Annotated in this window: 116 protein-coding genes and 6 tRNA genes (2 of these 122 only partly in view); 41 read left to right on the top strand and 81 right to left on the bottom strand. The window is 64.7% G+C overall.

What is annotated here, in order from left to right; genetic code table 11:
• The 4 genes from ACTJKQ_RS13695 to hemN form a co-directional block, all read right to left on the bottom strand.
• On the bottom strand, nt 1–1204 hold the start of the coding sequence (locus tag ACTJKQ_RS13695; RefSeq protein ID WP_440597140.1) for an EAL domain-containing protein. Its footprint begins 1241 nt before the window's first position; 1204 of the gene's 2445 nt are visible here — the first part of the coding sequence; the start codon lies at nt 1202–1204; its stop codon lies off the left edge, out of view.
• Nucleotides 1201–2523 carry an HD-GYP domain-containing protein gene (locus ACTJKQ_RS13690; protein WP_056064371.1) on the bottom strand — a complete coding sequence of 441 codons (1323 nt, stop codon included), beginning with the start codon at nt 2521–2523 and terminating at the stop codon, nt 1201–1203. Before ACTJKQ_RS13690 ends, ACTJKQ_RS13695 begins: the two co-directional genes overlap by 4 nt.
• Before the next feature lie 203 nt (nt 2524–2726).
• Complete coding sequence (locus ACTJKQ_RS13685; protein WP_440597139.1) at nt 2727–3452, bottom strand: sulfite exporter TauE/SafE family protein; 726 nt, start codon at nt 3450–3452, stop codon at nt 2727–2729.
• Between the two features lie 5 nt (nt 3453–3457).
• Nucleotides 3458–4840, bottom strand: a complete 1383-nt coding sequence (gene hemN, locus ACTJKQ_RS13680) for an oxygen-independent coproporphyrinogen III oxidase (RefSeq protein ID WP_440597138.1) — start codon at nt 4838–4840, stop codon at nt 3458–3460.
• A 189-nt stretch (nt 4841–5029) separates the two neighbouring features.
• On the opposite strand from hemN, the gene fnr reads away from it, so the two are divergent.
• Nucleotides 5030–5752 (top strand): fumarate/nitrate reduction transcriptional regulator Fnr, encoded by a 723-nt coding sequence (fnr, locus tag ACTJKQ_RS13675; RefSeq protein ID WP_440597137.1) that lies wholly within the window; start codon nt 5030–5032, stop codon nt 5750–5752.
• 110 nt (nt 5753–5862) lie between these two features.
• Here fnr and ACTJKQ_RS13670 read toward each other — a convergent pair whose 3' ends face one another.
• The 9 genes from ACTJKQ_RS13670 to ACTJKQ_RS13630 all read right to left on the bottom strand — a co-directional run bounded on the left by ACTJKQ_RS13670 (nt 5863) and on the right by ACTJKQ_RS13630 (nt 13979).
• Nucleotides 5863–6156, bottom strand: a complete 294-nt coding sequence (locus tag ACTJKQ_RS13670) for a hypothetical protein (RefSeq protein WP_288851439.1) — start codon at nt 6154–6156, stop codon at nt 5863–5865.
• A gap of 57 nt (nt 6157–6213) precedes the next feature.
• Nucleotides 6214–6492 carry a FixH family protein gene (locus tag ACTJKQ_RS13665; protein ID WP_056064383.1) on the bottom strand — a complete coding sequence of 93 codons (279 nt, stop codon included), beginning with the start codon at nt 6490–6492 and terminating at the stop codon, nt 6214–6216.
• 64 nt (nt 6493–6556) lie between these two features.
• Nucleotides 6557–8002, bottom strand: coding sequence for a cytochrome c oxidase accessory protein CcoG (gene ccoG, locus ACTJKQ_RS13660; RefSeq protein ID WP_440597136.1), 1446 nt, complete (start codon nt 8000–8002; stop codon nt 6557–6559).
• Nucleotides 8003–8083: 81 nt separating this feature from the next.
• Entirely contained in the window at nt 8084–8998 is a 915-nt protein-coding gene (gene ccoP, locus ACTJKQ_RS13655; protein ID WP_056064389.1) for a cytochrome-c oxidase, cbb3-type subunit III, read from the bottom strand.
• A gap of 24 nt (nt 8999–9022) precedes the next feature.
• Nucleotides 9023–9160, bottom strand: coding sequence for a CcoQ/FixQ family Cbb3-type cytochrome c oxidase assembly chaperone (locus ACTJKQ_RS13650; RefSeq protein WP_015014811.1), 138 nt, complete (start codon nt 9158–9160; stop codon nt 9023–9025).
• Between the two features lie 16 nt (nt 9161–9176).
• Nucleotides 9177–9809, bottom strand: a complete 633-nt coding sequence (gene ccoO, locus ACTJKQ_RS13645; protein ID WP_056747154.1) for a cytochrome-c oxidase, cbb3-type subunit II — start codon at nt 9807–9809, stop codon at nt 9177–9179.
• 18 nt (nt 9810–9827) lie between these two features.
• Complete coding sequence (gene ccoN / locus ACTJKQ_RS13640) at nt 9828–11267, bottom strand: cytochrome-c oxidase, cbb3-type subunit I (RefSeq protein WP_099730653.1); 1440 nt, start codon at nt 11265–11267, stop codon at nt 9828–9830.
• 64 nt (nt 11268–11331) lie between these two features.
• Nucleotides 11332–11469: a cbb3-type cytochrome oxidase assembly protein CcoS gene (gene ccoS / locus ACTJKQ_RS13635; RefSeq protein ID WP_010460651.1), complete on the bottom strand. Its 138-nt coding sequence runs from the start codon at nt 11467–11469 to the stop codon at nt 11332–11334.
• Nucleotides 11469–13979, bottom strand: a complete 2511-nt coding sequence (locus tag ACTJKQ_RS13630) for a heavy metal translocating P-type ATPase (RefSeq protein WP_440597178.1) — start codon at nt 13977–13979, stop codon at nt 11469–11471. The genes ccoS and ACTJKQ_RS13630 overlap by 1 nt, the downstream gene beginning before the upstream one ends.
• 108 nt (nt 13980–14087) lie before the next feature.
• On the opposite strand from ACTJKQ_RS13630, the gene ACTJKQ_RS13625 reads away from it, so the two are divergent.
• Nucleotides 14088–14531 carry a universal stress protein gene (locus ACTJKQ_RS13625; protein WP_440597135.1) on the top strand — a complete coding sequence of 148 codons (444 nt, stop codon included), beginning with the start codon at nt 14088–14090 and terminating at the stop codon, nt 14529–14531.
• A gap of 122 nt (nt 14532–14653) precedes the next feature.
• On the opposite strand, the gene ACTJKQ_RS13620 is transcribed toward ACTJKQ_RS13625, so the two are convergent.
• The 6 genes from ACTJKQ_RS13620 to ACTJKQ_RS13595 all read right to left on the bottom strand — a co-directional run bounded on the left by ACTJKQ_RS13620 (nt 14654) and on the right by ACTJKQ_RS13595 (nt 20496).
• Complete coding sequence (locus tag ACTJKQ_RS13620; RefSeq protein WP_056064401.1) at nt 14654–15367, bottom strand: ABC transporter ATP-binding protein; 714 nt, start codon at nt 15365–15367, stop codon at nt 14654–14656.
• On the bottom strand, nt 15364–16134 hold the full coding sequence (locus tag ACTJKQ_RS13615; RefSeq protein WP_440597134.1) for an ABC transporter ATP-binding protein: 771 nt from the start codon (nt 16132–16134) through the stop codon (nt 15364–15366). Before ACTJKQ_RS13615 ends, ACTJKQ_RS13620 begins: the two co-directional genes overlap by 4 nt.
• Nucleotides 16131–17012 (bottom strand): branched-chain amino acid ABC transporter permease, encoded by an 882-nt coding sequence (locus ACTJKQ_RS13610; protein ID WP_440597133.1) that lies wholly within the window; start codon nt 17010–17012, stop codon nt 16131–16133. The genes ACTJKQ_RS13615 and ACTJKQ_RS13610 overlap by 4 nt, the downstream gene beginning before the upstream one ends.
• A gap of 12 nt (nt 17013–17024) precedes the next feature.
• A complete protein-coding gene (locus ACTJKQ_RS13605; protein WP_440597132.1) occupies nt 17025–17900 on the bottom strand; it encodes a branched-chain amino acid ABC transporter permease in 876 nt (291 codons plus the stop codon).
• 93 nt (nt 17901–17993) lie between these two features.
• Entirely contained in the window at nt 17994–19214 is a 1221-nt protein-coding gene (locus ACTJKQ_RS13600; protein ID WP_440597131.1) for an ABC transporter substrate-binding protein, read from the bottom strand.
• A gap of 49 nt (nt 19215–19263) precedes the next feature.
• Complete coding sequence (locus tag ACTJKQ_RS13595; RefSeq protein ID WP_056064414.1) at nt 19264–20496, bottom strand: metal-dependent hydrolase family protein; 1233 nt, start codon at nt 20494–20496, stop codon at nt 19264–19266.
• A gap of 227 nt (nt 20497–20723) precedes the next feature.
• On the opposite strand from ACTJKQ_RS13595, the gene ACTJKQ_RS13590 reads away from it, so the two are divergent.
• Nucleotides 20724–21683: a LysR substrate-binding domain-containing protein gene (locus ACTJKQ_RS13590; RefSeq protein WP_440597130.1), complete on the top strand. Its 960-nt coding sequence runs from the start codon at nt 20724–20726 to the stop codon at nt 21681–21683.
• Between the two features lie 53 nt (nt 21684–21736).
• Here the strand turns inward: ACTJKQ_RS13590 and ACTJKQ_RS13585 are convergent, their stop codons facing one another.
• From ACTJKQ_RS13585 to ACTJKQ_RS13560, 6 genes are all read right to left on the bottom strand, one after another.
• Nucleotides 21737–23290, bottom strand: a complete 1554-nt coding sequence (locus ACTJKQ_RS13585; protein ID WP_440597129.1) for a malonate--CoA ligase — start codon at nt 23288–23290, stop codon at nt 21737–21739.
• An 82-nt stretch (nt 23291–23372) separates the two neighbouring features.
• Nucleotides 23373–24176, bottom strand: coding sequence for an enoyl-CoA hydratase/isomerase family protein (locus tag ACTJKQ_RS13580; RefSeq protein ID WP_440597177.1), 804 nt, complete (start codon nt 24174–24176; stop codon nt 23373–23375).
• 226 nt (nt 24177–24402) lie between these two features.
• Nucleotides 24403–25392, bottom strand: a complete 990-nt coding sequence (locus ACTJKQ_RS13575) for a Bug family tripartite tricarboxylate transporter substrate binding protein (RefSeq protein WP_440597128.1) — start codon at nt 25390–25392, stop codon at nt 24403–24405.
• Nucleotides 25393–25459: 67 nt separating this feature from the next.
• Nucleotides 25460–26959: a malonyl-CoA decarboxylase gene (locus tag ACTJKQ_RS13570; protein ID WP_260667883.1), complete on the bottom strand. Its 1500-nt coding sequence runs from the start codon at nt 26957–26959 to the stop codon at nt 25460–25462.
• On the bottom strand, nt 26956–27624 hold the full coding sequence (locus ACTJKQ_RS13565; RefSeq protein ID WP_056064427.1) for a GntR family transcriptional regulator: 669 nt from the start codon (nt 27622–27624) through the stop codon (nt 26956–26958). Before ACTJKQ_RS13565 ends, ACTJKQ_RS13570 begins: the two co-directional genes overlap by 4 nt.
• A 378-nt stretch (nt 27625–28002) precedes the next feature.
• Complete coding sequence (locus ACTJKQ_RS13560) at nt 28003–28920, bottom strand: LysR family transcriptional regulator (RefSeq protein WP_146871368.1); 918 nt, start codon at nt 28918–28920, stop codon at nt 28003–28005.
• A gap of 119 nt (nt 28921–29039) precedes the next feature.
• On the opposite strand from ACTJKQ_RS13560, the gene ACTJKQ_RS13555 reads away from it, so the two are divergent.
• The gene (locus ACTJKQ_RS13555; RefSeq protein ID WP_440597127.1) at nt 29040–29957 is read left to right on the top strand and encodes a DMT family transporter; all 918 of its coding nucleotides are present in this window, start codon (nt 29040–29042) and stop codon (nt 29955–29957) included.
• An 81-nt stretch (nt 29958–30038) separates the two neighbouring features.
• Here ACTJKQ_RS13555 and lgt read toward each other — a convergent pair whose 3' ends face one another.
• Nucleotides 30039–30866 (bottom strand): prolipoprotein diacylglyceryl transferase, encoded by an 828-nt coding sequence (lgt, locus tag ACTJKQ_RS13550; RefSeq protein WP_440597126.1) that lies wholly within the window; start codon nt 30864–30866, stop codon nt 30039–30041.
• A gap of 257 nt (nt 30867–31123) precedes the next feature.
• Entirely contained in the window at nt 31124–32983 is a 1860-nt protein-coding gene (ilvD, locus tag ACTJKQ_RS13545) for a dihydroxy-acid dehydratase (protein WP_440597125.1), read from the bottom strand.
• Nucleotides 32984–33229: 246 nt separating this feature from the next.
• Here ilvD (ACTJKQ_RS13545) and ilvD (ACTJKQ_RS13540) point away from each other — a divergent pair, with 246 nt between their 5' ends.
• Entirely contained in the window at nt 33230–34933 is a 1704-nt protein-coding gene (gene ilvD / locus ACTJKQ_RS13540) for a dihydroxy-acid dehydratase (protein ID WP_440597124.1), read from the top strand.
• Between the two features lie 194 nt (nt 34934–35127).
• Here the strand turns inward: ilvD (ACTJKQ_RS13540) and ACTJKQ_RS13535 are convergent, their stop codons facing one another.
• A complete protein-coding gene (locus tag ACTJKQ_RS13535) occupies nt 35128–35370 on the bottom strand; it encodes a TIGR04438 family Trp-rich protein (RefSeq protein ID WP_056747134.1) in 243 nt (80 codons plus the stop codon).
• Nucleotides 35371–35485: 115 nt separating this feature from the next.
• On the opposite strand from ACTJKQ_RS13535, the gene ACTJKQ_RS13530 reads away from it, so the two are divergent.
• Complete coding sequence (locus ACTJKQ_RS13530; RefSeq protein WP_056747133.1) at nt 35486–35791, top strand: c-type cytochrome; 306 nt, start codon at nt 35486–35488, stop codon at nt 35789–35791.
• 164 nt (nt 35792–35955) lie between these two features.
• On the opposite strand, the gene ACTJKQ_RS13525 is transcribed toward ACTJKQ_RS13530, so the two are convergent.
• Nucleotides 35956–36429, bottom strand: coding sequence for a hypothetical protein (locus ACTJKQ_RS13525; RefSeq protein WP_056747132.1), 474 nt, complete (start codon nt 36427–36429; stop codon nt 35956–35958).
• 380 nt (nt 36430–36809) lie between these two features.
• Nucleotides 36810–38804: an acetate--CoA ligase gene (gene acs, locus ACTJKQ_RS13520; RefSeq protein WP_440597123.1), complete on the bottom strand. Its 1995-nt coding sequence runs from the start codon at nt 38802–38804 to the stop codon at nt 36810–36812.
• Between the two features lie 213 nt (nt 38805–39017).
• On the opposite strand from acs, the gene ACTJKQ_RS13515 reads away from it, so the two are divergent.
• From ACTJKQ_RS13515 to ACTJKQ_RS13495, 5 genes are all read left to right on the top strand, one after another.
• A complete protein-coding gene (locus tag ACTJKQ_RS13515; protein WP_056064456.1) occupies nt 39018–39617 on the top strand; it encodes a TIGR00645 family protein in 600 nt (199 codons plus the stop codon).
• A gap of 213 nt (nt 39618–39830) precedes the next feature.
• Nucleotides 39831–40745, top strand: coding sequence for a dioxygenase family protein (locus ACTJKQ_RS13510; RefSeq protein ID WP_440597122.1), 915 nt, complete (start codon nt 39831–39833; stop codon nt 40743–40745).
• 53 nt (nt 40746–40798) lie between these two features.
• Nucleotides 40799–41077, top strand: coding sequence for a hypothetical protein (locus ACTJKQ_RS13505; RefSeq protein WP_099730670.1), 279 nt, complete (start codon nt 40799–40801; stop codon nt 41075–41077).
• A 6-nt stretch (nt 41078–41083) separates the two neighbouring features.
• Entirely contained in the window at nt 41084–42712 is a 1629-nt protein-coding gene (locus ACTJKQ_RS13500) for an ATP-binding protein (RefSeq protein ID WP_440597121.1), read from the top strand.
• A complete protein-coding gene (locus ACTJKQ_RS13495) occupies nt 42709–43419 on the top strand; it encodes a response regulator (RefSeq protein ID WP_440597120.1) in 711 nt (236 codons plus the stop codon). The genes ACTJKQ_RS13500 and ACTJKQ_RS13495 overlap by 4 nt, the downstream gene beginning before the upstream one ends.
• Before the next feature lie 134 nt (nt 43420–43553).
• On the opposite strand, the gene fumC is transcribed toward ACTJKQ_RS13495, so the two are convergent.
• On the bottom strand, nt 43554–44963 hold the full coding sequence (fumC, locus tag ACTJKQ_RS13490) for a class II fumarate hydratase (protein ID WP_056747216.1): 1410 nt from the start codon (nt 44961–44963) through the stop codon (nt 43554–43556).
• 170 nt (nt 44964–45133) lie between these two features.
• Here fumC and ACTJKQ_RS13485 point away from each other — a divergent pair, with 170 nt between their 5' ends.
• From ACTJKQ_RS13485 to murI, 3 genes are all read left to right on the top strand, one after another.
• Entirely contained in the window at nt 45134–46702 is a 1569-nt protein-coding gene (locus tag ACTJKQ_RS13485) for a fumarate hydratase (RefSeq protein ID WP_121942538.1), read from the top strand.
• Between the two features lie 174 nt (nt 46703–46876).
• A complete protein-coding gene (locus tag ACTJKQ_RS13480; protein WP_440597119.1) occupies nt 46877–47578 on the top strand; it encodes a DUF6882 domain-containing protein in 702 nt (233 codons plus the stop codon).
• Between the two features lie 163 nt (nt 47579–47741).
• The gene (murI, locus tag ACTJKQ_RS13475) at nt 47742–48632 is read left to right on the top strand and encodes a glutamate racemase (RefSeq protein ID WP_440597176.1); all 891 of its coding nucleotides are present in this window, start codon (nt 47742–47744) and stop codon (nt 48630–48632) included.
• Nucleotides 48633–48719: 87 nt separating this feature from the next.
• Here murI and ACTJKQ_RS13470 read toward each other — a convergent pair whose 3' ends face one another.
• From ACTJKQ_RS13470 to ACTJKQ_RS13450, 5 genes are all read right to left on the bottom strand, one after another.
• Nucleotides 48720–49244 carry a M48 metallopeptidase family protein gene (locus ACTJKQ_RS13470; protein WP_056064476.1) on the bottom strand — a complete coding sequence of 175 codons (525 nt, stop codon included), beginning with the start codon at nt 49242–49244 and terminating at the stop codon, nt 48720–48722.
• Nucleotides 49245–49396: 152 nt separating this feature from the next.
• Complete coding sequence (locus ACTJKQ_RS13465; RefSeq protein ID WP_056064478.1) at nt 49397–50029, bottom strand: DUF6806 family protein; 633 nt, start codon at nt 50027–50029, stop codon at nt 49397–49399.
• A gap of 13 nt (nt 50030–50042) precedes the next feature.
• A tRNA-Leu gene (locus ACTJKQ_RS13460) sits at nt 50043–50135 on the bottom strand.
• Between the two features lie 153 nt (nt 50136–50288).
• A tRNA-Gly gene (locus ACTJKQ_RS13455) sits at nt 50289–50364 on the bottom strand.
• A gap of 181 nt (nt 50365–50545) precedes the next feature.
• Nucleotides 50546–50647: transfer RNA gene (locus ACTJKQ_RS13450), tRNA-Cys, on the bottom strand.
• 104 nt (nt 50648–50751) lie between these two features.
• Between ACTJKQ_RS13450 and ACTJKQ_RS13445 the strand changes: the two genes are divergently transcribed.
• Together ACTJKQ_RS13445 and ACTJKQ_RS13440 are read left to right on the top strand one after the other, a co-directional pair.
• Nucleotides 50752–51057: a hypothetical protein gene (locus tag ACTJKQ_RS13445; RefSeq protein WP_440597118.1), complete on the top strand. Its 306-nt coding sequence runs from the start codon at nt 50752–50754 to the stop codon at nt 51055–51057.
• 104 nt (nt 51058–51161) lie between these two features.
• Nucleotides 51162–51419 (top strand): hypothetical protein, encoded by a 258-nt coding sequence (locus ACTJKQ_RS13440; protein ID WP_440597117.1) that lies wholly within the window; start codon nt 51162–51164, stop codon nt 51417–51419.
• 210 nt (nt 51420–51629) lie between these two features.
• On the opposite strand, the gene ACTJKQ_RS13435 is transcribed toward ACTJKQ_RS13440, so the two are convergent.
• The 32 genes from ACTJKQ_RS13435 to ACTJKQ_RS13280 form a co-directional block, all read right to left on the bottom strand.
• Nucleotides 51630–52172: a hypothetical protein gene (locus ACTJKQ_RS13435; RefSeq protein WP_440597116.1), complete on the bottom strand. Its 543-nt coding sequence runs from the start codon at nt 52170–52172 to the stop codon at nt 51630–51632.
• Complete coding sequence (locus tag ACTJKQ_RS13430; protein WP_440597115.1) at nt 52169–52627, bottom strand: D-Ala-D-Ala carboxypeptidase family metallohydrolase; 459 nt, start codon at nt 52625–52627, stop codon at nt 52169–52171. The genes ACTJKQ_RS13435 and ACTJKQ_RS13430 overlap by 4 nt, the downstream gene beginning before the upstream one ends.
• 3 nt (nt 52628–52630) lie before the next feature.
• Nucleotides 52631–52930 (bottom strand): hypothetical protein, encoded by a 300-nt coding sequence (locus ACTJKQ_RS13425; protein WP_440597114.1) that lies wholly within the window; start codon nt 52928–52930, stop codon nt 52631–52633.
• On the bottom strand, nt 52927–53349 hold the full coding sequence (locus ACTJKQ_RS13420) for a hypothetical protein (RefSeq protein ID WP_440597113.1): 423 nt from the start codon (nt 53347–53349) through the stop codon (nt 52927–52929). The genes ACTJKQ_RS13425 and ACTJKQ_RS13420 overlap by 4 nt, the downstream gene beginning before the upstream one ends.
• A complete protein-coding gene (locus ACTJKQ_RS13415; protein ID WP_440597112.1) occupies nt 53342–54034 on the bottom strand; it encodes a hypothetical protein in 693 nt (230 codons plus the stop codon). Before ACTJKQ_RS13415 ends, ACTJKQ_RS13420 begins: the two co-directional genes overlap by 8 nt.
• Nucleotides 54031–54498, bottom strand: a complete 468-nt coding sequence (locus ACTJKQ_RS13410) for a hypothetical protein (protein ID WP_440597111.1) — start codon at nt 54496–54498, stop codon at nt 54031–54033. The genes ACTJKQ_RS13415 and ACTJKQ_RS13410 overlap by 4 nt, the downstream gene beginning before the upstream one ends.
• Complete coding sequence (locus tag ACTJKQ_RS13405) at nt 54498–54905, bottom strand: hypothetical protein (RefSeq protein ID WP_440597110.1); 408 nt, start codon at nt 54903–54905, stop codon at nt 54498–54500. The genes ACTJKQ_RS13410 and ACTJKQ_RS13405 overlap by 1 nt, the downstream gene beginning before the upstream one ends.
• 6 nt (nt 54906–54911) lie before the next feature.
• Nucleotides 54912–55748, bottom strand: coding sequence for a hypothetical protein (locus ACTJKQ_RS13400; protein ID WP_440597109.1), 837 nt, complete (start codon nt 55746–55748; stop codon nt 54912–54914).
• The gene (locus ACTJKQ_RS13395; RefSeq protein ID WP_440597108.1) at nt 55745–56410 is read right to left on the bottom strand and encodes a hypothetical protein; all 666 of its coding nucleotides are present in this window, start codon (nt 56408–56410) and stop codon (nt 55745–55747) included. Before ACTJKQ_RS13395 ends, ACTJKQ_RS13400 begins: the two co-directional genes overlap by 4 nt.
• Nucleotides 56410–57351: a hypothetical protein gene (locus ACTJKQ_RS13390; protein WP_440597107.1), complete on the bottom strand. Its 942-nt coding sequence runs from the start codon at nt 57349–57351 to the stop codon at nt 56410–56412. Before ACTJKQ_RS13390 ends, ACTJKQ_RS13395 begins: the two co-directional genes overlap by 1 nt.
• Nucleotides 57348–61841, bottom strand: coding sequence for a hypothetical protein (locus ACTJKQ_RS13385; protein WP_440597106.1), 4494 nt, complete (start codon nt 61839–61841; stop codon nt 57348–57350). The genes ACTJKQ_RS13390 and ACTJKQ_RS13385 overlap by 4 nt, the downstream gene beginning before the upstream one ends.
• A gap of 6 nt (nt 61842–61847) precedes the next feature.
• On the bottom strand, nt 61848–62297 hold the full coding sequence (locus tag ACTJKQ_RS13380; protein WP_440597105.1) for a DUF1799 domain-containing protein: 450 nt from the start codon (nt 62295–62297) through the stop codon (nt 61848–61850).
• Nucleotides 62261–62581 (bottom strand): hypothetical protein, encoded by a 321-nt coding sequence (locus ACTJKQ_RS13375; protein WP_440597104.1) that lies wholly within the window; start codon nt 62579–62581, stop codon nt 62261–62263. Before ACTJKQ_RS13375 ends, ACTJKQ_RS13380 begins: the two co-directional genes overlap by 37 nt.
• A gap of 96 nt (nt 62582–62677) precedes the next feature.
• Nucleotides 62678–63613, bottom strand: a complete 936-nt coding sequence (locus ACTJKQ_RS13370; protein ID WP_440597103.1) for a phage tail tube protein — start codon at nt 63611–63613, stop codon at nt 62678–62680.
• A 41-nt stretch (nt 63614–63654) separates the two neighbouring features.
• The gene (locus ACTJKQ_RS13365; protein ID WP_440597102.1) at nt 63655–63876 is read right to left on the bottom strand and encodes a hypothetical protein; all 222 of its coding nucleotides are present in this window, start codon (nt 63874–63876) and stop codon (nt 63655–63657) included.
• A gap of 17 nt (nt 63877–63893) precedes the next feature.
• Nucleotides 63894–64259 carry a hypothetical protein gene (locus ACTJKQ_RS13360; RefSeq protein ID WP_056063277.1) on the bottom strand — a complete coding sequence of 122 codons (366 nt, stop codon included), beginning with the start codon at nt 64257–64259 and terminating at the stop codon, nt 63894–63896.
• Nucleotides 64256–64879, bottom strand: coding sequence for an HK97-gp10 family putative phage morphogenesis protein (locus tag ACTJKQ_RS13355; protein WP_056063280.1), 624 nt, complete (start codon nt 64877–64879; stop codon nt 64256–64258). Before ACTJKQ_RS13355 ends, ACTJKQ_RS13360 begins: the two co-directional genes overlap by 4 nt.
• Nucleotides 64872–65204 (bottom strand): phage head closure protein, encoded by a 333-nt coding sequence (locus ACTJKQ_RS13350; RefSeq protein WP_440597101.1) that lies wholly within the window; start codon nt 65202–65204, stop codon nt 64872–64874. The genes ACTJKQ_RS13355 and ACTJKQ_RS13350 overlap by 8 nt, the downstream gene beginning before the upstream one ends.
• Before the next feature lies 1 nt (nt 65205).
• Nucleotides 65206–65520: a hypothetical protein gene (locus ACTJKQ_RS13345; protein WP_056063285.1), complete on the bottom strand. Its 315-nt coding sequence runs from the start codon at nt 65518–65520 to the stop codon at nt 65206–65208.
• An 11-nt stretch (nt 65521–65531) separates the two neighbouring features.
• Nucleotides 65532–65981, bottom strand: a complete 450-nt coding sequence (locus tag ACTJKQ_RS13340) for a hypothetical protein (protein ID WP_440597100.1) — start codon at nt 65979–65981, stop codon at nt 65532–65534.
• A gap of 115 nt (nt 65982–66096) precedes the next feature.
• Nucleotides 66097–67452 carry a phage major capsid protein gene (locus ACTJKQ_RS13335; RefSeq protein ID WP_440597099.1) on the bottom strand — a complete coding sequence of 452 codons (1356 nt, stop codon included), beginning with the start codon at nt 67450–67452 and terminating at the stop codon, nt 66097–66099.
• Nucleotides 67453–67478: 26 nt separating this feature from the next.
• Entirely contained in the window at nt 67479–68339 is an 861-nt protein-coding gene (locus ACTJKQ_RS13330; protein ID WP_440597098.1) for a head maturation protease, ClpP-related, read from the bottom strand.
• A 3-nt stretch (nt 68340–68342) separates the two neighbouring features.
• The gene (locus tag ACTJKQ_RS13325; RefSeq protein WP_440597097.1) at nt 68343–69647 is read right to left on the bottom strand and encodes a phage portal protein; all 1305 of its coding nucleotides are present in this window, start codon (nt 69645–69647) and stop codon (nt 68343–68345) included.
• On the bottom strand, nt 69644–71395 hold the full coding sequence (locus tag ACTJKQ_RS13320; protein WP_440597096.1) for a terminase large subunit: 1752 nt from the start codon (nt 71393–71395) through the stop codon (nt 69644–69646). Before ACTJKQ_RS13320 ends, ACTJKQ_RS13325 begins: the two co-directional genes overlap by 4 nt.
• Complete coding sequence (locus ACTJKQ_RS13315) at nt 71392–71955, bottom strand: phage terminase small subunit P27 family (RefSeq protein ID WP_440597095.1); 564 nt, start codon at nt 71953–71955, stop codon at nt 71392–71394. Before ACTJKQ_RS13315 ends, ACTJKQ_RS13320 begins: the two co-directional genes overlap by 4 nt.
• 144 nt (nt 71956–72099) lie before the next feature.
• Nucleotides 72100–72474 (bottom strand): HNH endonuclease, encoded by a 375-nt coding sequence (locus ACTJKQ_RS13310; RefSeq protein ID WP_440597094.1) that lies wholly within the window; start codon nt 72472–72474, stop codon nt 72100–72102.
• Nucleotides 72475–72997: 523 nt separating this feature from the next.
• Entirely contained in the window at nt 72998–73420 is a 423-nt protein-coding gene (locus ACTJKQ_RS13305; protein ID WP_056063304.1) for a hypothetical protein, read from the bottom strand.
• On the bottom strand, nt 73407–73724 hold the full coding sequence (locus ACTJKQ_RS13300; RefSeq protein WP_156379503.1) for a hypothetical protein: 318 nt from the start codon (nt 73722–73724) through the stop codon (nt 73407–73409). Before ACTJKQ_RS13300 ends, ACTJKQ_RS13305 begins: the two co-directional genes overlap by 14 nt.
• A 370-nt stretch (nt 73725–74094) precedes the next feature.
• Nucleotides 74095–76632: a VapE domain-containing protein gene (locus tag ACTJKQ_RS13295; RefSeq protein ID WP_440597093.1), complete on the bottom strand. Its 2538-nt coding sequence runs from the start codon at nt 76630–76632 to the stop codon at nt 74095–74097.
• Nucleotides 76633–76871: 239 nt separating this feature from the next.
• Entirely contained in the window at nt 76872–77165 is a 294-nt protein-coding gene (locus ACTJKQ_RS13290; protein ID WP_440597092.1) for a hypothetical protein, read from the bottom strand.
• Complete coding sequence (locus ACTJKQ_RS13285; RefSeq protein WP_440597091.1) at nt 77165–77647, bottom strand: phage regulatory CII family protein; 483 nt, start codon at nt 77645–77647, stop codon at nt 77165–77167. Before ACTJKQ_RS13285 ends, ACTJKQ_RS13290 begins: the two co-directional genes overlap by 1 nt.
• Before the next feature lie 201 nt (nt 77648–77848).
• Entirely contained in the window at nt 77849–78103 is a 255-nt protein-coding gene (locus ACTJKQ_RS13280; RefSeq protein ID WP_440597175.1) for a helix-turn-helix domain-containing protein, read from the bottom strand.
• 54 nt (nt 78104–78157) lie between these two features.
• Between ACTJKQ_RS13280 and ACTJKQ_RS13275 the strand changes: the two genes are divergently transcribed.
• Nucleotides 78158–78541: a helix-turn-helix domain-containing protein gene (locus ACTJKQ_RS13275; RefSeq protein ID WP_440597090.1), complete on the top strand. Its 384-nt coding sequence runs from the start codon at nt 78158–78160 to the stop codon at nt 78539–78541.
• 52 nt (nt 78542–78593) lie between these two features.
• On the opposite strand, the gene ACTJKQ_RS13270 is transcribed toward ACTJKQ_RS13275, so the two are convergent.
• Nucleotides 78594–78956, bottom strand: coding sequence for a hypothetical protein (locus ACTJKQ_RS13270; protein WP_440597089.1), 363 nt, complete (start codon nt 78954–78956; stop codon nt 78594–78596).
• Between the two features lie 289 nt (nt 78957–79245).
• Between ACTJKQ_RS13270 and ACTJKQ_RS13265 the strand changes: the two genes are divergently transcribed.
• Both ACTJKQ_RS13265 and ACTJKQ_RS13260 read left to right on the top strand, forming a co-directional pair.
• Nucleotides 79246–79389 carry a hypothetical protein gene (locus ACTJKQ_RS13265; protein ID WP_440597088.1) on the top strand — a complete coding sequence of 48 codons (144 nt, stop codon included), beginning with the start codon at nt 79246–79248 and terminating at the stop codon, nt 79387–79389.
• Entirely contained in the window at nt 79386–79592 is a 207-nt protein-coding gene (locus ACTJKQ_RS13260) for a hypothetical protein (RefSeq protein WP_440597087.1), read from the top strand. Before ACTJKQ_RS13265 ends, ACTJKQ_RS13260 begins: the two co-directional genes overlap by 4 nt.
• A 2-nt stretch (nt 79593–79594) precedes the next feature.
• On the opposite strand, the gene ACTJKQ_RS13255 is transcribed toward ACTJKQ_RS13260, so the two are convergent.
• Complete coding sequence (locus ACTJKQ_RS13255; protein ID WP_440597086.1) at nt 79595–79933, bottom strand: hypothetical protein; 339 nt, start codon at nt 79931–79933, stop codon at nt 79595–79597.
• 66 nt (nt 79934–79999) lie between these two features.
• Here ACTJKQ_RS13255 and ACTJKQ_RS13250 point away from each other — a divergent pair, with 66 nt between their 5' ends.
• The 14 genes from ACTJKQ_RS13250 to ACTJKQ_RS13185 are packed head-to-tail and all read left to right on the top strand — an operon-like array spanning nt 80000 to nt 87729.
• On the top strand, nt 80000–80125 hold the full coding sequence (locus ACTJKQ_RS13250; RefSeq protein WP_440597085.1) for a hypothetical protein: 126 nt from the start codon (nt 80000–80002) through the stop codon (nt 80123–80125).
• Complete coding sequence (locus tag ACTJKQ_RS13245) at nt 80122–80391, top strand: hypothetical protein (RefSeq protein WP_440597084.1); 270 nt, start codon at nt 80122–80124, stop codon at nt 80389–80391. Before ACTJKQ_RS13250 ends, ACTJKQ_RS13245 begins: the two co-directional genes overlap by 4 nt.
• Nucleotides 80388–80537: a hypothetical protein gene (locus ACTJKQ_RS13240; RefSeq protein WP_440597083.1), complete on the top strand. Its 150-nt coding sequence runs from the start codon at nt 80388–80390 to the stop codon at nt 80535–80537. Before ACTJKQ_RS13245 ends, ACTJKQ_RS13240 begins: the two co-directional genes overlap by 4 nt.
• A gap of 14 nt (nt 80538–80551) precedes the next feature.
• Entirely contained in the window at nt 80552–80875 is a 324-nt protein-coding gene (locus tag ACTJKQ_RS13235) for a hypothetical protein (RefSeq protein ID WP_440597082.1), read from the top strand.
• Entirely contained in the window at nt 80872–81552 is a 681-nt protein-coding gene (locus ACTJKQ_RS13230; protein WP_440597081.1) for a hypothetical protein, read from the top strand. The genes ACTJKQ_RS13235 and ACTJKQ_RS13230 overlap by 4 nt, the downstream gene beginning before the upstream one ends.
• Nucleotides 81549–81914 (top strand): hypothetical protein, encoded by a 366-nt coding sequence (locus tag ACTJKQ_RS13225; RefSeq protein WP_440597080.1) that lies wholly within the window; start codon nt 81549–81551, stop codon nt 81912–81914. Before ACTJKQ_RS13230 ends, ACTJKQ_RS13225 begins: the two co-directional genes overlap by 4 nt.
• On the top strand, nt 81911–84199 hold the full coding sequence (locus ACTJKQ_RS13220; protein ID WP_440597079.1) for a ParB/RepB/Spo0J family partition protein: 2289 nt from the start codon (nt 81911–81913) through the stop codon (nt 84197–84199). Before ACTJKQ_RS13225 ends, ACTJKQ_RS13220 begins: the two co-directional genes overlap by 4 nt.
• Complete coding sequence (locus ACTJKQ_RS13215; RefSeq protein WP_440597078.1) at nt 84196–84594, top strand: ASCH domain-containing protein; 399 nt, start codon at nt 84196–84198, stop codon at nt 84592–84594. The genes ACTJKQ_RS13220 and ACTJKQ_RS13215 overlap by 4 nt, the downstream gene beginning before the upstream one ends.
• A gap of 47 nt (nt 84595–84641) precedes the next feature.
• On the top strand, nt 84642–85112 hold the full coding sequence (locus ACTJKQ_RS13210; RefSeq protein WP_440597077.1) for a hypothetical protein: 471 nt from the start codon (nt 84642–84644) through the stop codon (nt 85110–85112).
• Nucleotides 85113–85114: 2 nt separating this feature from the next.
• Entirely contained in the window at nt 85115–86377 is a 1263-nt protein-coding gene (locus ACTJKQ_RS13205; RefSeq protein WP_440597076.1) for a hypothetical protein, read from the top strand.
• Nucleotides 86377–86817: a hypothetical protein gene (locus ACTJKQ_RS13200; protein ID WP_440597075.1), complete on the top strand. Its 441-nt coding sequence runs from the start codon at nt 86377–86379 to the stop codon at nt 86815–86817. The genes ACTJKQ_RS13205 and ACTJKQ_RS13200 overlap by 1 nt, the downstream gene beginning before the upstream one ends.
• Nucleotides 86817–87170, top strand: a complete 354-nt coding sequence (locus tag ACTJKQ_RS13195; RefSeq protein ID WP_440597074.1) for a DUF4031 domain-containing protein — start codon at nt 86817–86819, stop codon at nt 87168–87170. Before ACTJKQ_RS13200 ends, ACTJKQ_RS13195 begins: the two co-directional genes overlap by 1 nt.
• Nucleotides 87167–87364 (top strand): hypothetical protein, encoded by a 198-nt coding sequence (locus tag ACTJKQ_RS13190; protein WP_440597073.1) that lies wholly within the window; start codon nt 87167–87169, stop codon nt 87362–87364. The genes ACTJKQ_RS13195 and ACTJKQ_RS13190 overlap by 4 nt, the downstream gene beginning before the upstream one ends.
• Complete coding sequence (locus tag ACTJKQ_RS13185; protein ID WP_440597072.1) at nt 87361–87729, top strand: helix-turn-helix domain-containing protein; 369 nt, start codon at nt 87361–87363, stop codon at nt 87727–87729. Before ACTJKQ_RS13190 ends, ACTJKQ_RS13185 begins: the two co-directional genes overlap by 4 nt.
• On the opposite strand, the gene ACTJKQ_RS13180 is transcribed toward ACTJKQ_RS13185, so the two are convergent.
• The 11 genes from ACTJKQ_RS13180 to ACTJKQ_RS13130 form a co-directional block, all read right to left on the bottom strand.
• Nucleotides 87710–88408 (bottom strand): hypothetical protein, encoded by a 699-nt coding sequence (locus tag ACTJKQ_RS13180; RefSeq protein ID WP_440597071.1) that lies wholly within the window; start codon nt 88406–88408, stop codon nt 87710–87712. The two genes, ACTJKQ_RS13185 and ACTJKQ_RS13180, sit on opposite strands and share 20 nt — an antisense overlap.
• A 13-nt stretch (nt 88409–88421) precedes the next feature.
• On the bottom strand, nt 88422–89612 hold the full coding sequence (locus tag ACTJKQ_RS13175; protein ID WP_440597070.1) for a tyrosine-type recombinase/integrase: 1191 nt from the start codon (nt 89610–89612) through the stop codon (nt 88422–88424).
• Nucleotides 89613–89806: 194 nt separating this feature from the next.
• Nucleotides 89807–89880: transfer RNA gene (locus ACTJKQ_RS13170), tRNA-Cys, on the bottom strand.
• A 58-nt stretch (nt 89881–89938) separates the two neighbouring features.
• A tRNA-Gly gene (locus ACTJKQ_RS13165) sits at nt 89939–90014 on the bottom strand.
• Between the two features lie 85 nt (nt 90015–90099).
• Nucleotides 90100–92538: an endopeptidase La gene (gene lon / locus ACTJKQ_RS13160; protein WP_056064482.1), complete on the bottom strand. Its 2439-nt coding sequence runs from the start codon at nt 92536–92538 to the stop codon at nt 90100–90102.
• A 126-nt stretch (nt 92539–92664) separates the two neighbouring features.
• Nucleotides 92665–93930, bottom strand: a complete 1266-nt coding sequence (gene clpX / locus ACTJKQ_RS13155; RefSeq protein WP_056064485.1) for an ATP-dependent Clp protease ATP-binding subunit ClpX — start codon at nt 93928–93930, stop codon at nt 92665–92667.
• A gap of 102 nt (nt 93931–94032) precedes the next feature.
• Nucleotides 94033–94641 (bottom strand): ATP-dependent Clp endopeptidase proteolytic subunit ClpP, encoded by a 609-nt coding sequence (clpP, locus tag ACTJKQ_RS13150; RefSeq protein ID WP_440597069.1) that lies wholly within the window; start codon nt 94639–94641, stop codon nt 94033–94035.
• Between the two features lie 133 nt (nt 94642–94774).
• Nucleotides 94775–96088 (bottom strand): trigger factor, encoded by a 1314-nt coding sequence (gene tig / locus ACTJKQ_RS13145; protein ID WP_440597068.1) that lies wholly within the window; start codon nt 96086–96088, stop codon nt 94775–94777.
• Nucleotides 96089–96163: 75 nt separating this feature from the next.
• Nucleotides 96164–96250: transfer RNA gene (locus tag ACTJKQ_RS13140), tRNA-Leu, on the bottom strand.
• 90 nt (nt 96251–96340) lie between these two features.
• Nucleotides 96341–99523, bottom strand: a complete 3183-nt coding sequence (locus ACTJKQ_RS13135) for an efflux RND transporter permease subunit (RefSeq protein WP_440597067.1) — start codon at nt 99521–99523, stop codon at nt 96341–96343.
• An 8-nt stretch (nt 99524–99531) separates the two neighbouring features.
• Complete coding sequence (locus ACTJKQ_RS13130; protein WP_440597066.1) at nt 99532–100755, bottom strand: efflux RND transporter periplasmic adaptor subunit; 1224 nt, start codon at nt 100753–100755, stop codon at nt 99532–99534.
• Between the two features lie 243 nt (nt 100756–100998).
• Here ACTJKQ_RS13130 and hpnC point away from each other — a divergent pair, with 243 nt between their 5' ends.
• The 8 genes from hpnC to ACTJKQ_RS13090 form a co-directional block, all read left to right on the top strand.
• Complete coding sequence (hpnC, locus tag ACTJKQ_RS13125) at nt 100999–101907, top strand: squalene synthase HpnC (protein WP_440597065.1); 909 nt, start codon at nt 100999–101001, stop codon at nt 101905–101907.
• Between the two features lie 314 nt (nt 101908–102221).
• On the top strand, nt 102222–103631 hold the full coding sequence (locus ACTJKQ_RS13120) for an L-serine ammonia-lyase (protein ID WP_440597064.1): 1410 nt from the start codon (nt 102222–102224) through the stop codon (nt 103629–103631).
• 66 nt (nt 103632–103697) lie between these two features.
• Nucleotides 103698–104231, top strand: a complete 534-nt coding sequence (locus tag ACTJKQ_RS13115; RefSeq protein ID WP_440597063.1) for a C4-dicarboxylate ABC transporter substrate-binding protein — start codon at nt 103698–103700, stop codon at nt 104229–104231.
• 10 nt (nt 104232–104241) lie between these two features.
• Nucleotides 104242–105753: a TRAP transporter large permease subunit gene (locus tag ACTJKQ_RS13110; protein WP_440597062.1), complete on the top strand. Its 1512-nt coding sequence runs from the start codon at nt 104242–104244 to the stop codon at nt 105751–105753.
• A 111-nt stretch (nt 105754–105864) separates the two neighbouring features.
• Nucleotides 105865–106704 (top strand): presqualene diphosphate synthase HpnD, encoded by an 840-nt coding sequence (gene hpnD / locus ACTJKQ_RS13105; protein ID WP_110961094.1) that lies wholly within the window; start codon nt 105865–105867, stop codon nt 106702–106704.
• A gap of 51 nt (nt 106705–106755) precedes the next feature.
• Nucleotides 106756–108051 (top strand): hydroxysqualene dehydroxylase HpnE, encoded by a 1296-nt coding sequence (gene hpnE / locus ACTJKQ_RS13100; RefSeq protein WP_440597174.1) that lies wholly within the window; start codon nt 106756–106758, stop codon nt 108049–108051.
• A 169-nt stretch (nt 108052–108220) separates the two neighbouring features.
• The gene (locus tag ACTJKQ_RS13095) at nt 108221–109231 is read left to right on the top strand and encodes a Bug family tripartite tricarboxylate transporter substrate binding protein (RefSeq protein ID WP_440597061.1); all 1011 of its coding nucleotides are present in this window, start codon (nt 108221–108223) and stop codon (nt 109229–109231) included.
• 236 nt (nt 109232–109467) lie between these two features.
• Nucleotides 109468–109583: the 5' portion of a response regulator gene (locus tag ACTJKQ_RS13090; RefSeq protein ID WP_015014896.1), read on the top strand. 553 nt of this gene lie beyond the right edge of the window; the window shows 116 of its 669 coding nt (coding positions 1–116); its start codon is at nt 109468–109470; its stop codon lies beyond the right edge, outside the window.

Below are 109583 nucleotides of genomic sequence, written 5' to 3'. Positions count from 1 at the left end.
CTCCCTGGATGGCGGTATCCACCCGCTGAGACAGCAGCAGGCGGTTGGGCAGACCGGTAAGGGCATCGCTGTAGGCCAGCTCTTCGATTCGCTTTTGTGCGGCATGCTGCAGTGTGAGGTCGCGCATGAAGCCAATGCTTTGCACCAGCCGCCCTTCATCATCCCGCAGGGCCACCCAGGACAACTGGACAGCACAATACGCGCCGTTGTCACGGGGCAGCCACAACTCGCCTTCCCAGAAGCCATCCTGCGCCCAGCCCTGCAGGACCTGCTCCATGAACGAGGCATCCGAGCCACCGCCAAAGAGCGAGGCCGCCACACAGCCTTCAAAACCCTTGGCCGTGGGCCCCACGAGCCGCTCACACCCCGGGTTCATGCGCATGATGCGGTGCTGGCTGTCTGCGATGAAGATCGCATCCAGACTGGACTCGAACACGCGCGCGGCCAGGCGAAGGCTGGCCTGGATCTCCGTCTGGCGGGTGATGTCCCGGAACGAATACACCCGGCCCACCGCACGGCCCTGGCTGAACTGCGGCACCGTGCGCATCTCCAGCACCACACCATTGCGCAACTCGACGATGTCGGTGCTCTCTTGCGTCGGCTCGCGGTCGATGGCTGCCAAGCGTTCGGCATACAAACGGGCGTCTGCCACCTGGTCCGCCATGAAGGCGTATACCGCAGCATCGTCACGCTCTACCAGCAGCTGGCGCGGCAGGTTCCACAGTTGCGCCAGGCGCTGGTTGAATGCCCGCACACCGCCGTCCAGTCCACACACCAGCATGCCGTCGGCAGCGGAATCCAGAGTGGCACGCAACTCAGAGAGCAATGTCTCCAACTCGCGCTCGGTGGTCTCCTGGCGGCTGCGGTCCAGCATGGTCAGCAGCAGCACACTGGTGCCACTCGCCCCCCAAGGCACTCGCCGGACGCAACGCTGCACCGGTACCAGACTGCCATCGGCACGCAGCAAACTGGTGTGGGCTGGAACGCCTTGGGCAATCACATCGGCCGGCTCGGACCAGAACGCCAGCTCCTGGGGCGTGCTGGCCAGATCCAGCACAGACCGCCCCTGCATGTCAGCGGCAGACAGCCCTGTCAGACGCTCGGCGCCTGCGTTGGCTTGCAGAATGTGCTGGTTTGTCTCATCCAACAGCCACACGGCCTCCTGCAGGCCATCCAGCCATCCGAGCGCTTGCAAGTCGTTCACGCCGAGGCCTCGTCAGGGCCGGGACTGACCGCTCGCTCAAAAAAGTAACAGATCCGCTGTCGAGGCGACAGGTAGTCCAGCGCGTCACGCGGGAGCTGCGCGGGCTTGAGGCTGCGCCGTATGCCCAGTTCAGGTACGGTTTCCAGATCCAGTATCGGCGCTTCATCCTTCGGTACGCGCGGGTCGTGCACGATGACCTTGGGCCGCAAAGGCCGCGACGAATTGACCGATGCCACGATGGCATACCGGTCGTTGACCAACTGCACGATGGAGCCGGGCGGGTACACCCCCATCATGCGAATGAAAGCCCCCAGGACCACCGAATCAAACCGCGCCTTGAGCTGGGCAAAGATGACGGATAGCGCCTCATGCGGCGTCAGCGCCGTCACACCCATGGCCGGGTTGCACATCCGGTCGTATTGATTGACCAGGGCCAGGACCTGGCTCATGCGCCCCAGGTCAGGCCCCTTCAAGCGTTGGGGAAACCCGCTGCCGTCACACATCTCGTGGTGCCGGGCCACTGCAGTCAGCACCGCATCGGCAAACCCCATGCGTTTGGCCAAGGCCACGGATTCCACCACGTGGGTCTCGTAGCGCGTGCGCTCCATGGGGATCATGGAGGGCGTAGGCTGACGCAGATTGGGCGGCAGCTTGAGCTTACCGATGTCATGGATCAACGCGGCAACACCCAGATCGTGCAGCTCCTCGCTTTTCATGCCCAGGGACCGACCCAGCAGCAGCGATATCACCATCACATTGATCGGATGCAATCCGTTGCGCTCGCCCACGCCCTCGGACAGCAGCCGGATGACGGAGTCGCCGTTTTCCAGCAGTTCGGTAACACACCCCGAAACCAGTGCCTCCCCCTTGGCCCTGGCCTGGTCCGGGTGCTCTGACACCGTGCGCTCCATGGACTGGTACTGCCGCGTGGCTTCCGAGAAACGCTGGTTGCAGGCGGCCAAGGCCCGGTTTTGCGCTTCCAGCAGCTCACGGCGACGCTGTGCCTCGGGGTCCACGACAGTGGTCGTGCCAGGCCCGGGCGCATCCAGACCGTTGGGCGGCGGCACTGTCATTTCAGGCACGCTCCAGGCGGCCGGCACCAGCTCCTGGAGTTCAGGATCGCTCTTCTTGGGGACGTAACGCACCTCGGTCAGTCCCAGCTCCCGCAAGGTGGTGATCTGCTCCGACGACGCAACCCGAAAACTGCTGGTCGGGAACGGATGATGCATCCAGCCCACGTCGAGCTGGATGTACATGCCGACACGCAGTTGGCTGATGTCGATGAGGATGGATGAGTTCACGTCAGGCGCACGATACATGGCGACATCAATGCCACCAATAGTTACGCAGATTATCACCAGTTCCAGTGACGTGGCGAAGAACCGGCAGGCCGCGCAGCGATCCGGCAACACTTGACTGAAAGCGGGCCTGGCTGGACCACCCCAGTCCCCGCGACAAAGGCATCGCCCACCTTCCAGCCGCGGGGCGACTGGGTTCATGTGGACGGATCAGCGCCGCGCGCTCAGCGGCACCAGAGCGACGGCTTGTAAATGAGATCCATCCACAGTGCCCAGGCAGCGACCGCGCACAGCATGGCGCCTGCGGCCCTCGTGCCCCACTGCGCCCGCGCGAGATTCAGGCGGTTGCGAAGGCTGCTCCAAGCCCAGGGGCCGCCCACCAGCCACACCCCGCTGCCCACTGCAAACAGAGCCATGGTCAGGGCACCCTCCAGCGCCCCCCCGCTGAGCGCCGCGACCAACAGGGCCGAATAGAGCAGTCCACAAGGCATCAGGGCCCACAGGACCCCGGCCGCCATCACTCCGCCCGGTGCCCCGACCAGCGGACGAACACGCGCCCACACGGAGCGACCCGCCTGCTCCACCCAGGCAGGCTGCCGCGACTGCACCATCATCATGAGCCCCCAGGCCATCACCGCCACATGCATGAGTGTCCAGGCGGGGCGCAGCGCGCTGGTTTGCTGGGTCAGCCATGCCAGACTGTCCATGGCCAAGGCCGCCAGTGCACCTGCGCTGGCATACCCCACCAGGCGCCCTGCGTGAAAGGCCATGGTGCGCTGCAGCGCACCGCCACGCGGCGCCCAGCGCACCTCCTGCTCCGCACCACCGTCCGCCGGTGCTGCGCCGCCCTGCCGCACCAACGCTCCGCAGGGCGCAGAACACATGGCCAAGCAATGGGACCCGCCGGCGAGTCCCATGAGCAAAGCAGTCCAGCCAACAGTGGCAAGCATAGGTGTCAGATGATGCGCGAAAACCGGGCGCGGTTGCGGTCCGCCTGCAGATAGCGGTCAAAAACCATGGCGATACCGCGCACGAAGAACCACCCGGTGGCGGTCACTTCAATGCCCTCCGGCCCCACCCGTACCAACCCCTGCTCCCGCATACCCTCCAGCTGCGCCAACTCTGCTGCGAAGTACTGGCGGAAATCGATCAACCACGCCTGCTCCATCGGCTCGAACAGCAGCTCGCCCTGGCACATCAGGGCCATGATGGCCGCGCGGCGCACCAAGTCGTCGCGGGTCAGGGCCAGCCCGCGGACCACAGGCAGCCGCCCTTGGTCCAGGAAGTCGTAGTACTCGTCCAGCGTCTTGGAGTTCTGGCTGTAAGTCGCCCCTACCCGGCCGATGGCCGATACGCCCAGCCCAATCAGGTCGCAGTCTGGCTGCGTGCTGTAGCCCTGGAAGTTGCGGTGCAAGCGTCCCTGGCGCTTGGCCACAGCCAGTGCGTCGGTAGGCAGAGCAAAGTGGTCCATGCCCACATAGACATACCCAGCGTCCATGAACGCATCGAGTGAGCGCGAGAGCATAGACAGCTTGCTCGCGCCCGTGGGCAATTCGGCGGAGATGATGCGACGCTGTGGCTTGAAACGCTCCGGCAAGTGTGCATAGGCATACAACGCAATGCGGTCAGGCCGCAGCTGCGCCACCTGCGCCAGCGTGCGGTCAAAAGACTCTGGCGTCTGGCGCGGCAGGCCGTAGATCAGGTCCACGTTCACCGAATCAAAGCCCAGCGAGCGGGCGGACTCCACCAGCGCAAAAACCTGCTCCGCAGGCTGAATGCGGTGCACGGCCTTTTGCACTTCGGCATCAAAGTCCTGCACGCCAAAACTCAGGCGGTTAAAACCCAATTCAGCCAGGAGCGCCAGACGCTCGGAGTTGACCGTGCGCGGATCCACTTCGATCGAGTATTCACCCCCGGGCGCCAGCGTGAAGCTGCGCTTGAGCATGGCCATCAGCTCTCGCAAGCCCGCATCGGAGAGGAAGGTGGGCGTGCCACCGCCCAGGTGCAATTGACTCACCACCTGTCCTACGCCACAGTGCGCGGTGTGCAGGTCGATCTCGCGGCTCAGGTAGCGCAAGTAGACCTCGGCGCGGTCATGGTGTTTGGTGATGATCTTGTTGCAGGCGCAGTAGTAGCACAGGGATTCGCAAAACGGGATGTGCACGTACAGGGACAGCGGCATGGCCTTGGCCAGCGTGCCCGAACGGCGCTGTTGCAGCGCCAGCACATAATCTTCCTGACCGAAGGCCTCCACAAATCGGTCGGCCGTTGGATAGGACGTATAACGGGGCCCTGGCACGTCAAAGCGGCGCAGAAGATCTGGCGAAACAGCAGTCATGGGGAAATTTCCTTGCGTACACCTTGACTGTGCCGTAGGCTCCGGGACATGTCCTTGACCTGCATCAAGTGAACCAACAAGCGATACGGCGACAATTTGATGAAGGTCAGCCGCTCGCCCGCGCCCTGTATTCAGGTTCGTGTACGGCAAGCACGATATGCTCGACCAACAACCCAAGTCCATGTGCCTATGAACCCGCTCACCATCAAAGTCGCCTGCTCCAACTGCAACCTCCGCGAGCTGTGCATGCCCGTGGGCTTGAACGAAGAGCAGCTCCAGCGCATTGACGAGGTGGTTGCCGTCCGTCGCAGAGTCAAACGCGGAGGCACGCTGTTTCGCAATGGCGAGTCCTTCACGTCCCTGTATGCCATCCGCACCGGGTTCTTCAAGACCTGCGTGGCCACAGAAGACGGTCGCGACCAGGTCACGGGCTTTCAGATGGCGGGCGAGATCATCGGGCTCGACGGCATCGTCAATGACCACCATACCTGTGATGCGGTGGCACTTGAAGATGCTGAAGTGTGTGTCATGCCTTTCGACCGCATTGAAGAGCTGTCACGCGAAGTCACAGCCCTGCAGCACCACGTGCACAAGATCATGAGTCGCGAGATCGTGCGCGAGCACGGCGTGATGTTGCTGCTGGGCAGCATGCGTGCCGAGGAACGCCTGGCTGCCTTTTTGCTAAACCTGGTGCAGCGCCTGCATGCACGGGGCTTCTCGCAGTCGGAACTGGTGTTGCGCATGACGCGCGAAGAAATCGGCAGCTACCTCGGTCTCAAACTCGAAACGGTCAGCCGGACCTTCTCCAAGTTTGTGGAAGAAGGGATCGTGGAAGTCAAACAGCGCCATGTGCGCATTCTCGACACCGATGCCCTGCGACGCATTGTGAACAGCCAGCAGACCTGCCACTGACGACACTGACACCGAGCCACTTCCACGCGGACGGTGGGTTCCGCACCAAGTACAACCATCTCTTGCGAAACGGCATGCACTGCATGCCCAGACAAGCAGGCGAAAAAGGCTCAGGGGCAGGACGATGTCTTGCGGCAATCTTCAGGGCGCTCACCATCGGGCACCGGGCACCGGTTGACCTCGAACGGAGACATGGACAGCAGTGTCGTCAATGCGCTCGTGGCCATGGTGATGGTCCAAAACACAAAAAATGCGAGGGTGTACACCCCTTGCCGTGACAGCGCCAGGGGCTGACCGAACCAGTGCAGGTCCTGGGGGTCCACCATGGCAAAAACCAGCATCTCCAGCACGCCCGCCATCAAGAAGGCGGGCCATGCAATCCACATCAGGCGTTGCGTCCACATATCGGTTCTGTCTCCTGGTGCTGCCTGGGGTCGCTGGGGGCAGCGACCGGAGGGTTGTCAGCGTGGTTGGTCTTGCACGGGGGTGGCCGCATGGTTGCGGGCCTTGAGTGCCGGTGCCAGGCTTTTCTCCGGCGCCACCAAGGTCTTATTGATCTCAATGCCCTGGCGGTAGTAATCCTCGGCCACCACCGGGTCAGGCCGAGAAATCGCCAGCCACAGCGTCACAAAGCCAGCCACGATCACGATGGCAGGCCCGGCAATCACCAGCCACACATGGCCGAACTTCCACCAGGGCACGGGAACTGCCGGTGTCGCGATGGCAGGGTTTGAAGACATGGTGCTCTACTCCTCAACAATATCGGTCAAAGTGCGGCCCTGAAAGGCCCCAACGGGATGCCGCTCAACGCGGCACAAGAAACACGGATTTTTCCGTCACGTGGGCAGCTGCCCCTACTGCCTGCACGTCAAACTGAACCGCATGCGAGCCCGACTTGGCGGAACCGTACGGAATCTGCAAACGCACGGCCACCCAGCGCGACTCTGCTGCGCCAATATCCACTTCGGCCTCGGAGGCCACCTCCAGCCCCTCCAGTCCACGCGCACTGATGCGGTAGCGCTGTGCGCCCTCCGTGGCATTCATGATCTGCAGCCGGTAAATATTCTCCAGTTTGCCCCCCGCCACAATGCGCGAGAGCGCGGCCCGGTCACGCACGACATCCACCTTCAGCGGCGTGCGCACCACCAGGCTGGCCAGCATGGCAACGCACAGTGCTACCAGCACGGCGGTGTAGATCAGCACACGGGGACGCAACACGCGACGCAGCATCTGGGACTGCGTCCAGCGCTTGGCCACACCGTTCTGGGTGGAATAGCGGATCAGGCCACGCGGGTACTGCATCTTGTCCATCACCGTATTGCAGGCGTCCACACACAACCCGCAACCAATGCACTCATATTGCAAGCCCTTGCGGATATCGATGCCCACCGGACAGACCTGCACACACAGCGAGCAGTCAATGCAGTCGCCAAGCCCCTGGGCCTTGTAGTCAATGTTCTTCTTGCGCGGGCCGCGCTGCTCGCCACGCTCAGGGTCGTAGGTGACGATGAGCGTGTCTTTATCAAACATTGCACTCTGAAAGCGCGCATAGGGACACATGTACTTGCAGACCTGCTCGCGCATGAAGCCTGCGTTGCCGTAGGTGGCAAAACCGTAGAACAGCACCCAGAAAATCTGCCAGCCGCCTTCAAACGCCAGCAGCTCGCTGCCCAGTTCGCGGATGGGCACGAAGTACCCTACGAAAGTGAACCCAGTCCACAGGGCCACGGTGATCCACACCACCTGCTTGAGAAACTTTTTGCGGATCTTCTCGAACGTCCAGGGACCGTTGTCCAGACGGAGGCGGGCACTGCGATCGCCTTCGATCTTGTGCTCGATCCACATGAACATTTCGGTGTACACCGTCTGCGGACAGGCAAAGCCACACCACAGTCGACCTGCCACGGCGGTGAAGAGGAACAGCGACAGCGCCGAAATGATCAGAAGGCCGGTGAGATAGATGAAATCCTGCGGATAGAGCACCAGGCCAAAGATGTAGAACCTGCGAGCCCCGAGATCAAACAGCACCATCTGGCGCTGGCCCCATTCAAACCACGGCAGCCCGTAAAACACCAGCTGCGTCAAAAGCACCATGCCCCAACGCCAGCGCGCAAACAATCCGCTGATCGAGCGCGGGTAGATCTTCTTTTGCGCTTCGTACAGCGAGATGATCTCGCCCGCAGAGGACGCATCGGCGGCGACTGGCGTAATCGGGATGACCTTGCGAGCAGGCTCGCTGGGTGTGCTCATGGTGTCGCTTTATGAACGGAGGACAGGCTTACTCTGAAAAGAAAACCCGGGCAGTGCCTCAAGCACCGCCCGGTGGACATATCAACGTGCAGCCACCTGCTTGTTCGACAGGCCCCACACATAGGCAGAGAGTACGCCGATCTGCGCCTCGGTCAACTTCTCGGCCTGTGCAGGCATCTGGTTGACCTTTCCGTTATTGATCATGGCCGTGATGGCAGCCTCGCCCCAGCCATGCAGCCAGATATCGTCGGTCAGATTGGGTGCACCCAGTGCCTGGTTGCCCTTGCCATCCATGCCGTGGCAGGCCGCGCAAGCCGCAAATTTGGACTTGCCCAGCGATGCACGCAGCGAGTCGTGCGGGCTACCCGACAGGCTCAACACGTAATGCGACAGGTTGCGCACGTCTTCTGGGGTGCCCACGGCCGCTGCCATGGGGGGCATGTTGCCGATGCGGCCCTTCTCCAGTGTCTCGCGGATCTTTTCGGGTGTGCCGCCATGCAACCAGTCGTTGTCCGTCAGGTTCGGGAAGCCCTTGCTGCCGCGTGCATCCGAGCCGTGGCACTGCGCGCAGTTGTTCATGAACAAGCGCTCGCCAATGGCATGGGCCTGCGGGTCCTTGGCCACGTCTTCGGGCTTCATGGATACAAAGCGGGCATACAGCGGCTCCAGCTCCGTCTTGGCCTTGGCCATCTCGGCTTCGTACTCCCCCTTTTGCGTCCAGTTGAGCTTGCCGGTAAAGCTGCCAAGACCTGGGTAGGCAGCCAGGTAGCCCAGGCCAAAGACGATGGTGATGACGAACAGCCACACCCACCAGCGCGGCAGGGGGTTGTTCATTTCAACCAGGTCCTCGTCCCAGACGTGGCCGGTGGTGTTGTCGGAGGTGGCAACCACCTTCTTGCGGCCTGCCATCCAAAGCAGGATGCCGCAGGCGATGATGCCGACCAGGGTCAGCGTGGTCACAAAGACCGACCAGAAATTGCTGGTGAAGTCACTCATGGGGTGTTCTCGTTCTGGTGAAGGTCAATCTGTCTCGAAAGGCAGCTGGGCTGCCTCGTCGAACCGGGCCTTGTTGCGGCCTCGGTAGGCCCAGACCCAGATGCCAATGAAGCAGGCCATCGATGCCAGGGTGGCGACGATGCGCATGGTGGTGATGTCCATGGGATATCTCCTTTGCTTACTTGAGCGCACGGCCCATGACTTGCAGGTAGGCGATGAGCGCGTCCTGCTCCGTCTTGCCCTTGACCTCACCCGCCGCAGCGGTGATCTGCTCGTCGGTGTAAGGCACGCCCACGGTGCGCAGGGCCTTCATGCGGGGAGCCATCACTGCGGGGTCCACCTGGTTCTTTTCGAGCCAGGGGTATGCGGGCATGTTGGACTCGGGCACCACATCGCGGGGGTTGTTCAGGTGGATGCGATGCCATTCGTCGCTGTACTTGCCACCCACGCGGTGCAGGTCAGGCCCCGTGCGCTTGCTGCCCCACTGGAAGGGATGGTCATACACAAACTCGCCCGCCACCGAGTAGTGGCCGTAGCGCAGCGTCTCGGCGCGGAAGGGGCGGATCATCTGCGAATGGCAGTTATAGCAACCCTCGCGGATGTAGATGTCGCGGCCCGCCAGCTGCAGGGCGTTGTAGGGCTCCACACCCTTGACCGCCTCGGTCGTTGATTTCTGGAAGAACAGGGGCACGATCTCGACCAGACCACCAATGGCGATCACGATCAGGATGAGCACGATCATCAGAAAGTTGTTGGTCTCCACCTTTTCATGGGAGAAACCGGTCGAAGCAGATGTGTTGTTGTTGGACATGAATGATCTCCTTCGGACTCAAGCGTGGGCCGCGTTCACAGCAGGAATGGCCACCTTGACCGAACGGCCCGAGATGGCAGTCAGCCACACGTTCCAGGCCATGACCAGCATGCCGCCCAGGTACAGCAAGCCACCCGCCACACGGATCACATAGAAGGGATAGGTGGCCTTCACGCTTTCCACGAAGGTGTAGGTCAGGGTGCCGTCGGGGTTGACCGCGCGCCACATCAGGCCCTGCATCACGCCGGCAATCCACATCGCTGCGATGTACAGCACGATGCCGATGGTGGCCATCCAGAAGTGCAGCTCGATCGCCTTGACAGAGTGCATCTTGTCCTTGCCGAACAGGCGCGGCACCAGGTAGTACAGCGAACCCATCGAGATCAGGCCCACCCAGCCCAGGGCGCCGGAGTGCACGTGGCCAATGGTCCAGTCGGTGTAGTGGCTCAGGGCATTGACGGTCTTGATGGACATCATCGGGCCTTCGAACGTGGACATGCCATAGAACGACAGCGACACGATCAGGAAGCGCAGGATGGGGTCATCACGCAGCTTGTGCCATGCGCCCGACAGGGTCATGATGCCGTTGATCATGCCGCCCCAGCTGGGGGCCAGCAGGATGAGCGAGAACACCATGCCCACCGATTGCGTCCAGTCAGGCAGCGCGGTGTAGTGCAGGTGGTGTGGGCCCGCCCACATGTACGTGAAGATCAGCGCCCAGAAGTGGACGATCGACAGGCGGTAGCTGTACACCGGACGGCCCGCCTGCTTGGGGATGAAGTAGTACATCATGCCCAGGAAGCCAGCGGTCAGGAAGAAGCCCACTGCATTGTGGCCGTACCACCATTGCACCATGGCGTCCTGCACACCGGCATAGGCCGAGTAGCTCTTCATCATGCCCGCAGGGATGGCTGCGCTGTTCACCAGGTGCAGCAGAGCCACGGCCAGGATGAAGGCACCAAAGAACCAGTTGGCCACATAGATGTGCTTGACCTTGCGGGTGCCAATGGTTCCGAAGAACACGATGGCATAGGACACCCAGACCAGCGTGATCAGGATGTCAATGGGCCATTCAAGTTCAGCGTATTCCTTGCCTTGGGTGTAGCCCATGGGCAGGCTGATGACCGCTGCCGCAATGACCAGCACCCAGCCCCAGAAGGTGAATGCGGCCAGTGGGCCAGCAAAAAGCCGGACCTGGCAGGTGCGCTGCACCACGTAGTAGCTGGTAGCAAACAGCGCGCTACCGCCAAAACCAAAGATCACCGCATTGGTGTGCAAAGGTCGCAAGCGGCCATAACTCAGCCACGGAATGCCAAAGTTGAGTTCTGGCCAAGCCAACTGGGCGGCGATGATGACGCCCACCAGCATGCCGACCACCCCCACCACCACGGCCAGGATAGAGAACTGCCGCACGACAGTGTCGTTGTAGTGCGCAGCATTTGTTTTTGGAAAATCCATCGGGCACCTCTTTGTATTGCAGTAAGAGTTTGTTGCAGTCGCGGCTATCGGGCATTGACACAAGTCAACCGTCTCGGAGAATGCGCTCCCCCTCTTGTTCGACGCTCTCGAACTGCCCGTGGTACACCGCCCACCACAGGCCTCCCAGAATCAGGAGCACCAGCATCACGGACAAAGGAATCAGCAAATAAAGGATGTCCATCAGACAGGCTCCAGTGAGGTCTTCGAAAGATCAAGGGGCGGCTGCGGCGTGCTGCCAGCCACGGGGTCGGGGCGTGCAGGCAACGCCACCGTGGGCAATGGCGCACTACTGTGCGAGCCAGGCAAGGAAGGCAGGTCGCGCGCGAGGCGCGCTGCGTTGAGCACCACCAGCAGCGAACTCAGCGCCATGCCCAGCCCGGCCAGCCAGGCGGGCATCCAGCCCAGCACCGCCAGCGGCACGCACAGCGCGTTGTAGGCCGCAGCCCACCACAGGTTCTGGCGCACCACGCGCAGGGTGCGGCGCGCCAGCAGCACCGTTTGCGGCACCAGCACAAGGCTGTCGCCCAGCACTACAAAGTCCGCCCGAGACTGCGCCAGTGGCACGGCACGGCCGAAAGCAAAAGAGACATGGGCCCCCGCAAGCACCGGGCCATCATTGAGGCCATCACCCACCATGGCCACGTGGTGTCCTTCCGACTGCAGTGCCCGTAGCGCTGCCAGCTTGCCCTGCGGAGTGCACTCGCCCTGGGCATGGGCAATACCAGCCTGCGTGGCCACCCGCTGCACTGCACCCCGGCGGTCACCCGACAGCAATTGCACAGCCACACCGTCCTGCTGCAAGGCGTGCACCACGGCGGAGGCCTCAGCCCGCAGGTCTTCCACCAGATCAAAGCGGGCCAGTTCGCGCAAGGCTCCATCTGCCGATTGCTCAGAGAGCACGACCTGCAGCGCAGCACCGTTGGCATCGTTGGCAACGCCCGCATGGCGGGCAGAGCCCAAGCGGATCGTGCGAGCAACTGCTGCCCCGGTGGTGTCCTCCACGGTAGCAGTCAGCCCCTGCCCTGCATCCTCTTGCAGACCCGTCACCTGCCAACGCCCCAACGGCAGCTGCTGTGCAGAAGCCGCCGCAGCCAAGGCCCGCGAAGCCGGGTGCATGGACTGGCGCGCGAGCGCTGCGGCCAAGTCCAGCGCCTCTTCTGCACTGCAACCGCCCGCAGGATGCACCGCTTGCAGCGCCATGCCGTCGCGGGTCAGCGTACCGGTCTTGTCAAACACCATGGTGTCCACCTGGGCCAGCGCCTCCAGCCCCTGCAGATTGCGCACCAGCACGCCGTGGCGCGCCAGCGTGCCTGCCGCCGTGAGCATGGCCACCGGGGTGGCCAGCGACAACGCGCACGGGCAGGTGACGATGAGCACGGCCACCCCCACCATCAGCGCATGCCCGGGGTCCGACGACCACCAGTAGGCAACCGCCAGCGCCGCCGCCAGCAACACGGCGACCAGGAAAGGCCGCGCAATGCGGTCCGCCAGCTGCGCCAGCCGTGGCTTCTGCAGCGATGCGCTCTCCATCAGTGCCACGATCTGCGCAAAGCGGGTTTGCCCACCCGTGCCTTCCACCAGCACCTCGACCGGCGCCTGCAGGTTGTAGCTGCCCGCCGTCACGGCGCTGCCAACAGGGCGTGCAACGGGTGTGGATTCGCCCGTCAGAAGAGCCTCATCGGCGTGGGTGCTGCCTGCCGTGATGCGGCCGTCGGCGGGAAACGCCTCGCCGGGCAGCACACGGATGGTGTCTCCCACCACAATGCGCCGCGTGGCCACGCGGGTGAAGCTGCCATCCGCCGCTCGCCGCTCCACACTGTCGGGCAGGCGGTTCATCACGGCCTCCAGCGCACCCGCCGTGCGATCCCGCAGGCGCAACTCCAGCCAGCGGCCAGTGAGCAGGAAGAACACGAACATGGTCAAGGAGTCGTAGTACACCTCCTTGCCAAAGATGCCTGCAGGGTCAAAAGTGCCAGCGGTGCTGACCACGAACGTGATGGCCATGCCCAACGCCACAGGCAGGTCCATGCTGACGCGGCGCAGGCGAACGTCTCGCAGCGCGCTGGTAAAAAATGGACCACAGGAAAAGACCACCATGGGCAGCGTGATGACCCAGGAGGCCCAGCGCAACAGCTGCTCCATCTCGCCCGACAGGTCGCCCGGCTGTGCCACGTAGGCGGGCCACGCATACATCATCACCTGCATCATGCAAAAGCCCGCCACCAGCCAGCGCCACAGCGCACGGCGGCTCTCGCGCAGGCGCTGGTCGCGCGCAAACGCATCCATGGCGGGCATGGCACGGTAACCCGCGTGGCGCACGGCCTCCATCCACTGCGACGGCAATACCCGGCCAGGCTGCCACACCACGCGCGCCCGGCGCGTAGCGGCGCTCACATCGGCTTGCAACACGCCGGGCACGGCCCGCAGGGCGTCTTCGATCGTGAGGGCACAGGCCGCGCAGTGCATGCCCTCCAGCACCACATGGGAGTCCCATGCGGTGGCTGCACCGTCGGCCGTTGCAGGGTCGGTGGCGCCACCTGGCAAGGGGCTACCGGCAGGGGTGCAGGGTCGGCCGAACGCCAGCCATTCCTGGGGGTCATCCAGCAGCTCTACCCGCTGCGGCGGCAACGGATCTGCCACGCTGTCAGAAGGATGCCCCGCAGAAGAAGCCGGCGCACCGGGTTGAAACATGGACATGGTTCAAGCCTATCTGTGGGGCATGACAACTACATTGACCTGGATCAAGCCCCGGAACATGATTCATCCTAAGCTTGTTCCATCACTTTGAGGAGCCCTTTTATGTACAAACGCATCCTGATCGCTACAGACGGATCCCCTCTGTCGGACAAAGCGGTGGAACATGGCCTGTCTCTGGCCGCACTGACCGGCGCCACCGTGGTCGCCCTCAAGGTGGTGCCCCGCTACCCCCGCAGCTACTTTGAAGGCGGCATGCCGGTGGACATGAACGACGTCAAACGCATCGAAGCCCAGTGGAGCGATGCCGCACAGGCCATGGTCGATGGCGTGAAAGCCCAGGGCGGCGCACAGGGCGTGACCGTGAAGGCCGTGGTCGCCAAGTCCGACCTGGTGGCCGAGGCCGTGATTGCTGCCGCCAAAAAGCACAAGTGCGACCTGATCGTGATGGCATCGCACGGCCGCAAGGGCCTCAAACGCCTGCTGCTGGGCAGCGAAACGCAGCATGTGCTGACGCATTCGCATATCCCGGTGCTGGTGCTTCGCTAAGCATCAAAACAGCTGCTAGCGCTAGTACAACATGCGCCAGTAGCTATTGAATATATAGCAAAACACCGAGCAGGCGTGCAGCCTCCTCGGTGTTCTTCATTGAGGGCTGGGTGCCCTGTGGCTCAGTGGTTGCCCAGGTAAAGCTGCGCCATGCGCTCATCGGCCAGCAGCCCCTGCGCCGGGCCCTGCAGCACGCAGCGCCCCTGGTCCAGGATGTAGCCCTGCTGGCTGATCTGCAGCGCCTGGCGCGCGCGCTGCTCCACCATCAGCACCGCCACGCCTGCGGCGGGCAGCTTTTGCACCATGTCAAACACCTTGCCCACCAGCGAGGGCGCCAGCGCTGCCGTGGGTTCGTCCAGCACCATGATGCGCGGTGATGGCATGAGGGCCCGCGCAAAGGCGAGCTGCTGGCGCTCGCCGCCCGAGAGGTTGCTGGCGGGCTGAGGCAAACGTTCCACCAGCGCCGGAAAGTCGGCCAGCACCTCGTCCATGCGGCGCTTGATGTTTGCCACGCCGCGCACCACCAACAGGTTCTCGCGCACGGTGAGCGACGGGAACACATTGGCCACCTGCGGCACGTAGGCCAGCCCTGCGTCAAAGCGGTCTTCGGCCGACAAGGCCGTGATGTCGCGCCCACCCAGGTGGATGGTGCCCGCCACCCGTGGCAGCAGGCCCAGCAGCGCCTTCACCAGCGTGGACTTGCCCGCACCATTGGTGCCCGCAATGGTCACGATCTCGCCCGGTGCCACGGCCAGGTCAATGCCGTGGATGATGTCCACCTCGGAATACCCGCCGCGCAATTGCGCGATCTGCAGCAAGTTGTCTGCGCCGCTCATACCACCCCTCCCATATAGGCTTCCTGCACTCTCGGGTCGTCCAGCACCGTGTGCGGGTCGCCCTCGGCCAGGATGGAGCCCCGGTCCATCACGATCATGCGGTTGGACAGCGACTTGAGCGCCTGCAGGTGGTGCTCGATCACGATGAACGCAATGCCCTGCCCGTTCAGCTCGCGCACGCGGTCACAAATCTCTTCGATCAGCACCGGGTTCACCCCGGCAAACGGCTCATCCAGCAAGATGCAGCGCGGGTCCAGCATCAGCACCCGGCCCAACTCCACCAGCTTCTTCTGCCCGCCGGAGAGGCCACCTGCCGTCACATCGCGCACCCGCGCCAGGTTCAAAAACTGCAGGATGCGGTCCGCCTTGGCAGACAGCTGCGCCTCGTGCTCGCGCAGGCTGCGCGTCTGGAAGAAGGCATTCACCAGCCGCTCCCCTTGGGGGTTGGCGGCAGCCGCCATCAGGTTCTCGTGCACCGTGAGGCTCTTGAACTCGCGCGGAATCTGGAACGTGCGCACCAGCCCCAGCCGCGCGCGGCGGTAGGGGGGCATGCGGGTGATGTCATGCCCGTCAAACTCGATCTGCCCTGCATCCGCTGGCTGCTGCCCGGCAATGGCGGCAAACAGTGTGCTCTTGCCCGCACCGTTGGTGCCTGCAATGCCCAGAATCTCGCCCGTGCCCAGTTGCAGCGACACACCGTCCACCGCCTTGAAACCCCCGAATTGCCGCGTGACGGCCTCCACCTTCAGCATCGTTGTTGCGGTCATTGGGTGTTGCCTCCAAACAGGCCGTTGGGCTTGTACAGGGTGACCAGAATCAGCGCCAGGCCCACCGCAGCCAAACGCAGGCTGGCCATGCCAACTTCTGACACGCCCGGCACCCAGTCCTTGGCAAAGCGCGATCCCTCCAGAAACACCATGAGCAGCAGCGAGCCAAACACCGCGCCACGCACCGTGCCCGAGCCGCCCATCACCAGTCCCATCCACACATAGAACGTGATGAGCGGGATGAACTGCTCTGGCGTGATGAAGGTGATGAAGTGCGCATAGAACGCCCCCGCCACGCCAGCCAGCGCCGCCCCCAGCATGAACACCTGCACCTTGAACCAGGCCGGGTCCTTGCCCAGGGCCGACAACGCGGGCTCATCATCGCCAATGGCCTTGAGCAGCCGCCCAAACGGGCTGGCCGCCAGGCGCACCGTGCCCCAGGCCACCACCGCAACCACCGCCAACAGCGTGGCAAAAATCGCCATGTCCGACACACCACTGCCCCAGGACGCAAACAGCTTTGGCAAGCCGGGCAAGCCCTGCACGCCCTTGGTCAGCCAGCTTTCTTGCTGGATGGAGATGCGCACCGCCTCCGAAAAGCCCAGCGTCACGATGGCCAGGTAGTCGTCCCGCAAGCGCAGCGACAGCAGCCCAATGGGCAGCGCCAGCAAGCCCGAGAGCACAGCCGCCGCCACAAAACACAGCACCAGCGGCACGCCTTGCAGCGCCAGCAGGCCGGATGTGTAGGCGCCCACGGCAAAGAACGCCACGACGCCAAAGTTGACCAGCCGGGTCAGGCCGAACTGCAGGTTCAGGCCCAGCGCCAGCAGGCAGTAAATGAGGGCAACGATGCCAATGGCACACAGGTAAGCAATCATGGGTCGAACTCCTTACCGCACCAGTTGCACGCGGCCCATGATGCCCGCCGGGCGCACCAGCAGCACCAGGGCCAACACCACAAACGACAGCACCAGCTTGTACGACGGCCCCATCAGAGGCACCGCCAGCTCTTGCGCCACGCACAGCAGCAGCGCACCCAGCACCGCGCCCACCGGGCTGCCGATGCCGCCCAGCACCATGGCCGCGAAGGCGGGGATCAGGCTCTCCCACCCCATCTCGGGGCTGACCACGGCCTTCATGCCCAGCAGCACGCCACCCAGTGATGACAACGCGCCCACCAACAGCCACAAACTCAGCATCAACCCATTGGCACGGATGCCGCTGGCCCGCGCCAGGTCCGCACTATCGGCCACGGCGCGCAGTTGGCGGCCAAAGCTGGTGCGGTAGATCAGCACAAACACCACCAGCAGGCAAACGGCGGCCACCGCCGCAATGACCAGGTCGGTGGGCAACACGCGAATGCCGCCAAAGTTCCAGGCGCGCACCAGGGGCAGGTCAAACGTGCGCTGGTCATGCCCGGCAAAAAAACCGATCAGGCTGCGCAGCAGAAACCCGAGGCCAATGGCCGCGAGCATGGACGACACCATGGGCCGCCCGGCCAGCTTGCGAAAGATCAGCGTGTACGAGCCCGCCGACACCACGGCCGTGACCACCATGCTGATGAGCGCCGCCGCCCACAGCGGCCAGCCCCCCAACAGCTGCACCGCCACGGCAGCGTAGGCGCCGGTGGTGAGCATGTCGCCCGTGGCTGCGTTGGGAAAGCGGTTGACGCCCATCACCAGGGTCATGGCCAGGGCAGGCAGTGCCACCACCAGGCCTTCGATCAATCCGTTGATCAGCAGGTTTACAAAGTCGATCCAGGTCATTGCGTCATTCCGTCATCCCATGCACATCTGCGCTGTGCGCCGCAAAAAAAATGCCCGGGGCCTGCACCTGGCAGGCGCACCGGGCGCGGTCCATCACATCGTGATGGACACCACGTCGCGCCGCACCAGCTGGCCCTTTTCGATGATGAACACGCCAAAGTCCGGCGTCACATCGCCCGCCTTGTCAAAGTCCAGCTTGCTCGATGCGCCTTCGTAGTTCACCTTGGCCTTTTTGGCCAGTTGCGCCTTGCCTTCGGCAAAGGTGAACACTGCCGTGCCGGGGGCGTTGGAGACATCGCGCAGCTTGGCGTTGACCTGCTCTACCGTGGCCTTGGGGCCAGCGGCCTCCATGGCCAGCGCCAGCGAGATCACCATGTCGTACGCCATGGCGGCGTAGATGTTGGTGGACGCGGCCTTGCCCGTGGCCTTGGTGAAGGCCGCGTCAAACTGGGCGTAGGAGGCGCTCTTTTCGTTGGACACCGTGTCCACCGAAATGATGCCTTCACACACCTCTGCGCCCAAGGCCTTCACCAGGTCGGGGTTGGCCGCCCAGCCGGGGATGATCCACTTCGTTTCCGCACCGGACTGGAACCACTCGCGCAGGATGATGGTGGTGTCGGGCAGGTACGAGCCCATCACGATCACATCCGGCTTGGCGGCCAGAATCTTCTGCAGCTCGCTGCGGTAGCTGGGGCGGCTGGGCTCGTAGGTGACATGGGCCGCCACCTTGCCGCCGCGTTTCTCCCAGGCCTTGGTGAAGCCTTCCACGTTGCCCAGGCCGGATGCGTTGTTGAACGCCATCGTGGCCGGGCGCTTGAAGCCGCGCTTGGTGCAAATCTCGGCAAAGGCCGCGCCAAAGCGGTCGTTGGTGGCCTGAAAGCGCCACACCAGGTCCTTGGTGTCCAGCGTGGAAATGGCGGGCGCACCCGACACGTTCATCTGGATGATGCCTGCCGCGTCGGTCAGCGGCATCACTGCCAGCGTCACGCCCGAGGCCCAGGTGCCCAGCACCGCCTGCACCTTGTTCACTTCGATCAGCTTCTTGGCGGCCAGCACGGCCGCGTCAGGCTTGGTCTGGTCGTCTTCGGTGAAGAGTTCGAGCTTGCGCCCACCCGCGCCGCCCGCGGCATTGACCTCATCCACGGCCAGGCGGATGGCCTGCTGCATGCCTGGGCCGTAGGGGCTGCCTGCACCGGTGATGGGCGTGAGCGAGCCAATGCGGAACACCTCACCTTGCTGGCTGAAACCGATGGAGGGAAGGAACTGCAGAGCCGCAGCGGCGCCGCCGAGCTTGACGAAATTTCTACGTTGCATGGTGATCTCCGGTAGGGGAATGGGATGGGGGTGAGGGGGTGAAAGGGACTCAAAGGGTGTTCTTGACCCACACGCCGTCCTTGGCGATGGCGCGAATGCGCTCGCCCTGGTTCAGCAGGCAGGTGATGTCGGTGAGCGGGTTGCCATCGACCAGCAAGATGTCGGCAATGGCACCGGCCGTGACTTCGCCCAGCTGGCCTTGCTGGCCCAGAATCTCCGCGCCAATCAGCGTGGCCTGCTGCAGCACCGGGCCATTGCCCAGAATCTCCGCGCGCAGGCGCAACTCGTCCGACTGCAGGTAATGCGTCTCGGCCAGCAAGTCGCTGCCCAGGCCCATCTTCACGCCCGCCTTGGCCAGGATCTCGATGGCCTGCTTGCCCTGGCCGCGCACCGAATCGATCTTGGCAATCGACACCGCAGGCAGGCCATAACGCTCGCCCTCGTTGGCCAGGCCCTCGTAGGTGATGAGCGTGGGCACCATGAAAGCGCCCATCTCGGCCATGAACTCTGCCGTCGGCACATCCACCAGATTGCCGTGCTCGATGGTGCGCACGCCGCAGCGCACGGCGCGGGCGATGGCGCGGGGCGTGTAGGCATGGGCCATGACATAGGTGTTGGCATTGGATGCCTCTTCCACAATGGCGTGCAGCTCGGCTTCGGAATAGCCCAGGTTGCCAATCGGGTCGTTGGGCGAGGCCACGCCGCCCGAAGCCATCACCTTGATCTGCGTGGCGCCCTTCAGAATTTCTTCACGCACCGCCAGGCGGCAAGCGTCCACGCCATCGACCACGCGCCCGATGTTGCCCAGCTTGTAGGCGCACGAACACACATCCAGGTCATCGTTGCGCTGGCGGAAATCCGCATGCCCGCCGGTTTGCGACAGCGCCTTGCCCGCAGGGAAGATGCGCGGCCCCTGCACGAGCCCCGTGCGCACCGCCTCGGCCAGCGACCAGTCGGCGCCGCCCGCATCACGCACGGTGGTAAAGCCCCGCTCCAGCATGCCCTTCATGATGGGCAGCGAGCGCATCATGGTGAACACGTTGGGCATCTTGGCCACGGCACCCAGGTTGAACGAAGACGCCACCACATGCACGTGGCAGTCGATCAGGCCGGGCATCAGGGTCATGCCCTTGGCGTCGAGCGTGGTGGTCCCTTCTGGCACCTGCAGGTCGGTGCCTACCGCCGCAATGCGGCCGTCCTGCACCAGAACGGACAGGCCGGTGCGCAGTGTGAGTGCGTGGACATCCAGCACACGGCTGTTTTCAATCAACAAAGAGGTCATGAGATTCGTCAAAGTGGGCGCGATGGCTGCAAAATTACTCATAGCCTGCTTTTTCAGGGGGCCATGAAGACCATCAAGCATCCATCTGGTGCATTGCAGCATCTACAGAGTGTGGCGCTTGACACGTTGCTGTCACAGGACGCATTTATCGGGCCAATTGCCCTTATCCGCAACGCCTAAAATCTCACCATCCCATGAGTCCTACTCATACCCCCTAGATCACATCTATGCGCCGCCTGTGCCCCACCATCTCTGAGCTGAACGCCTTTCATTCCGCCGCCAAGCACCAGGCCTTCACCATGGCCGCGCGCGAGCTGTGCGTGACGCAAAGCGCCATCAGCCGCCACATTGCGGCGCTGGAGGACTACCTGGGCCAGAAGCTGTTCATCCGCAAAGCCACCGGGCTGGAGCTGACCGAGGCGGGGGCCACCTACCTCAACGCCACCCGCCCGGCCATGGCCGCGCTGGAATCCGCCACGGCACAGCTCATGTCTTACGGGGGCGATGGCGGCTCGCTCAACCTGTCGGTGCCGCCCACGTTTGCGGCGCAGTGGCTGTTTCCGCGCCTGGGCCACTTCAAGCGCACGCTGCCGCAGGTGTCGCTGAACTTTGTGCGTTACCAGCACGCGCACGACTTTGCGACGCCGCACGAGTTCGACGCTGCCATCCAGTACGGCTACGGCAACTGGCCCAGCGCCAATGCGCGCTACCTGATTGGCAAGGAAACCAGCATCGTGTGCAGCCCGCAACTGCAGGCCGCCCTGCCCCTGAACACCCCGCAAGACCTGATGCGCGCCACGCTGCTGCAGCACATTGAGGTGCCTTTGGCCTGGCAGGACTGGATGGAAGCCAACGGCTTGGACGCGAGCGCCAGCCGATTCGGGCCGGGCTTCAACCTGTACTCGCTGATCATCCGTGCCGCCGTGTCGGGCTTTGGCGTGGGCATCGTGCCCACCTGCCTGGTGGAAGACGAACTGCAGGCAGGCACTCTCGTAGAGCCCCTGAAAGACCGCTTTGACAGCCCGCTCGGCTACTACCTGTGCGCGCCCACGGCACGCACCAATTTGTCGGTGTACAGGCTGGTGGCGGGGTGGCTGGAACACTGCTGCAACCATGCCGAGGGCTCCGCGGCGCCAGCCGCCACGCCCTGCATTTTCTGCAACCCCCAGGCCTCTGCAGCGGGCTAGGGCCTGTTCACACTATTTTTGCCAGTGCGAAGGCCTCCACTCGCGGGCCTGCCTCAGGCGAACAACCCTTTGTACTGATCCCGCAGCAGGTTCTTTTGCACCTTGCCCATGGTGTTGCGCGGCAGCTCGGATACCACAAAGCACTTCTTGGGGATCTTGAAGTTGGCCAACTGCGACTTGAGCTGGGCCACGATGGCATCGGCGTCCAGGCGGGCACCGGGCTTGGCAATGACCACAGCCACGCCCACTTCGCCAAAATCGGGGTGCGGCACACCCACCAGGGCGCTTTCGGCCACGCCGGGCATGTCGTTGATGTAGCCCTCGATCTCTGCTGGGTAGACGTTGTAGCCGCCGCTGATGATGAGGTCTTTGCTGCGGCCCACGATGTGCACGTAGCCGCGCTCATCGACCTTGCCCACGTCACCGGTCTTGAAGTAGCCATCCTTCGTGAACTCTTCGGCGGTCTTTTCGGGCATGCGCCAGTAGCCCTTGAACACGTTGGGACCCTTGACCTGGATGCCGCCGATCTCGCCCACGGGCAGGTCTTTGCCATCATCGCCCTGCACGCGCAGGCTCACGCCCGGCAGGGGGAAGCCCACGGTGCCGCCACGGCGTTCGTCCTGGCCCTGGTAGCGCTGGTCGGCGCTGTAGGGGTTGCTGGTGAGCATGATGGTTTCGCTCATGCCGTAGCGCTCCAGGATGGTGTGGCCGGTGCGTTGCTGCCATTCCTTGAAGGTTTCGATCAGCAGCGGTGCAGAGCCTGCGATGAACAGGCGCATGTTCTTGACGGCCTCTTTGGTCAGGCCGGGCTCGGCCAGCATGCGCACATACAGCGTGGGCACGCCCATGAACACGGTGGCGCGGGGCATGGCGGCGATGACGGCCTTGGGGTCGAACTTGGCCATCCAGATCATCTTGCTGCCGTTGATGAGCGCGCCATGGATGGCGACGAACAGGCCGTGCACGTGGAAGATGGGCAGCGCGTGGATGAGCACGTCCCCCTTCTTCCAGCCCCAGTAGTCCTTGAGCATGACGGCATTGCTGAGCATGTTGCCGTGTGTGAGCATGGCGCCCTTGCTGCGGCCCGTGGTGCCGCTGGTGTACAGGATGGCGGCCAGGTCGTCGGCGCTGCGGGACACGGCCTGGTGCTCGTCGCCGTGGTGCGCTGCACGCTCTAGCAGGCTGCCGGTACGGTCGTCACCCAGGGTGAAGACATGCTGCGTGCCCAGGGTGAAGGCAATCTTGCTGACCCAGCCAAAATTGCCGGGGCTGCACACCACCACGGCGGGCTCGGCGTTGCCGATGAAGTATTCGATCTCGGCGCTTTGGTAGGCGGTGTTGAGCGGCAAGAACACGTAGCCCGCACGCAGCGTGGCCAGGTACAGCGCCATGGCTTCGACCGACTTTTCGACCTGCACGGCCACGCGGCTGCCTTCGGGCAGCTTGAGCGATGCAAGCAGGTTGGCGATGCGGGCGCTGGCGCGATCCAGGTCGCGCCAGGTGTAGAACAGCGGGGTGCCGTCTGCCGCCGTGGTCTCAACGGCAGTGCTGTCCAGGTCGGACGGGAAAGCGGCGCGCAGGGCGCTGAAGAGGTTGTGTTGGCTCATGGCTCAGACTTCAATGGGCTGGGTGGCTGGGTTGAGAGGTTGGGACTGACTGAATGGGAGAAAGCGAGGGCGGAGGCGCCGGTCAGAACACCGGCGCACGCTTGTCCAGAAAGGCAGAGATCCCTTCGCGGTGCTCGGCGCTGGCGGCGTAGGCATAGGGGTCGGTAGGGCCATTTACTATGTTTTCAATAGCAGACAAGGCATGATTTTGTAGCGCTACAGGCGCTTTCAACGCCCGAAACGTCTGTTTGTTCATGCGGGCGGCCTGGGGCGCCAGTGCGGCAATGCGCTGGGCACTGCCCAGGGCTTCGGTGGCCACCATGTCGTCGGCCACCACGCGGCTCACAAAGCCACGGGCCAGCATGTCGGGGGCGCTGAAGGTGGCGGCCTCCAGCAGCATCTGGCGTGCGGTCACATCACCCACCGCACCAGCCACCAGTTGCGCCTCGCGCGGGGCCATCGGAAAGCCCAGCTTGGCAATCGGTGCGCCAAAACGCGCGCCATTGCCCGCCACCCGGATGTCGCAGCAGCTGGCAATCTCCACGCCGGCGCCCATGCAGGCGCCGCTGATCTGGGCCACGATGGGCACGTCACACTGGAGCATGGCATTGAGCCCGCCCCACACGTCGTTTTCATGAAAGTCGCGCAGCGCGGCCGCGTCAAAACGGAAGCCGGGGTACTCTGAAATGTCTCCGCCCGCACAGAACGCCCCGCCCTCGCCCGCGATGAGCACACAGCGCGCATCGGCAGAGCACTGCACATCTTCAAACACCGCACGCAACTGCCGCCACATGGGCCGCGACATGGCGTTCAGCCGCCCGGTGTGGCGCAGGGTGACATGCACCACCCCGCCCTCACCAGCATTCATCAACACTTCACCCGACATCCTGGTATCCATTTCCTTCACATACCGCCCACGACCTTCTCACCCCGCCATGCCATCGCCAGCGCCACCGTGGAACTGGCTTTGCCAGGCCACGGGTGGCGTTCCCCTCGGGGGATGGCGCAAAGCGCAGCCATAGCACCGGCTATGGCGAGCATTTGCAACAACGACGGTGTGCGCTTTTGCGGAGCGAGCGGGCATGGCGGGTTTGTTTGCACCGTCTTGGGGGTTAGTCAAGCTTTGCGCCAGACGCCTTCACCACCGCCGCCCAGCGCTTGACCTCGCTGCTCACAAATGCACCAAACTGCTGCTGCGTCATGCCGCCGTAGTCCGCACCGTTGCTGGCCCACACGGCCTTGAGCTCTTCGGCCGTGCCCAGGCGCTTGATCTCGTCCACGATGCGGGCTTGCACATCGGCCGGTGTGCCTTTGGGCGCCCACAGACCGTACCAGGTGGTCACGGTGTAGTCGGGCAGGCCCACTTCGGAGGCGCAGGGCACGTCGGGGAAGGCTGGATTGCGCTTGGGGCCCGACACCATCAGCGCCTTGATGCGGCCACTCTTGATGTGGTTGGCGGAGGACCCCAGGCCGTCGAACATCATGTCCACGTTGCCGCCGATCAGGTCTTGCAACGCCGGGCCCGCGCCCCGGTAGGGAATGTGGGTGATGAAGGTGCCGGTCTGCTGCTTGAACAGCTCGCCCGCCAGATGGTGCGAGGTGCCTGCCCCGGCCGAACCGTAGTTGAGCTTGGCAGGGTTGCGCTTGATGTAGTCCAGAAACTGCTTGAAGTTGGTGGACGGCGTCTTGGGATTGACCACCAACACCTGGGGCACGTTGGCCAGCAGCGCCAGGGGAATGAAGTCTTTCTCGATGTCGTAGTCGAGCTTGGGGTACATCGCAGGGGCAATCGCGTGGTGCACGGCGCCCATGAACAGCGTGTAGCCATCGGGCGCCGCCTTGGACGCAATGCTGGCACCCAGCGTGCCCCCGGCGCCACCCCGGTTGTCGATCACCAGCGTCTTGCCCGTGCTTTTGGAAAACTGCGCAGCCAGCGGCCGGGCAAACGCATCGGTGCCGCCACCGGCAGGGAACGGCACCACCACCGTCACAGGCTTGCTGGGCCAGGTGCTTTGGGCCCAGCTGTTGCTGCTGGCCAGGCCCAGGCCTGCAGCCGCCGCGCCGAGCAATACACCCCGGCGTTGGATTCGCGAATCAGTCATTCCTTGTCTCCTGTCGTTGTAAAAATACGCGGTCACTGGTCCGCCCGGCATCTTGCCGGCCGCCCCGTCAGTCGCGGCAAAGGCTGTCGATGTCCCCCGACACTGGCACTTTGCCCTGCGCAAGCAAGCTGCGATGCTTGTCGATGCGCTTCAAGTCGTACAGGTAGTTCACCATGAGCCCGTACGATTGTTTCTGCCCCTTGCTGGACGGGTCACCCGCCCAGTTCAGGCGCTCTACCCGCGCGCCGTTGCCCAGGTGGAAGCGGGCCACGGGATCTGCCGGTTTGCCCTCTTGCAGCTCGCGGCCCAGATAGTACGCGGCGCATTCCAGCAGCATCTGGCGCACGGGGGATTTGGCGTCCAGCTCCAGCGCCTTGTCCACCGCCCCGAGCAAATGCGTGGCCTGCGGCGGCTCGAAGCCCACCGCGCGGCCCAGCTCGCTGCGGCGCTTGTCGTCCAGGCGGTCCAGCATCGCCCCTGCATGTTTGCCCAGCCAAGCGCGGAAACCCGGAATGGGCGACAGCGTGGCGAAGGTGCGCAGGCGCGGGAACTCGGCCGTGAGCGTTTCCACCACATGCTTGATGAGCGAGTCGCCAAAGCTCACGCCGCGCAGCCCCGTTTGCGTGTTGCTGATGGAATAGAAGATGGCCGTGGTGGCCCGTGTGATGTCCACGGGCGCAGCGGCCTCGTCCAGCAGCGGCGTGATGCTGGCCGAGATCTTGTCCACCAGCGCCACCTCCACAAAGATCAGCGGCTCGTTGGGCAGGCGCGGGTGGAAGAAGCCATAGCAGCGGCGGTCGCTGTCCAGGCGGTTCTTCAAGTCGGCCCAGCTGCGGATGTCGTGCACGGCCTCGTACTTGATGAGCTTTTCGAGCAGCGAGGCGGGCGAGTCCCACGACAGCCGGCGCAGCTCGAGGAAGGCCACGTCGAACCAGGTCGAAAACAAATGCTCCAGCTCGGCATCGAGGGGCAACAGGCGCTTGTCGGCCTTGAGCAACGGCAGGATTTCTGCGCGCATGTCCACCAGAAAACGCATGCCTTCGGGGAACGCCGAAAACCGCTGCAGCAGCCGCGTGCGGGGCGATACCAGCGCACGGCGCAGGCTGATCTCGGCCTGCCCTTCTTCGGCCGTGCCCGCCGCCGCTTCGTAACGCTGGCGGGCCGACTTGAAGCGCGTGGCATCCGGTGCGAACTGCTCGCACATCAGCAGCCACATGTCGCGCCTTTCCTCGGGCTCGGCCTTCGCATACCAGTCGGCCACGGCCTGGGCGCGGCGGCCGCCCTCGATCTCGCTCACCTGGGGCGCCACCACCTCCTGCAGGTCGGCCAGCAGACGGCGCAATGCGCGGGGCGACAACGCCTCCTGGCCGCGCCGCAGGGTGGCCTGCAGACGCTCGTTGGTAGAACGCGGCACCGCGACCTTGGCGACCACATCGGTCACGGTTTTGTCGAGTGAGGCCTTGGCAGACTTGTCGGCGGTCTTGTCCCCCGCCTTGTCGGCGGCAGGCGCGGCAGTGCGCAGGCGTGACACGCTGCGGGCGATCCATTCGGGAGTGCTGTTGATCATGGGGTCAACCTCGATTGCTGGTTGCGGGCTACATCGCGCAGCGCATCGCGCTGGCGCAACAGATGGGTGCGCATGGCCTCCTCGGCCGCGTCGCAGTCGCGCGCCTTGAGCGCGGCAAACACGGCCAGATGCTCTGCCAGGCTTTGCTGCATGCGCCCGGGGGCATGCAGCGTCTTGTGGCGTGCCAGCCGCAGGATCTTGCGCAGGTCGCCAATCACCTGGGCCAGCCAGCGGTTGTCCGCCAGCGTGATGAAGGCCTCGTGGATGGCGTAGTTGGCTTCGTAGTAGTCGGTCATTCGCCCGTCGGCCGCGCACTGTTGCAGGCGCTCGTGCAGCAGCTCCAGCGCGGCAATGTCGGCCGCCACGGCCTTGCGCGTGGCCTCGTGTGCGGCACGCCCCTCCAGCAATGCGATGACGGGAAAGATGTTGTCCAGATCGCTCTCGGTGACCTCGGCCACAAAACAACCCCGGCGCGGCTCATGGCGCAGCAGCCCCTCGGCCACCAGCACCTTGAGCGCTTCGCGCAGCGGGGTGCGCGAGATCTCCAGCCGCTCGCACAAGGCAGCCTCGTCCAGAAAGCTGCCGGGCGGCAAGGCGCCCGCAAAAATCTGCTCCCGCAGCCGGGAGGCGACTTCGTCGTGCAGTGAATTCGGGACAGGACGCATGTAAAACAAGGCTCCAGGGCACCAACCCGCGAGGCATCGGCTGTCAGCGGCAGAAGCACGGCGCAGGCCGATTGCCTGCAACACACCACTAACAGCTGACAACAGAGGCGATTGCCTCGCCATGTGTGTAATTTCTCATAATTACGCAAAATGACAAGGTGTAAACCCTGATTTGCAGACTTTGGTTACACAAAAGACGGCGACTGCGGTGGTTGCGCAACGCGGCGTGCCACATAGCAGCAAGGGTGGCGAACTTTGCTGCTGGACCCAAGGCACCGTCGTCGGGCGATCAGAGCCCTGGGCCAGATGAGCGGCCGAGGGCGCAACACCCGCTGCGCCCACCGCACGGTCGCCCTGCCCTCGCGCCCCTCAACCGCTTCACTCCACGCCCGCAAAACCTTCCACTAGGTGGTCGATCCACACCCGCAGCTTGGCGGGCAGAAACCGGTGGGACGGGTACAGCACCCAGGCCGTGCCCGCGTACGAGGTCTTGTGCTCCCAGTCGGGCAGCACGGTCACCAGGTCACCCCGCGCCAACGCAGCGCGCGCGGTAAAGCCCGGCAGGCTGGCAATGCCCAGGTGGCTCAGCGCGGCCTCCAGTCGCACCTCGCTGTGGTTGGCCACATAGCGCCCGCGCACGGCCACCGTGGCGGATTCGCCTGCGCGCTCGAAACGCCAGTGCCGGTCGCGCTCGTCCTCGCCCAGGGTGATGCAGGCGTGGTGCTCCAGGTCGCGCGGGTGCTGGGGGTGGCCCCGCTCAGCCAGGTAATGCGGGCTGGCGCAGGCCAGGTGGCGCAGGGTCGCCAGCGGCCGCCCGGCCAGGCCCGGGGGTGGCGTGTCGGTCACGCGCAGGGCCAGGTCGATGGGCTCTTCGAACAGGTCCACCGTGCGGTCGGTGATGAGCAGCTGCACATCGACCTCGGGGTATTTCTGCAAAAACGGCAGCACCAGGGGGTGAACGAGTTGGCGCCCCACCGCCTTGGCCATGCTCATGCGCACCATCCCCGATGGCGCGGCAGAGTGGGTGTCGCTCAGCGCCCACACCTCGCGCGCGGCAGACACCATGTCCTGGCAGCGGCTGTAGACCGCCGTGCCCGCATCGGTCAGCCGCAGCTTGCGGGTGGTGCGCTCCAGTAGGCGCACGCGCAGCGCCCCTTCCAGCCGAGCCACCTGGCGGCTGACCGCCGACGGGGTGATGCCCAGCTGCCGCGCGGCGGCCGAGAAGCTGCCCGCATCCACCACACGCGCAAACACCGCCATGTCGGGGAGGCTGTCCAGGGGTTGATTGATGCGCATGGGGAACAAGTGCAGTTCTTTGGAAGCGATTATCAATGCATGGACGCAAATTGATAATTCCCCCAGCCCATCGCCACCACGCGCGGCGCCCCACAGCCTCCCCCCCCAATCTGCGTCCCATGTCACACACCCTGCCCCTGTCCGCCCCTTCCCCGCTGGCCCCGCGCCTTTCTGACCTGGCCTTGCTGCTGGTCGCCGTGGTGTGGGGCACCAGCTATGGCGTGGCCAAGGGGGCCCTGGTGTTCTACCCGGTGCTGGGTTTTTTGGCCGTGCGCTTCCTCCTGACCTTTGTGGTGCTGCTCCCGGCCCTGCTGCGCGCCACTGCGCCCGAGCGGCGCGATGCGTTAGTGGCCGGCCTGCCGCTGGGTGGGCTGATGCTGGGCATCTTTCTGTGCGAAACCTTTGGCCTCGCGCTCACGCAGGCCAGCAATGCGGCGTTTTTGATCAGCCTGTGCGTGGTGTTCACACCGTTTGCCGAGTGGTGGCTGCTGCGCCAGCGGCCCGAGCGTGTGATGTTTGGTTTTGCCGCCGTCTCCCTGTTCGGCGCAGCCCTGCTCAGCGGGGGTTACACCGGCCAGTGGGGTTGGGGCGACGCGCTGATGCTGGCGGCCGCCGTGCTGCGCGCCATCACCGTGTGCCAGACCAAGCGGCTCACCCGCCGCCGCAACGCACCCGTGCTGGCCCTCACGGCGGTGCAGTCGGGCGTGATCGGGGTGGGCTGCCTGTTGCTGGCGCTGGCTTTGCCGGGCAAACTGCCCCCGCTGCCGTCCCTCACACAGGCCAGCGCCTTCTGGTGGGCCTGCATTTACCTGGTGGCAGGCTGCACCGTGTTTGCGTTTGTGGCCCAGAACTGGGCACTGCGCCACAGCTCGCCCACGCGGGTGGGCTTGCTGACCAGTAGCGAGCCCGCCTTCGGCGCGCTGTTTGCGGTGTTCTGGCTGGGCGAGCAGCTCAGCGTCACGGGCTGGGTGGGCGGTGCGCTCATCGTGGGGGCCGCCCTGTGGACGATGGCGCGGCGGAGTGATGCGCAGCGTTGATCACTTGCTTGCCCCTCACTCGCTCCGAGCACTACCATTTTGATAGCTGCTTGGGCATATAGTACCGGCGCTATCACCCTTTTATCTCGAAACCAACGCCCCCACCGGCTGCCGCTGCGCCCAGAGCCCCATCGCTGCGCCACCCACGATCATGGGCACACACAGCCACTGTCCCATGCTCATGCCCAGCGACAGGATGCCCAGGAAGGCGTCGGGCTCGCGGAAGTATTCGGCAATGAAGCGGAACACACCGTAGCCGAACAGGAAAGCGGCAGCCACCTGGCCAGGGCGACGCTCCTTGCGCGCATACAGCCACAGCAGGATGAACAGCAGCAATCCTTCCATCAGAAACTGGTAGACCTGCGACGGATGGCGCGGCTGCATGGAGCCGCTGTGCGCAAACACCATGCCCCAGGGCAGGTCGGGGCTGGCAAAGCGGCCCCACAGTTCGCCGTTGATGAAGTTGCCTACACGCCCTGCCGCCAACCCCGTGGGCACGCAGGGCGCCACAAAGTCGGCCACCTGCAGCCAGGGGCGCTGACGCGAATGGGCAAACCACAGCATCGAAACCACCACACCCAGCAGCCCGCCATGGAAGGCCATGCCGCCCTGCCACACGGCAAAAATTTCCAGCGGGTGGCTCAGGTAGTAGCCCGGCTTGTAGAACAGGCAGTAGCCCAGCCGCCCGCCAATGACCACGCCAGCCACCCCCAGGAAGAGGATGTCTTCCACATCCTTGCGCGTCCACGCACCAGGCCCCGTGATGGAGGCAAAGGGCGGATGCTGCAGGCGCCGGATGCCCAGCAACATGAACAGGCCAAAGGCCGCAAGATAGGTCAGGCCATACCAGTGCACAGCCAGTGGGCCGATCTGCAGGGCGACGGGGTCGATGTGGGGATAGGTCAACATGGTGGCGGGTATTGTGCCCGCGCTGGCGATGACCCCGCACGCAGGGTCGCCTGCCCCGGGCAGGACCACCGGGTGGCCGCTGCCGCGCCAGAACGATCAGTTGGACCCACACAACCCTTTTTTGAATAAAAAGCCGAGGAAGCGCTAGTCCGTCATGCACCGACAGCTATCAAAAGTGGAGCAAAAACAAAAAAGCCGCGCCCTCCAGGCGCGGCTTCGGTGCGGCGGCAGGGCTGTTGGCCCTGCAAGGCTGCCCCTCAGTCGTCCAGCAGCGACAAATCGCGCACGGCGCCCTTGTCGGCAGACATCACCAGCTTGGCATAAGCCTTGAGCGCGGCCGACACCTTGCGCGGGCGTGGCTGGGCGGGCTTCCAGCCCTTGGCGTTCTGTACTTCGCGACGCTTGGCCAGTTCTTCATCGCTCACCAGCACATTGATCGTGCGGTTGGGGATGTCAATGCGGATGCGGTCGCCGTTCTGCACCAGTCCGATGGCACCGCCCGCAGCGGCTTCCGGCGAGCAGTGGCCAATCGACAGGCCCGAAGTGCCACCCGAGAAGCGCCCATCCGTCAGCAGCGCGCAGGCCTTGCCCAGGCCCTTGGACTTGATGTAGCTGGTGGGGTAGAGCATTTCCTGCATGCCGGGGCCGCCCTTGGGGCCCTCATAGCGCACGATGACCACGTCACCGGCTTTGACCTTGTCGGCCAGGATGTTGGCCACGGCCTCGTCCTGCGACTCGGTGACATGGGCCGTGCCCTCGAACACCAGAATGCTTTCGTCCACACCGGCCGACTTCACCACGCAGCCGTCCACCGCGATGTTGCCGGTCAGCACGGCCAGGCCGCCCTCTTTGCTGAAAGCGTGGTCGTACGAGCGGATGCAGCCCTCGGCGCGGTCCAGGTCCAGGCTGGGCCAGCGGGTGTTCTGGCTGAACGCCACCTGCGTGGGGATACCGGCGGGGCCAGCCATGTAGAAGGTACGCACGGCCTCGTCTTGTGTGCGCACGATATCCCACTGGTCCAGCGCGTCCTTCAGCGTGGGGGTGTGGACGGTGGGCACCTCGGTGTGCAGCTTGCCCGCACGGTCCAGCTCGCCCAGGATGGCCATGATGCCGCCAGCACGGTGCACGTCTTCGATGTGGTACTTGTTGGTATTGGGCGCCACCTTGCACAGCTGCGGCACCACGCGCGAGAGGCGGTCGATGTCGGCCATGGTGAAAGGAATCTCGGCCTCTTTGGCAATCGCCAGCAGGTGCAGGATGGTGTTGGTGGAGCCGCCCATGGCGATGTCCAGCGTCATGGCGTTTTCAAACGCCTTGAAGCCTACCGAGCGGGGCAGCACGCTTTCGTCATCCTGCTCGTAATACTGTTTGGCGATCTCGACGATGCGGCGACCGGCGCGTTTGAAGAGCTGCTCGCGGTCGGCATGGGTGGCCACCACGGTGCCGTTACCGGGCAGCGACAGGCCCAGCGCCTCGGTCAGGCAGTTCATGGAGTTGGCGGTGAACATGCCCGAGCACGAACCGCAGGTGGGGCAGGCCGAGCGCTCGACCTCGGCCACATCGGCGTCGGAGTAGTTGGTGTCGGCGGCAATCACCATCGCGTCCACCAGGTCGAGCTTCTTGAACTCCATGACCTTGGTGACCGGGTTGGCCAGGCGGGTCTTGCCAGCTTCCATCGGGCCACCCGAAACGAAGATCACCGGGATGTTCAGGCGCATGGCGGCCATCAGCATGCCGGGGGTGATCTTGTCGCAGTTGGAGATGCAGACCATGGCATCGGCGCAGTGCGCGTTGACCATGTACTCGACCGAGTCGGCAATGATGTCGCGGCTGGGCAGCGAATACAGCATGCCGTCGTGGCCCATGGCAATGCCGTCGTCCACGGCAATGGTGTTGAACTCCTTGGCCACACCGCCAGCGGCTTCGATCTCGCGGGCCACCAACTGGCCCAGGTCCTTCAGGTGCACGTGGCCGGGCACGAACTGGGTGAACGAATTGACCACCGCGATGATCGGCTTGCTGAAGTCATCGTCTTTCATGCCGGTGGCGCGCCACAGGGAACGCGCGCCTGCCATGTTGCGACCGGCGGTGGAGGTTTTGGAACGGTAGATGGGCATCGTGCTGGCTTCTGAAAAATCGCTGGAAGGGAAGCGGGCCGGACTCATAAAGGCCCCTCGCGCGCCCGTGCAACCAACCTCTTGAGCCGTGCCGGGGGCAAACCTGTCAATTATCGCCCAGCCCCACAGGCCCGCCCGGGACGGTGGCGTTGGGGATTGCGGGGGCAGCCCCCACGCGCTGTGACGGCACTGGCAGAATGACCCATTCCGCTCCAGCCCCCAACCCCGAGACCAGGACGCCCCACGATGACCGACTCCAGCAAGCCCTCCGCACCCATCAACCGCCGCAGCGCCAACATCACCCAGGGCAAGTCGCGCGCACCCAACCGCTCCATGTACTACGCCATGGGCTACGAGGAAGGCGACTTCGTCAAACCCATGGTGGGCGTGGCCAACGGCCACAGCACCATCACGCCCTGCAACAGCGGCCTGCAGAAGCTGGCAGACGCGGCCATCGCGGGCATCGAAGAAGCGGGTGGCAACGCCCAGGTGTTCGGCACGCCCACCATCAGCGACGGCATGGCCATGGGCACCGAGGGCATGAAATACAGCCTGGTGAGCCGCGAAGTCATCAGCGACTGCATCGAAACCTGCGTGGGCGGCCAGTGGATGGATGGCGTGCTGGTGGTGGGCGGCTGCGACAAGAACATGCCCGGCGGCCTGATGGGCATGCTGCGCGCCAACGTGCCCGCCATCTATGTCTATGGCGGCACCATCCTGCCCGGCCACTACCAGGGCAAGGACCTGAACATCGTGAGCGTGTTCGAGGCCGTGGGCGAGAACGCAGCGGGCAAGCTGAGCGACTTTGACCTGAAAGAAATCGAGAAACGCGCCATCCCGGGCACGGGCTCGTGCGGCGGCATGTACACCGCCAACACCATGAGCAGCGCGTTCGAGGCCCTGGGCATCAGCCTGCCCTATTCGTCCACCATGGCCAACCCGCACGACGAGAAGATGAACTCGGCCAAGGAGTCGGCCAAGGTGCTGATCGAGGCCATCAAGAAGGACATCAAGCCGCGCGACATCGTGACCCGTAAATCCATCGAGAACGCCGTGGCTGTGATCATGGCCACGGGCGGCTCGACCAATGCCGTGCTGCACTTCCTGGCGATTGCCCATGCGGCAGGCGTGGAGTGGAGCATTGACGACTTCGAGCGCGTGCGCGTGAAGACGCCTGTGTTGTGCGACCTCAAGCCCAGCGGCAAGTACCTGGCGGTGGACCTGCACCGCGCAGGGGGCATCCCTCAGGTCATGAAGATCTTGCTCAATGCGGGCCTGCTGCATGGCGACTGCCTCACCATCGAAGGCAAGACGATTGCCGAGGTGCTGAAGGACGTGCCGGACGAGCCGCGCGCCGACCAGGACGTGATCCGCCCCATCAGCAACCCCATGTACGCGCAGGGTCACCTGGCCATCCTCAAGGGCAACCTGAGTCCCGAAGGCGCGGTGGCGAAGATAACGGGCTTGAAGAACCCCGTCATCACCGGCCCGGCCCGCGTATTCGACGACGAACAATCGGCACTCGAAGCCATCCTGGCGGGCAAGATCAAGGCCGGTGACGTGATGGTGCTGCGCTATCTGGGCCCGAAGGGCGGCCCTGGCATGCCAGAAATGCTGGCACCCACCGGTGCGCTGATCGGCGCAGGCCTGGGCGAGAGCGTGGGCCTGATCACCGACGGCCGCTTCTCCGGCGGCACGTGGGGTATGGTAGTGGGCCACGTGGCACCCGAGGCCGCAGCGGGCGGCACGATTGCTTTCGTCAACGAAGGCGACAGCATCACCATCGACGCGCGCCAGCTGCTGCTGCAGCTCAATGTGCCGGACGAAGAAATCACTAAGCGCCGCGCCGCCTGGACGGCACCTGCACCGCGCTACACCCGGGGCGTGCAAGCCAAGTTTGCGTTCAACGCGTCCAGCGCGAGCAAAGGAGCCGTGCTGGACGCCTATTGATCGCGCTGAGGCTGTGCACCGGCCGGTGGCGAGAAGACGGTTGAGGCTCCGGCGGACGTCTTTATCCTGGTGGTCGGTTCACAACAAAAAGCCCGCAGTACGCCATGTACTGCGGGCTTTTTGTTGAATAGACGACGAGAACAAGTCATCGCGCAAACCACCATGAGCCCCTTGCAGCGGGGCCAGGGCCAGTGTCAGCGCGGCTTGCGTGGGCGAATGCCCAAGGCTTCCTTGTGCTTGTTGATGCGGTCCTTTTTGCGCTGGTCCATCTTCTCCATGGCCTTGCGCTTGGTGTAGCCGGTGGAATCAGCCCAGGCCCACCACAGCGCTGTGGCGGCGAAGGGCGCCAGCACCCACCACCACGACCACGTGGCCACAGGGCCGATCTCGAAATATTTCAGTGCCAGCATGAGAAGGGACAGACCCAGCAGATACATCGCTCTCTCCAAAGAATGCCGCGAAAAGCGGGATTGACCAGGGACAACTGCGTGTCAACCCAAGTCACTACAATCGCATTAAAAGCACTGTAACTCAACCACAGGAATTCCCACCATGAAGCGTTCCCTGATCACACTCGCCTTGACGCTGTCGGTTGCGGCACCCGCGATGGCCGACTTGGCCTTGGCCACCTCCAAGAACTGCATGGCTTGCCACGCAGTGGACAAGAAACTGGTGGGGCCTGCCTACAAGGACGTGGCAGCGAAATACGCTGGCCAGAAGGACGCCGTGGACAAGCTGGCTGCCAAGATCGTCAAGGGTGGCTCTGGCGTGTGGGGTCCAGTACCCATGCCCGCCAATGCGCAAGTGAGTGACGCCGAAGCGAAGAAGCTGGCTGCCTGGGTGCTGACGCAAAAGTAATTTGCCGCCCTTGTGGTGGCCGCGGGTTCTACCGTCCCGGCCCCAACAAAAAGCCGCGCACGATCAGTGACGCGGCTTTTTTAATGCCTGCGGACGACGCCCGCGCCCCTCTGAGTGCGCAGACAGTACCTGCGCCTTCCAGGACATCACCCACAGGATAGGCCCTACACGATGGGGGTCACCAGCGAATTGCGGGAGCGCAGCTGCTGCTCCAACTGGCCCACATAGGCCGCCGTGGTGTTGTCAGACTCCTCGGCGCGCGCGGCGAGGCGGGCCTCCAGGTGGTCCAGCCGCGCCAAAACCGCCGCATGGGCCTGACTGTGCTGGATTTCAAGGAATGTACGCAGCTCTGTGAAGCGGGACGCCTCGGCCTTGTCAGCCAGCTCGCGCTGTGCCTGCATCTCTTTGGTGTGGCGGCGGGTTTCGAGCAGTACGGAGCCCTGCAGCGACAACACGTAGGCCACGAAGAAGATGCCCAACAAGGCGGTAAGCGCCAGCATGAGCAACCCGAGCGGCGCTTCAAATGACACCACCCCCAGCGATACCAGGGAAGGGGCGGCCAGCGCAGGCCAGTTCAATGCTGCCAGTGCGGCAATCACCAGCACCGTCAACAGCAAAACGATGGAACGCAAGTGCATGGGAAATCTCCGGTCAGCAGCGCTTGGCCAGGGTGGCCGGTCACGCCATGCTGCCGTTGTAACGCATACACGGGCAATTGCTGCCGGCGCAGGACTGATTGGAGATCACGTCCTACAAAGCGCGCTGCAGGCCCACCGGGTGAGCAGGCCCGATGCTTCGATCACGTACCGGGGTGATCAAATGGTTTTGTAGCCACACAAGCGCTGCGCGCTGGTGGGGCTGCACGGCGCCTCCTGGATCAATCAGCCTTGCAGCTTCGATCAAGGGGCGGCGGGTGAGATACCAAGGTTTTGTGGCCACATCACATCGCTGCGCGATATGAGTGTCCCCGAATCGGGCAAGCGCTGCGCGTTGGCGCCGTTGCACGGCGCCTTCTGGATCAGTTGGTCTGGGCCAACTGATCCAGAATTGCCGGATTCTCCAGCGTGCTGGTGTCCTGGGTGATGGCCTCGCCCTTGGCAATGCTGCGCAGCAGGCGGCGCATGATCTTGCCGCTGCGGGTCTTGGGCAGGTTGTCGCCAAAGCGGATGTCCTTCGGCTTGGCAATGGGGCCAATCTCCTTGGCCACCCAGTTGCGCAGTTCGTTGGCGATCTGCTTGGCTTCCTCGCCGGTGGGGCGCGAGCGCTTGAGCACCACAAACGCACAGATGGCCTCACCGGTCACGTCGTCAGGGCGGCCCACCACAGCGGCTTCGGCCACGAGGTCGGTCTTGGCGACCAGGGCGGATTCGATCTCCATCGTGCCCATGCGGTGACCGGACACGTTCAGCACGTCGTCGATGCGGCCGGTGATGCGGAAGTAGCCCCGGTCGGCACTGCGCACCGCGCCGTCGCCTGCCAGGTAGTAGCCCTTGAGTTCTTCGGGGAAGTAGCTCTTCTTGAAACGCTCGGGATCGTTCCAGATGGTGCGGATCATGCTGGGCCAGGGGCGCTTGATGACCAGGATGCCACCGGCGCCATTAGGCACGTCGTTGCCCACCTCGTCCACGATGGCGGCCGTGATGCCGGGCAGGGGCAGCGTGCAGCTGCCGGGCACCAGCGGTGTGGCGCCGGGCAGCGGGGTGATGACATGGCCGCCGGTTTCGGTCTGCCAGAAGGTGTCCACGATGGGGCAGCGCTCGCCGCCCACGTTCTTGTGGTACCACATCCAGGCTTCGGGGTTGATGGGCTCGCCCACGCTGCCCAGGATGCGCAGGCTCGACAGGTCGGAGCGCGCGGGGTGTACCGCCTCGTCGGCTTCGGCCGCCTTGATGAGCGAGCGGATGGCGGTGGGGGCGGTGTAGAAGATGGTGCACTTGTGGCGCTCGATCATCTGCCAGAAGCGGCCCGCGTTCGGGAAGGTGGGGATGCCTTCAAAGATGATCTGCGTGGCGCCTGCAGCCAGTGGGCCGTAGGCGACGTAGGTGTGGCCCGTGATCCAGCCAATGTCGGCCGTGCACCAGAACACGTCGTCGGCGCGCAGGTCGAACGTCCAGTCCATCGTCATCTTGGCCCACAGCAGGTAGCCGCCGGTGCTGTGCTGCACGCCCTTGGGCTTGCCGGTGGAGCCGCTGGTGTACAGGATGAACAGCGGGTGCTCGGCACCCACGGCCACCGGAGCGCATTCGGTGCTTTGACCTGACAGTGCTTCGGCAAAGGTCTTGTCGCGCCCCGCCACCATGTTGCAGGCCGTGGCCGTGCGCTGGTAGACGAACACGTTGCGGATGGTGTCGCAACCACCCATGGCCAGGGCTTCATCAATGATGGCCTTGAGCGGCAGCTCCTTGCCGCCGCGCATCTGGTAGTTAGCGGTGATCACGGCCACGGCACCGGCATCGATGATGCGCTCGTGCACGGCCTTGGCGCTAAAGCCGCCAAACACCACGCTGTGCGTGGCGCCAATGCGGGCGCAGGCCTGCATGGCGATCACGCCCTCAATGGTCATGGGCATGTAGATCAGCACGCGGTCGCCCTTGGCCACGCCATGGGCCTTGAGCGCGTTGGCAAACTGGCTCACGCGGGCCAGCAATTCCTTGTAGGTGATCTTGGTGACCGCGCCATCGTCGGCTTCAAAGATGATGGCCGTCTTGTTCTCGGTGGCGGTGCCGATGTGGCGGTCCAGGCAGTTGGCCGAGGCATTGAGTTCGCCATCGGCAAACCACTGGAAGAACGGCGCGTTGGACTCGTCCAGCGTGCGGGTGAAAGGCTTGGTCCACTGCAGGTTGCCGCGTGCCTGGCGCGCCCAGAAGCCCTCGAAGTCCTTTTCGGCCTCGGCACACAGTGCGTCATACCCAGCCATGCCGGACACGCGCGCGGCTTTGACGATGGCGTCCGAGGGCGGGAACACGCGGTTCTCAACCAGCACGGACTCGATGGCGGATGTGGGCGCAGTCATGGTGTTGTCTCCTGGATCTAATGGGAATTGGAATTGGCCGGTACTGTCGGGCGCGGCACTTACAGGCCACTGACTGGCGCGAAGCTTACAGAGTACGCCATTGCGGCCCGCCTGTCGCCAAGGGCCGGGCCACCGGCTGCGCAGACCCACCTGCCACCGCAGGGACATGCTGCCCCCCTAAAATCGCGCCTCCTGCAACCCTTTGCGAGTGCCATGTCCTCTCCCCAACACAAGCCTCCAGCGCCACTGCGCCCCCTGCCTTCCATGATCTTCGCCAGCCGGTGGCTGCAACTGCCCCTGTATCTGGGCCTGATCCTGGCGCAGGCGGTGTATGTGTTCCATTTCTGGGTGGAACTGGTGCACCTGATCGAAGCCGCGTTTGGCAACACGGCGGCCCTGCAGAGCCTGGTGTCCAGCATTGGCTACAAGAGTGATTTCCAGGTCACCGCGCTCAACGAGACCATCATCATGCTGGTGGTGCTGGCGCTGATCGACGTGGTGATGATCTCCAACCTGCTGATCATGGTGATCGTCGGCGGCTACGAGACCTTTGTCTCGCGCCTGCACCTGGAAGACCACCCCGACCAGCCCGAGTGGCTGAGCCACGTGAACGCCTCGGTGCTCAAGGTCAAGCTGGCCACCGCCATCATCGGCATCAGCTCCATCCACCTGCTCAAGACCTTCATCAACGCCGCCAACTACGACCTCAAGGTGCTGATGTGGCAAACCATCATCCATGTGGTGTTCCTGCTCAGCGCCCTGGCCATTGCGCTGACCGACCGGCTGATGTCGCACTCGTCGGACCGCCACTGAGCACGGCGACGGTCCCCACGCTCCCCGGCAACGCCGGGGGAGCCCCCGGGACCAGAATATCAGTCAAAAGTGCCAGTAGCGCTGGTGGCGTATGCACTGGCAGCTATCAAATTTGAAGTAAGCACCCTTCGGTATTCAGCGCCCTGGGCGCTCCCAGATTTCTCCTCAATCGGTAGGCACAGTGCGGTGCAGACCCACCCGAAGGAGAAATCCATGCCCCCTCTGTCCTCTCTCTTCCCGACCGCAGCCGCGGCGCAAGCACCCGCTGCGGCAGCCTCCCCGTCCACACACACCGCCACCAGCCGCCGCCTGGCATTGAGCGCGCTCGGCTCGCTGGGCGTCGCCTCCCTGTGGGGCTGCGGCGGCGGCAGTGACAGCACCAGCACCGACTCTGGCAGCAGCACGGACTCCGGGTCTGGCACCGGCACCGGCAGCGGTACCGGATCTGGCACTGGCACCGGAACAGGCACCGGCACAACCACCACCTGCTCCGTCGTCCCCGAGGAAACCGCAGGGCCCTACCCTGCCGACGGCTCCACGGCCAGCAACAACACGTACAACGTGCTCGCGCTCAGCGGCATCGTGCGCTCGGACATCCGCACTTCAGTGGGATCGTCCACCCAGGTCAGCGGCGTGCCGCTGTCCATCACCATCACGCTGACGAACACCAGCGCCAGCTGCGCGGCGTTGTCGGGCTACGCCATCTACCTGTGGCACTGCACGCAAGACGGCAACTACTCGGTCTACACCTCCAACAACATCGCCGACAACTACCTGCGCGGCGTGCAGGCCACGGACGCCAACGGCACCGTGACCTTCACCACCATCGTTCCGGGCTGCTATGCGGGCCGCATGCCGCACATGCACCTGGAGATCTACCCCACGCTGGCATCGGCCACCAAGGCCGCGAACAAGATCAAGACCACGCAACTGGCGTTCCCCACCGCACTGCTCAGCAGCATCTACAGCAGCAATTCGGGCTACAGCGCCAGCGTGCGCAACCTGGCCTCCATGTCGTTTGCCACGGACAACGTCTTCAGCGATGGCACCACGCTGGAGATGACCACCATGCAGGCCAACACTGGTGGCGGCTACTCGGCCAGCATCACGATTTCGATCGCGGTCTGAGCCCCTCGTTTCTTCCATTCACCCTGTTGTTTCGATCACCAGAAAGACGCCCGATGTTCAAGATCCACACCCTTTTGGCCGCACTGGCCCTGGCATCCATCGCCGCAGCATTCCCCAGCCACGCCCAGCCATCCCGCGGCACGCCGCCCGCCCCGCCACCCGAGGCCTACGCCGCCTGCAAGGGCAAGACCGAAGGTGCCTCCGTCACGCTGACCATGCCCGACGGCAAGAGCCTCGCAGGCACTTGCCGCACAATGGACGGCACCCTGGTGGCCATGCCCGCTGGCGGGCCTGGTGGCCCCGGCGCAGGTGGCCCGCCCCCCGCCCGCTGACCCACCATGCCGCCCCAGCGCTCCCTCGTCCCCGTGCCCCATCTGACGCTGCACCGCAAAGCCTTCATCGCCCTGGCCGCCCTGCTGCTGGCGCTGTTGCTGATCTTTGTGGGGTTCTCGCGCCTGGGCCTGCAGCGGGGCCTGGGGCCGTATGTGGCCGAGATCGAGCTGGCCCGCATGGACTGGCTGGCCGAGCGCCTGCAGGCCCACCACACCCAGGCAGGCGGCTGGGACAGCCTGCGGGGGCAGTCGTCCCTGTGGGGACGGCTGACCCACCCGGGCGGCGGTCCACGCGGGCCGGGTGGCGCCCGCCCCCCCAGCGGCTCGCCGCCCGGCCTCCCGTCGGAGCCCCCTGGCACGGCCAACCCCCCTCCTTCCAATGCCAGTGACAGTGACAGTGGCCGTGGCGCTGACCTTGGCAACAGCCCGCCCCCACCTCCACCCGGCGACCTGCGGCCCCTGGACCGGGGCCCAGCGCCACCCCAGCGCCACCCGGATGACATCTACCCCCGCCTGGGCCTGCTCGATGCACAAGATCAGCTGGTCGCAGGCACACCGCCCCAGCCGGGGGGCGCACGCCTGGCGTTGCGTGGCGCCGGTGGCCAGACCATCGGGCACCTGGTGCTGGCACCCCCGCAGGGCGTGCGCAGCGAGGCCGACCAGGCCTTTCTGGCCCAGCACCTGGGCTTTGTGGCGTGGACGGGCCTGGTCGGCCTGGCCCTGGCGCTGGTCCTGTCGGGCTGGCTGGCACGGCGCTGGCTGGCCCCGGTCGAGGCCCTGGCCACCGGCGCACGCGGCATTGCGCAGGGTCACCTGCACACCCGCGTGCCCGTGCACGGCAACGACGAACTGGCCCAGCTGGCCCGAACCTTCAACACCATGGCCGAACAACTGGGCAGCATCGAAGCCAGCCGCCGCCAATGGCTGGGCGACGTGGCCCACGAGCTGCGCACGCCCCTGGCCGCCATGCGCGCCGAGATCGAGGCTGTGCAGGATGGCATCCGCCCCTTTGACGACAAGACCGCGCTGCGCCTGCACCGACAGGTGATGCGCCTGATCCAGCTGGTGGGCGACCTGCGCGCCAGCCTGGATGCGGTGGGCACCAGCGCACCCTCGGCCCAGGTGCCCGTGCACCCGCTGTCGCTGCTGAACGAAGCGCTGGCCTCCATGCGCCCCCGCCTGGCGCAGGCGGGCATCGATGTGGACACCAGCGGCCTGGATGCCCTGGCCGCACCAGGCGCCGCCCAGCCGGCCCCCCTGGTGCGCGGCGACGCGCAGCAGCTGCACCAGGTGTTTTTGAACCTGCTGGAAAACAGCCTGCGCTACACCGACGCGGGCGGCCTGCTGCGCATTGCGGCGCGCCTGCTGCCACCGGCCGATGGAGCCCCCCAGCTGCAGGTGCAGCTGGACGACAGCGCGCCCGGCGTGCCCGCGCACGAGCTGCCCCGTATCTTTGAGCGCCTGTACCGCGCTGAAACCTCGCGCAACCGCGACCACGGCGGATCAGGCCTGGGCCTGGCGATCTGCCGCGCCATCGCGCTTGCCCACGGCGGCACGCTGACGGCCGAGGCATCGCCCCTGGGCGGGCTGCGCATCACACTGAACTTGCCCCTTCTGGACAACCCGGCACCATGAGCCCACGCATCCTTGTCGTCGAAGACGAACCCGACATCGCCGCCATCGTGGTGGATTACCTGCGCCACGCGGGCTATGCGGTGGAGCACCAGGCCGAGGGCCGCGCCGCGCTGGCGAGCATGCTCACCACGCCGCCCGACCTCACGCTGCTGGACATCATGCTGCCCGGCATCGACGGGCTGGAGATATTGCGCCAGGCGCGGCGCCACACGCAGCACCCCATCATCATGCTCACCGCCAGGGTGGAAGAGGTGGACCGCCTCATCGGGCTGGAGCTGGGCGCCGACGACTACGTCTGCAAGCCGTTTTCGCCGCGCGAGGTGGTGGCCCGCGTCAAGGCTGTGCTGCGCCGCACCGCTGCAGCGCAGGAGGCTTCCTCTGCCAGCACGCCACTTGCCGCCTTGATGCTGGACGAGTCGCACTGGCAGGCCACGCTGCATGGCACGCCGCTGGGCCTCACGCGGCGCGAGTTCAAATTGCTGCAGGTGCTGGCGCGCCAGCGGGGCCGCATCTTCTCGCGCGCCCAGCTGCTCGACCAGGCCTACGACGACACGCTGGACGTGAACGAGCGCGCCATCGACAGCCACATCAAGAACCTGCGCAAGAAGCTCAAAGCCGCCAGCACGGACGGCAGCGACTGGATCCGCTCGGTGTATGGCGTAGGCTTTGCGCTGGACCCGAACCACGAGGGCACGCCAGCGGCCTGACGGGCAGGCTGCCAGCGACACCCCCTGGGTCCGATAACTATCAATTTGATAGCTACTCAAGCATGCAGCACTAGCGCTACCGGTGCATTTGGCTCAAAAACGCCACGGTAATCCCACCAAACAGCCCTGCAGACTCAGCGCCCCACCATCTGCGCAGGCACCACCCACTGGTCAAACTGCTCGCCCGTCACATGCCCCGAGGCCACGGCGGCGGCGCGCAGGCTGGTGCCCTCCTTGTGCGCCTTCTTGGCAATGAAGGCGGCCTTGTCGTAGCCGATGTGGGGATTCAGTGCCGTCACCAGCATCAGCGACTGCTCCACCAGGTCGTTGATACGCGCTTGGTTGGGCTCGATGCCCACGGCGCAGTGCTCGTTGAAGCTGGCCATGCCATCGGCCAGCAAGCGCACGCTCTGCAAGAAGTTGTGGATCACCATCGGGCGGAACACGTTCAGCTCGAAGTTGCCCGAGGCCCCGCCGATGTTGATGGCCACGTCGTTGCCCAGCACCTGCGCGCACAGCATGGTCAGCGCCTCGCACTGCGTGGGGTTGACCTTGCCCGGCATGATGGACGAGCCCGGCTCGTTCTCGGGGATGGTGATCTCGCCCAGCCCGCTGCGCGGGCCGCTGGCCAGCCAGCGCACGTCGTTGGCAATCTTCATCAGGCTGGCCGCCAGGGTCTTGAGCGCGCCATGGGCATGCACCAGCGCATCACAACTGGCCAGGGCCTCGAACTTGTTGGGGGCGGTGACCAACGGCAGGCCGGTCAGGTCGGCCAGCTCCTTGGCCACGGCCTGCGCATAACCGGCGGGCGCATTGAGCCCCGTGCCCACCGCCGTGCCACCCAAGGCCAGCTCGCCCAGATGGGGCAGCGCGGCGCGCACATGCTGCTCGCCATGCTGCAGCTGCGCCACCCAGCCCGAGATCTCCTGGCCGAGCGTGAGGGGCGTGGCGTCCTGCAGGTGCGTGCGCCCAATCTTCACGATGCTGTCGAACGCCTTCGCCTTGGCCGCCAGCGTGGTGCGCAGGCCGTGCAGCGCGGGCAGCAGGCGGTGCATCAGTGCGTCCACCGCGGCCAGGTGCATCGCGGTGGGGAACACGTCGTTGCTCGACTGGCTCTTGTTCACCTCGTCGTTGGGATGCACCAGGCGCGCTTCGCCGCGCGGGCCACCCAGCAGCTCGCTCGCCCGGTTGGCCAGCACCTCGTTCATGTTCATGTTGGTCTGCGTGCCCGATCCGGTCTGCCACACCACCAGCGGAAACTCCTGCAGGTGACCACCTTCGATCACCTCGTCTGCCGCCGCCACGATGGCCGTGGTCTTGGCCGCCTCGAGCAGGCCCAACGCGTTGTTCACATAGGCGCTGGCCCGCTTGACCTGGGCCAGCGCCCGGATCAGCTCCGGCGCCATGCGCTCGCCCGAGATGGCGAAGTGGTGCAGCGAGCGCTGCGTCTGCGCCCCCCACAGGCGCTGGGCAGGCACATCGATGGGGCCGAAGGTGTCTTTTTCGGTGCGGTATGCGGTCGCGTCGGGGGTAGAGGTCTTCACGGTAGGGCCTTGCGCGCTCGGTGAGCGGATGGGAATGAATGAAACACCAGCCCGCAGCATACCCACCGAAGGCCATGGCGCGCTACCACCCCCTATCGCCCCTGACAGGCCCGCGCAAGCCCGCCGGGAGATAATTCGGAGTTCGCGTTTTCCCTAAAACCCCCACCGCCATGACCACGACGACCATTCGCCAAGAAGACCTGATCGAATCCATTGCCGGCGCACTGCAGTACATCAGCTACTACCACCCCACCGACTACATCGCCCACCTGGCCCGAGCCTACGAGCGCGAGAAGAGTCCGGCGGCCAAGGATGCGATCGCCCAGATCCTGACCAACAGCAAGATGAGCGCCACCGGCCAGCGCCCCATCTGCCAGGACACCGGTATCGTCAACGTGTTCCTGAAAGTGGGCATGGACGTGCGCTGGGAGGGCTTCAGCGGCAGCCTGGACGACGCCATCAACGAAGGCGTGCGCCGGGGCTACAACCACCCGGACAACACACTGCGCGCCTCGGTCGTGGCCGATCCGCAGTTCGCCCGCAAGAACACCAAGGACAACACCCCTGCCGTGATCTTCACCGAGATCGTGCCCGGCAACACCGTGGACATCACCGTGGCGGCCAAGGGCGGCGGCTCGGAGAACAAGTCCAAGATGTACATGCTCAACCCCGGCGACAACGTGGTGGACTGGGTGCTCAAGACCGTGCCCACCATGGGCGCTGGCTGGTGCCCGCCCGGCATGCTGGGCATCGGCATTGGCGGTACGGCCGAAAAGGCCGTGCTCATGGCCAAGGAAAGCCTGATGGACGACCTGGACATGTACGAACTGCAGGCCAAGGCCGAAGCCGCCAAGACCGGCGGCCCCGCGCTCGACAAGGTCGAAGAGCTGCGCCTGGAGCTGTTTGAAAAGGTCAACGCGCTGGGCATTGGCGCCCAAGGGCTGGGCGGCCTGACCACGGTGCTGGACGTCAAGATCAAGATGTACCCCACACACGCAGCCAGCAAGCCCATCGCAATGATCCCGAACTGCGCCGCCACACGCCACGCGCACTTCGTCATGGACGGCTCGGGCCCCGTGTACCTCACGCCCCCGAGCCTGGACCTGTGGCCCAACGTGAACTGGGCGCCCGACTACAACAAGAGCAAGAAGGTCAACCTCGACACCCTGACCAAGGAAGAAGTCGCCAGCTGGAAGCCGGGCGACACGCTGCTGCTCAACGGCAAGATGCTGACCGGCCGCGATGCTGCGCACAAGCGCATCCAGGACATGCTGGCTAAGGGCGAGAAACTGCCTGTGGACTTCACCAACCGCGTGATCTACTACGTGGGCCCTGTGGACCCCGTCAAGGGCGAGGCCGTGGGCCCTGCAGGCCCCACCACCGCCACGCGCATGGACGGCTTCACCGAGATGATGCTGGCCCAGACCGGGCTGATCGCCATGGTGGGCAAGGCCGAGCGCGGCCCGGTCGCCATCGAGGCCATCAAGAAGCATCAGAGCGCCTACCTGATGGCCGTGGGCGGTGCAGCCTACCTGGTCTCCAAGGCCATCAAGACCGCCAAGGTCGTGGGCTTTGAAGACCTGGGCATGGAAGCCATCTACGAATTCGACGTGGTGGACATGCCCGTGACCGTGGCCGTGGACGCCGGTGGCACCAGCGCCCACATCACGGGCCCGGCCGAGTGGCAAAAGCGCATCGCCTCGGGCGAGTTCAAGGGCATCGGCGTCGCCGCAGCCTGATGCGCGTGGGTGTGGCTGGGCCCGCGAGGTGGCCGCCACACCACAAGGTGCAATGACAAGGAACCGCCTTCGGGCGGTTTTTTTGTGGCCACCCCGACGCACATCCCTGCATCCGCTTCGGCAAAAATACGGGCTCGACCCGACTCCTCTTCTTCGGCGTTTGCCGCCCCCACCATGCTTTTGAACCACGGGTTCGCGCAGACCCTTCGACAGCCCCTCTACTCCCTGCTGCTGGCCACGCTGATCGGCGCCCTGCCCCTGTCCGCCAGCGCCAACCCGCCCATGGTTCCGCAGCGCGACGCACAGACCGCCTTTGGCGGTGCACTGCCCGCCCGCGAAGCCGCGCTGCTGGACGCCAGCCTCGCATCCCACATCGAACGCCAACAGCTGCTGAACAGCCAGCACCTGGCAGGCAGCCAACTGCGCACGCTGGACTTTTTCCACAAGACCTTCACCGTGCTCCGTGGCGGCAAGCGCACGGTGTTCGATGCGGAGCTGCTGGGCACGTGGTGGCCCGAAAGCCGGCGCTGGGCATGGGAGGCCGTTGAACGCGTGCCCGACCTGAAAGACCCGAAGCGCAAATCGTTCGCCACGGGCAGCGCGCTCACACGCCTGTATGGGCGCGAGCACGGCATCGACATCCTGCAGACCGATACCGCGCAATTGGCGAGCGAAGAGGCTGCCTGGTATCTGTGCGCGTTTGCCGCACAACTCAACCAGGCCACCGGCGTGCTGGTGAGCATCGGCGGCGAGCTGGTCGCCGGGGGCCAAGAGGGTCAAAAGGCCGTGGTCAAACGCTACTACCTGCTGTCGCACCCGAAGGTCGCGGAAGCAACGCCCAGTGGCAACGGCAAGGCCAAAGCATCCGCGCGCTGATCGATCCGCCCCCCGTGCTCCATGGCGCCGCCGGTCATCGCCCAGCCCCGGGCTTGATCGCACAGCCAGAGTTTTTACCCACTCCGTAACAGAACGCAGCGCATACAGCCTGGAGCTGCGGTTTTCCTACAATCCAGCCTTTTGTCCAACCATGGGCTCCCTGATGCAGTCGGCCTCTTCTCCTATCGGTGTATTTGACAGCGGCGTCGGGGGGCTGAGCGTGCTGCGTGCCCTGCTGGCCGCCATGCCCCACGAGCGCTTTGTGTACCTGGCCGACAGCGGCCACGCCCCCTACGGCGAACGTGGCGACGCCTATGTGGCCGCCCGCACCCATGCCATCACCCAGTACCTGTGCGAGCAGCACCACATCAAGGCCCTGGTGGTGGCGTGTAACACGGCCACTGCGGCTGCCATTCATGAAGTGCGAAGCAGCCACCCGGTGTTGCCCCTCGTGGGGCTGGAGCCGGCCGTCAAGCCCGCTCTTGCAGTGACGAAAACAGGGCACGTGGGTGTCATCGGCACCCGGGGCACATTGACCAGCGCCAAGTTCGGCAAGCTCATGGCCTCACTGGCTGACCAGGCCCACTTTGTAGTGCAGCCCTGCGATGGTCTGGCGCACGCCATCGAGCGCAGCGTGGCCCTGCCACCCGCCGCCCCCGGCAGTCCTGTCGGTGCCACGGAGACTGGCGCACTGTGCGAACGTTATCTTCAGGCGATGGGCAGTTTTGGCACAGGCCCCGGGCAGATGGACACCCTGGTGCTGGGCTGCACCCACTACATCTTTGTGGCCCACGAGTTGCGCGCACTGGTGGGGCCTGACGTCCAGTTCATTGAGACTGGAGAGCCCGTGGCGCGCCAGACGCGGCGGCGGCTGGAGACCGCAGGTCTGCTCGCTGTGCCCGAGCCATCCAAACCATGCAATCAACCTTCGCCCCTCCAAAGCAACCCATCGGTGCAATTGCTCACCACGGGGCCGGTGTCCATGCTGGAGGCAGCAGCCCAGCGGTGGCTGGACCTGCCCCCCAGCCAGTGCCAGAGCGTTTCAGTTCCCTGATTCAGCCTCTATCTGCTTCTGGTGCATGATCCATATGTGCCAGTCGCTATCATTTATGAAGCAACTGGGTGTGACGGCTCTGAGTCTTCAGGACGCGTCGCTGCCCCAGAGCCGGGTGCCTGCCTGCTCCACATGGGTGAGGTACAGGCGCAGATCGAACTCGTACTGGTGGTACTGCGGCTCCATATGGGTGCAGAGCTGGTAGAAGGCTTTGTCGTGGTCCTTCTCGCGCAGATGGGCCAGCTCGTGGACAACGATCATGCGCAGGAACTCTTCGGGCGCCTGCTTGAACATCGCGGCAATGCGAATCTCATGCTTGGCGGCCAGCCGGTTGCCCTGCACACGCGACACCGCCGTGTGCAAGCCCAGCGCGTGGCGCACCACGTGGATCTTGTTGTCGAACAGCACCTTGTTGACCGTACCCGCATTGCGCAGGTAGCGTGCCTTGAGCTCCTGCGCATAGTCGTAGAGCGCCCTGTCGCTGCGCACGGCGTGCGCCTGCGGATACTTGCGCTGCAGAACCGCCCCGAGCTTTCCCTGTGCCAGCAGATCGCGCGCCTGGTCTTGCAACGAAGCGGGGTAAGAACGCAGATACGGAAGATCAGTGCTCATGGGCAACAAGGCAGCGACGCGCAGGGCATGGAGTGGCGCGACCACACAGAGGCATCGAAGCGTTCGGAGAATTGACCCAATGCCTGGGAGATATCGGAGGGCGATGCGCGGAATGGCGCGCACCACCACTCAGCGCAGCACGCCCACGCAGGTCAGTGCAAGTGGCGCGGACGACGGCCACCACCACCGCCGTGACCACCACCTGGGCCGCCGGGGCCACGCGGGGGCTTGCCGATCTCCAGGGAGTTCACCAGGGCATCAAAACGCTGGCTGAACAGCTTGTCGATCTCTGCGACCACGCCCCCTAACTCGGCGCCATCAAAGTGGCGCTCCATCATGTTCACCACGTCTTGCACCAGCAGATCACGCTGCACCTGCATGATGGCAGCGGGCGTGGGGCCGACGAAAAGCATCACGAAGTCATCGCGCGACTCGGCACCCTGCTCTTCTTCGTCTTCATCAAAGTCGGTGTCGTAGAAGGTGACCTCGATGGCCGCGCCTTGCTCCGCCAGCTCATTGAGGCTCATGCACATCTCGTCGAGCGACTGGCGGAAATCCTCGTCACCCCGTACCGTCCAGCACATCTGCAGCAAGTGCTCCTGCGCGTCGTATTTGATGCCAGGTTCTTCCTCATAGGCACTGGCCGCGCCATCGGCCAGCGAACGGGCTCCAGCGTACTTCCACAGGGGTTTGAGCGCCTCCTGGAGCTGGTCAAAACTGACATCAGCACGCAAGAGAACCTGTCCGTGGACGTGGATTTCGAAGGGAGCGTTGTAACTTGACATGATTGAATCGTAGTGGTGCCCCGAGCCGGGGTCGAACCGGCACGCCCCTTTTCAGGAAAGCGGCGGATTTTAAGTCCGCAGTGTCTACCAATTTCACCATCGGGGCGCCGGCTGCTGAGCGCATACCTGCGTTGCAGCGTAACCCGGGCAGCGCGTGCGCGCAATGCCCTGTCGCATCTCTGGTCGGGACCGCTGTTTGACAACAGCACGCTCCGTACCACCAAGAAAAAAGGGAAGCCTAAGCTTCCCTTTTCAAATGTGGAGCGGGAAAAGAGTCTCGAACTCTCGACCTCAACCTTGGCAAGGTTGCGCTCTACCAACTGAGCTATTCCCGCATTTTCTGATTTCTCTAACGTTTCCGTTAGTGCTTATCAGCAAGCCTCAAATTATATAACTATTTTTGGCCGTATTCGATTGCAAGCCAAAAAATTTCCATCCAACTACCATCCATCGACACGATCCCTGCGAGCGTCTCGGCCCAGAGGCTTTGATCGCTTCACTGCTGCAGGCCATATCTGGAGGCGCGGTCCGGAGTCGAACCGGACTAACCGGATTTGCAATCCATCGACCGCCTTGTAAATCAACAAGTTAGACGATAACCACTCGATCAACCGCACCACTTTGCGTCTGGGCTGAATTCTGCCACAGATCGAACAGCGTTTTGGCGTAGCCTCGCAAGAAAAAAGCACTGTATGCTTTAACAGTGTTTTAAGGACGGGCGCATGTACTGCACGGTTTACAGACTCTATGACGGCCAAGGCAACCGCCTGCAGAACGATGTGGCCAAGGCCAACGGGCAAACCGGCTGGCTGGTGTACCGGCTGCGGCGACCCCAGACTGGCGAGCCATTCCGCCACGCCCTACTGCTGTCCAAAGAGGGGGCGTCCGACCAGTCCGCAGTGCTGCCACCTCTCGAACATGCGGAGCTGCGAGCGTTGCAGGGCGGGATGCGACTCACGGGCCAGGACTTTGACGCGCACCACAGATATCTGAAGCAGGCCTGGTGGGTAGTGCCGCTGATTGTCTAAGCCCGGGGGCCACTCCCGCAGCGGGAGCACACCATCTTTTAAAAAGGTAAGACCTGAAAGAGGTCTGACTAGATACGCTTACAGCATCACCTTTAGGAGACGTCATGACCACCTGGGAAAACAGCAACTTCAAAGCCGTCGGCAATATAGGAAAAGGCCTGATTCCATCCAGCGAGTTAGGCCGCACGCAACAATATGTCAGCGTTCCCACCGCCGAAGTTGAACACGTCAAATGCAAAAATTGTGGCGCGCAGTGGGATCACGCCGATCACCCCTCCAACGCAACACTCGCCATGCAGAAGTCGCTAAAAGTCCGATGCCCCGAGTGCAACAACGGCGACTTCGTTCCTGTCGCCACATAGCCAGGCTAACCGACTGACGGGGACCGCTACGCTAGTCAATTCGCGGCGGCGCCCCATCATCCCGCACCGGGTAGCACCCGCGCCCCGCCCGCTCCTGCATCTCCCTGGCCAGCTCGCGTTGCACTCGCCGCAGGCGCTCATTCAACTGTTTGACAGCCTTGCGGCCGGGGCCAGGGCGGGCGCCCTGGTGTGCATGCGTGTGCACCGCCATCACTTGGCCCCCTGCTGGCGGCGCTCCTCGATGTCCAGGATCTGGTTGACCTGGCTGGCCACCTCACCGTATCGCGTGGCGCAAATGGCTATCCACTCTGCTGTGTCCCGCTCACTGGCGTAGCCGGAGGTAGGGGTATGGTCAGTTTCAGGGGCGGCAATGGCTGCGGCCTTACCTGCAGGTTCGCTGGCAGGGGTTCGTAGCCCGAGCGAAGAGGCGGTGCCGAGGTTGTTGAGCATGCCGACAGTGCGAGCGTCAAGGCACTGGCGATCAGCAGACAGGGTAGCGATTTGCGCACGGGCGTCTCCCAGCTTGTTGGATAGGGTGGCCACCGTGGCCGCGTGGCGGCCGCTGGCGGTATCGTTGAACTGGCGCTGCTGCCTGGCGTCGGTCTGGCGGGCCTCATCGGCCTGGCGCTCGATCTCCATGCGCTGCGCCTCTTTGGCGCCCCAGCGCCACTCCTGCACACGCCAGGCGCCGGTGGCGGCGATGGCTGCGGCCACCAGGGCGGTGGCTGCGTAGGTGTAGAGGCCGGGGATCATGGCAACTCCTGAATGCCCAGCTGGGCGCCCTGGTCGGTGATGGTGATCACGCGGTTAGAGGCCTTGTCGGGCACGCGGGTGCTGACGTGCACCCACTGCTTGCCCTTCTTGCCCTCCAGGGCCAGCTGGCCGATGCCCAGCACCGACACCAGCGGCGCCAGGCAGCGCGCAATCTGCGTGGGGGTGCCGTAGCTCGGCGCCTGGATGTCAGCAGCGTGGCCTTGGGTGTGGTCGCTGCTGGTGACACCGCCCACGGCCTCGTTGACCTGGCGGTTACGGTAGCCGCTGGTCACGATGACGGGCACGCCCAGCGTGCTGCGGATGCGCTCCAGCATCTCGGCCGTGAGCACCAGGCGCGGCATGATCTCGGGCGGTGGCGTGTTGTCCAGCCCGAGCTGGCGGGCCTTGCTGCTGGCCGTCAGCTCGGCCAGGGTGAAGTGTTGCGTGAGCTGCATGTGCTAGCCCTCCTTGACGCGTGTACGAACGATGAGCACCGCGAAGCCCAGCAGCACGCAGGCATCCTGCAGCGTGGGTGTCTCCAGCGGTAGTAGTGGCGTGATGAAGGCCCCGGCCCCGCCCACGGCCAGCAAGGCCCAGGCGATGGCTTTGAGCCATTCGGTAGCGCGCTCGCGCGGCGCAAGGCCACGCCTGCAGGGCGCCGTGCGCTCCAGCTTGTTCAGGGCCTCGGCCAGGACGATGACGCCCGACAGCCAGTGCACCAGGCCCAGCACGGTGATGGCAGACAGAGTGAAGGTCATGGCGTGGCCCCTCCCCCTGGTGGCTGCGGCACGGGCTGCGCCTGGCCGCTCAAGCGCTTGATGAAGAACACCAGCACCTGCTGCGCCCCACCACCCACGGCAAAGGCGCCACCCAGCAGCAGCGAGTCGGGCAGCTGCGCAGCCAGCAGCGCCAGCGGCGCCAGGTAGCCCGCTGTCAGGCTGCTTGCGAAGGCCACGAACATGCGGCGCACGGTGGTGCGCAGCAGCTCGCGCCAGGTGTCGCTGCTGCCCGGCACTGCGTTCAGCAGGATGATGGCCACCAGCGCCCCAGCAAAGCCCGCAATCAGCACATCGACCCGCAGGCCCAGCGACACACCAAACGCCGTGATCATGGTGCTGGTGGCCGTAGCCGTGGCCACGGTGAGCACCCCTGCGGCCGTGGTGGTGGGCTCAGGCATCCGGCGCCCCCCAAGCGGGCAGCACGGACCAGGTGACGGGCGCGCGCAGGTCATGGCCCGCGATGGGCCACCAGGCCTGCAGCCCCGATGGCTCGTGCCACACGTTGCTGATCTCATAGCCCACGCGGATCTGCAGGTGCAGCCGGCCCACCAGCTGCTCGGTGGCCTGCAGCTGCCAGGCGCCGCCGCAGTGGTGCACCGTCACGCCGCCGCCCCGCCACACCTGCACGCCGGTGGCCACGTCCACCGGCACGCCCAGGCGCCATGCGCGGTATTCGCCCGCGTTGCGGCGGTACCAGGCCTTGCGGCTCTCGGGGCTGCGCGGGTGTGTGCCTTGCAGCCAGTAGTTGGCAGCCACGGCCTGCGCGTCTGCAGGGTCCAGCCACTGGCCCGGCGCGGGGCGCCCGCCCTCGGGTGTCTCCACCCACGGCACGTTGTCGCCGTGCGCAGTGATGTTGACCATGGGCGCTATGTCCCAGTCGGCCAGGTCGGGTCGCACATCCACCAGGCGCTCGGCCGTCCAGGGCAGCAGCCGGGCGATCTTGCCCGCCTTGAACAGGCGCACGCGCCACTTTGCCCAGGTGAGGCCCTGCGCGCGCTCGCGGGCGCCCTCCAGGGCGGCGATGGCGGCCGGGTGGTAGTGATCTGGCACACCGGCCGCCCGCAGGTGCTTGATGTAGTTCATGGGGTTCCTTCAGGCGTAAAAAAACCCGCCGAAGCGGGTTGCTGTGGGTACATGCTGAGCAGCAGCGCCGCCAGCCCGTTGGGGCCCAATCGCCAGGGCTCCAGGATGCCCAGCGCTGCGGCCAAGGCCTCGCTACAAAACCAGCCCTCGGGCGCCTCGCGCACCAGCCAGAAGACGAAGCGCAGGTTGCCGGGCAAGTCGTAGGGCTCGCCCTCGTGCGCCTCAAACCAGGCGCGTGCAGCTGCCTCCGGGTGGTCGGGCAGTTCGATGAAGTCCCAGTGATCCGGGTCGTAGTCGATGCGCTTGAAGCGCACACCGCCATCCACCCAACTGGCGCTGGCGCTCATGCCATCGGAGAACACCAGCTCGCAATGGCTGTAGGGGCCACGGTCCACCCACCGCACGGCGTGGCTGTAGAGGCCTTGCACGCCGGGGCGGGTGGCCTTGTAGAAGGCGGCGCGCATCACTGCCCCCGGTAGCGTTCCACGTCCGTGATCGGCGCGGTCAGGATCTGCTCTGCCCGCCCCACAGCCAGCAAGCCCGCTGCCTCCAGCGCCTGCACACCGGCCTGCAGATCCGCGCGCGCCAGGTCGATGTGCGTGGCTGAATTGACCTTGTGCAGATATCGGCGCACTTGCGCCGCAGCGACTGTGGCACCAATCGAGGCCAGGTCGATACCAACAGCTTCGGGGTCAGTGAAGCGGTCCAAGAAGCCCAGGCGGGTGATGCGCAGGTCAGGCGGCGGCGCTGGCTCTTCCAGCTGCTCCGCTAGGCGCCAAGCGCCCGGATAGAGCTGCTCTGCAGCCTCTTCGTCCGCAATGATGGTGCCGACCACGACACCGTTTTCGAGAATTTCGATTCGCTGGGTCATGGTCAATCAAGCCTCGGGTTGAAACACGATGAATGCATAGCCGTCGCCACCGGGGCCGCTGCTGGTCCCTGCGTAGCCGCCACCCCCACCAGCACCGCGTCCACCCTTGCCGGGGTTGGTGCCTGAAACAGAGCCAGCACCACCAGCGAACAAGCCCCCGGCCGGTGTGGTCTGGTTGCCCGCCACCCCAGCCAGTCCAGCCGTATTCAGGCCCAGGAAGCTGATGCCCAGCTCGAAGGACGGCAGAGCCAGGGGGGCCGTGTAGGTGGTGCCGTTGGAGTTGCCGTCTGCTCCCACGCTGCCGCCCGGCGTGCCGGTGGAGCGGCCGAGGCCTGTGCGGAACACGTCTACGGCCGCGCCACCAAAGCCCAGTGCGCCTGCAGCAAGCTGCCCAGAGCGCAGCCCTGGCACCCAGTAATCCGCGCCCACAACAGTCGCGGTCGGGGCGGTCTGGACCAGAGGAAACGCAGCGCCCTTGATACCGGGCTCGCCCGGGTTGCAGGTCATGATGGTCGCGCCGTTGAGCTTGACCAGCGTGGCGTTGCCAGCGATGCCGGAGCCCGGCACGGTCTGACCCGCAGCGCCCGCTCCGATCACGAACTCGACCACATCGCCGACAGCAACATCGATGACCTTGACGCCATAGGGCGCAGAGTTCGCGCCCGTGGCGCCCTCGCCGGCGGTGCTGGTAAACCCGCCGGAACCCGTGCCACCCATGGCTGCGATCTGCAGCTTGCCCTTACGCGTGATGGTGATGGACTTGGACGCCAGGATGGGCAGAGCCCAACCACCGAGCGCTCCCGAAGCGGAGCCACCACCGAATGCCTGGTTGAATGTGATCATGCGAAGGTGCTCCCGTCGTACACAGCGTTAAACCGGCCACGGTTGGGCCAGGACATGGGGGCCTCAGGTGTCTCACCAGACACCGTGTATGCCCCCCAGTTGATGAAGCAGCCACTGCCCGAGGCGTTACGACCGCCCACAAAGTCATCCGCCGTCCAGCCCGCAGGGATGCTGAGGGTGATGCCTGGCACGGTGGCGATGTAGAACACGCCCGCCACAGCGTTGGTGTTGGCATTGATGCGCGTAGAGACCTGCCCCACGTTGAGCGAAGTCCAGTCAGCCGACACTCCGGGCTGGCTGGTGGTGACATCGGCCAGGTTGTTGAGCAGCATCCAGAACCGGCCGTTGTGCTTGACGCAAGCGGGCTTGTTCAAGGGCCCGGCCAGGTCAGGCCACACGCCCTTGAAGTTGGCCGCTGCAACGGCCTGGCTTGCTGCGGTGACGGCAGAGGCTGCAGCGCTCACCGCTGCGGTGGTCGCCAGGTTCGCCTCCTGCGCATTCGCCAAAGCGCTGCTGGCCAAGCCTGTAAGGTCGGTCATGAATACAGTGCTCATGTGCACACCGAACGCATAGGCCTTGCTGTTGTAGATGCCCAGCACCCGATCCGACAGCGGGGGGAATGGCGGCACGGGCGTGAACGCCGGTACTGGTGTGACTGCCATCAGATGACTCCTTTAACGCGCGCAGCGAGCTGCGCTTCTTTGCTGTTGACTGACTTGACGCGCCCGCTGATGAGGCCCAGGGCGCTGAGGTAGCCGTATCCCGGCACGTTGGTAGCGGAGATGGCCACCGGCACGTCCAGCACCTGCTGCAGCAGCCCCACCGTGTACTCGGCCTGGTCGGCATCGAGCACTGCCGACAAGGTGAGGTCAGTCGCGCCAGGACGGCGCTTGATCTCAAACGTGCCGTCGTCGTAAAACTTGATGTAGCTGTAAGACCTTGGCTCTGCCTCGCTGCCGAACTCAGTGCCGCCAGTGCCACCGGTGAGGCTTCGCCACTCGCCCACCATCAGCGTGCCCAGCTCGACCGGGGCCGATGGCCCTGCGCTCACCGTCACGGTGAGTTCTGCCGTAGGGCTGATGGGGATGCCATTCAGCTCCACGGTGCTGCGCACGCCCAAGGGCGCGAACAGCAGCTCCCAGAAGCCCAGGGCCTGCTCCCACAGATCCTGCGTGGACTGCTTGAGGATGGCGCCCCCAGGGGCATCGCGCGCGATGATCTGCACCTGGTCGCCTACGGCGCCGAAGATCTTCACGTCACTGAAGAACGGCACCTGCAGCTTGTAGGTGAGACTGCCCGTTGCCTTTGCTGCCGTTGACCGGTAATAGTCAAAGGGTGCAAACAGATTGCTGGGGCGTTTGAAGAGCCAGTAGTCCGGGTCTGCCTCGGGCAGCGCCGTGCGGCCGCTGTGGGCCAGCACGCAGTAATACACCTTGTGGTTGCTGATGCGCTCCGCCCCCACGGCATATGTGCCCGCAGACACCCACATCGTTTCGCCCAACGCGGGGTCGGGTTCTACGATGGTGGTGCCTGCGGTCAACATGCTGGCCGTTATGGGGATGGCCATGAACACACTCACAGCGCTGTAAGTGGTGGTTGTCATGCGGGTGTCGTCCTAAAACCATTGCCATCAAATGAGTCCTCCAGCACCTGCGCCATCCGAGCCAGCAGGCTTTCGGCCTTGGATTCGGCCGAGCTGGCAGTTGGTGCAGCGGTGCTGGTTGCGGTGGAACCGCTCCCGTTGTCGGCCAACATGCGCCGCGTAGTGGATGCGGTGTAGATCCGCGCGGGCGGCAGGTAAGCCAGCTCGGGGCCGTCTTCACCCACCATCGCCCAGCCGCCCCGGTGATCGCCACCGAGCCGGAACGCGGGCACGCCCACCGATGCAGCCGCCTTTGCCCAGTCGGCATCGAAGAAGCCGGTGATCAGCGCCAGGTCGTTGAGCGTGCCGCCCGCAGACTTGACCGCCTCCAACAGACCCTTGAGGTCGCCAGTGCCGTCGAACTTGTGATACACGGGCGCCAGCGCATCGAGCTTGGCAATCTGCTGCTGATCAATCACCGGCTCATAGCCGACGCCTGCCGTTCCCAGCGAGAGAACCCGCTTGTACTTGGCATCCGCCGCAGATGTACCGGTACCAGGCATGCCAGGGCCAAACCCCGGACCGCCCGCACTGCCGCTGCCACCAGAGCCACCGGGTGCCGGCGTCTTTGGCTTCAGCAGCTCCATGATCTGCCGCACGGCCTCATCGACCGACAGGGTGGCTTTCACCTGGCCGGTGGCAATGTCGATCAGCTCGCGCATGCGCTCCAGCGTTTCGTCGCCCTGCTTGATCTGGCGGTCCAGCGCGTCCAGCGATTGCTCGGCAATGCCCTTCTGCTTGCCTGCCACCCCAGCCAGCTGCTCCATCTGCCCGGCAAGCACCAGGCGGTCACGGTCCAGCTCGAACTGGGTGAGGTAGTTGTCGGCAGTGAGGCCGCCACGCGCAGCGGTCAGCGCGTTGGTGAGGTCGTCTGCGTTGGGGATGATGCCCATCAGAGCGCCCTGCAGGGCGTTCTCGATGAACACCATGCCCTTCGCCGCCTGCTGTGCAGCAGTGCTGCCCACCTCGCCCCGCAGCTCGCGCATGGCACCCGATGCAATGTCTTGCACCTTGCCCCACAGGCCAGCCAGCTCGGCCGCTGCTGCGCGCTGCGCCTCCAGCACCTTGCGCTGGGCTGCGACGGAACGCTCCAGCGTGCTATAGGCCGCGTCCAGCTGCGTCTTGAGCGCTTCCTTGGCAGTAGCTGCGGCTTCCTCGGCCGTCTGGTTCAGCTCGGCAAACGAGCCCGACAACATGATCAGCGTGGCGTAGGCCTTGCGGCCTGCCTCGGTGTTCAGGTCTTGTGCTTCGACCAGGCGGCGGTATTCCGCACGGGTCTTGGGCACCGTCAGGCCCAGCTTGGCAAACTCACCGTCCAGCTGGCGCGTGGCTACCGCCCTGCGCTCTTCCTCGCTGTAGAAGTTCTGGAAGTAGCTGCTGGTGGCGGCCACCATCTTGTCGAGCCCGCCGAACGCATCCGCGATCTTGCTGGCCGCGTCGGCACCGTCCAGGCTGGCCTCCAGCAGCGTGTAGCCCAACGTGTCAAAGATGCCGTTGACGGTGGTGAGGCTGGTGGACAGGCGGGTCAGCGTGTCGATAGCCTTCTCGCCCTCTTTGGCGTACTTGCTGGCGGTGTAGGTGGTCTCTTCGATGGTCTCGGTCACCTCGCGGGATGAGGCCATGAAGTCATCCGCACCCCGACCCACGTTGTCGTACACCACACGGGTGACTTCTTTGCTGGTCGTGGTCCAGGTGCCCAGCACCTGCTCTGCCAGTTCGTTGTTGGCAGTGGCAAGCGCCTCCTGAAACTTCTGCTGGATCTGCTCTGCGTTGAGGCCTTGCGTGCTGATCTTGATCTTGCTTGTGTACCCCTCCAGTTTGTCGGCGCTCAGGCCCAGCGTGTCGGCAAAGAAGGCCACCTGAGCACGCATGCCCTTGAAGGTGTCGCCCAGCGCTTTCTCAAACGCGGGGTCCAGATCGCTGTACTTGGTCTTGTCCGAGCGGAACAGACCGCCCTTGTAGAACTCGTACTGCTGCCCCTCGAAGCCCGTCTTGCCGCCGAAAGTGCCCTCGATACCCACGTCTGCCAGCTTGCGGCCGAACAGGCGGTTGATGAGGCCACCCACCACGCCCGCGAGCGGGCCAAAGAATGCACTGGCGATGCCCGCGATGATGTTCACGGCGTTGCCACCGCCCACGCTGTAGCCGCCCGACAGCATGGAGCTGATGCCGTAGCCCATCATGCCGTTGCCGAGCATGCCCAGGCCCGCGCCAATGGTGTTGCCCAGGCCCGTCATCTGGGGGGCGACATAGGCCGATGGGTTGTTGCCGATGATGGCGGGCGTGGACAGCCCCAACCGCGTGCCCAATTCGCTCGTGGCGAACTTGCCGAAGGCATTGCCCACCGCAGAGCTGACACCCTTGGTGATCAGGTCAAAGCCGGTGGAGACGATGTTGCCCAGGTTGCTGAACATGCCCAGCCCACCAGCGCCACCAGAACCGCCCACCACGCCAGCATTGGCGCCGCCTACGCTCAGGCCCAGGGCGCCAGTGATGCCGGTCATCACGCCCTGCACCGCCAGCCGCAGCACAGTGGTCTTGAACAGGTTTTTGATGCCGTCCCAGAACGACTTGAAGAAGCCTTTGCCCGCCTCAAACCCACGGTACAGGCTATCGCTCAGGCCGTTGTAGATGCTGTCGTAAAACTTGGTCCACTCATTGGCGGCCTCAGTTGCGGCCTTTGCCGTGATGGTGCGGTCGTACTTGGCGCCCAGCAGCTCGTTGCGCTCGCGCAGCGCTTCGATCTCGGCCTGCAGCGCGATCTGCTCGCGCGTCATGGTGCCGGTGATCACGCTGGCCCGCTCCAGCTCGGCCAGGGTGGCCTCCTTGGTCAGGATCAGCGCGCTATTGCGCGATTGCAGGAGCTGCAGCTGTGCGGCATCCGACAGACCGATCATCTCGATCTCTTCGCGCATCGCCTGGTTCTGCTCCACCAGGCTTGCGGCCGACTGCTCCATGGCCTGCACGACTTTGAGGCGCGCTGCACGCTCAGCATCGGCCGTCTTAATGAACTCTTCGCGCGCCTTGTTCTCGGCTTCGGCCGCCAACATGGCTTCGATGTCCTGGCCGATCTGGATGGCTTGGACCTCGGTGACCTTGACCTTGCCGCTGCGGATCTGGTCCAGCACTTCGACGGCCTTCTTTTGGCCCTCGGTGAGCTTTTCGCCAGCGGCTGCTTCTGCCTGATAGCCAGCAGTGGCCTTGACCACGGATTCGCGCAGCGCGTCGAAGGGGTCTTTGGCCTCTTTGGCGGCCTTGCCGGTTTTCTCCAGGACGTTGGTGAAGTCCAGCTTTGCGCCCGCTTCCTTTGCTGCGCCGCCTGCGGCCTCGATCTCCCCCATGCGCGCACGGATGCGACTGCCCAGGGTGTCTTCGCCAAAGGTCTGGATGGCGGTGGTGCCCAGCTCGCGGATGATGGTGCCCGCGCGGGTGGTGCCCGAGCGCATGCTGTCCAGCGCGCCCGTGAAGTCACCGCGCAGCACCTTTGCCACGGCTTCGCCCACGCCGCCGAAGTAGGCAGCGCCTGCGGCCGCGTAGGCGCCCAGGCTCTCAGCCAGCAGCTTGACGCCGCGCATCACGTACTGGGCGGCATCGGCCACATAGGTGAGGCCGGTGATGGCGCTCTTGGTCCAGGCCTGCACGCTGCCATCGGCTACCAGGCGGCGCACTTCCTCACGGATACCGCCCGAGCCGTTCATCACGTCCAGCATGGCCTGCGCGCCCAGGTCGAGCGCGGGGATCATGCCGTTGGCAAGCTCTTTCTTCCAGGCCTCACCACTGGTGCTAAGGCGGGTGAGGTTGTCGTCCAGGTTGGCGGCGGCGGCGGCCTGCTCGGTGGTGACCTTGGCGGCCAGTGTTTCCACCTCGGCCAGGTCGTGCAGGAAGGGCAGCATTTGCGCGCCCTGCTTGCCGTAGAAGGCCATGGCCACCGCAGCCTTACCGGTGCCGTCTTCAAACTTTGCCATGGCCTTGGCCACGGTCAGCATCTGCTCTTCGGGGCGCAGATTCTTGAAGGTATCGAAGTCAATGCCCAGGGCCTCCAGCGCTTTGCCGGTGCCCTTGCTTTCCTCGCTGGCGCCCGCCAGGTTGGCGGCCAGCTTGTTCATGGCGGCGCCGATCTGCTCGGGCCCCATGTTGTTGAACTTGCCCACGGCCATCAGGCCCGACAGGGCTTCGACCGTGGCACCGGTCTGCATGCGCAGATCGTCGAGTGCGGCGCCGCCCTCAATGGCGCCAGAGATGAGGCCCTTGAAGGCCGCGATGGTGAAACCGGCGGCCAGGCCGCCAGCGATTGCGCCCGCCGTGGCTGCCACCTTGGCCTTCATGTTGTCAAAGGTGTCCTGGATCTTCTTGGACGCCGCCAGGGCGGCCTGCTCGGACTTGTCGAGCCCGCCCGTGTATTGGGCGTAATCCAGGCCGAGCTTGACCACCAGGGAGCCGAGTGCAGACATGCTGATTTACTCCCGTTCTTTCTTGTCACGTTGTTCTTGATCTGCCACGAGCACCGCGCGCTCCATGACTTGTAGGCCGTGCATGACGGCGCGGCGCTTGCGCCGGTGGACGAAGCGATCCAGCCAGGCGTTGACGCCCGCGTAGCAAAGGCCCATGCGCTGGCCCGCCATGCCTGCGTACTGCCACTGGGTGCGCAACGCCTCGAAGGCCGCGACAACCGGCAGGTTCTCTGCGTACACACCGAAGGCCTCGCACTCTGCAGGGGGGGCAGTGGCAGCGGCATCGATGCGGGCGCGCACCTTGCCGATGTCGTCCGCACTGGCGCCCCAGGCCTCCATGGCTTCGAGCACGCTGTAGTCGGGCTCGAAGGTGCCGGGCGCTTCGTCGCGGGCACCTGCCCACCAGCGCGCGGCCTCAATCAGTTTTTTTCTTTGGCGCCTACGTTGTGGTGCCAATAGACCAGCATGGCCTCGCGCACCGCACCGGTGAGGCGCAGGAAGGCCTCCAGGTTCTGCTCGTTGAACGGCACAGGGGCGCGGTCCTGGTCCTGCATTTCCCAGCCAGTGAGCACGCGGCGCAGCAGTTCGACGTTGGACAGCTTGATCAGCTCTTCGCGGTCTTCTTCAAAGGTGCGTTTGAAGATGGCGACAAAGCTCTCTTCGCGCCAGCCGCCCTTTGGCATGGCGACTTGAACCTTGACGGTGGCCTTGAATGTTTCGTCGGGGGTAAGAATGAACATGGTGTGTGAGTGAGCAAAAGGGGGAGAAAGCAAAAGAGCCACCGCGATGGGTGGCTCTTTTTCGGGGTGTGCACACGTGTGCACGAGGGTGAAGGGTCAGCGAACGATGATTTGCAGTTCGTCGTTGCCGTCTACCGGGTTGATGTCGAACGGCATGTTGATCATGGCGATGCTCTGGTCGTCCTGCAGCGTGAACGGCTTGCACTGCACGGCAGGCATCGCCAGCTCAATGATGTTGCCCGGCACCGTGCCATGCACCAGGCTGCAGGCGCCCACGACGCTGTTGCGCACGATCTCGGCCCAGTTCTTGGTGGTGATGCTGGGCATCTCCATCGTGACGCTGCCCGAGGGCTGGCGGTCTGGGCTGTGGGGCGCCGCGCAGTTGACAAGCTCGCGCCAGGCCAGGGCGTTGGCGAGGTTGATGCTGAAGGCCGACATACACGCAGACAAGCCGTGAAAGCTGAAGGTGGGCGTGTTGGTCTTGCCGACCGTCTTGGGCTGGATGAAGTCGCTGTAGTCCACGCCGGTGGGCATTGCCACTTCCTCGGTGGCGGCGCTGTAGGTGCCCAGGAACTCGAACTTCATCACCGGGATGCCCTTGGCATTCAGCTCGAAGGACACTGTGCCCTTGGCATTGGTGATGACGAACTTGGTCTTGTCCAGGTAGCCATACAGCGTGAGGGTGGGTTCGCCTTCGCTGACCAGGTCATAGGTCACGTCCGTGCCTGCAGTGATGGTGGCAGCGAAGCCGCAGGCCTCCAGCAGCAGGCCCCATGCGGGTTCAGTCCCTGCAGCGCCTGCGCCTGCCAGTTCCACCTCGAATGTGATCTTGCGGTGCTCTCCCACGGTGAGGCTGCCGCTATTGCCCTTGTACGGGCGGATCAGGTTGCGCTGCACCTGCTCGGCCGTGATGGGCTCAGGCATCAGGGCGCGGCACAGGATGGCATTGGCCGCTGCGGTGGGGAGTGCATCGGTGCCAGCTGTGACTTCTTTCTTTGCCAGCAGCAGCATCTTTTTCATGGACTTGGCCATGGGGGTTCCTTTCAGGTCAGGGTTTCAGAAACGGCCGCTGCTTAGGCTGCTGCGGTGTTGTCATCGCCCTCGGCCGGAGCCGGGGTCGGGACGCGGGTGCGCACGCCGGTTACGGGGTCACGCGTGTAGGTGCCGCCGATGCCGGTGAACTCATCGCGCGCACGCGGTGGCGTGGGCAGGTGGTGCGCTGGCTTGGTGGCTTTAGGGGTGGCGACGGGCGCAGCTGCGCCAGCCGCCGCAGGGGCTGCGGTGCTTTTTGCCATGGTGGCTCCAGGGGTGGTTAGTGGCGGGGAGTGCGCAGGCGCACGGTGAGGTAGCGGGCGAAGATCTCGGGGTCGGGCTCGTAGTCAGCGTCTCCCGCGTCGTCTTCATACTGGTAGGCGGGCATGGCCTCCAGTGCAGCGCGGAACGGGCCGCCACCATCCAGGGGCAGCAGCACGTCCAGCTCTTCGATGGTGCGGGCCAGCATGATGAGGTTGACATCGTGCTGGGTGTACCCGCCGCCCGCACACCAGGTCTCTTCTGGCTTGCTGTCCACGTCAAAGACGGCAGCGGGCCATGACGGATTGGGTGGCAGCTCCACCGCCCAGGTGTTGTCGAGCGCGGGCGCGAGGGCTACAGAAAGCAGCTGGTGAATGGTGCTCATGCCTTGCTTGCCTTTTCTAGTTCCTTTTGCAGGCGGGCGGCCATGGCATCGATGGCTTCTTCTTTGCCTTGCTCCAGTGCGGGCGCAATGAATGGCTTTGCAGCGACCGATCCGGTTGAAGCAGCACGGCGAGAGCGTAGAGAATCTACACCGCGCTTGCGGGTGTAGGTGATCAGCTTCCCGCTCCGACCTCTTCGCGTGTACTTGAGTTCTGTCTGCGATGTGTCACCAGACTTACGTGGTACCACCTTATGGCCCTGCTCCACCCAGCGCCAGTAATAAGGGTCATCCGCATATTTCTTCACAATGCGCCCACCCTTACCCACCGCCAACTTTGCGGTGCTCTTCTGCTTCTTGGTGAGGTCGCGCCCATGGCGTACCCCCATGTTGTACTCGACCGTTCCAGCTGGTGCCTGCGGCTCGCGCTTGATAGCGATGTTTTTGACCATAGCGCCAGTACGCACGGACCCATTGGATTGGGCGATGGCTTTAGCCCTCTTCTTGAGCACGCCACCAGCTGACACCACCATGGCGCGCGCCACTCGCGTTTCCATGCCGTCCTTCAGCTCCTTAAACGACTGACTCAGCTCGCCGATACCGAGGGTCTCTGACTTAGCCATCGTTCATCCCCGTGTCACAGGTCAACACCATCCAGCCGCGCGCGTTGGCCAGGGGCTTGATGTGCTGGATATCGAAGACTTTGCCTCGGTGGCGCACGCGCATGGTTTCCTGCAGGTCGTCGCGCAGGCGTATCAGGAACTCCACGCGTGCCACCGCGACTTCGCCGCCAGCGCTAGAGGCCTTGCGTTCTGCGCCGGAGTAATCCATGCGCTTGGCCCACACCGTTCTATGCAGCACCCAGGCCTTCTGCATCCCGCCGGATGTGCCCTTGGCAACCTGCAGGCTGTCGATGTTGATGCGGGTGTCGAGGTCCTGCGAGTTCATGTCAGGCCCCCATGTTCCGGTGCATCCGCAGCATGTTGAATGCGCCCGCCTCTTTGCGCTCGCGGTCCTGCGCGCTGTTGTTGCCGACCAGCACATCCACCAGCAGGAGCTGGGCGGCAATGATGTCGGGCGTGCAGATGATGCCCCGCAGGTCGGCTGCAGCTTCAAGGGCTGCGGCGTCTTCATACAGCGCGCCGTCCAGGAAAGCGACGGCCTGAGCGTGCGCCTGGTCGATGGCATTGCCGATATCGCCATCCAGGCTGTCATCCAGCCGCAGGCGCAGGATGGCGTCGGCTGGTGTGGGTTTTATGGGCATGCCTTCGAGTCCTACTTCTTCGCAGTGGAGGCCCTGCGTTGTGCGGGGGCCTTGACTGCAGGAGCGGCTGCAGGCGCTGCAGCCTCGGTTGGCGCTGCAGCATCCGATTGCGCTGCGGGCGACTCAGGCGCAGGCGCTGCGGGTGCAGCACCGTCCGCAGCGATGGTCGATTCACCCTGCAGGCTGGACTCGGGGGCGGAAACTGCGGCTACCGCAGCCGCGATTTCCTCGGGCGTGCTTTTGGATGCATAGCCAGCCGGTGGATAGTTCACTGCCAGATAGCCCGCCGCCACAAACTCCTGGACGGTGGGACCATCGTCGCGCAGGGCCGTTCCAGGCGCCGCAACGCCCTCTTGCACGCGCTGGGCTGAACCGGCGTCGATGAACTGCTGGGCGCGGTGGCTGTCCAGGCGCACTAAGTCGCCCGCGCGTGGGTCGGGCTTCACGAACTTGATCAACATGCTGATCTCCTGCTGATTGAGTGAAGGCCTCGGCCGAAGCCGAGGCCGCCGGTCTCCCTACCCGGTTGCGCGCGTAGTGGAGGCGGAGAGGCAGGGCGCGGTAGCGCCCCAGCTGTTACGGCACTAGGCCGAAGTCACCGTAGATGAACGCTTCGGGGCGGTACACCGCCAGGGCGAGACGCTCTTCGGCCAGGATGGTCACCAGGTTCTTGACGAAGTCGTCTTCGTTCTCGGTGGCCACTTCCACACGGGCTTGCCAGCGGTCGAACACCTGAGCACCCATCTGGAAGGCACCGGCGAGGAACTTGTCTACCGCAATGGCCTGCGTTGCGACTACCGGGCGATTCCACAGCGTGGCGCCGATGACGCCCTGCGGATTGCCGATGATGTAGCGGCCGGTGTCGTCCTTGGTCAGCTCGATGCCTGCCCAGTCGATGGGATTGAGCACCAGGCCGGTGGATGGGTACTCGGCCAGCTCGGCCTGCAGCAGCGCGAGGCGCAGCTTGTCGATCTGGGTGGCTCCAGCCAAGGCCAGCGGGGCAGCGTAGGCAGTGGCCTGGGGGATGATGCCCAACAGGTTCTGACCGGTGCCGTCGCCGTTGAGGAGCTGCAGCTCTTCCTTGTAGGCCAGGCCGTAGCGCCCACGGTGGTCGATCAGGCTCGCCAGTTGCGGTGCGTCGCTCAGGATCTGGCGCGAAGCCTTGAAGAAGTGCGCGATGACCTTGGCGGTCGTGGTGATCAGGTCGTACTTCAGGGTGGACTCAGGCTTCTTCGCGCCTTCCGCGACGGGTGCTGCGTTGTTGGTGAAGCCGGTTTCCTTGACGTACTCCAGCGCACTGCCTTCCATGGTGCCGGGCGAGATCAGGTCACGCACTGTCATGCGCCGCTCCGGCAATCCCAGTACGCCAGGCAAACGGGTGGTTTGCACCAGGTCACCGGCCGAGCCGTCTGCATCGGTGGTGAGGCCGGTGATGGCGGCATTCACCGGCATATCGACGCGGCCGCGTGGAGTGGTCTGGCCCAGGAAGGCCTTCACGCTCTCGCTTTCCACGAAGCGCTGGCCCAGGGACTGGTGCGGTGCGCTGGAGCCGTTGCCGCTGGCCTGGATCTGGGCGAGCGCTTGCTCTGCCGCCTTCAGATTGGCCTGCAGTTCACCCTGCTTGATCAGCATTTCGTCCACCTTCTCCTTGTTGGCGGTGGACATCTGGACGCCCTTGGAGGCTTCGGCCAGGGCCTTCTCCCCAGCCTCCTTCACCTGGTTGCTGATTTTGTCGAGCGCAGCCTTGATTTCGGTGGGGTTGAAGTTCTGCGTGTCGCCGAGGAAGGCGGCGCCGCCCAGGCCCAGGACGATATCCGGGTGGGCCAGCAGGAAGGCATGAACGGGAGCCGCAACATCGACTCCCATAGCTTGGGCGCCGATGGCTACGGCGCAGAGAGCGATCACAGCGACCGCGAGAAATTTGCGTTGCATGGTGTGTTTACCTTTCAGGTGGTGGGTTAGGACAGAGAGAAATCACGGAGCACGGAGAGCACCTCGGCACCCTGTCGGGCCGGAGCGCGTTCGGTGGGATCGCCCGCACCGCTGCCAGCGGGATCGCCCGCGCTGGACTTGAACTCGGAGATGAGGCGCATGGCCTCGGATTTGGGCATGCCAGAGGAGCGCAGGGCGGCCTCGATGCGGCGGACAGCAGCGGCATTGGCCTTGGCCTCGGACTTGTGCACCTTGTCGGAGTCCAGCAGCGCATCGGCAAAGCCTTGCTCTACCGCAGCGCTGCCGCCAATCCAGGATTCGCGGTCCATGAGCTTGGCCATGGCCTTCTTGTCTTCGCCGGTGCGCGACGCATAGACATCAGCCATGGCGTCATCGAACGGCGCCAGAGCCTGGGCTACTTCAATAAAGTCGTTTCGGTTGCCTGCCGCCACCACCCAGGCGTTGTGAATCATGAAGAACGCCGGCCGGGCAATCTGGATCACGTCACCAGCCATTGACAGCACCGAGGCCGCCGAGGCCGCCAGGCCCATGACCTTGATCGTCACTTCTCCGGGGTGCTCGCGCAGCATCGAATACATCGAGATGCCTTCGAACATGTCGCCGCCAGGGGAGTTGACCGCCACCGTGACCGGCCCTTTGCCCAGCGCGCGCAAGGCTGCAGCCATGCGCTTGGAAGTGAAACCGGCTCCGGTCCAGTAGTCCTCACCGATCACGTCATAGACGCCGATGGTTCGTTCGTCGGCGTTCTGCTCATCAGATGCGCGGATGTTGGCATCCCAGCGCGACAGGGCCATGGGCGAGATGTAGCTGCGCACGTCCGCCTGGGGCCGCCCGCTGGGGAGGCCCGGAATTGCTCGAATGGTCATAGGTCAGCCTTTCTGTGGCTCGTGTTCGTCAAAGCCCAGCCAGGCGCGCATGGATGCGCGCACTTGCTGGTCGGTGGATGCCTTGCCGAGGGCATCCAGGGTGGTCATGGCGGATTGCACGGTGAGCACCGCTGCGTTGCCTCCCAGCGGGTCGCGGTCTTCCAGCTCGCGCACTTCGTCGCGGGTCAAGATGCCGTTGTTGACCATCGCGGTGTAGAAGGCCGCTCGGCCCGCGCTGTCGGCCCGCAGCAGGCCCTCGACAGCGAACTTGGGGTAGTACCGGGTGCGCTCACCGGGCGTGAGCAGATCCTTGCTGATCGCCTGCTCGATGCGCTTGAGCCAGGGGCCGAGCGTGAACATAAGGAAGGCGATCATCTGCTGCTCGATGCCGCTGCCCCAGCTGGTGGACTTCTCGGTGTGGCCCACCATCCAGGGCGGTGTGCGGAACCAGCGGCAGATCTCCTCAACGCTCCAGCCTCGGGACTCCAGCAGCTGCACGTCCTTGGGGTTGATGGTCAGCGGCTTGACATCAATGCCGCCCTCCAGCAGCGGGGTCTGGCCCTTTTCCAGCAGGCCCAGGACGTTCTCGCGGAAGTCGTTGCGCTGCTCCTTTTTGAGGAAGTCTTTGAACGTGTAGTAAATGTTCTGCAACGCACCGTTGCGAAACACCTTGCCTGCAGCCTTGTCGGCAGCGATGGCCTGGCCGAAGACCGTTGCCCCGTACTGCACCACGCTGACACCGTTTTTGCCGTCCAGCGAGAAGCCCGGAATGGTCCAGACGCGGGCCGCTGGAATGATGCGGCGCGTGCCGTTTTCGTCGGTGTAGTGCCACTCCAGCACCACGTTGCCCTGGCGCTTGTGCGGGGTGAGCCGGTCGGGGTTGAGGAACACCAGACCGACCAGGCGCCCGTTGAAGATCAGCTTTTCAGCACGGCCTGCGCCGCGCAGCAACATGGCCGAAACCATGGACTCCCAAAACACGGCCGCCGTGGCGTCGGGGTTGGGTACGTCATGCAACACGCTGTAGAGCGGGTGCTGCTGCGCAAGGCGCTTGCCGTTGGCCCCTGTTCGCTCGTAGATGCTGAGCGGCAAGGTGGCGATGGTCTCGGCAATCAGTCGCACGCAAGCCCACACGGCAGAGATCTGCAGCATGGTGCGCGGGCTGATCGTGACGCCCGTCGCACTGTCCGACCCGAGCACGGCAGCTATGCCAGGCACATCGCTAACGCTGACACCTTCGCCGCCGAACAGCGCGGTGACGGCTGCGCGGATGCGGCCCTGTCGGCGTTGTGCGGTTGGTTTCTTCATGGATTACCTGCTGGTTTTGCGCCAATGCCTGCGGGCGCGGAAAAGAAGCCGTCCCGGTCGCCTTCGTCGGGGGTGTTGGCCAGTGCTCGGCCCAGTGCCATCAGCATGGAGATCACGCCGTCGATCTTGTTTTCGGGGCGCTCTTTCGTCGGCTGCATCAGCTCGTTGAACTTCGATTGCTTGACCACCAGGTTGCTGACCATCCAGGCCAGCACCGGGTTGCCTTCGTGCTGCAGCTGGCCCTCAAGCACCAGGTTCTCCACCTGGATCAGTGCCGGGGTGAAGAACATGGCGCGCTGCGCGATCTCGACCAGCGGCAGGCCTTCCTCGATCAGCTTGCCCGCGAAGTACATGGACAAGGCCGGATCGAATGCGATCTCCTGCACGTCAAATCGGCGGCAGTACATGCGCATGTCGTCTGCCACGCAGTCGAAGTCGGTGAGTGCACCGTCTGTGACCACCACGTAGCCCTGCCGGGCCCAGCCTGCCAGGTGGGCGTTTCCGCTTTCCTGCACGGCCAGCTCGTTCAAGTACAGACGTGTGCACACGTTCCACACGGTGACGGGCTCGTGCACGCCATCGGGGCCGGGCCGCAACACTTCGGACTGCCATGCGAGCGTGAGCGCTGCAAAGTCCTTTTTCTGCGCAAGGTCCAGGCCCATGTACACCCTGGAGCCGTCCGGGATGGCTGCAATGCTCAGCTCAGGCTCCGCGCACTTCTCCCAGGCACGCATGTCCATCCACGGACTTTCACCGCTGACCCACACGTTCAGGCGCTTGGTCAGGAAGTTGGACAGCGCGCTGGGCATGGCCATGGCTTTGCTGGCCTGTGCCTGCAGCTCATCGAGCTGGACCGACTTGCCCAGGTTCGGATTGGCCTTGATCCACACCGCCGGGTCGAAGTGGTCATCACCATCGTCCAGCGTGTAGATGATGCCGAACACCCGTTCGTCCTGAACAACCCGGTCCAGGATCTTGGTGACGTGCGTGCGCCGCTCGTAGCAGATGCCACTGCGGTCGGTGCCCGCCGTGGTGATGGTCCACAGCAGAGACTGCTCACGCGCGCCGCGCGCGCTGTCGATCACGTCATACACAGCTCGCGTCTTGTGCGCGTGCAGCTCATCGAGCAGCGCAAAGTGCACGTTCAGGCCGTCCAGCGTGCTGCCTTCAGCGGCCAGGGGCGCGGCCTTGCTGCTGGTGTGGGCCACCGTCAGGCTGTGCTGCATGATGGCAACGCCCAGGTGCGTGCGCAGGCCGGGCGAGCGCTCGGCCATGGCCTTGGCGTCATCGAACACGATGCGCGCCTGGTCGCGTGTGGTGGCGGCCGTGTAGCACTCGGCGCCGTGCTCACCGTCGGCGGTCAGCATGTAGAGCAGCAGGCCGGAGCCCTTGGCGCTCTTTCCGTTCTTGCGGGCCTCTTCCTCGTAAGCCTCAAGGAATCGGCGCAGCCGTGTTTCACGATGCACCCACCCGAAGACGGTGGTGAGGATGAAGCACTGCCAGGGCTCCATCTGGAGCTGGCGCCCTTCACGCGCCCACTTGCCCTTGATGTGGGGCAGCAGCTCGATGAAGGCGCACGGGCGCGATGCCCGCTCGGCATCGAACACCCAGGGCCAGTCTTCACTGGGCTCGCGCGCCAGGTCATCCACCTGGCGTTGCACAGCCAGGCGGACCCATTTGCAGGAGGGGATCGTGCCGCCGAGAACATCGCGCATGTACTGGTGCGCGCGCTCGACGTATTCGTTCATCTGTGCGGATTGCTGAACATGGCGAAGCCTTGGGCCTTCGCTTCGGGTTTTGGGTCTATACCGGGCAGCTCAGGCTGCACGTAGTTGCTGGCCTGCACACGACCACGGGCCGCAGGACTGAGGCCGAAGTGCATCAGGTAGCGGTTGAGCTGTTCGCGCTGCGACTTGATCAACTGCACGATCACGCTTTGCTGGGCGTAGCCGCTGGGGGTTACCGAGTAGCTGACCTCATACACGGCGTCGGGGTATTCCATCCCCGTATCAACCTTGGCTTGCACCTTGCCGTTGAAGGAAGTCTCCAACTCGGCCAGCCGACCTGCAGCCTGGCAGTAAAGCGCCAGGGCCGCACGGTCCAGACCGCTGATCAACCCCAGCTCTTCCAGCAGCGGCGTGATGCGCTTCCACTCCTTCCGGGCTTCGATCCCCAAGTGCTTCGGCGGGCTGGGAATTTCGATGCGTGGATTGATCCCGGCCGTCAGATCCAACGCCCGATTTTTGGTGCGGTCCGAGAGCGGATTGGGCAGCGGCCCCCGCGAGCCAAGGGCATGAACTTGTGCCATAGGAACCTCCAATGCAGAGCAGGGAGTACCCCCCCCTCCAAAACTATCGCGCGTAAAAATTTGACTAGGCGGTCGGTTTCCAGGGTGGCCGTCTCAGACTTTTACCCACCCCCCTCCCCCTCGGGCTGATCGCACGGGCCGGGGTCAGCCGTCGCGGTAGTTGCCCCAGGCGCGGCGCACACCGCGCGCCGTCTCGGCCTTGGTCTTCTTGTCGTGGCAGTCAGCGCAGATCGACTGCTCGTTGGTCGTGTCATCGGCGCCACCCTCAGCGAGCGGGATGCGGTGATCGCGGATGGTGGCGAGCGTTACACGCCCTTCCGCTTCACAGGGCTCGCACAGCGGCTTACGCTTGAACAGATCAGCGCGCATGGCCTGAAGCCTGCGGCCGGTGATGCGCTTGGTTTCCTTCGCCGCTGGCGCCCAGGACTTCTTCGGGTGCTTGGGGCAGCGGCCTGTGCCATCACGCACCAGCACCCCGCAGCCGGGGTGACTACAAGGGCGAGGGGCGGCAATGGGCATGATGACCCCCGTCTCTCCGAGGCGTCACCCGTGGGTGGGTAGACCTGTGGTTTGCATGTATCGGGGCAGACCCACACAAACTGCCGTCCGTGCTACTTGATGGTGAGCCAATCAACCACCATCGAAGCGGGCTGCTCTTCAACCGTCGCACCCTTGGTGGCGCGCTCTCGCTTCGATGGTGACCCCAGCCTTTAACGCCGCTGGGATGGGCACGTGCGACCTTGAGCGGCGTCACCTGGTGTACACGGGGTGGGCACTCCCGCAACCATCAGCCAAGTTTGATCCCATGCCAGCTCACGCGCGGCTTTAGACGCTGACCAGCAATGCTGATCAGATGGGAGGGGTTAGTCGGTGCTACATGCGGCCTCCTGTGACGGGTCCGGGACAGGCTGAGCAAAGAAAAACCCCGACAAGCTCAACACTTGCCGGGGTTCCCACTGATGCGTTGCGGGTGGAGGCGCAACACGGACACAGTGCCTGAAATGTACCCAAAAGGTCTATGTTGTAAAACTCCTTTTGGTGTCTATAGCGCCTTGGCTTTCGCTTCGGATACACGGGCCGCAACCCGCTTGCGCTCATGCTCCTCGGCACGCGCCTCCAGCCAGGCGGCGATGGCGTGGTCAGCCTGCTCCAGCTGCGCCTTGATGGTGGACGGCGCCCGCTGCATGCGCTGCGCCGTGGCGCTGATCCCCAGGTCTTTCAGGTAGATGCACTCCAGCGTCAGGAACAGATGGCCCTTGCCCAGCTTCAGCGCGCGCACCGCCTCATCAGTCAGCGCCGCCTCCTCATCCTCTACCGGGATGGCCACATGGTTGTATGACCCACGGGACCACACCTCACTGGCCAGCACCGACCGAGTAGCGAAGCCACGCCCGCCACTGGCACCGCGCGATGACCAGATGGCCCAGTTCTCCAGCCGCCGCTGGATGTGTCTAAGCCGCGCCATACTGCCGCGCCTCTTCTTCGCTCAAGGGCCAAATGCACACGTGTGCACAACCAAACTCGACCATCGCCCGCGCCGCGATCTGCATGTCCGGGTGGGCCTTGTCAAACGGCGCACCCACCACCCGGCCCGCCTCCATGGCGTAGAAGCACCCACGCTCACCACGCAGGCCGCGCCGCACCAGCGTGAAGGCATCGCCCCCGATCTCGCGGGCCTTGCGCTGGATCGACGCGTACACATCAGGCATGTGCGCTTTGATCTCGGCGATCTTGTCGTCCACTGACTTTGCTGGGGTAGCAGTGTCCATACTGTCCATCCTTTTCTATAGAGATCACGAGAGGGGGTGAAGGCGCTCGCGCGCACGTGCCCGTGGGTGTGCCTGCTTGTGCCCGCCCGCCTTGGTGAATGGCGCCGGGCACCGCCCTCAGTCCCACCGGGCAATGCAGCAGCCTCAACCCCCAGTTGCTGGGGATGTAGGGGTGCTGGTGGTGTCCATGCAAAACGCTGGACACCTTGGACACTTGGACACTCAGGTCATAGGCGCATGCAGTGACATCCCCGCCACCGCGCCGCAACGGGGGCGCACAGCGCTCCCCTGCCCTTCGGGCACGCTGGCGCGAATCACGCCTCCCCCAGCGTTTGCGGCACGGCGCGATTCAAGCGCCGTGAGCTTTTGCTCAAAACGGCGCATCGTCACCTTCCTGTGTGTATGGGCTCGACGCTGGCGGCGGGGCCAGCGGTGCCGGTGGCGTGGGCGCATCGGGCGGCAACATGCCCGCATCCAGCCCATCGTCCTTGTCCTGCGGCGGCCAGTTCTTGGGGCGCACATAACCCCAGGCCCTGGCCCCGTTGATCTGTTTCTTGGCCCGCTCCCAGCCCTCATGGTCCAGCCAGCTGCGGATCTGCCCCTCCAGCGCGGGCGTGCTCTTCGCCGCATCCACGCCCAGGGCCAGGGTGAGCTGCGCAATGGTCACGAATTCCGTCAGGTCGTTGACCACCGCGCCAATGCCCGACGCCGTGGGCGATCTGGTCAACACGTGCAGCAGCTCGGACAGCACCGCAGTCTCCACCAGGCGGCTTTCCTGCATCGGCACAAACAGCCTGCGCTCCTGCTCGGTGGTGGGCGTGTACACAGCCCCCTGCAGGTACAGCGCAAACGCCTCGGCCAGCAGCTGGTCGCGGTACTTCTTGAGCCAGTCGGTGTTGATGATGTGCCGCACCGGGATGGGCCAGAACCGCCGGTTGCCCGTGCGGTCGCGCAGATACGTGTTTTCGTTGGTGGTGCCCACCAGCAGGCACTGCCGTGCAAAGCTGCCCACCGTGGCGCCATAGGCCACCCGGTAGCGGTCCACCTTGCTGCTGATAAACGCCTTGATGGCACCCACCTCGGCCTTGCTGAAGTGCGTCAGCTCGGCAATCTCATACAGCCACAGGCCTTGCACCTGCTCCTGCGCCTCCTTGCCGCGCCCCACTTCAAACGGGGTGTCGCTGAAATACTCGCTGCCCGCCAGCACCTCCACCAGGGTGGACTTGCGCAGCCCGCCCGCGCCTTCCAGCACCGGGCAGTAGTCGAACTTGCAGCCCGGCTCCATCACCCGGTACACCATGCCCAGCAGCCAGCACCGGCCCACGATCTGTAGGTACTCCAGCATCGGCTTGCTCAGCGTGTCCGGGCTCTCGCCCAGCACATGCACCAGCCAGTTATCAATGCGGCTTTTCTGGTCCCACTGCAGGCCCCGCAGCATCTCGCGGATGGGGTGAAACCGCCGCGTGTGCGCCACCGTCTGGATGGCCTCGGCCAGGGCCGCGCGCGAGATGCTGGGCAGGCCGTAGGTATCGGTCAGGTACTTGCCCAGCAGCAGGTCCACCGCATCGGTCACATCCCCCGCCTTGGCATAGGCCCAGGGCCACGCCACGCGGGCCTGCACGTTGTTGCTAAGCTCGTTGTAGGCCAGCACATCACGCAGCGCCGGGTCGCGCTCCAGGATCAGGATCACCATCTTGCGGCTGGCCAGCCAGCGCTTGTTGGCCTTGTCGTAATACGGCACCAGCCAGTCGGGCACCATGTACGCGCCGATGCGCGTCATGCCCGCGCCGTCGTCGTCATCACCCAGGGCCGCGCTACCGCCAGGCCCCCCGCCCCCGCCATCCCCGCCATTACCACCGCTCCCGGTGCCAACGAGGCCATCGAATTTTTTTCCAGCCGCTGGCTCCGGTGCGCTCACGTCCTGCGGCAATGCATACGCCTGCGCAAAGAACGCCTGCACGCGCGCAAAGTCCCAGCCGTCTGTCTCGATGGCATCGCGCGCATCCCAACCATCCGGCACATCACCAGGAGCCGGGATGGGCAGCAGCTGCACCGTGCAGCCGTGCGTATCCCTCAACAGCGCGCCAATGCCCAGCATCGCCTTCATGCCCGGCTGCTCATGCGTGGGCAGCAACGGCTTCGCCTGTTGAATCAACAGTTGCGCGGCTTTATCGGGCGTGGCCTTGCGCTCTGCAGCGGTCAGCGGCTCGTGCTTGGCATCGCAATCCGGCCAGGCCAGCACCGTGCAGCCAGCCAGCCAAGACCAGTCGGCCCGCTGCCACGCCTTGCTGCCGCCCGGCCAGCTCACCACGCAATACACGCCAGGCGCGCCCCGGTGCAGCAGCACCTGCAGGCACTCGCCCTTGCGCTCCCCCTCAACCAGCACCACCGTGCGGCCATGGGGCAGCATGCCATCCGGCAAGAACAAGGGGCGCGGCTCATCCCACTGACGCCAGTGCCACTTGGCAGCACCGTCGCGGGCGCTCTGGCACCAGGTGTAAGGCAGCGTGTCCTTACCGCCGTCAGACGTCCGAAAGCGCACCACATACCCATACACCTCACCGTCCACGCAATAGGTGGCCGTGTGCTCAATATCCTGCGGCTGGCGGTGGTAGTGCCTGAATGTGGGCTCTACGGCATGCGCAGGCACCGGCACCACAGTGGTCCAGCCCTCGGGCTCTGCCTTGGGCTTGGGCGGCGGCGCAGGCCTGGGCGGTGCAGGGGGTGGTGGCGTGCCACCAGCAGGCGCCATCACCAGCCCCGCCACACTCTCCAGCCCTTCCTCGCGCGCCACCTGCACAGCAGCCTTCGCCATGCTCAGGCCATGGATGGCCGCATACAGGCTCAACAGGTCGCCGCCCTGCTCATCACTAGCAAAGTCGCCCCAGCGGCCGTTGACCAGGTTCACGCTGCAGCTGCTGCCCTTGCCGCCACTCAGCGACCCGCAAACATACTCATGCCCCCGGCGTTCGCCATCAGGCAACCATAGGGGCACCAGCCGGTCCGCGCTGGTCAGAAGCGCCTCGGCCAGGGCAGCAAATTGAATCGGGGGCAATGGGGCGCCGCTCATGCACGCACCCCACCGCAAAAGTCACAGAAGCCAGCGTCTCCACCGCCAGCGGCGTTCAGTGCAAAGGTCATAGGGTGTCAGCCGCCCCATACCCGCAGCACTGCGCTCAAGTCCACAAAGCCATCATCCTGGTCATCCACCAGGGCGGCTGGCACATACTCGGCTACCGGCTTGTTGCGGTAGTCCACCTGCCGCGCGCGCGGGCTACGCAGCTGCTTGGCCCGCACCATGTTTGGCAACGTGTTGCGCGCGGCCTGCAGTCCCACGCAGGCACGGGCCGCAATCTCCTTCAGCGTGGGGCCACGCTCCACAGTCGCAAGCTCGCAGCAGGCATTGAACAGCGCCTGGCGCACTTGACCGGCGGGCCGCATCACTTGCCCTCCCACTTGGCCATCGTGCGGTCGTGCTTGGCCTGCATCATCTGCAGCAGCACCTGCCCCGCCCCCACCAACTCGGCCCACTTCGCCTGAATGTCGCGCAGCTCGCGGGTGCTGATCTCGTTGTCCTTGTCGGCGTTGGTCACCGTGGTCACCACCTCGGCCAGGTCGCGCATCAGTTCGGCCACCGCCGCAGCCGTCACCTCATCCAGGCCATGGCCGTGGGGCGGCAAGGCCAGCAGCGTGCAGCCCACCGCCTCAGCCACCCGCGTGGGGTATTCCAGGCAATGCTGCGTGCCAGCGTCCACGCACATGGCCGCAATCTCGGCCGCATCCACCGCGCCCAACTTGTACTGGGGCGCCGCGCGCAGTTCCTTCTCCAGCGTGCTGGGCGACTTGCCCAGGCGGGCCGCTACAGCCTCCACGCCACCAGGGTAATGGCGCACCGCGCGCCGAACGGAATCAAGAACGTCCATCTGCTCCACCTGTCAAAACGCTACAGACACACACGGCCGCGCAGCAAGACACTGCGGGCCATGACAACGAGAAAAGAAAAGCGCACCACCACGCAGCCGCACAAAGCGCCGCGCACCTGCCCGCGCGCGGCACACCATGAGGGGGAGAACTTGATACCCGGCCGTGCGGCCTGGAGCGTGGCGGGCGCCGAAAGTGAATCGCTAGGCATGCGCCATGCCCTGCCCTTGGGTGGCGGCGGCAGGTACGACCTGCGCCACCTGAATGCCATGTTCTGCGGCCAGCCGTTCGGCACCGCCTGCCAGATCGATCAACGCCACCGCGACGCTGTAGCGCGGATCAGTCAAACGCCCATCCGCAATGCGGCAGATAGTCGATTGATCCACGCCAGCCGACTCAGCCAGCTTTCGCTGGCTGAAACCTTGAGCTTTGAGTAGTCGGATGATTTGTGGCCACATAGCAAAATGATGCATCAATGCATTATCACACATGATGCATCAACGCATCGCTACATGCAAGCCCCTCCCGACAATGAGCGCATGCATGAAAAGACGCGCGAAATCATCAGGAAACTGATGGCTGACAACGACATTCGCAGCGAACGCCAACTGGCCATTGACTGCAACATGTCGCAGACCACGCTCAACAGATTCTTGAAGGGCGACACCGACTCGTTGGACTTCGTCCACCTGCAGACGGTGGCTCATCATTTCGGGCTCACGGTCTCCCAGCTGATTGGGGAGACACCATTCGATGAAGACCGCAAGGTCCGCATCGTGACCCTGGCAATGCAGCAAATGCCAGAGTACAAAAAAGATGTGTTAGTAGCGACTAGCTCTGCGCTTAATGAACCAGCGGGCGACAACGGCCATCCCCGCGCCGCCAACGGACACTAAACCGCCACCACCGCCAAAACGCGCGGGGCTGCGGGTCATCAGATAACCGGGTCTACATGGCCTTGCGGATGTGGCTCACATCCGTGAGGCCAGATCTGGCGCACTCCTTGTTCCAGTTTCCACGGGACATATTTCGCCGCACGGCGACCATCTCAGTGGTGACGGCATTGAAACTGTTCTTTGCCCGATAGACGATGCATACAGGACCGCCAGACACAAGCCCGGCCTGCACCACCTCGAATGAACTCGGGTCTTTGGCGCTTGCCTTGACCAGCTTCGCAGCTTTTACAGCGAACTGAAAATCAGCCTCAGCATCCGCCGCTTTGGGGTCCGGCGCGGCATGACACGCGCCCGAAAACACCGCAGCAAGCAAAGCCAGTCCAAACGCCCGAGAGCGCGGCCGAATCTTGGTCATAGGCACCTCCAAAACCATAGGTTACGAAAAAAAGTGCCGAAAGTGATGCATCAATGCATTGACAGAACATGATGCATCAATGCATCATGCGCCCCACGTTCACCAAACGAGGGCCGAAATGCAATCCCACCCCACCCCCAGTGCACACGTGTGTACAACCCTCCCACCGGGCGATCTGGCCCTGCGGGACAGATTTCCTAACTCAACCGACCACGGACGCATATCGCTCATTAGCGACTGCGGTCGCGTTCTGCGGTCTTACACCCGCACCTTCGAGGAATCGTACGGCGTGCCCGTCGGCACTTGGCGCTCTTTTGAAGAGCGCGTCGACGACACGGGCGACAGGTGGATAAAGCAGACCTGGAGTGTTCACTACGTGGTGGACGACTTCGGCTTTCTGGCGCGGGTTGATGGCAAAGGCGGTGCAGCATGAGCAGCGCCGTCGCTCACCTATTGCGCCAGATGCAGCTGGACCCGCGCCTGGCATGGCTCATAGGCCCCGGCAGCCGCAGCTATGAACTGCTGACCGAGGAGGCCGCGAAGGCGAACAGCCTCGACGTTGAGGAGTTGCGCAAACAGCACGGCGCGACCCTCAAGTTTGAACGGTGGCCCCGCCAGGAAGGCGGTGCAGCATGACCTCAGTGCACCACCTTGTACCCAGCCAGCCGCTCCAGGCGCGCGCTGTAGGCCTTCCAGTCGGATGGGCTGGTAGTCGGTACACATCCATCCAGGTAGAGGTATATGCAATCGGGGTTGGGATCGCCCTTGCAGGACAGAGCAGTGATCTGTGCAGCGCTAAGGGCACGCTTGAACTTGAAGCGAATGGGAAACGCGTCGTAGTCGACCCGCTCCGTAGTCGAAAAGCCGAGGGGTTTGTAGCGCCTGTTCAGGGCGATGTAGCTGCCATCGGCCTGCCGCTGCAAGCAGTAAACCAGCATCAGCTGACGCAGTTCAGAAGTGGTCTCTCTCGTTGCCATAGTAGTGCCCCCTCCCGGGCAAAAGCAGCCATTCTGAGCCTGCCACAGGGCTGGGGCAAGACAACGATGGCACCAGCGCTGGCAGCCTTTTTGGGCCTCGACTGCATCGTGGAGGAATGGCACCCGGCACAGAGCCTACTGCCCGGCGCGCTGCACCTGACCAACGAACTCGTGGAAGGCGGTGCAGCATGACCGCCCGCCAGCTGCACATCGTGCAAACCACAGGCGCCGCAGACTTCCTCGGCCCCCTCAACGGGGACCGCCGTTGGTTCGTCGTGCAGGCAGACAAGCCCGCACCACTCCACGAGTTCCGCATCAAGGTGCCCGGCCACAACCCATTCCACGGCCTGTTCCCCAACGCCGGTGCAGCCCGCCTGCAGGCCGAGCAGATCTACCCCGACTCGTACCCCGCCAGCGTGGTGTGCACGTCTCGCCAGCGCCAGGAGGCCCGCCCATGAGCGCCCCCATCCAGCTCATCCGCCTGCGCACCCGCCGCACCCGGCACCAGGGTCTGCGCATTGCCGCCCGCATTGGCATGTTCGCCCTGTGCGCTGCGGTGTTCCTCACCGTGTTCGCCTGGGTGTACCTGCACCTGCCCCGCTGACAAAGAGGCCCGCCATGCCCACGCAAACCAGCGCCATCACGTTGCGGATACGCGGCCTGGTCACCAGCAGCGTCTACCGCCTCACCCGCCACGGCCTGCCCGTGGTGGAGCTGGAGATCGCAGACCGCGCCACCGGCCAAACCGTGTGCATCACACACCGCTACCCCAACGGGGGCACCGCCAGCTGCACCGCAGCGCGCGCCCTTGCCGCCCGCATGCGCGGCCAGCTGGCCGACCTGCAGGCCATCAACCCCAAGTTCAAAGCCAAGCGCCTGGAGTGCGAGGCCGACCTGATCAACCCACCACAAACCGGCGCAGAACGCCTCGACCTTCAATGACCAAGTTCACCCACGTTATCGGCCTCACCGGCCCCATGGGCAGCGGCAAAGACACCGTTGCAGACCTGCTCACCACACACTGCGGCGCCCACAAGATGGCCTTTGCCGACGCCCTGCGCGCCGAGATCGTAGAGGCCTACTGCATCGAGCACGTGTACCTCACCCGGCGCGAAACCAAAGAGCACCCGCTCAGCGCCCTGGCGCTGTCCCGTTGCCTTGACAAGGCTTTCGTTGACCGCATGTTCATTCAGCACCGGCTTTTCGACAACGGCCAAGCGGCATTGGACGCCCCCCGCAGCCCGCGCCAGATCATGCAATGGTGGGGCACCGAATACCGCCGCGCTGCTCAGCCCGGCTACTGGGTCAGCAAGGCCGCGCAGCACATCCACTGGCGCCACAAAGCCATGGGCGACCGCCTCATCGTCATCACCGACGTGCGGTTTGAAGACGAAGCCAACCTGGTGCGCGGATTGGGCGGGCAGATCTGGCAGATCAAGCGCCCCGGCTGCGACGTGCCAGCCAGCGCCCACGTGAGCGAAGTGACGGGCGAGGCTTTCACCCCCAACCTGGTCATCAACAACTGCCACGACATGCGCCACCTGCAGCAGCTGGTGCTGGGCGGCTACCTCGCGCACGCTTGCCGCGTGCCAGGCCTGCGCGTGGAGGTGCCAGCATGACCCGCGCCCGCCCCACCCGAGGCACCGACAGCATCACGCTGGCCAAGCCCAACGAAACCAGCGTGCACATCGTGCGCCCCAAGCCCGCACCGCTGCGCCAGGCAGGCCTGCAGGCCATCGGCACCACCACCACATCGGCCCACGGCAAGCCCCTGATCAGCCCCGTGGCCAGCCAGGCCGAGCTGCTGGCCCGCCGCAAGAGCGAGCGCCTGGAGCGCGCCACCGACCGCACCCCCGTGCGCAACAGCACCATGCGCGGCCCCGCATACACCTGCCCCGAGTTGCGCACCAACCCCTACCGCCCAGGCAGCGCCGACGCGTACAGCCTGCCCAGCCGCACCAGCTTCGCAAAGAAGGGATGAGCACCATGGCAACCGCCGTACACGACACCGTCACCCAGGCCCTGCCCACCCCCGGCGCAGGCCCCCGCCTGATGCACACCCCCGTGCACAGCATCGCCCCCAGCCTCACCAACCCGCGCAAGACCTTCGACCAGGCCAAGCTGCAGGAGCTGGCCGACAGCATCAAGGCCAGCGGCGTGCACCAGCCCGTGCTGCTGCGCCCCCTGCCCGCGCACCGGCTGGAAGACACCCACCGCGAGGCCCGCGCCAACAAGCGCCCCGCACCCGAGTTCGAGCTGATCGCGGGCGAACGCCGCTGGCGCGCCAGCCAGCTCGCAGGCCTGGCCGAGATCCCCGCCATGGTCCGCCCCATGACCGACACCGAGGCACTAGAGGCCCAGGTCATCGAGAACCTGCAGCGCGAAGACGTCACCGAGCTGGAAGAGGCCGAGGGCTACGAAGTGCTGATGCGCACCGGCAACCTCAACGCCGACCAGGTGGGCGCCAAGATCGGCAAAAGCCGCAGCTACGTCTACGCCCGCCTTAAGGTGCTGGACCTGTGCCAGCAGGCCCGCGAGGCCCTGCGCGAAGGCAAGATTGATTTCAGCAAGTCCTTGCTGATCGCCCGCATCCCCGATGAGACGCTGCAGGTCAAGGCGCTGGACTTCTGCCTGGGCCGCGCTGGCTACTACGGCCCCGACGCCCCCAGCTACCGCGCATGCGCCGTCCACGTGCAGAACAACTTCATGCTCAAGCTGAGCAGTGCCAAGTTCAAGATCACCGACGCCACCCTGGTCCCCAAGGCAGGCAGCTGCAGAGAATGCCCCAAGCGCACCGGCGCCAACCCCGACCTGTTCCAGGACGTGGACAGTGCAGACGTGTGCACAGACCCCAAGTGCTACCACGCCAAGGAAGAGGCCCACAGCGTAGCCATCAAGAAGGCAGCGCTGGACAGCGGCGCGCACATCATCGAAGGCCGCGAGGCCAAGGCCTTGATGCCCAGCCCATACAGCGGCGAGGTGAAGGGCTACCTGCGGCTGGATGACAAGAACGACAGCCCCACCGACAAGCCGCTGCGCAAGCTCATCGGCAAGGCCATGGAGCAGCAAGGCATCAAGCCCACGCTGGTGGCCAACCCGCACAAAGATGGCGAACTGGTGGCCGTCATCACCCCCGACCAGGCCGAGGTGCTGCTCAAGGCCGTGAACCAGGAAGAAGCCGCAGCCAAGATCGAGCAAGGCGCCCAGCTCGTGGCCGACCTCGACAAACGCCAGGCAGCGGCCCAGGCTAAGACCGCATTTGAAGAGCAATGGCGCTGGGACCTGTTGACAGCCACATGGGACCAGATCCGCAACGGCACGCACGAAGCGCCTTCGGACGCAGTAATGCGGGGCATTGCCACCACCATGGCAAAGGGCCTCAACCAAGACCGCGCCAAGAAGCTCTGCAAGCTGCTCGACCTGGGCAAGGTGGCGCCCGTGGCTGGCTTGCTGCAGTACATCGCAGACACCGAAGCGCCTGCCGATGCATTGCAGCTGATGGTGATGTTCCAGGACGTGGAATACCGCTACTGGATCGCCCCCAGCGAGGCCAACACAGCCCTGCTGCAGGTGGCCCAGGACTACGGCGTCGATCTGGACAAGATCAAGGCCCAGGCCAAAGCGAACCAGCGCGCCGCCGCCAAGGCCAAAGCCGACCGCGAAGCCGCTAAAGCTGCAGCCCCCGAAAGTGCTTCTACCCCTAACCCCGCTGCGCAAACTATACCTACGCGCGAGGGAGGCAAGGCCAAAGGGGCCAAGGGCAAAACCACCCCCGCTGCGCAAGCCCGCGCTACCGCGCCCAAGACCACGAAGGCCGAGGCGGCTGCGCAGATCGCCGCTGCGCTGGCCGAGACCGAAGGGAACCAGGACCAGGCGCCTACGGCGCATGGCAACGAAGGCGCCCCCGCTCCTGCGGGCGGTGGCGCGGGTGACGCCGCGCCCAGCAACAGCGCCGCGCCGGTAGGTCCGTCGGTCGCGTGGCCATTCCCGAACGGCTGGGCCGAAGCAACGGCGACCGACTCCGCAGCCGCGCCCGCTGGTGAGGCCGGTGCAGACGCAGAGACAGGGGCAGCAGTGGAAGGGGGCAGGCTCAAGGGTGGCGACGTAGCCACCGTGAAGGCCACCGCAGCCAACGCCAAATGGCGCGGCCGCAAAGTTGTCGTGATGGGCATTGGCGCCACCATCAAAGTGCGCCAGGCAGACATGCCGCCCGCAAAGGCCGAGCGCTGCAGCTTCTTTGCTGAGGATCTGGAGGCGCTGGAATGATCAGCAAAGCCATCAGCATCCGCCAGCCCTGGCCATGGCTCATCACCATGGGCTACAAGCCCGTGGAAAACCGCACCTGGGAAACGCTCTGGCGCGGCCCCGTGGCCATCCATGCCAGCCAAGGCATGACGCGCGGCGACTACGACGACTGCGTGGCCTTCCTGCTCAGCCACCCCAGCCTGCGCCACATCGTTGACGCGCTGCCAGCGCCCCAGGATCTGCCACGCGGTGGCATCGTCGGCAAGGCCCACCTGGTGGCGTGCACACGTGCGCACGAATCGCCCTTCTTCACCGGCCCCTTCGGCCACGTGCTGCAGGGCGCCGAGCCCGTGCCCTTCCATCCTTGCAAGGGTGCGCTGGGCTACTTCAAGTTGCCGCAGGGGATCATCGTATGACCCACGGCCGCAAACCCCGCCAACCGCGCACACGTGCGCAAAACCCCATGCGCCTCGCCGCCTGGCAGGCCGCACGCCTCAGCAAACCCCAGGTCGAAGCCATCATGGCCCCCTTGTGCCGCGCCTTCACGGCCATGCGCGAGGGCGTGGCCACCGAACTGCAGTGGGCACACCTGGTCAGCGCCTTGAATATCGCCGACTCGATCTCGCTCACCAGCCCGGTGCGCGGTACACGTGGCCACATCACACCGGCGCAGCACGCGCTCGACGGCTTCATGCGCAGGGCCACCCAGGCCAGCGGCGAGTGGCTGGCCACCGAGCTGTACCTGGAAGAGCGCGACCTGATTCGCGACGCCCTCGACGTCTACCAGGCGCTGCTGCGGCACATCACCCGCGCCGACTTCCAGCGCGCCGAAGACCACGCCCTGGCCGACGTGCGCAGCACCGCCGGTGCTGCAGGCGCGGCCATCCTCACCCATACCCCCGCTGGCGTGCAGCTGGCGTTTGCAGGAGTTTGACCATGACCAACGGAACCGCCCTCACCGCCATCCACCGCGCAGCCCTCAACCTGGTCACCGAGGCCCAGCGCTGCGGCGTGGTGGTCACCATCGAGACCACGCCCCACCAGCCCCTGGCCATGGGCAACCACGACATGAGCGTGTCGGTGCGCGAGGCCCGCCGCCCGCCCCCGTTCGCGGCCGACTACAGCGCCCGTCTGGGCACCGAGCTGCTCGGCATCGTCGCAACCGCCCGAGCCCAGGCCAAACGCATCATCGAGGGAGACGGCGCCCCAAGCGACCTCGCCCAGGATCGGCGCGACCTCCCCGAAACCCTGCAGGTGATCCACCACGCCGTGCAGCACGGGCTTGTGTCGCTCACAGATCCCGGCTCCACCGACTACGCCCAAGAGCTGCAGGCCCTACGCAAGAAGGTGGCCACGTACGAGGCGCGGGATGCGCTGGGGCGGATGCATCCGCCAGCAGGCGAGCCTGGCCCGGACGGCAAGGAATGGGCAAAGACAGCCGCTGGCTACGCCCACGTGGAGGCAATGCTGCCTCGCGCCGATGGCCAAGGCCGTGGGCCGTTTTGGTACGGTTGGGCTCTGCGCGGCGCCTTTGTGGCTGGTGCTGAGTGGCAGGAGGCGCGGGGCCTGCAGGCTGGCAAACCATCGTGGGACAGCCACACCTGGCCGCAGATCGTGCAAGACTCATCAGGCAATTGGTTTGGCGTCCGCGAAGGCTGGACCATGAGCATGGTCGGAACTTTCAAGGGCGATGAACTGAACCTACTGCGCGAAGATGGCGAGTTCCTGCAGCGCGGTACACCCTCGCCCAACTGGCGCACATCGCTCGAACAGCGCCCAGCCGCATCGCTGGCCCAGGACTATGCCCCCCTCACAATCGCCGAGGCGCGTGACCTGACCTGCATGCTTGCCGGTGCCCCTTGGCCCGACGAAATGCTGCCTGAGCTGCAGCAGCTCCTTGGCATATACGACGGTCTCCGCGCGCACGGCCAGCGCCCCGTTGACCCGGCCACGCTGCCACGCAAAGTCGCCAAGGAGGTGATGAAGACCGGCCTGTTGCCTGCCACCGAACAGCAGCCCACCCCATCGGCTGCGCCCGCAGTGGTTCCGCCTGCAGCCATAACCGCATCGACCATGCGGGACGACGGAGGTGAAGTCCCAGCCTTCTGCCTGATGGCGGCCTACCGAACCGAGGCCGAAGTGCAAGCAGCCTGTGCCCTGCTGGGTGTGTCGATTTCAACGCCACAAGGAGGTGTGTGATGGACCACTTTGGAATCGGTGCAGCCATCTATGGCGCGGCCCGCGTCTATTTCCAATCAGCCAGAAGAACCGGCCGCACCACGGCGCTGCTCGATGGCCTGAAAGACGGCGACCGGGTGTGCTGTGCCACCGGCGATGAGGCCCGACACCTGGAGCGGCAATGCAGAGAGCGCGGCCTGCAGGTGCAGGTCTTCACGCTGCCGCCCAACCAGGCATTTCAGGTCTTCGACCGTGGCACACCACAGGGCCGAACCATCTTCGACCACGGATGGGTTGAGCTGTACTACCTGGCAGCGCTGGAGAATGCACGCGCCGAGCTTGATCACCTGCAGCGCCAGGCATCTGGCTTCGGTGCAGCGCACTTCGAGACTCGCGCCAAGGCCCGCGAGCTGGCGAACTGGGGCTTTCCTTCGGACACGACGAAGAAGGGAGCGCGCTGATGCCCGTCTACGTTGACGACATGCACCTCTACCCCATGGGCCAATTCGGCCGCATGAAGATGTCCCACCTACTGGCCGACACCGACGAAGAGCTGCACGCCATGGCCGACAAGATTGGCGTGGCCCGCCGCTGGCACCAGGCGCCACCGCGCCATGACAGCCACTACGACATTGCACTCAGCAAGCGCGCCCAGGCGCTCGCCCATGGCGCAATCTCGATCACCCTGCGCCAGGCCAGCGCCATGAACCTGCGCCGCCGCGCCACCGGCCAGCTGGGCGACCCCGCCACGGCCGAGGCCTGGGTGGAAGAGTTCAGGGCCGCAAAGCGCGCTGTGAAGGAATCCACGACATGACCACCGACTGGTACACCGCCGATAAGGCCTACCAGGCCCACCACAGCCAGTGCAACACCTGCAGGGCTGCAGGCGCCCGCCCCGGCCAGCTGCAGCGCTGCCCCACCGGGCAGGCGCTGTGGGACACCTACAACCAGGCGGGCATACCGCCGCACCTGATGACGCAAGCCGCACGGAAAGGCCCAACAACATGATCGGCACCACCCCCGTGGCCGAAGGCCACACCCTAACCATCGAGCAGGCTGCAGAAGTCCTGCAGTGCGACACCGACACCGCTGCGGTGCGGTTCAACAGCGGCGAGCTGCCAGGCGTCAAGTTTGGCCGCCGCTGGGTGATCCCTGCCCCGGCGTTCTTCAAGCGATTGAACGAGCTGGCACTGGAAGAGGCAGAGCGCCGCCGCAATCAGCTGGCAGAAGAACGAGCTGCAGCCGCTGCCAGAGCCAAATCGCCGCAGGCAATTTCAGTCCGGGAACCAGCGGCTGCGCGAGGCAGAAAGCGCCAACCGCTACCCGTCTTGCCGCAATTACCTAACGCAGTCTCTAGAGGCGTTCCAGCGTGATGATGAATATTTTCCCCAGAAGATATATATAGGTGACAATTGCCAAAATCATCGGCAGCTTAGCCGTCACAAAATGCTCGTCATTCGATATCATTTGCCAAATCGAAACAACACGCATCCAATAAACGACACCGCGAGGCAGTTTGTATTTAAGGTGTCTTGGGACACCTCTTCCAACGATTAACTCCAGAGCGCCGTGCCTTGTGCTGGACAACCTCACTTCAAGAATACCAACCCGGTCAGGTCCTGGCGGCGTCATGCCACCGCTATCCAGTTTTACAGTGATGGTTGTTGAACCACCTTCTCTATACTCTTCAATTTCACGGTCGAGGCCCTCCCAATCAAAGATGCGGCAGCGTTTCGACGCGCGACCATGCTTTTCATAATCATCAATCACATGTTTGATGTAATTGAATACCGCCGAATATGGGATGCTCTTAATTAGTTCAAGATAGCTACCACCATCTTTATACTCCTTGGTATAAGAAAAGCGCATTGCCAAGTAGAGCAATACGACCAAGGAGAGCACCGTAGTTTTAAACGGATCAATTGAGGGAAGCTGAATACTGGCAAGAGCAAGCAGAGTCTTTGCATCGATGCCTAAATACCACCCCATCAGCAAAGCCGCGCAATAAACCAAAAGGTTTCTTCTAACCTTATCTGGTGTGTCGTCGAACATTCACAGCCCTCTCTTATCGCAGCCGATCTGCAAAATCCTCTGCCCTAAAACTCGCATAGCGCGCCCCCATCCGACTCCCCGGCGCCCAGCCCATGATCTTGTCGATCTCAGCCTCGCGGAACACCCAGGCCCCCGTCTTTGGGTCTCGCAGCTCGTACCACCTGCAGGTGGCCTCATGGCGCAAGTCGTGCTCGGTCAGTCCCTCGCATTTAGCGTACTCGAAGATCCGCCCGAACTGCGTGGCCAGGCGCGACGACACACGGTCCATTTCCTCATTGGTGCGCTCACCATTCCACCACGGGAAGATCAGGCCCTCCGGGTCGGCAGGCAACGTGGCGAGGTAGTCCTGCAGCACCTGGTGCAGCTCGCGCCGCATAGGCACGTCTCTGAACTTCACCTTGCCCCGCCACTGTTTGCCTGATCGCACGCGTACGGTTCGGCGCTCTAGGTCCACCTGGCCGCGCGTCAACGTGTAGGCCTCACGCAGCCGCATCCCCGTGTTGTAGATCAGCAGAAACAGCACGCGCAGCGCTGCCTGGTGGCGCAGCTCCAGCGGCCGCTCACGGTCATCTCGCTTGAAGCCGTCGATCACAGCCAGGATCTGTTCCAGCTCGCCAGGCAGCAGGCGCCGGTCCCGCACCACGTCCTCCTTCACCACCTTGATCTTTTCATCTGGCTTGGCGTTGGCGGCCAGCTTGGCGAGCATCTCGGCATCACGCTCGTTGTAGCTGGCGGCGCCTCGGGGCAGCAGCTTGAGGGGGTTGCCCACCAGCGCATCCGGGTGCTTACGCAGCCACCAATCGAGCGCCCTGGACAGTGAGCCCACCCGCTTGCGAATCGTGCCTGGCGCGAAGTTGCGCTCGATCTTGAGCGACTGCACCCAGGACTCTGCCCACTGATAGGTCACCTGGTTGATCCTCACCTCGCCCACCTCGCCCACCAGCAGCTCCAGCACCGGCACATCGGTGCTGGCCGGGTGGCCCGAGTTGATCCAGGCCGTCAGCACAAAGCGCAGCTTTTCCTGCGGCGTGGTGGTCTGGGGCGTGAGCAGGTCCGCAGGAACCACGCCAGCGGCCAGCAGCAGGTCGAGCTGCTCGCCAAAGGCAAGCGCCTCGGCTTCAACGTCAAAGGTCCGGTAAAAGGGTTTGGGCAACAGCTTGTTGCGCACGCACAGCTCATAACGCCCCGTGGGGGTCTTCCTCACACTTGCCACAGCTCCACCCGCGTCAGTTTGATTGGCCGCGAGTGTACTGGCGTGCTCGGACAAAACGAGACTTAACGCGTGGTTCTCCCGCAGATCGTGCGCGGTTGAGAACGATTTGGAGCGATTCCAGAGCCGGAAAACAAAAACGGACCGCTAAGGTCCGTTCGTAAGTCGTTGATTTGACTGTATTTTTTTGGAGGCGCGGTCCGGAGTCGAACCGGACTAACCGGATTTGCAATCCGGGGCATAACCGCTTTGCTACCGCGCCAGGAACTCTCATTCCTCTGACAAAAAAGGGAAGCAACTGCTTCCCTTTTTGTGGAAATTGGAGCGGGAAAAGAGTCTCGAACTCTCGACCTCAACCTTGGCAAGGTTGCGCTCTACCAACTGAGCTATTCCCGCATTTACCGAAGCCTTACATTGTACAACGTTTGCTGCGATGGAATGAATTGTAGCGCATTTTTTGGGAGTTCCCAAAAAAATTGCGTCAATGTTTCAATCCATCGGCCGTGGCGGATGACACCGCTGCCTTGTCCGTCGACACAGGCACCGCAGCAGCCACTGCAACCTCTTCATCCGTCAGCGGCACGGGCTTGCTCTCCAAAGCAACTTCCAGCACCTTGTCGATCCACCGCACGGGCACGATCTCCAGGCCGCTCTTCACGTTGTCCGGAATCTCGGCGAGGTCCTTCACGTTCTCTTCAGGGATCAGCACGGTCTTGATGCCACCGCGCAATGCGGCCAGCAGCTTTTCCTTAAGGCCACCAATGGCCGTCACCTCGCCACGCAGCGTGATCTCGCCTGTCATGGCCACATCGCCGCGCACAGGGATACCCGTGAGCGCAGAAACAAACGCGGTAGTCATCGCAGCCCCCGCGCTGGGGCCGTCCTTGGGGGTGGCACCGTCTGGCACGTGAATGTGGATGTCGCGCTTTTCGAACGTTTCATCCTTGATACCCAGCATGCGCGCGCGGCTGCGTACCACCGTACGGGCAGCCTCCACGGATTCCTTCATCACATCACCCAGCGAACCCGTGCGCGTAATCACACCCTTGCCCGGCATGATGGCCGCCTCGATGGTCAACAGATCTCCCCCCACCTCGGTCCAGGCCAGGCCTACTACCTGGCCCACCTGGTTTTGCAGCTCCGCACGGCCATAGGTGTACTTGCGCACGCCCAAAAAGTCCGGCAGGTTGTCAGCCGTGACCACCACCTGCGGCTCCAGTTTCTTGAGCTGCAGGCCCTTGACCACCTTGCGGCAAATTTTGGACAGCTCGCGCTCGAGCGAACGCACACCCGCTTCACGGGTGTAGTAACGCACCATGTCGCGCACTGCAGGCTCGGTGATGAGCAGTTCTTCGTCCTTCACACCATTGTTCTTGAGCTGCTTGGGCAGCAAATACTTCATGGCGATGCTGGTTTTCTCGTCTTCGGTGTAGCCCGACAGGCGAATCACCTCCATGCGGTCGAGCAATGCAGGCGGGATGTTCATCGAATTCGACGTGGCGACGAACATTACATCGCTCAGGTCGAAGTCCACCTCGACGTAGTGGTCGCCAAAGGTGTGGTTCTGCTCGGGGTCCAGGACCTCCAACAGAGCGCTCGACGGATCGCCCCGGAAGTCAGTACCCAGCTTGTCGATCTCGTCCAGCAGGAACAGCGGATTGCGCGTACCCACCTTCGAGAGGCTCTGCAGCACCTTGCCCGGCAGCGCACCGATGTAGGTGCGGCGATGCCCGCGGATCTCGGCCTCGTCGCGCATGCCGCCCAGGGCCATGCGCACGTACTTGCGGCCGGTGGCCTTGGCGATCGATTGCCCCAGTGAGGTCTTGCCCACGCCAGGAGGGCCCACCAGGCACAGGATGGGCGCTTTCACCTTGTCCACGCGCTGCTGTACCGCGAGGTATTCAAGGATGCGGTCCTTGACCTTGTCGAGGCCGTAATGGTCTTCGTTGAGGACGCCCTCGGCATTCACGAGGTCGTGTTTGATCTTGGTCTTCTTGCTCCAAGGCAGCGCGGTGAGCACGTCGATGTAGTTGCGCACCACCGTCGCCTCGGCCGACATGGGCGACATCAGCTTGAGCTTCTTGAGTTCGGCGTCAGCCTTCTTGCGTGCCTCGGCCGGCATCTTGGCGAGCTTGATCTTTTTCTCGATCTCCTCGATGTCGGCGCCTTCGTCGCCCTCACCCAGTTCCTTCTGGATGGCCTTGACTTGCTCGTTCAGATAGAAGTCGCGCTGGTTCTTCTCCATCTGGCGCTTTACGCGGCCACGGATCTTTTTGTCGACGTTCAGGATGTCCACTTCGCGGTCGAGCTGCTCGAACAGGTTTTCGAGGCGCGCCTTGACATCCGAAAGATCCAGCACCACCTGCTTGTTCTCGAGCTTGAGGGGCAGGTGTGCAGCAATGGTGTCTGCCAGTCGACCTGGGTCGTCAATGCTGGAGATGGAAGTCAGGATCTCGGGCGGGATCTTCTTGTTGAGTTTGACGTACTGGTCAAACTGCTGCATCACTGCGCGACGCAGGGCCTCGATTTCGCTGGGCTTATTGGCGTCGGGGGTCGCCTCCACCGGAGTCACGGTGGCCATGAAATGCGTCTCGGCATCTTCAATGGAAGCCACCAGAGCACGCTGCTGGCCTTCCACCAGCACCTTCACGGTGCCGTCGGGCAGCTTGAGCATCTGCAAGATGGTGGAGACACAGCCCACATCGAACATGTCAGCCACCGAGGGCTCATCTTTGGCGGCAGCTTTTTGGGCCACCAGCATGATGCGGCGATCAGCCTCCATGGCCATCTCAAGGGCCTTGATGCTCTTGGGGCGGCCCACAAAAAGCGGGATCACCATGTGAGGGAACACCACCACATCGCGCAAAGGCAACAGCGGCAGGTCAATAGGGGTGGCTGGCAGGGGGGTATGTCCGGACATGGAAATCCTCAAAGTGCTCTGTGGAAGTGGGTCCACATGTGGGGATTTTCAACCCTTGCACGCAGCCGTACTGGCGCGAGGGTTGATGGTTCAAAGGGCGACAACATGGCGCCCGCTCCGGTCTTCTCAGGCCTTCTTGGCCGCTTCGCGGTACACGAGCAGCGGCGGCTTGTTTTCTTCGATGGTGGATTCGTCCACCACCACCTTTTCGACGTTGCTGGTGTTGGGCAGGTCGAACATCGTGCCGATCAGCGATTGCTCCAGGATGGAACGCAGACCTCGCGCGCCCGTCTTGCGGGCCAGCGCCTTGCGGGCAATGGCTTTCAGGGCAGCGGGGCGAATTTCCAAATCCACGCCTTCCATGGCCAGGAGCTTGCTGTACTGCTTGACCAGCGCGTTCTTCGGCTCGGTCAGGATCTGCACCAACGCATCTTCACTCAGTTCAGCCAAGGCAGTCACCACAGGCATACGGCCCACCAGTTCAGGAATCAGCCCGAACTTGATCAGGTCTTCGGGCTCGATCTCGGTGAACACTTCGGTCAGCGAGCGCTGCTTCTTGCTTTTGACCGATGCGCCAAAGCCGATGCCTGAGGCCTCGGTCCGGTTCTCGATGACCTTTTCCAGCCCTGCAAACGCGCCACCGCAGATGAACAGGATGTTGGTTGTGTCGATCTGCAGGAAGTCCTGGTTCGGGTGCTTGCGCCCGCCCTGGGGCGGCACGCTGGCCATGGTGCCCTCGATGAGCTTGAGCAGCGCCTGCTGCACACCCTCGCCCGACACATCGCGCGTGATGCTGGGGTTGTCAGATTTGCGCGAAATCTTGTCGATTTCATCGATATAGACAATACCGCGCTGGGCGCGCTCGACTTCGTAGTTGCAACTTTGCAGCAGCTTCTGGACGATGTTTTCCACATCCTCGCCCACATAGCCGGCTTCGGTCAGCGTGGTGGCGTCGGCCATCACAAAGGGAACATCCAGCATGCGTGCCAGGGTCTGCGCCAGCAAGGTCTTGCCCGAGCCCGTAGGGCCGATCAGCAGGATGTTGCTTTTGGACAGCTCCACATCGTCCTTGTGGGCCTTGTCCTTATGGCGCAGGCGCTTGTAGTGGTTGTACACCGCAACCGCCAGCGTGCGCTTGGCAACATCCTGACCAATCACATAGTTGTCCAGATTGGCCTTGATCTCGACCGGCGTGGGCAGGTCACTGCGGCCTTCGCGTGCCAAGTCCCCAGCAGGCAGTTCGTCGCGGATGATCTCGTTGCACAGGTCAATGCACTCGTCGCAGATAAAGACCGACGGACCGGCGATCAGCTTCTTCACTTCATGCTGGCTTTTGCCGCAAAAAGAGCAGTAAAGGGTTTTTTCGCTGGAAGAGCCTTTTTTCTCGGCCATGGGGGCAATGCCTTGCTTGTTTCGGAAAGTTGTCGGGATGATAACCAAATAAAAAACGGCGTCTTCCCCTCGGGAAAACGCCGCTTCGTCGCCCTCGGGCGATCAGGCGCGTTGGCGGATCACTTGATCGACCAAACCATAGTCCTTGGCCTCATCGGCCGAGAGGAAATAGTCACGCTCGGTGTCGCGCTGGATCTTCTCCAGCGGCTGTCCGGTGCGCTCAGCAAGGATCTTGTTGAGCTGCTCGCGGGTCTTGAGGATCTCGCGGGCGTGGATCTCGATCTCGGTGGCTTGGCCCTGCATGCCGCCCAATGGCTGATGGATCATGACCTTGGAGTTGGGCAGCGCAAAACGCTTGCCCTTGGCGCCCGCCGCCAGCAGGAAAGCACCCATGCTGGCCGCCATGCCCGTGCAAAGGGTCGAGACATCGGGCTTGATGAAGTTCATGGTGTCAAAAATCGCCATACCGGCGCTCACTGAACCACCGGGCGAGTTGATGTAGAACGAGATGTCCTTGTCCGGGTTTTCACTTTCCAGGAACAGCAGCTGTGCCACCACCAGGTTGGCGGTCTGGTCATTGACCGGGCCCACCAGAAAAATCACGCGCTCCTTGAGCAGGCGCGAGTAGATGTCATAGGACCGTTCGCCACGGCCCGACTGCTCGATGACCATGGGGACCATGCCCAGGCCTTGTGTTTCCAATGCGCTCATGTATTTCTCCAGTCAAGCAGGTACTGTACCCAGAAATGAATTGGGGCTTGTGCACGAAAGCACAAGCCCCTGGTGTGTCTTGACAACCAGAACCGGGAGTTGCACGAGGCAGGCCACCCGGCCCGAGGGCCTATCAGCCCTGCTGCGCCATCAGGTCGTCGAAGGAAATGGCCTTTTCGACCACCTTGGCCTTGGACAGCACGAATTCGGTCACGTTGTTTTCGATGACAACGGCTTCGACTTCGGCCAGACGCTGGCGATCACCGAAGTACCAACGCACCACGTCTTCGGGCTTCTCGTAGCTGGCGGCCAGCTCGTCGATGTGGGCCTTGAGCTGCTCGGGCTTGGCCTGCAGCTCATTGGCACGCACCAGCTCGGCCAGCACCAGGCCCAGGCGCACACGGCGCTCTGCCTGGGGACGGAACACGTCTTCAGGGATCTCGGCCTTGTCGGCGTCCTTGATGCCGCGTTGCTTGAGTTCAGCGCGGGCGCTTTCCATCAGGCGGGCGATTTCAGCCTGGATGCTGGAATTGGGCAGGTCCAACTCAGCCTTGGACACCAGGGCGTCCATCACGGCAGCCTTGTTGCGGGCCAGCAAGCGGAACTTGACTTCGCGCTCCAGGTTCTTCTTGATGTCGGCGCGCAGGCCATCCACGGAACCGTCGGCAATGCCCAGCGACTTGGCCAGAGCATCATTCACTTCGGGCAGGTGGGCCGCTTCGATCTTCTTGATCGTCACCAGGAAGTCGGCGGTCTTGCCAGCGACATCCTTGCCATGGTACTCGGCGGGGAACGCCAAGGGGAAAGTCTTGCTTTCGCCGGACTTCATGCCACGCACCGCGTCTTCGAACTCCTTGAGCATCTGGCCTTCGCCGACCAGGAACTGGAAGTCTTCGGCCTTGCCGCCGTCAAAGGGTTCGCCGTCGATCTTGCCTTCGAAGTCCACGGTCACGCGGTCACCGTCTTGCGCAGCGGCGTCAATGGCGCGCTGGGCGAAGCTACGGCGCTGCTTGCGCAGGATGTCGATGGTCTTGTCGATGGCGCTGTCGGTCACTTCGGACGACAGTTTTTCAACTTCGGCGTCAGACAGGTCAGCAATCTTGACTTCGGGGAACACTTCGAAGATGGCGTCAAAAGTCACCTGGCCTTCGGGAGCGCCTTCCTTTTCAGTGATGCGGGGCTGGCCAGCAACACGCAGGTTGGCTTCATTCGCAGCCACGGCAAAGGCCTCACCCACCTTGTCGTTCAGCACTTCGTACTGCACCGAGTAGCCATAACGCTGGGCCACCACATTCATGGGCACCTTGCCGGGACGGAAACCGTCCATCTTGACCGTGCGGGCCAGGCGCTTGAGGCGCGTGTCCACTTCGGACTGGATCAGGGTGACGGGCACGCTCAGCGTGATCTTGCGCTCGAGCTTCTCAAGGGTTTCAACAGTAACGGCCATGGCTATTCCTCTTATGAATGTGGATCGTGCTGGCTGCAGCGCAGCAGCGCCGTGTTCCGCAAAGTCTCACATGGGTGGTGCGCGGGGGGGGACTCGAACCCCCACACCATTGCTGGCGTCAGGACCTAAACCTGGTGCGTCTACCAATTTCGCCACCCGCGCGGTTCTACAAACAAACAGGCGGCAACCTCGGCTGCCGCCTGTGTGAAATCGGTCAACCTTCTATTTTACCTGATGCGGACGCCCTGTCGGTCAAGCAGCACCAGGAACCTCTGGCGCAGGTCGTTTGACACGGAACCAGGCCGCATACATTGCAGGCAGTGCCAGCAGCGTCAGCACCGTGGCCACCACCAGCCCGCCCATGATGGCAACAGCCATCGGGCCCCAGAACACGCTGCGCGACAGCGGGATCATGGCCAGCACGGCGGCAGCGGCGGTAAGCACGATGGGGCGCAAACGGCGTACGGCGGATTCCACAATGGCATCCCAGGCGGGCACGCCACGGGCGCGGTCCTGCTCGATCTGATCGATCAGGATCACCGAATTGCGCTGGATCATGCCCATGAGCGCGATCACCCCCAGCAGCGCCACAAAACCAAAGGGACGATTGAGCAGCAACAGCGCCGCCGCCACACCCGCCAGCCCCAGCGGCCCGGTCAGGAACACCAGCATGGCACGGCTGAAGCTGTGCAGTTGCAGCATGAGCAGCGTGAAGGTGATGAACAGCATGATGGGAAGACCCGCCGCGATGGACGCCGAGCCCTTGGAGCTTTCCTCCACGGCGCCCGCCACCTCGATGCGGTAGCCCGTCTGGCCCGCCGACCGCCACTTGGCCTCAATCTCCTTGAGGGATGGCAGCAGCGCCGCCGTCACCGTGGCGCCCTGCAGGCCCTCGGTCACGTCGCCTTGCACGGTGATGGCGTAGTCGCGGTTTTCGCGCCACATCACGCCGGGCTCCCAGGTGAACACGGGCTTGGCGATCTGCGTGAGCGGGATCGACTTGCCCGAGGCCGTGGGCAGATAGGCGTTGGCAATGTCGGTGATGGCGTTTCGCTCATCCAGCGGCTGGCGCAGCAGTATGTCGATGAGCTTGTCGCCCTCGCGGTACTGGCCGACCTGCGTGCCCGACAGAATGGTCTTGGACGCCTGTGCGATGGACTGGCTGGTCACGCCCAGGGCGCGTGCCTTGGCCTGGTCGACTTCCAGGCGGAGCACCTTCACGGACTCGTTCCAGTTGTCGTTCACCCCGCGCATGTTGGGGTTCTGGCGCAGCTGGGCCTTGACCTCGTCCGCACGCTCGCGCAGCACCAGCGGATCGGGTCCCACCACGCGGAACTGAACGGGATAAGGCACGGGCGGCCCGTTGGGCAGCAGCTTGACGCGCCCGCGCACTTCCGGGAACTCCTGCGCCAGCAGCGCAGGCAGCTTCACACGCAGCGATTCGCGCACCTTCAGGTCTTGGGGCACCACGATGAACTGCGACACGTTGCTCTGCGGGAACACCTGATCGAGCGGCAGATAAAAACGCGGCACGCCAGAGCCTACCCAGGTGCTCACCGTGTTCACGCCTGGCTCAGACAGCAGGCGCTGCTCCACGCGCTTGGTGACGGCCTCGTTGCCTGCGAACGACGTGCCTTCGGGGAACCAGATGTCCACCAGAATCTCAGGCCGGCTGGAATCAGGGAAGAACTGCTGCTGCACCTTGCCCATGCCGACAATGCCCAGCGCAAAGGTCAGCACCGTGGCGCCAATGGTCAGCCAGCGGTGCTGCACGCACCAGTCCACCAGACGGCGGAAGCTGCGGTAGAACGGGCTGTCAAAAACCTCGTGCGGGTCGTCCGTGATGCCCTTGTTGGCCTGAGCGGCCAAGACGTGCGGCGGCACCTTGAGCAGCAGTGTGCCGAGGTAAGGAACGAAGTAGACCGACACGAACCAGCTGAGCACCAGCGCAATCACCGTCACGGCAAAGATGGCAAAGGTGTATTCACCCGTGGTGGACTTGGCCAGGCCGATGGGCAGGAAGCCCGCCGCCGTGATCAGCGTGCCCGTGAGCATGGGCATGGCCGTGATCTCGTAGGCAAAGGTGGCGGCGCGCACCTTGTCATAGCCCTCTTCGAGCTTGAGCACCATCATCTCCACCGCAATGATGGCGTCGTCCACCAGCAGGCCCAGCGCGATGATGAGCGAGCCAAGCGAAATCTTGTGCAGCCCGATGCCCCAGTACCACATGGCCAGGAACGTGACGGCCAGCACCAGCGGGATCGTGATGCCCACCACCAGCCCCGGGCGGGGGTCGATGTACCAGCGCTTCCACAGCGGGTTGTTGCCGGGCCGCTTGTGGACGCCCAGGCTGACGAAGCTCACCGCCAGCACGATGACCACGGCCTCGATCAGCACCTTGACAAACTCGTTCACCGAGGTGGACACCGCCTTGGGCTGGTCTTGCACGTTGACCAGTTTCACGCCCGCCGGCAACGTGCCAGCGATGCGGTCGGTGGTGGTGTGCAGGGCCTTGCCCAGCGCAATGATGTCGCCGCCCTTGGACATGGAGACGCCCAGCGCAATCACCTCGCGCCCCTGATGGCGCACCTTCACGCCCGGTGGGTCCACGTAGCCGCGCTGCACTTCGGCAATATCGCCCAGGCGCAGTTGCGCGCCCGAGGGGCCACGGATCGGCATCGCGCGCAGGTCCTCGATGGCGTTGAACTGGCCTTGCACGCGCACCTGCACCTGGTCTTGCGGGGTCTGGATGGTGCCCGCGCTTTCCACTGCGTTCTGCTGGCCCAGCTGGGCCAGCACCTGGTTCATGTCCAGGCCCAGTTGCGACAGGCGCTTTTGCGAGATCTCGATGAAGAGCTTTTCGTCCTGCACGCCAAACAGCTCGACCTTCGCCACATCGGGTACGCGCAGCAGCTGCTGGCGCGCGTCATCGGCAAACTGCTTGAGCTCTGCGTAGCTGAATCCCTCGGACTCCAGCGCGTAGATCACGCCATACACATCACCAAAGTCGTCATTGAAGAACGGGCCCTGAATGCCCTGGGGCAAGGTGTAGCGCATGTCGCCCACCTTCTTGCGCACGCTGTACCAGACGTTGGCCACGTCGCCAGGCTTGGAGGAGTCCTTGATCTGGAAAATGATCTGCGACTCGCCGGGCTTGGAATAGCTGCGGATCTTGTCGGCGTACGGCACTTCCTGCAGCGTGCGCTCGATCTTGTCGGTGACCTGCTCGGCCACCTGCTGGGCCGTGGCACCGGGCCAGTAGGTGCGCACCACCATGGCACGGAAGGTGAACGGAGGGTCTTCGTCCTGCCCCAGCTGAAAGTAGGCGGCAAAGCCCAGCAGCATCAACACCACCATGAGGTAGCGGGTGAGCGCAGGATGGTCGAGCGCCCATTTGGAGAGGTTGAACCCCTCTTTGGGTTGGATTTGCGTCATTGCGGGCCTCAGTTGGCGGCAGAGGCCGTGGCGGTGGCGGGTGCAGCAGCGGCCGCCGGAGCCGATGGCACCGCCGGCATTGCTACAGATTCAGGAGCTGTCTGCGCTTTATTCACTGGCGCCTGGGCCACTTTTGGCTGGTATACCGTCACTTTCTGGCCGGGAGACAGCACGTGCACGCCAGTGGCCACCACCTGCATGCCGGGGGTCAGGCCCCCTGCCACCACCGCATCGTTGCCGTCGGCCGTGGCGATCTGCACCACCTGCGACTTGACGGTGCTGGTCGCGGGGTCGTACACCCACACGGCGGTGGACTGGCCCTCCTGCCGCAGCGCGCTCGTGGGCAGCTTGATGGCGGCAATGCCGGCATGGCTCAGTGCCTTGGGCGTGGCGTACACGGTGGCGCCCAGCGCTGGGGCGTCCGCAGCGTCAATGGCCACCTTGACCTGGAAGGTACGGGTCGCAGCGTCGGCGCTCGCAGCCACTTCGCGCACGCGGCCCGTCAGGGTCGCGCCGCCAGACCAGCCGCGCACAGCCACCTCGGAGCCCGTCGTGATCTGCGCCACCTTGTCCTCGGGCACAGCAAACACCACGTCGCGCGGGCCGTCCTGCGCAATACGCACCACCGGCGCACCGGCCGACACCACCTGGCCCGGCTCGGCATCGATGCCCGTCACCACGCCCGACACGTCGGCCACCAGCGTGGTGTAGGCCGCCTGGTTGCCCTGCGACGACAGCTGCGCGCGCGCCTGGTCCAGCGTGGCCTGGGCCGCCTTGAGCGTGGCCTCGCGGCGTTCCAGCTCGGCACCGCTGACGAAGTTCTGGTCCTTGAGCGCCTGGTAGCGCTTGAGGTCCGCCGCCGCCAGATCACGCTGCGTGGTGGCCGATGCCAGTTGCGCGCGCGCCGCATCAGCCGCCAGCTGGTAGTCCTTGGGGTCCAGTTGCGCCAGCACCTGCCCGGCCTTCACGCGCTGGCCCAGCTCGGCCTGGCGCTGCACGATCTTGCCCGCCACGCGAAAGCCCAGGCGCGACTCCACCCGCGCGCGCACCTCGCCCGAATACTCCAGGCTGGACTGCAGCGCGCCCACGCCCACCGTCATCAACTTGACGGAGCGCACGGGCTCCTCAGGCGGTGCGGGACGCGAACAGGCGGCCAGCACGGTAGCGGTGGCCAGCACCAGCAAAAGCCTGGAATGCCGTGAAGAGGGCCGCAGGGCGGAGGATGTGCGCATGGGAAATCCGGTGAAAAAAGAAGGGGCCACAAGGATCAGCAAGCAAGACGCAGGCCGGAGTGCCCGCGCAGCGACAGTACACCAGACACCCGCCAACCAGCCACCCGCAGCCATGCAGGGCGCTTGTGAACAGATGCAGGGGCCAGCCGCCTTGTCCCCCACTGGATTGGTTCTTATGATTACTGACTGACCGGTTAGTAATCTATGAGAAGCCCTTGAGCTTGTCAAGCGACAATCCGGGGTGTGAACGACCGTCCCAGCCCCTCTCCCCACCCCGGCGCAGCCTCCGCGCCACAGCCCACTGCGACTGATGCGGTGGCGCCTCCTGTCACCCATTACGAAAACTTCCCCGTAGCATCCCTGCTGTGCCCGCCCCACCTGCGCCAGCCGATTGCCGCCATCTACGGCTTTGCGCGCACGGCCGACGACATTGCCGACGAAGGCGATGCCCTGCCCGCCGCCCGGCTGGCTGACCTGGCCGCTTACCTGGCCGATTTGCGCGCGATTGCCCAAGGCCAGGCGCCCTCGCCCCGCTGGGCCAGCGTGTTTTTGCCGCTGCAAGGCGTCTTGCGCAGCCATCAGCTGCCCGTGCCGCTGCTGGAAGACCTGCTGAGCGCGTTTGCCCAGGACGTCGAAAAAACCCGTGACGGCGAGGGCTACGCCGACCGCGACGAGCTGCTGGACTACTGCCGCCGCTCGGCCAACCCGGTGGGCCGGCTGCTGCTGCACCTGTATGGCGTGCACGACGCCGAGGCGCTGCGCCAGAGCGACGCCATCTGCACGGCGCTGCAGCTCATCAACTTCTGGCAGGACCTGTCCGTGGACATTCCCCGGGGCCGCCACTACCTGCCGCGCTCCGACTGCGTAGCGTATGGCGCCTGCCAGTCTGAGTTGCTGGCGCTGCAAAGCACCCGCGAGAACGCCCGCCTGATCGCCGACTGCGCCCACTGGGCGCGCACCACGATGCAAAGCGGCGCCCCCTTGGTGCACCGCCTGCCCGGCCGCGCCGGCTGGGAGCTGCGGCTGGTGGTGCAAGGCGGCCTGCGCATCCTCGACAAGGTCGATGTGCTCAAAGGGGGCAGCCTGCACACCCGGCCCAAGCTCCGTGGGTGGGACTGGTGCGTGATGCTGGGCCGCGCGCTGGTGATGTAAGAAAGATTCATGGGCCACAAGGCAGGCTCACACATTGGCCTGCCAGCGCACCACGCAGTGCCCAAACGGCCTATAGCGCATGATTCATTAGCACCAATAGCTACTTAATTGATAGCAAATTGTTGGGATGCCTCTCGCCCTTGACCCGGCAGGGGCAGGGATTGCGAGCATGCCCCGGCCACCGCACCCGGTTAGCCTCGCGGCCACCGTGGCAGGGCGGCGGCCAACACCCCACCCTGCTGGCCCGTGCCCGCGCGCCACAAGCGCTGGGGCACCTTTAAAACTGGTTCTCAGAGCCCAGGGTCACCCCCACCATGTCTGTCAGCGTTTTCGACCTCTTCAAGATCGGCATCGGGCCGTCCAGCTCCCACACCGTGGGGCCCATGATTGCGGCGCGGCAGTTCGCCTGCCATGTGCGCGACTCTGTCGGCCTGGCGGCGGTGCACCAGGTGAACGTGGAGCTGTTCGGCTCCCTCTCGGCCACCGGCGTGGGCCACGGCACCGACCGCGCCGTGCTGCTCGGTCTGGCCGGGCACGAGCCTGACCACATCGACCCCGACCAGATCGCCCCCGCCATCGCACAGATCCGCCAGAGCGGCACGTTGGCGTTGCTGGGCGAGCATGCCGTGCCGTTTGTCGAAAAGGACCACCTGCTGTTTCGCCGCAAAAGCCTGCCGCTGCACCCCAACGGCATGGCGTTCCATGCACTGGATGCGCAGGGCAACGACATCGCCATGCGTGAGTACTACTCTGTGGGCGGTGGCTTTGTGGTCGATGCGGCGGGCCAGCGCGTGCTCAACACGCCCGCCAGCGCCGGCGCCGATACCGCAGGCCATGGCCAGGGCCTGCCGCACCCGTTCCGCACCGGGGCCGAGCTGCTGGCGCAGTGCCGCACTACGGGCCTGAGCATGGCCCAGCTCATGGCCGCCAACGAACAGCACTGGCGCAGCCCGGCCGAGGTGCGGCGCCAGCTGCTGGCCATCTGGCAGACCATGGCGGGCGCCGTGCAGCGCGGCTGCGCCAGCACCGGTACGCTGCCCGGCCCCATGCATGTGCGCCGGCGTGCGGCCGAGCTGCACAAGAACCTGAGCCGCTCGCCCGAGGCCGCCCTGCGCGACCCGCTCTCCATGCTGGACTGGGTGAACCTGTACGCCATGGCCGTGAACGAAGAGAACGCCGCCGGCGGCCGCGTGGTGACGGCGCCCACCAACGGTGCGGCAGGCGTGATCCCGGCCGTGCTGCACTACTACGTCAACTTTCTGCAGGGCCCCATCCCGGCCAACGACGACGGCATTGCCACCTTTTTGCTCACCGCAGGTGCCATCGGCATCATCTACAAGGAAAACGCATCGCTCTCCGGCGCTGAGGTGGGCTGCCAGGGCGAAGTGGGCGTGGCCTGCTCCATGGCCGCTGGCGCGCTGGCCGCCGTGATGGGCGGCACGCCCGAGCAGGTGGAGAACGCGGCCGAGATCGGCATGGAGCACAACCTGGGCATGACCTGCGACCCCGTGGGCGGGCTGGTGCAGATCCCCTGCATCGAGCGCAACGCCATGGGCGCTATCAAGGCCATCAACGCCGCCCGCATGGCGCTGCGTGGCGACGGGCAGCACGTGGTCTCCCTCGACAAGGTCATCAAGACCATGATGCAGACTGGCGCGGACATGAAGGTGAAATACAAGGAGACATCGCGCGGCGGGCTGGCGGTGAATGTGGTCGAATGCTGAACCGAGCCGCCCAGCGGCCCATTGTGCAGCCTGTTTCGCAGCCCATTCCGCCGCCCCTTCATCTGCATGCATTTGCCGCCTGACCTGCCCACGCCCTTGCCACTGGAGCGCTGGCTCAACCGCCTGGGCGCGCTGGTGATGCCGCTGGCGCTGCTGGTCGTGCTGCTGCTGTTTTTGCAATGGCCGTTGCGCGACGGGTGGGGCGCGGGGTCCAGCCAGGCCAACGACCTCGCGCAGGTACTGTTTGCGCTGTATGTGGCCGTGGCCCTGCGCCACGCGGACCGGCGCGGCGCCCACCTGGTCAGCCGCCCCGACCTTGCCCATGCGGGCTGGGGCCCGGTGCGCGCCATGCGCCTGCTGGGCGCACCCCTGGCCGTGCTGCCTTGGGCGGTGTTCGTGTGCATCAACGCCGCGCCTACGGTATGGCGGTCGGTGCGGGGGCTGGAGAGTTTTCCTGAAACCGCCAACCCTGGCTACTTCGCCATCAAGCTGGCCTTGCTGCTGCTGGCCGTGCTGCTGGCCCTGCAAGCACTGGCCGACCTGTGGCGGGCCGTGCACACGCTGCGCACGCCAAATAGCGCACCGGCTGACCACGCATGAGCGCCATCCCATGAACGCCATCGGCCTGTTGCTGCTGGTGCTGGCCCTGGTGCTGATGATGACGACCGGCTGGGCCACCTACGCCGTGCTGCTGGGCGTCAGCACCCTGGGCGCGGTGGCGGGCCTGGCGCTGGGCGCGTTCGATGGCGCGGTGCTGCGCAGCCTGCCCGAACGGGTGGTCGGCCTGCTCGAACACGACCTGCTGCAGGCACTGGTGCTGTATGCCGTGGTGGGTGCGCTGCTCAACCACCTGGCACTGGTCAACGGCCTGTACAGCGGGCTGCGCAAGCTGCTGGCGCGTGTGGTGGGGCTACGGGCCGCGCCCGACATGGCGGGTCTGGGCGTGGGCATGCTGATGGCGCCCATGAACGGATCGGTGGGGGCCAGTCTGGTGACCCTGTCGCACACCGCCGGGCAGGCCTGGGCCCATGAAGGCATGCCGCCCGCCCGCCGTACCGCCCTGGTCGCCGTGGCCAGCACACTGGGCATCATCGTGCCGCCGTCGCTCGTGCTGTTGCTGCTGGGCGATGCCATGCTGCGCGCCCACACCGAGGGCCTGACCCTGGCCACGCAGCTGGGGCTGGCCAGCGCCCGCGCAGGCACCCGCATCATCAATACCCAGGATGTGCTGCAGGCCTCCCTGGCACCGGGTGCTCTGCTGCTGGTGCTGTGGATGGGCGTGACCTGGTGGCTCGCCCAGCGCCGCACTGGCGGCACCGCAGATCAGGGGGCCACATCCTCAGCACCGGTGTCCCTCACCCGCAGCGAGCGCTGGACGCTGGGCGTGGTGCCCACGCTCATCGTGGCCCTGCTGGCACTGGTCACCACCGGCCGCGTGCGGGCGGTAGAGGCGGCCGCCACCGCCGGGGTGCTGCTGCTGGCGTGGGGCGTGGTGTCGCGCCAGCTCACGCTGCGGCGGCTGGCGCAGGTGCTGGACGACGCGATGGCGCTCACCGGTGCGCTGTTTGCGCTGCTGGTGGCGGCGGTCACGTTCTCGCTGGTGCTGCGCGCCTACGGCACCGATGTGCTGGTGGCCGAATGGATGCGTGCCCTGCAGGGCCAGCCCCTGCTGGCCATGGGTGTGGTGCTGGCCGTGCTGCTGGGCTCGGCGTTTGTGCTCGATGCGTTCGAGCTGATCTTTCTGATCATCCCCATCGTCATGCCCCCTTTGCTGGCGCTGGTGGACGACGCGGCCTGGGTGGCTGCGCTCACCTTGCTGGTGCTGCAGGCGGGGTTCCTGCTGCCGCCGCTGGGCTACGCGCTGGTGCTGTCCCGCGCCCAGGTGGCGCCCCGGCCCGCCATGGGCGCGGTGGCGCGTGCACTGGCGCCCTACCTGCTCTGCCTGGCTGGCGTGATCGTCCTCGTGATGGCCGTGCCCGCCACCACGCAGTGGCTGCGCAGCACGCCCGCCACGCTGCCCGAGATGTCGATCCAGGGCGACGACCTGGACGCGCTGATGCGCGAGATGTCGCAACCCGAGGCGCCAGCCCCTGCACCCGCCGCCTCCGCAACACCTCCCTGAAGCTATCATTTGAATAGCAACCAGGGCATGCGGCACTAGCGCATCCGCCCGAAAACACCTCAAACCCCGACAACCGGCCCGCCCCGGTGCGCCATGGGACAATCTCGCCCCATGACACCGCAGCAGTACGTACAGCAAAAAGCCGTGGCCTCGGGCAGCAGCTTCTATTACGCCTTTCTCTTTCTGCCTGCCCCGCGCCGCGCGGCCATCACGGCGTTCTATGCGTTTTGCCGCGAAGTGGACGATGTGGTCGACGAAGTGAGCGACCCTGGCGTGGCCCGCACCAAGCTGGCCTGGTGGCAGGCCGAAGTGACCAAGGCCTACGCGGGCCAGCCCACGCACCCCGTGATGCTGGCGCTGATGCCGCTGGCGGCCGACTACGGCATCGAACAGCGCCACCTGCAGGCCGTGATCGACGGCTGCCAGATGGACCTGGAGCAGACGCGCTACCTCGACTTTGCAGGCCTCCAGGGCTACTGCCACCTGGTGGCGGGCATCGTGGGCGAAGTCGCGGCGCGCATCTTCGGCCAGACCGACCCGCGCACCACCGAATACGCCCACCGGCTGGGCCTGGCGTTCCAGCTCACCAACATCATCCGCGACGTGGGCGAAGACGCCATGCTGGGCCGCATTTACCTGCCGGTCAGCGAGCTGCAGCAGTTCGACGTGAAAGCGCACGAGATCTTGAAGCGCCAGTACTCCGACCGGTTCACCGCACTCATGCGTTTTCAGGCCGAGCGTGCGCACCGGCTGTACGACGAGGCCTTTGCCCTGCTGCCCGACGCGGACCGCCGCACCCAAAAGCCCGGCCTGATGATGGCCAGCATCTACCGCACCTTGCTGCGCGAGATCGAGCACGAAAACTTCCAGGTGCTGCACCAGCGCATCCGCCTCACGCCGCTGCGCAAGTTCTGGCTGGCCTGGAAGATGCAAGCCCTGGGCAGGATGTAGCCCGGCGTGGCACCGCAGAAAGTCGCCGTCATCGGGGCTGGCTGGGCCGGCATGGCTGCAGCCATCGCCCACCGGCAGGCCGGCCGCCAGGTCACCGTGTTAGAGGCCGCGCGCACGGTGGGCGGCCGCGCCCGCGCCGTGCCGGGCGTGCTGCCCGATGGCACAGTGGCCACGCTGGACAACGGCCAGCACATCCTGATCGGTGCCTACACCGAGAGCCTGCGCCTGATGCGCCTGGTGGGCATGGACCCTGCCACCGCGCTGCTGCGTCTGCCGCTGACCCTGCAGTTTCCCGATGGCCAGGGCCTGCAACTGCCCGACCTGCCCCCGCCGCTCGATGCGCTGCTGGGCATCGCGCGCGCCAAAGGCTGGGGCTGGCAGGACAAGATCGCTCTGCTGCGCACGGCCACGGCCTGGCAACTGCGCGGCTTTCGCTGCGCGCCCCACACCTCGGTGGCAGACCTGTGTGCCCCGCTCACGCCCCGGCTGATGGCCGAGTTCATCGACCCGCTGTGCGTGTCTGCACTCAACACCCCCGCACGCGAGGCCAGCGGCCAGGTGTTTTTGCGGGTGCTGCAGGACAGCCTGTTCAGCGGACGCGGCGGCTCCAACCTGTTGCTGCCACGCACCGACCTGGGCGCGCTGTTCCCCGAGGCTGCGGTGCGCTGGCTGGTGCAGCAAGGCGGCCAGGTGGTCACCGGCCAACGCATCCAGCGGCTTGTGCCCCTGCCCAGCGGGCGCTGGCAATTGGTCGGGGCTGTGGACGCCGTCGGTACAGCGCAGGGCGCCGAAGCAGCCGACTCCTTCGACCACATCACCCTGGCGTGCCCCTCGTGGGAGGCCGCGCGCCTGGTCGATAGCCTTGCCAGCACGGCGGGCCTGGCCGCTGCCGCCCGCTGGAGCGCCACCGCCAGTGCCCTTCGGTTTGAAGCCATCACCACCGTATACGCCCACGCCAGCGGCGCGCGCTTGCCCCTGCCCATGCTGGCGCTGCGCAACACGGCCGAGCACCCGGCGCAGTTCGTGTTCGACCGGGGCCAGCTTGACGGCCAGCAGGGCTTGCTGGCCTTTGTGGTGAGCGCCAGCGATGGCGACCGGGCGCTCATCGAGCAACAGGTGCTGCAGCAGGCTGCCGCGCAGCTGGGCCTGCCCGGCCTGCGCCCTGTGCAGACCGTGGTCGAAAAGCGCGCCACGTTTGCGTGCACCCCCGGCCTACAGCGGCCCGCCATGCAGGTGCTGCCGGGGCTGACGGCCTGCGGCGACTATGTGGAGGGCCCCTACCCGGCGACGCTGGAAGGCGCGGTGCTCAGCGGCACCGCCGTGGCGGCCTGCGCAGCAGCGGGCTGACACAACACCACCCGGGCCAGCAGGCCACCCCCGGGTAACTACCAAGCCCGCTGACAGCATTCCGAAAGCACGACCCAGGCACCATGGCGCCACTCGCATGCCGCATGCGCCTTGTTCGCCTTTGGGCGCGCTGGCCTTTCGGCCTTTTGTTTTGACGGAGACACCCCCCATGCTTTCACACGAACACCCCGCCCTCTGGTCCCCCAGCCGTCGCCATCTGCTGGGAGCCAGCGGCGCCTTGGCCCTGGGCGGCCTGCTGCCCACCGGTGCATCGGCCCAGGCGGCCTGGCCGTCCAAGTCGGTGCGGTTTGTGGTGCCGTTCGCGCCGGGCGGCAGCTCGGAGATCGTGGCCCGCTCCACCGCTGCCGAGCTGGGCAAGACGCTGGGCCAGAGCGTGTATGTGGACAACAAGCCGGGCGCCGCAGGCAACATCGCCATGGGTGAAGTGGCACGCTCGGACGACCAGCACACGTTGATCCTGGGCCACATCGGCACGCTGGCCGTCAACCCCTTCATCTTCGACAAGCTGCCCTACGACGCCAACAAGGACTTCAAGCCCGTGAGCCTGCTGGCCAAGGTGCCCAGCCTTTACGTGGTGCACCCCGACGTGCCCGCCAAGAACCTCAAGGAGTTCATCGCCTACGCAAAGAAGAACCCGGCCAAGCTCAGCTATGGCTCGGCGGGCAACGGCAGCGCAGGCCACCTAGCGTTTGAATACCTCAAGATGACCGCCGAGATCTTCATGCTGCACGTGCCCTACCGTGGCACCGGCCCCATGATGACCGACCTGCTCTCGGGCCGCCTTGATGCCGCTGCCGTGGGCGCTGCCGCCCTGCTGCCTTTCATCAAGGCCGGCAAGGTGCGCTGCATTGCCACCGGCTCGGCCAAGCGCCTGCCCCAGCTGCCCGACGTGGCCACGGTGGCCGAACAGGGCTTTCCGGGCTTTGAGATGACGCAGTGGTACGGCATGCTGGCGCCCGCCAACCTGGCCCCGGCCAACCTCGACAAGCTGGCAGCCGAAACCGCCAAGGCCGTCAAGGCCCCCGGCTCGCTGGAGCGCCTGAACGCGGATGCTGCCGAGGCCATTGGCGGCACGCCAGCGCAGTTCGCGCAGTTCATCGCGTCCGAACAAGAGCGCTGGAAGAAGGTGCTGCTGCGCGCGAAGGTGAAGCCAGACTAACCCCCTGAGCCGCTTCGCGTCTTCCCCCTTTCTCTCGCCCCGCTGCGCGGGTCGGGAAGGGGGACGCAGCCAGTGCGGCGGGGCGGCCCTTGCACGGCTGCCTGGCCTGGCCTGGCCTGGGCAGTGCGTGCTCGCAAGCAGACTGCTGGCGCTTGCGCGCCGTGACCGCTCCGCGTTGAATGGCTCAATGCTGAAGGCAAGCCCTGCGTCATCCTCACAAACGGTAGCATCCCTCCATGCGCATCCTTCTGGCCGAAGACGACCACAACCTGGGCACCTGGCTGAGCCGTGCACTGGAGCATGCGGGCATCCAGGTCGAATGGGTGAACGACGGCCGCCTGGCCGACCGCGC

The organism is Acidovorax sp. 22279 (assembly GCF_052045435.1).
Classification (GTDB): Bacteria; Pseudomonadota; Gammaproteobacteria; order Burkholderiales; family Burkholderiaceae_C; genus Acidovorax; species Acidovorax delafieldii.
The sequence above is the reverse complement of the archived record's forward strand: the minus strand, read 5'-3'. Positions and strand labels throughout refer to the sequence as shown.

Coding starts and splice junctions, on each gene's coding strand:
- ACTJKQ_RS13515 (WP_056064456.1), top strand. CDS start 39,018: ATGTCCTCTCCCCAACACAAGCCTCCAGCGCCACTGCGCCCCCTGCCT.
- ACTJKQ_RS13390 (WP_440597107.1), bottom strand. CDS start 57,351: ATGACAACCACCACTTACAGCGCTGTGAGTGTGTTCATGGCCATCCCC.
- ACTJKQ_RS13580 (WP_440597177.1), bottom strand. CDS start 24,176: ATGTCGGGTGAAGTGTTGATGAATGCTGGTGAGGGCGGGGTGGTGCAT.
- ACTJKQ_RS13215 (WP_440597078.1), top strand. CDS start 84,196: ATGATCAGCAAAGCCATCAGCATCCGCCAGCCCTGGCCATGGCTCATC.
- lon (WP_056064482.1), bottom strand. CDS start 92,538: ATGTCCGGACATACCCCCCTGCCAGCCACCCCTATTGACCTGCCGCTG.
- ACTJKQ_RS13430 (WP_440597115.1), bottom strand. CDS start 52,627: ATGCAGCTCACGCAACACTTCACCCTGGCCGAGCTGACGGCCAGCAGC.
- ACTJKQ_RS13425 (WP_440597114.1), bottom strand. CDS start 52,930: ATGACCTTCACTCTGTCTGCCATCACCGTGCTGGGCCTGGTGCACTGG.
- ACTJKQ_RS13320 (WP_440597096.1), bottom strand. CDS start 71,395: ATGAACGAATACGTCGAGCGCGCGCACCAGTACATGCGCGATGTTCTC.
- ACTJKQ_RS13610 (WP_440597133.1), bottom strand. CDS start 17,012: ATGATTGCTTACCTGTGTGCCATTGGCATCGTTGCCCTCATTTACTGC.
- ACTJKQ_RS13555 (WP_440597127.1), top strand. CDS start 29,040: ATGTCACACACCCTGCCCCTGTCCGCCCCTTCCCCGCTGGCCCCGCGC.
- murI (WP_440597176.1), top strand. CDS start 47,742: ATGCAGTCGGCCTCTTCTCCTATCGGTGTATTTGACAGCGGCGTCGGG.
- ACTJKQ_RS13310 (WP_440597094.1), bottom strand. CDS start 72,474: ATGCCCATTGCCGCCCCTCGCCCTTGTAGTCACCCCGGCTGCGGGGTG.
- hpnE (WP_440597174.1), top strand. CDS start 106,756: ATGGCTGCAGCCATCGCCCACCGGCAGGCCGGCCGCCAGGTCACCGTG.
- ACTJKQ_RS13420 (WP_440597113.1), bottom strand. CDS start 53,349: ATGCCTGAGCCCACCACCACGGCCGCAGGGGTGCTCACCGTGGCCACG.
- ACTJKQ_RS13560 (WP_146871368.1), bottom strand. CDS start 28,920: ATGCGCATCAATCAACCCCTGGACAGCCTCCCCGACATGGCGGTGTTT.
- ACTJKQ_RS13575 (WP_440597128.1), bottom strand. CDS start 25,392: ATGACTGATTCGCGAATCCAACGCCGGGGTGTATTGCTCGGCGCGGCG.
- ACTJKQ_RS13195 (WP_440597074.1), top strand. CDS start 86,817: ATGCCCGTCTACGTTGACGACATGCACCTCTACCCCATGGGCCAATTC.
- ACTJKQ_RS13395 (WP_440597108.1), bottom strand. CDS start 56,410: ATGGCAGTCACACCAGTACCGGCGTTCACGCCCGTGCCGCCATTCCCC.
- ACTJKQ_RS13095 (WP_440597061.1), top strand. CDS start 108,221: ATGCTTTCACACGAACACCCCGCCCTCTGGTCCCCCAGCCGTCGCCAT.
- ACTJKQ_RS13290 (WP_440597092.1), bottom strand. CDS start 77,165: ATGCGGCCCGCCGGTCAAGTGCGCCAGGCGCTGTTCAATGCCTGCTGC.
- clpX (WP_056064485.1), bottom strand. CDS start 93,930: ATGGCCGAGAAAAAAGGCTCTTCCAGCGAAAAAACCCTTTACTGCTCT.
- ACTJKQ_RS13205 (WP_440597076.1), top strand. CDS start 85,115: ATGACCAACGGAACCGCCCTCACCGCCATCCACCGCGCAGCCCTCAAC.
- ACTJKQ_RS13300 (WP_156379503.1), bottom strand. CDS start 73,724: ATGGACACTGCTACCCCAGCAAAGTCAGTGGACGACAAGATCGCCGAG.
- ACTJKQ_RS13225 (WP_440597080.1), top strand. CDS start 81,549: ATGACCCGCGCCCGCCCCACCCGAGGCACCGACAGCATCACGCTGGCC.
- ACTJKQ_RS13180 (WP_440597071.1), bottom strand. CDS start 88,408: ATGTTCGACGACACACCAGATAAGGTTAGAAGAAACCTTTTGGTTTAT.
- ccoS (WP_010460651.1), bottom strand. CDS start 11,469: ATGGACATCCTTTATTTGCTGATTCCTTTGTCCGTGATGCTGGTGCTC.
- ACTJKQ_RS13405 (WP_440597110.1), bottom strand. CDS start 54,905: ATGACCCAGCGAATCGAAATTCTCGAAAACGGTGTCGTGGTCGGCACC.
- ACTJKQ_RS13415 (WP_440597112.1), bottom strand. CDS start 54,034: ATGAACTACATCAAGCACCTGCGGGCGGCCGGTGTGCCAGATCACTAC.
- ACTJKQ_RS13505 (WP_099730670.1), top strand. CDS start 40,799: ATGTTCAAGATCCACACCCTTTTGGCCGCACTGGCCCTGGCATCCATC.
- ACTJKQ_RS13330 (WP_440597098.1), bottom strand. CDS start 68,339: ATGACCATTCGAGCAATTCCGGGCCTCCCCAGCGGGCGGCCCCAGGCG.
- ACTJKQ_RS13495 (WP_440597120.1), top strand. CDS start 42,709: ATGAGCCCACGCATCCTTGTCGTCGAAGACGAACCCGACATCGCCGCC.
- ACTJKQ_RS13305 (WP_056063304.1), bottom strand. CDS start 73,420: ATGGCGCGGCTTAGACACATCCAGCGGCGGCTGGAGAACTGGGCCATC.
- ACTJKQ_RS13470 (WP_056064476.1), bottom strand. CDS start 49,244: ATGAGCACTGATCTTCCGTATCTGCGTTCTTACCCCGCTTCGTTGCAA.
- ACTJKQ_RS13260 (WP_440597087.1), top strand. CDS start 79,386: ATGAGCAGCGCCGTCGCTCACCTATTGCGCCAGATGCAGCTGGACCCG.
- tig (WP_440597068.1), bottom strand. CDS start 96,088: ATGGCCGTTACTGTTGAAACCCTTGAGAAGCTCGAGCGCAAGATCACG.
- ACTJKQ_RS13480 (WP_440597119.1), top strand. CDS start 46,877: ATGCTTTTGAACCACGGGTTCGCGCAGACCCTTCGACAGCCCCTCTAC.
- ACTJKQ_RS13625 (WP_440597135.1), top strand. CDS start 14,088: ATGTACAAACGCATCCTGATCGCTACAGACGGATCCCCTCTGTCGGAC.
- ACTJKQ_RS13250 (WP_440597085.1), top strand. CDS start 80,000: ATGGCACCAGCGCTGGCAGCCTTTTTGGGCCTCGACTGCATCGTGGAG.
- acs (WP_440597123.1), bottom strand. CDS start 38,804: ATGACTGCGCCCACATCCGCCATCGAGTCCGTGCTGGTTGAGAACCGC.
- ACTJKQ_RS13650 (WP_015014811.1), bottom strand. CDS start 9,160: ATGGACATCACCACCATGCGCATCGTCGCCACCCTGGCATCGATGGCC.
- ACTJKQ_RS13585 (WP_440597129.1), bottom strand. CDS start 23,290: ATGAGCCAACACAACCTCTTCAGCGCCCTGCGCGCCGCTTTCCCGTCC.
- ACTJKQ_RS13440 (WP_440597117.1), top strand. CDS start 51,162: ATGACCACCTGGGAAAACAGCAACTTCAAAGCCGTCGGCAATATAGGA.
- ACTJKQ_RS13530 (WP_056747133.1), top strand. CDS start 35,486: ATGAAGCGTTCCCTGATCACACTCGCCTTGACGCTGTCGGTTGCGGCA.
- ACTJKQ_RS13220 (WP_440597079.1), top strand. CDS start 81,911: ATGAGCACCATGGCAACCGCCGTACACGACACCGTCACCCAGGCCCTG.
- ACTJKQ_RS13345 (WP_056063285.1), bottom strand. CDS start 65,520: ATGCCCATAAAACCCACACCAGCCGACGCCATCCTGCGCCTGCGGCTG.
- ACTJKQ_RS13115 (WP_440597063.1), top strand. CDS start 103,698: ATGCATTTGCCGCCTGACCTGCCCACGCCCTTGCCACTGGAGCGCTGG.
- ACTJKQ_RS13135 (WP_440597067.1), bottom strand. CDS start 99,523: ATGACGCAAATCCAACCCAAAGAGGGGTTCAACCTCTCCAAATGGGCG.
- ACTJKQ_RS13615 (WP_440597134.1), bottom strand. CDS start 16,134: ATGACCGCAACAACGATGCTGAAGGTGGAGGCCGTCACGCGGCAATTC.
- ACTJKQ_RS13255 (WP_440597086.1), bottom strand. CDS start 79,933: ATGGCAACGAGAGAGACCACTTCTGAACTGCGTCAGCTGATGCTGGTT.
- ACTJKQ_RS13510 (WP_440597122.1), top strand. CDS start 39,831: ATGCCCCCTCTGTCCTCTCTCTTCCCGACCGCAGCCGCGGCGCAAGCA.
- ACTJKQ_RS13565 (WP_056064427.1), bottom strand. CDS start 27,624: ATGCGTCCTGTCCCGAATTCACTGCACGACGAAGTCGCCTCCCGGCTG.
- ccoP (WP_056064389.1), bottom strand. CDS start 8,998: ATGAGTGACTTCACCAGCAATTTCTGGTCGGTCTTTGTGACCACGCTG.
- ACTJKQ_RS13235 (WP_440597082.1), top strand. CDS start 80,552: ATGCCCACGCAAACCAGCGCCATCACGTTGCGGATACGCGGCCTGGTC.
- ACTJKQ_RS13270 (WP_440597089.1), bottom strand. CDS start 78,956: ATGACCAAGATTCGGCCGCGCTCTCGGGCGTTTGGACTGGCTTTGCTT.
- ACTJKQ_RS13570 (WP_260667883.1), bottom strand. CDS start 26,959: ATGATCAACAGCACTCCCGAATGGATCGCCCGCAGCGTGTCACGCCTG.
- lgt (WP_440597126.1), bottom strand. CDS start 30,866: ATGTTGACCTATCCCCACATCGACCCCGTCGCCCTGCAGATCGGCCCA.
- clpP (WP_440597069.1), bottom strand. CDS start 94,641: ATGAGCGCATTGGAAACACAAGGCCTGGGCATGGTCCCCATGGTCATC.
- ACTJKQ_RS13605 (WP_440597132.1), bottom strand. CDS start 17,900: ATGACCTGGATCGACTTTGTAAACCTGCTGATCAACGGATTGATCGAA.
- ACTJKQ_RS13185 (WP_440597072.1), top strand. CDS start 87,361: ATGATCGGCACCACCCCCGTGGCCGAAGGCCACACCCTAACCATCGAG.
- ACTJKQ_RS13360 (WP_056063277.1), bottom strand. CDS start 64,259: ATGAGCACCATTCACCAGCTGCTTTCTGTAGCCCTCGCGCCCGCGCTC.
- ACTJKQ_RS13285 (WP_440597091.1), bottom strand. CDS start 77,647: ATGGACGTTCTTGATTCCGTTCGGCGCGCGGTGCGCCATTACCCTGGT.
- ACTJKQ_RS13365 (WP_440597102.1), bottom strand. CDS start 63,876: ATGGCAAAAAGCACCGCAGCCCCTGCGGCGGCTGGCGCAGCTGCGCCC.
- ilvD (WP_440597125.1), bottom strand. CDS start 32,983: ATGCCCATCTACCGTTCCAAAACCTCCACCGCCGGTCGCAACATGGCA.
- ACTJKQ_RS13210 (WP_440597077.1), top strand. CDS start 84,642: ATGCGCCTCGCCGCCTGGCAGGCCGCACGCCTCAGCAAACCCCAGGTC.
- ACTJKQ_RS13665 (WP_056064383.1), bottom strand. CDS start 6,492: ATGTCTTCAAACCCTGCCATCGCGACACCGGCAGTTCCCGTGCCCTGG.
- ACTJKQ_RS13465 (WP_056064478.1), bottom strand. CDS start 50,029: ATGTCAAGTTACAACGCTCCCTTCGAAATCCACGTCCACGGACAGGTT.
- ACTJKQ_RS13620 (WP_056064401.1), bottom strand. CDS start 15,367: ATGAGCGGCGCAGACAACTTGCTGCAGATCGCGCAATTGCGCGGCGGG.
- ACTJKQ_RS13410 (WP_440597111.1), bottom strand. CDS start 54,498: ATGCGCGCCGCCTTCTACAAGGCCACCCGCCCCGGCGTGCAAGGCCTC.
- ACTJKQ_RS13595 (WP_056064414.1), bottom strand. CDS start 20,496: ATGACCTCTTTGTTGATTGAAAACAGCCGTGTGCTGGATGTCCACGCA.
- ACTJKQ_RS13110 (WP_440597062.1), top strand. CDS start 104,242: ATGAACGCCATCGGCCTGTTGCTGCTGGTGCTGGCCCTGGTGCTGATG.
- ACTJKQ_RS13355 (WP_056063280.1), bottom strand. CDS start 64,879: ATGGCTAAGTCAGAGACCCTCGGTATCGGCGAGCTGAGTCAGTCGTTT.
- ACTJKQ_RS13685 (WP_440597139.1), bottom strand. CDS start 3,452: ATGCTTGCCACTGTTGGCTGGACTGCTTTGCTCATGGGACTCGCCGGC.
- ACTJKQ_RS13190 (WP_440597073.1), top strand. CDS start 87,167: ATGACCACCGACTGGTACACCGCCGATAAGGCCTACCAGGCCCACCAC.
- ACTJKQ_RS13340 (WP_440597100.1), bottom strand. CDS start 65,981: ATGTTGATCAAGTTCGTGAAGCCCGACCCACGCGCGGGCGACTTAGTG.
- ACTJKQ_RS13370 (WP_440597103.1), bottom strand. CDS start 63,613: ATGGCCAAGTCCATGAAAAAGATGCTGCTGCTGGCAAAGAAAGAAGTC.
- ACTJKQ_RS13535 (WP_056747134.1), bottom strand. CDS start 35,370: ATGTATCTGCTGGGTCTGTCCCTTCTCATGCTGGCACTGAAATATTTC.
- ACTJKQ_RS13385 (WP_440597106.1), bottom strand. CDS start 61,841: ATGTCTGCACTCGGCTCCCTGGTGGTCAAGCTCGGCCTGGATTACGCC.
- ACTJKQ_RS13525 (WP_056747132.1), bottom strand. CDS start 36,429: ATGCACTTGCGTTCCATCGTTTTGCTGTTGACGGTGCTGGTGATTGCC.
- ACTJKQ_RS13315 (WP_440597095.1), bottom strand. CDS start 71,955: ATGGCACAAGTTCATGCCCTTGGCTCGCGGGGGCCGCTGCCCAATCCG.
- ilvD (WP_440597124.1), top strand. CDS start 33,230: ATGACCGACTCCAGCAAGCCCTCCGCACCCATCAACCGCCGCAGCGCC.
- ACTJKQ_RS13600 (WP_440597131.1), bottom strand. CDS start 19,214: ATGCAACGTAGAAATTTCGTCAAGCTCGGCGGCGCCGCTGCGGCTCTG.
- fnr (WP_440597137.1), top strand. CDS start 5,030: ATGAACCCGCTCACCATCAAAGTCGCCTGCTCCAACTGCAACCTCCGC.
- ccoO (WP_056747154.1), bottom strand. CDS start 9,809: ATGTCCAACAACAACACATCTGCTTCGACCGGTTTCTCCCATGAAAAG.
- ACTJKQ_RS13230 (WP_440597081.1), top strand. CDS start 80,872: ATGACCAAGTTCACCCACGTTATCGGCCTCACCGGCCCCATGGGCAGC.
- ccoG (WP_440597136.1), bottom strand. CDS start 8,002: ATGAGCACACCCAGCGAGCCTGCTCGCAAGGTCATCCCGATTACGCCA.
- ACTJKQ_RS13630 (WP_440597178.1), bottom strand. CDS start 13,979: ATGTTTCAACCCGGTGCGCCGGCTTCTTCTGCGGGGCATCCTTCTGAC.
- ACTJKQ_RS13240 (WP_440597083.1), top strand. CDS start 80,388: ATGAGCGCCCCCATCCAGCTCATCCGCCTGCGCACCCGCCGCACCCGG.
- ACTJKQ_RS13375 (WP_440597104.1), bottom strand. CDS start 62,581: ATGTTCATTCTTACCCCCGACGAAACATTCAAGGCCACCGTCAAGGTT.
- hpnD (WP_110961094.1), top strand. CDS start 105,865: ATGACACCGCAGCAGTACGTACAGCAAAAAGCCGTGGCCTCGGGCAGC.
- ACTJKQ_RS13200 (WP_440597075.1), top strand. CDS start 86,377: ATGGACCACTTTGGAATCGGTGCAGCCATCTATGGCGCGGCCCGCGTC.
- ACTJKQ_RS13500 (WP_440597121.1), top strand. CDS start 41,084: ATGCCGCCCCAGCGCTCCCTCGTCCCCGTGCCCCATCTGACGCTGCAC.
- hemN (WP_440597138.1), bottom strand. CDS start 4,840: ATGACTGCTGTTTCGCCAGATCTTCTGCGCCGCTTTGACGTGCCAGGG.
- ACTJKQ_RS13350 (WP_440597101.1), bottom strand. CDS start 65,204: ATGAACTCGCAGGACCTCGACACCCGCATCAACATCGACAGCCTGCAG.
- ACTJKQ_RS13445 (WP_440597118.1), top strand. CDS start 50,752: ATGTACTGCACGGTTTACAGACTCTATGACGGCCAAGGCAACCGCCTG.
- ACTJKQ_RS13120 (WP_440597064.1), top strand. CDS start 102,222: ATGTCTGTCAGCGTTTTCGACCTCTTCAAGATCGGCATCGGGCCGTCC.
- ACTJKQ_RS13670 (WP_288851439.1), bottom strand. CDS start 6,156: ATGTGGACGCAACGCCTGATGTGGATTGCATGGCCCGCCTTCTTGATG.
- ACTJKQ_RS13280 (WP_440597175.1), bottom strand. CDS start 78,103: ATGTGGCCACAAATCATCCGACTACTCAAAGCTCAAGGTTTCAGCCAG.
- ACTJKQ_RS13400 (WP_440597109.1), bottom strand. CDS start 55,748: ATGATCACATTCAACCAGGCATTCGGTGGTGGCTCCGCTTCGGGAGCG.
- ACTJKQ_RS13335 (WP_440597099.1), bottom strand. CDS start 67,452: ATGCAACGCAAATTTCTCGCGGTCGCTGTGATCGCTCTCTGCGCCGTA.
- ACTJKQ_RS13590 (WP_440597130.1), top strand. CDS start 20,724: ATGCGCCGCCTGTGCCCCACCATCTCTGAGCTGAACGCCTTTCATTCC.
- ACTJKQ_RS13485 (WP_121942538.1), top strand. CDS start 45,134: ATGACCACGACGACCATTCGCCAAGAAGACCTGATCGAATCCATTGCC.
- ACTJKQ_RS13435 (WP_440597116.1), bottom strand. CDS start 52,172: ATGATCCCCGGCCTCTACACCTACGCAGCCACCGCCCTGGTGGCCGCA.
- ACTJKQ_RS13325 (WP_440597097.1), bottom strand. CDS start 69,647: ATGAAGAAACCAACCGCACAACGCCGACAGGGCCGCATCCGCGCAGCC.
- ACTJKQ_RS13275 (WP_440597090.1), top strand. CDS start 78,158: ATGCAAGCCCCTCCCGACAATGAGCGCATGCATGAAAAGACGCGCGAA.
- ccoN (WP_099730653.1), bottom strand. CDS start 11,267: ATGGATTTTCCAAAAACAAATGCTGCGCACTACAACGACACTGTCGTG.
- ACTJKQ_RS13130 (WP_440597066.1), bottom strand. CDS start 100,755: ATGCGCACATCCTCCGCCCTGCGGCCCTCTTCACGGCATTCCAGGCTT.
- ACTJKQ_RS13690 (WP_056064371.1), bottom strand. CDS start 2,523: ATGTATCGTGCGCCTGACGTGAACTCATCCATCCTCATCGACATCAGC.
- ACTJKQ_RS13245 (WP_440597084.1), top strand. CDS start 80,122: ATGACCGCCCGCCAGCTGCACATCGTGCAAACCACAGGCGCCGCAGAC.